97 protein-coding genes, 4 tRNA genes and 1 pseudogene are annotated in these 115,032 nt (G+C 54.0%); 74 read left to right on the top strand and 28 right to left on the bottom strand.

Features of this window, described 5'->3' with window-relative positions:
• The 3 genes from AQ981_RS20050 to queF form a co-directional block, all read right to left on the bottom strand.
• On the bottom strand, window positions 1-501 hold a 501-nt coding region (locus AQ981_RS20050; protein WP_275935313.1), incomplete at its 3' end, for an aromatic amino acid transport family protein.
• Between the two features lie 551 nt (window positions 502-1,052).
• Complete coding sequence (gene ppnN, locus AQ981_RS20045) at window positions 1,053-2,417, bottom strand: nucleotide 5'-monophosphate nucleosidase PpnN (RefSeq protein WP_058913532.1); 1,365 nt, start codon at window positions 2,415-2,417, stop codon at window positions 1,053-1,055.
• 117 nt (window positions 2,418-2,534) lie between these two features.
• Window positions 2,535-3,380 carry an NADPH-dependent 7-cyano-7-deazaguanine reductase QueF gene (queF, locus tag AQ981_RS20040; RefSeq protein ID WP_058913531.1) on the bottom strand — a complete coding sequence of 282 codons (846 nt, stop codon included), beginning with the start codon at window positions 3,378-3,380 and terminating at the stop codon, window positions 2,535-2,537.
• A gap of 177 nt (window positions 3,381-3,557) precedes the next feature.
• Here queF and syd point away from each other — a divergent pair, with 177 nt between their 5' ends.
• The 8 genes from syd (at window position 3,558) to AQ981_RS19995 (ending at window position 12,307) form a co-directional block, all read left to right on the top strand.
• On the top strand, window positions 3,558-4,103 hold the full coding sequence (syd, locus tag AQ981_RS20035) for a SecY-interacting protein (RefSeq protein ID WP_058913536.1): 546 nt from the start codon (window positions 3,558-3,560) through the stop codon (window positions 4,101-4,103).
• A gap of 762 nt (window positions 4,104-4,865) precedes the next feature.
• Window positions 4,866-5,198 (top strand): YqcC family protein, encoded by a 333-nt coding sequence (locus tag AQ981_RS20025; protein WP_058913529.1) that lies wholly within the window; start codon window positions 4,866-4,868, stop codon window positions 5,196-5,198.
• Window positions 5,199-5,200: 2 nt separating this feature from the next.
• Window positions 5,201-5,998, top strand: a complete 798-nt coding sequence (truC, locus tag AQ981_RS20020) for a tRNA pseudouridine(65) synthase TruC (protein WP_071608963.1) — start codon at window positions 5,201-5,203, stop codon at window positions 5,996-5,998.
• Entirely contained in the window at window positions 5,991-6,440 is a 450-nt protein-coding gene (locus AQ981_RS20015; protein ID WP_058913527.1) for a flavodoxin, read from the top strand. The genes truC and AQ981_RS20015 overlap by 8 nt, the downstream gene beginning before the upstream one ends.
• A 528-nt stretch (window positions 6,441-6,968) precedes the next feature.
• Window positions 6,969-8,321: a galactarate/glucarate/glycerate transporter GudP gene (gene gudP, locus AQ981_RS20010; RefSeq protein WP_058913526.1), complete on the top strand. Its 1,353-nt coding sequence runs from the start codon at window positions 6,969-6,971 to the stop codon at window positions 8,319-8,321.
• Window positions 8,322-8,335: 14 nt separating this feature from the next.
• Complete coding sequence (locus tag AQ981_RS20005; protein WP_058913525.1) at window positions 8,336-9,676, top strand: enolase C-terminal domain-like protein; 1,341 nt, start codon at window positions 8,336-8,338, stop codon at window positions 9,674-9,676.
• Window positions 9,677-9,704: 28 nt separating this feature from the next.
• A complete protein-coding gene (gene gudD / locus AQ981_RS20000; RefSeq protein ID WP_058913524.1) occupies window positions 9,705-11,036 on the top strand; it encodes a glucarate dehydratase in 1,332 nt (443 codons plus the stop codon).
• A gap of 128 nt (window positions 11,037-11,164) precedes the next feature.
• Window positions 11,165-12,307 (top strand): glycerate kinase, encoded by a 1,143-nt coding sequence (locus tag AQ981_RS19995; RefSeq protein WP_058913523.1) that lies wholly within the window; start codon window positions 11,165-11,167, stop codon window positions 12,305-12,307.
• Between the two features lie 123 nt (window positions 12,308-12,430).
• Here the strand turns inward: AQ981_RS19995 and barA are convergent, their stop codons facing one another.
• Window positions 12,431-15,214 (bottom strand): two-component sensor histidine kinase BarA, encoded by a 2,784-nt coding sequence (gene barA, locus AQ981_RS19990; protein WP_058913522.1) that lies wholly within the window; start codon window positions 15,212-15,214, stop codon window positions 12,431-12,433.
• Between the two features lie 186 nt (window positions 15,215-15,400).
• On the opposite strand from barA, the gene rlmD reads away from it, so the two are divergent.
• The 6 genes from rlmD (at window position 15,401) to AQ981_RS19960 (ending at window position 23,988) form a co-directional block, all read left to right on the top strand.
• A complete protein-coding gene (rlmD, locus tag AQ981_RS19985; RefSeq protein ID WP_058913521.1) occupies window positions 15,401-16,699 on the top strand; it encodes a 23S rRNA (uracil(1939)-C(5))-methyltransferase RlmD in 1,299 nt (432 codons plus the stop codon).
• A gap of 54 nt (window positions 16,700-16,753) precedes the next feature.
• Window positions 16,754-18,982, top strand: coding sequence for a GTP diphosphokinase (gene relA / locus AQ981_RS19980; RefSeq protein WP_058913520.1), 2,229 nt, complete (start codon window positions 16,754-16,756; stop codon window positions 18,980-18,982).
• 96 nt (window positions 18,983-19,078) lie between these two features.
• Window positions 19,079-19,873, top strand: coding sequence for a nucleoside triphosphate pyrophosphohydrolase (mazG, locus tag AQ981_RS19975; protein ID WP_058913519.1), 795 nt, complete (start codon window positions 19,079-19,081; stop codon window positions 19,871-19,873).
• Window positions 19,874-20,098: 225 nt separating this feature from the next.
• Window positions 20,099-21,736: a glutamine hydrolyzing CTP synthase gene (gene pyrG, locus AQ981_RS19970; RefSeq protein WP_058913518.1), complete on the top strand. Its 1,638-nt coding sequence runs from the start codon at window positions 20,099-20,101 to the stop codon at window positions 21,734-21,736.
• A 78-nt stretch (window positions 21,737-21,814) separates the two neighbouring features.
• Window positions 21,815-23,113 (top strand): phosphopyruvate hydratase, encoded by a 1,299-nt coding sequence (eno, locus tag AQ981_RS19965; protein WP_058913517.1) that lies wholly within the window; start codon window positions 21,815-21,817, stop codon window positions 23,111-23,113.
• A gap of 164 nt (window positions 23,114-23,277) precedes the next feature.
• The gene (locus AQ981_RS19960; RefSeq protein WP_058913516.1) at window positions 23,278-23,988 is read left to right on the top strand and encodes an N-acetylmannosamine-6-phosphate 2-epimerase; all 711 of its coding nucleotides are present in this window, start codon (window positions 23,278-23,280) and stop codon (window positions 23,986-23,988) included.
• Window positions 23,989-23,995: 7 nt separating this feature from the next.
• Here AQ981_RS19960 and AQ981_RS19955 read toward each other — a convergent pair whose 3' ends face one another.
• Genes AQ981_RS19955 through AQ981_RS19945 form a run of 3 tightly spaced genes read right to left on the bottom strand, consistent with a single transcriptional unit; the run spans window position 23,996 to window position 26,416 of the window.
• Window positions 23,996-24,904 carry a TPM domain-containing protein gene (locus AQ981_RS19955; protein WP_058913515.1) on the bottom strand — a complete coding sequence of 303 codons (909 nt, stop codon included), beginning with the start codon at window positions 24,902-24,904 and terminating at the stop codon, window positions 23,996-23,998.
• A 23-nt stretch (window positions 24,905-24,927) separates the two neighbouring features.
• On the bottom strand, window positions 24,928-25,800 hold the full coding sequence (locus tag AQ981_RS19950) for a TPM domain-containing protein (RefSeq protein ID WP_058913514.1): 873 nt from the start codon (window positions 25,798-25,800) through the stop codon (window positions 24,928-24,930).
• 28 nt (window positions 25,801-25,828) lie between these two features.
• Window positions 25,829-26,416, bottom strand: coding sequence for a LemA family protein (locus AQ981_RS19945; protein ID WP_058913513.1), 588 nt, complete (start codon window positions 26,414-26,416; stop codon window positions 25,829-25,831).
• A 181-nt stretch (window positions 26,417-26,597) separates the two neighbouring features.
• On the opposite strand from AQ981_RS19945, the gene queE reads away from it, so the two are divergent.
• Window positions 26,598-27,269, top strand: a complete 672-nt coding sequence (gene queE / locus AQ981_RS19940) for a 7-carboxy-7-deazaguanine synthase QueE (protein ID WP_058913512.1) — start codon at window positions 26,598-26,600, stop codon at window positions 27,267-27,269.
• Between the two features lie 53 nt (window positions 27,270-27,322).
• Here queE and AQ981_RS19935 read toward each other — a convergent pair whose 3' ends face one another.
• Window positions 27,323-28,801: an FGGY-family carbohydrate kinase gene (locus AQ981_RS19935; RefSeq protein WP_058913511.1), complete on the bottom strand. Its 1,479-nt coding sequence runs from the start codon at window positions 28,799-28,801 to the stop codon at window positions 27,323-27,325.
• Between the two features lie 26 nt (window positions 28,802-28,827).
• Window positions 28,828-30,117 carry an MFS transporter gene (locus AQ981_RS19930; RefSeq protein WP_058913510.1) on the bottom strand — a complete coding sequence of 430 codons (1,290 nt, stop codon included), beginning with the start codon at window positions 30,115-30,117 and terminating at the stop codon, window positions 28,828-28,830.
• Between the two features lie 318 nt (window positions 30,118-30,435).
• Here AQ981_RS19930 and AQ981_RS19925 point away from each other — a divergent pair, with 318 nt between their 5' ends.
• The 5 genes and pseudogenes from AQ981_RS19925 to AQ981_RS19905 all read left to right on the top strand — a co-directional run bounded on the left by AQ981_RS19925 (window position 30,436) and on the right by AQ981_RS19905 (window position 35,743).
• Window positions 30,436-31,221, top strand: coding sequence for an SDR family oxidoreductase (locus tag AQ981_RS19925; RefSeq protein WP_058913509.1), 786 nt, complete (start codon window positions 30,436-30,438; stop codon window positions 31,219-31,221).
• A gap of 50 nt (window positions 31,222-31,271) precedes the next feature.
• Window positions 31,272-32,726 carry an FAD-binding oxidoreductase gene (locus AQ981_RS19920; RefSeq protein WP_058913508.1) on the top strand — a complete coding sequence of 485 codons (1,455 nt, stop codon included), beginning with the start codon at window positions 31,272-31,274 and terminating at the stop codon, window positions 32,724-32,726.
• Between the two features lie 44 nt (window positions 32,727-32,770).
• Window positions 32,771-34,135 (top strand): annotated as a pseudogene (locus AQ981_RS19915) (MFS transporter); the annotation flags it as partial.
• A complete protein-coding gene (locus tag AQ981_RS19910) occupies window positions 34,113-34,892 on the top strand; it encodes an electron transfer flavoprotein subunit beta/FixA family protein (protein WP_058913506.1) in 780 nt (259 codons plus the stop codon). The pseudogene AQ981_RS19915 and the gene AQ981_RS19910, both read left to right, overlap by 23 nt.
• Entirely contained in the window at window positions 34,889-35,743 is an 855-nt protein-coding gene (locus AQ981_RS19905; protein ID WP_058913505.1) for an FAD-binding protein, read from the top strand. The genes AQ981_RS19910 and AQ981_RS19905 overlap by 4 nt, the downstream gene beginning before the upstream one ends.
• On the opposite strand, the gene AQ981_RS19900 is transcribed toward AQ981_RS19905, so the two are convergent.
• The 4 genes from AQ981_RS19900 to queD all read right to left on the bottom strand — a co-directional run bounded on the left by AQ981_RS19900 (window position 35,733) and on the right by queD (window position 38,306).
• A complete protein-coding gene (locus AQ981_RS19900; RefSeq protein WP_058913504.1) occupies window positions 35,733-36,311 on the bottom strand; it encodes a glycerol-3-phosphate responsive antiterminator in 579 nt (192 codons plus the stop codon). The two genes, AQ981_RS19905 and AQ981_RS19900, sit on opposite strands and share 11 nt — an antisense overlap.
• A 20-nt stretch (window positions 36,312-36,331) precedes the next feature.
• Window positions 36,332-36,601 carry a ferredoxin family protein gene (locus AQ981_RS19895; RefSeq protein ID WP_058913503.1) on the bottom strand — a complete coding sequence of 90 codons (270 nt, stop codon included), beginning with the start codon at window positions 36,599-36,601 and terminating at the stop codon, window positions 36,332-36,334.
• Window positions 36,592-37,860, bottom strand: a complete 1,269-nt coding sequence (locus AQ981_RS19890; protein ID WP_058913502.1) for an FAD-dependent oxidoreductase — start codon at window positions 37,858-37,860, stop codon at window positions 36,592-36,594. Before AQ981_RS19890 ends, AQ981_RS19895 begins: the two co-directional genes overlap by 10 nt.
• 83 nt (window positions 37,861-37,943) lie before the next feature.
• On the bottom strand, window positions 37,944-38,306 hold the full coding sequence (gene queD / locus AQ981_RS19885; protein ID WP_058913501.1) for a 6-carboxytetrahydropterin synthase QueD: 363 nt from the start codon (window positions 38,304-38,306) through the stop codon (window positions 37,944-37,946).
• Window positions 38,307-38,700: 394 nt separating this feature from the next.
• On the opposite strand from queD, the gene cysJ reads away from it, so the two are divergent.
• The 9 genes from cysJ to AQ981_RS19840 all read left to right on the top strand — a co-directional run bounded on the left by cysJ (window position 38,701) and on the right by AQ981_RS19840 (window position 53,038).
• The gene (gene cysJ, locus AQ981_RS19880; RefSeq protein WP_058913500.1) at window positions 38,701-40,497 is read left to right on the top strand and encodes an NADPH-dependent assimilatory sulfite reductase flavoprotein subunit; all 1,797 of its coding nucleotides are present in this window, start codon (window positions 38,701-38,703) and stop codon (window positions 40,495-40,497) included.
• A complete protein-coding gene (cysI, locus tag AQ981_RS19875; protein WP_058913499.1) occupies window positions 40,497-42,209 on the top strand; it encodes an assimilatory sulfite reductase (NADPH) hemoprotein subunit in 1,713 nt (570 codons plus the stop codon). The genes cysJ and cysI overlap by 1 nt, the downstream gene beginning before the upstream one ends.
• Before the next feature lie 63 nt (window positions 42,210-42,272).
• Complete coding sequence (cysH, locus tag AQ981_RS19870) at window positions 42,273-43,007, top strand: phosphoadenosine phosphosulfate reductase (RefSeq protein WP_058913498.1); 735 nt, start codon at window positions 42,273-42,275, stop codon at window positions 43,005-43,007.
• A gap of 115 nt (window positions 43,008-43,122) precedes the next feature.
• Entirely contained in the window at window positions 43,123-43,401 is a 279-nt protein-coding gene (locus tag AQ981_RS19865) for a DUF5339 domain-containing protein (RefSeq protein ID WP_058913497.1), read from the top strand.
• 318 nt (window positions 43,402-43,719) lie between these two features.
• Complete coding sequence (locus AQ981_RS19860) at window positions 43,720-45,423, top strand: DUF2138 domain-containing protein (RefSeq protein ID WP_058913496.1); 1,704 nt, start codon at window positions 43,720-43,722, stop codon at window positions 45,421-45,423.
• The gene (locus AQ981_RS19855; RefSeq protein WP_249226355.1) at window positions 45,393-46,061 is read left to right on the top strand and encodes a DUF1175 domain-containing protein; all 669 of its coding nucleotides are present in this window, start codon (window positions 45,393-45,395) and stop codon (window positions 46,059-46,061) included. The genes AQ981_RS19860 and AQ981_RS19855 overlap by 31 nt, the downstream gene beginning before the upstream one ends.
• Window positions 45,995-50,620 (top strand): MG2 domain-containing protein, encoded by a 4,626-nt coding sequence (locus AQ981_RS19850; protein ID WP_071608961.1) that lies wholly within the window; start codon window positions 45,995-45,997, stop codon window positions 50,618-50,620. The genes AQ981_RS19855 and AQ981_RS19850 overlap by 67 nt, the downstream gene beginning before the upstream one ends.
• Before the next feature lie 2 nt (window positions 50,621-50,622).
• On the top strand, window positions 50,623-52,269 hold the full coding sequence (locus tag AQ981_RS19845; protein WP_058913494.1) for a DUF2300 domain-containing protein: 1,647 nt from the start codon (window positions 50,623-50,625) through the stop codon (window positions 52,267-52,269).
• 4 nt (window positions 52,270-52,273) lie between these two features.
• On the top strand, window positions 52,274-53,038 hold the full coding sequence (locus AQ981_RS19840; protein ID WP_058913493.1) for a YfaP family protein: 765 nt from the start codon (window positions 52,274-52,276) through the stop codon (window positions 53,036-53,038).
• A gap of 73 nt (window positions 53,039-53,111) precedes the next feature.
• On the opposite strand, the gene AQ981_RS19835 is transcribed toward AQ981_RS19840, so the two are convergent.
• Complete coding sequence (locus AQ981_RS19835) at window positions 53,112-54,152, bottom strand: aminopeptidase (RefSeq protein WP_058913492.1); 1,041 nt, start codon at window positions 54,150-54,152, stop codon at window positions 53,112-53,114.
• 275 nt (window positions 54,153-54,427) lie between these two features.
• On the opposite strand from AQ981_RS19835, the gene cysD reads away from it, so the two are divergent.
• The 12 genes from cysD to rpoS all read left to right on the top strand — a co-directional run bounded on the left by cysD (window position 54,428) and on the right by rpoS (window position 64,182).
• The gene (cysD, locus tag AQ981_RS19830) at window positions 54,428-55,336 is read left to right on the top strand and encodes a sulfate adenylyltransferase subunit CysD (protein WP_058913491.1); all 909 of its coding nucleotides are present in this window, start codon (window positions 54,428-54,430) and stop codon (window positions 55,334-55,336) included.
• A gap of 11 nt (window positions 55,337-55,347) precedes the next feature.
• Window positions 55,348-56,778, top strand: coding sequence for a sulfate adenylyltransferase subunit CysN (gene cysN / locus AQ981_RS19825; RefSeq protein WP_058913490.1), 1,431 nt, complete (start codon window positions 55,348-55,350; stop codon window positions 56,776-56,778).
• Window positions 56,778-57,383 carry an adenylyl-sulfate kinase gene (cysC, locus tag AQ981_RS19820; protein WP_058913489.1) on the top strand — a complete coding sequence of 202 codons (606 nt, stop codon included), beginning with the start codon at window positions 56,778-56,780 and terminating at the stop codon, window positions 57,381-57,383. Before cysN ends, cysC begins: the two co-directional genes overlap by 1 nt.
• Window positions 57,384-57,436: 53 nt before the next feature.
• Window positions 57,437-57,760 (top strand): DUF3561 family protein, encoded by a 324-nt coding sequence (locus AQ981_RS19815; RefSeq protein WP_058913488.1) that lies wholly within the window; start codon window positions 57,437-57,439, stop codon window positions 57,758-57,760.
• A gap of 177 nt (window positions 57,761-57,937) precedes the next feature.
• The gene (gene ftsB / locus AQ981_RS19810) at window positions 57,938-58,252 is read left to right on the top strand and encodes a cell division protein FtsB (RefSeq protein WP_058913487.1); all 315 of its coding nucleotides are present in this window, start codon (window positions 57,938-57,940) and stop codon (window positions 58,250-58,252) included.
• 19 nt (window positions 58,253-58,271) lie between these two features.
• Window positions 58,272-58,985: a 2-C-methyl-D-erythritol 4-phosphate cytidylyltransferase gene (gene ispD / locus AQ981_RS19805; protein ID WP_058913486.1), complete on the top strand. Its 714-nt coding sequence runs from the start codon at window positions 58,272-58,274 to the stop codon at window positions 58,983-58,985.
• Window positions 58,985-59,464: a 2-C-methyl-D-erythritol 2,4-cyclodiphosphate synthase gene (gene ispF, locus AQ981_RS19800; RefSeq protein ID WP_058913534.1), complete on the top strand. Its 480-nt coding sequence runs from the start codon at window positions 58,985-58,987 to the stop codon at window positions 59,462-59,464. The genes ispD and ispF overlap by 1 nt, the downstream gene beginning before the upstream one ends.
• Window positions 59,461-60,510 (top strand): tRNA pseudouridine(13) synthase TruD, encoded by a 1,050-nt coding sequence (gene truD, locus AQ981_RS19795; protein WP_058913485.1) that lies wholly within the window; start codon window positions 59,461-59,463, stop codon window positions 60,508-60,510. The genes ispF and truD overlap by 4 nt, the downstream gene beginning before the upstream one ends.
• Complete coding sequence (surE, locus tag AQ981_RS19790; RefSeq protein WP_058913484.1) at window positions 60,491-61,252, top strand: 5'/3'-nucleotidase SurE; 762 nt, start codon at window positions 60,491-60,493, stop codon at window positions 61,250-61,252. Before truD ends, surE begins: the two co-directional genes overlap by 20 nt.
• Window positions 61,246-61,872: a protein-L-isoaspartate(D-aspartate) O-methyltransferase gene (locus AQ981_RS19785; protein ID WP_058913483.1), complete on the top strand. Its 627-nt coding sequence runs from the start codon at window positions 61,246-61,248 to the stop codon at window positions 61,870-61,872. The genes surE and AQ981_RS19785 overlap by 7 nt, the downstream gene beginning before the upstream one ends.
• 119 nt (window positions 61,873-61,991) lie before the next feature.
• Window positions 61,992-63,128, top strand: coding sequence for a murein hydrolase activator NlpD (gene nlpD / locus AQ981_RS19780; protein WP_058913482.1), 1,137 nt, complete (start codon window positions 61,992-61,994; stop codon window positions 63,126-63,128).
• A 61-nt stretch (window positions 63,129-63,189) separates the two neighbouring features.
• Entirely contained in the window at window positions 63,190-64,182 is a 993-nt protein-coding gene (gene rpoS, locus AQ981_RS19775; protein ID WP_058913481.1) for an RNA polymerase sigma factor RpoS, read from the top strand.
• Between the two features lie 129 nt (window positions 64,183-64,311).
• Here rpoS and AQ981_RS19770 read toward each other — a convergent pair whose 3' ends face one another.
• Window positions 64,312-64,719, bottom strand: coding sequence for a MarR family winged helix-turn-helix transcriptional regulator (locus AQ981_RS19770; protein ID WP_058913480.1), 408 nt, complete (start codon window positions 64,717-64,719; stop codon window positions 64,312-64,314).
• Between the two features lie 199 nt (window positions 64,720-64,918).
• Between AQ981_RS19770 and AQ981_RS19765 the strand changes: the two genes are divergently transcribed.
• The 3 genes from AQ981_RS19765 to AQ981_RS19755 are packed head-to-tail and all read left to right on the top strand — an operon-like array spanning window position 64,919 to window position 67,205.
• Complete coding sequence (locus tag AQ981_RS19765; protein WP_058913479.1) at window positions 64,919-65,512, top strand: non-oxidative hydroxyarylic acid decarboxylases subunit B; 594 nt, start codon at window positions 64,919-64,921, stop codon at window positions 65,510-65,512.
• 14 nt (window positions 65,513-65,526) lie between these two features.
• The gene (locus AQ981_RS19760; RefSeq protein WP_058913478.1) at window positions 65,527-66,954 is read left to right on the top strand and encodes a non-oxidative hydroxyarylic acid decarboxylases subunit C; all 1,428 of its coding nucleotides are present in this window, start codon (window positions 65,527-65,529) and stop codon (window positions 66,952-66,954) included.
• A 14-nt stretch (window positions 66,955-66,968) separates the two neighbouring features.
• Entirely contained in the window at window positions 66,969-67,205 is a 237-nt protein-coding gene (locus tag AQ981_RS19755; protein ID WP_058913477.1) for a non-oxidative hydroxyarylic acid decarboxylases subunit D, read from the top strand.
• 107 nt (window positions 67,206-67,312) lie between these two features.
• Here the strand turns inward: AQ981_RS19755 and AQ981_RS19750 are convergent, their stop codons facing one another.
• The 5 genes from AQ981_RS19750 to ltnD all read right to left on the bottom strand — a co-directional run bounded on the left by AQ981_RS19750 (window position 67,313) and on the right by ltnD (window position 72,370).
• Window positions 67,313-68,677 carry a GntP family transporter gene (locus AQ981_RS19750; protein WP_058913476.1) on the bottom strand — a complete coding sequence of 455 codons (1,365 nt, stop codon included), beginning with the start codon at window positions 68,675-68,677 and terminating at the stop codon, window positions 67,313-67,315.
• 88 nt (window positions 68,678-68,765) lie between these two features.
• Window positions 68,766-69,542, bottom strand: a complete 777-nt coding sequence (locus AQ981_RS19745) for an HPr family phosphocarrier protein (protein ID WP_058913475.1) — start codon at window positions 69,540-69,542, stop codon at window positions 68,766-68,768.
• 4 nt (window positions 69,543-69,546) lie between these two features.
• Complete coding sequence (gene otnC / locus AQ981_RS19740) at window positions 69,547-70,185, bottom strand: 3-oxo-tetronate 4-phosphate decarboxylase (protein WP_058913474.1); 639 nt, start codon at window positions 70,183-70,185, stop codon at window positions 69,547-69,549.
• On the bottom strand, window positions 70,182-71,450 hold the full coding sequence (otnK, locus tag AQ981_RS19735; RefSeq protein WP_058913473.1) for a 3-oxo-tetronate kinase: 1,269 nt from the start codon (window positions 71,448-71,450) through the stop codon (window positions 70,182-70,184). Before otnK ends, otnC begins: the two co-directional genes overlap by 4 nt.
• Window positions 71,450-72,370, bottom strand: a complete 921-nt coding sequence (ltnD, locus tag AQ981_RS19730) for an L-threonate dehydrogenase (protein WP_058913472.1) — start codon at window positions 72,368-72,370, stop codon at window positions 71,450-71,452. Before ltnD ends, otnK begins: the two co-directional genes overlap by 1 nt.
• 207 nt (window positions 72,371-72,577) lie before the next feature.
• Here ltnD and ygbI point away from each other — a divergent pair, with 207 nt between their 5' ends.
• Complete coding sequence (gene ygbI, locus AQ981_RS19725) at window positions 72,578-73,360, top strand: DNA-binding transcriptional repressor YgbI (protein WP_058913471.1); 783 nt, start codon at window positions 72,578-72,580, stop codon at window positions 73,358-73,360.
• A 379-nt stretch (window positions 73,361-73,739) separates the two neighbouring features.
• Here the strand turns inward: ygbI and mutS are convergent, their stop codons facing one another.
• Complete coding sequence (gene mutS, locus AQ981_RS19720) at window positions 73,740-76,298, bottom strand: DNA mismatch repair protein MutS (RefSeq protein WP_058913470.1); 2,559 nt, start codon at window positions 76,296-76,298, stop codon at window positions 73,740-73,742.
• Between the two features lie 1,027 nt (window positions 76,299-77,325).
• Between mutS and AQ981_RS19710 the strand changes: the two genes are divergently transcribed.
• The 29 genes from AQ981_RS19710 (at window position 77,326) to AQ981_RS19575 (ending at window position 106,775) form a co-directional block, all read left to right on the top strand.
• On the top strand, window positions 77,326-77,955 hold the full coding sequence (locus tag AQ981_RS19710) for a phosphatase PAP2 family protein (RefSeq protein ID WP_058913468.1): 630 nt from the start codon (window positions 77,326-77,328) through the stop codon (window positions 77,953-77,955).
• A gap of 1,101 nt (window positions 77,956-79,056) precedes the next feature.
• Entirely contained in the window at window positions 79,057-80,490 is a 1,434-nt protein-coding gene (locus AQ981_RS19705) for a capsule assembly Wzi family protein (RefSeq protein ID WP_058913467.1), read from the top strand.
• Between the two features lie 108 nt (window positions 80,491-80,598).
• The gene (locus AQ981_RS19700) at window positions 80,599-81,735 is read left to right on the top strand and encodes a polysaccharide export protein (protein WP_058913466.1); all 1,137 of its coding nucleotides are present in this window, start codon (window positions 80,599-80,601) and stop codon (window positions 81,733-81,735) included.
• A gap of 2 nt (window positions 81,736-81,737) precedes the next feature.
• On the top strand, window positions 81,738-82,172 hold the full coding sequence (locus AQ981_RS19695; RefSeq protein WP_058913465.1) for an arsenate reductase/protein-tyrosine-phosphatase family protein: 435 nt from the start codon (window positions 81,738-81,740) through the stop codon (window positions 82,170-82,172).
• 17 nt (window positions 82,173-82,189) lie between these two features.
• Window positions 82,190-84,352 carry a polysaccharide biosynthesis tyrosine autokinase gene (locus AQ981_RS19690; RefSeq protein ID WP_058913464.1) on the top strand — a complete coding sequence of 721 codons (2,163 nt, stop codon included), beginning with the start codon at window positions 82,190-82,192 and terminating at the stop codon, window positions 84,350-84,352.
• A 210-nt stretch (window positions 84,353-84,562) separates the two neighbouring features.
• Window positions 84,563-85,987 (top strand): undecaprenyl-phosphate galactose phosphotransferase WbaP, encoded by a 1,425-nt coding sequence (gene wbaP / locus AQ981_RS19685; protein ID WP_058913463.1) that lies wholly within the window; start codon window positions 84,563-84,565, stop codon window positions 85,985-85,987.
• A gap of 93 nt (window positions 85,988-86,080) precedes the next feature.
• The gene (locus AQ981_RS19680) at window positions 86,081-87,418 is read left to right on the top strand and encodes a lipopolysaccharide biosynthesis protein (protein ID WP_058913462.1); all 1,338 of its coding nucleotides are present in this window, start codon (window positions 86,081-86,083) and stop codon (window positions 87,416-87,418) included.
• Window positions 87,394-88,608 (top strand): O-antigen ligase family protein, encoded by a 1,215-nt coding sequence (locus AQ981_RS19675; protein ID WP_058913461.1) that lies wholly within the window; start codon window positions 87,394-87,396, stop codon window positions 88,606-88,608. Before AQ981_RS19680 ends, AQ981_RS19675 begins: the two co-directional genes overlap by 25 nt.
• 384 nt (window positions 88,609-88,992) lie before the next feature.
• Complete coding sequence (locus tag AQ981_RS26335) at window positions 88,993-90,195, top strand: capsular polysaccharide export protein, LipB/KpsS family (RefSeq protein ID WP_071608960.1); 1,203 nt, start codon at window positions 88,993-88,995, stop codon at window positions 90,193-90,195.
• A 1-nt stretch (window position 90,196) separates the two neighbouring features.
• Complete coding sequence (locus tag AQ981_RS19665) at window positions 90,197-90,688, top strand: serine O-acetyltransferase (protein ID WP_058913459.1); 492 nt, start codon at window positions 90,197-90,199, stop codon at window positions 90,686-90,688.
• On the top strand, window positions 90,678-91,526 hold the full coding sequence (locus AQ981_RS19660; protein WP_082683233.1) for a glycosyltransferase: 849 nt from the start codon (window positions 90,678-90,680) through the stop codon (window positions 91,524-91,526). Before AQ981_RS19665 ends, AQ981_RS19660 begins: the two co-directional genes overlap by 11 nt.
• A 45-nt stretch (window positions 91,527-91,571) precedes the next feature.
• Complete coding sequence (kdsA, locus tag AQ981_RS19655; protein WP_058913457.1) at window positions 91,572-92,417, top strand: 3-deoxy-8-phosphooctulonate synthase; 846 nt, start codon at window positions 91,572-91,574, stop codon at window positions 92,415-92,417.
• A 93-nt stretch (window positions 92,418-92,510) separates the two neighbouring features.
• A complete protein-coding gene (gene kdsB, locus AQ981_RS26330; RefSeq protein WP_071608959.1) occupies window positions 92,511-93,293 on the top strand; it encodes a 3-deoxy-manno-octulosonate cytidylyltransferase in 783 nt (260 codons plus the stop codon).
• Window positions 93,294-93,354: 61 nt separating this feature from the next.
• A complete protein-coding gene (locus AQ981_RS19650) occupies window positions 93,355-94,299 on the top strand; it encodes a KpsF/GutQ family sugar-phosphate isomerase (RefSeq protein WP_058913456.1) in 945 nt (314 codons plus the stop codon).
• A gap of 271 nt (window positions 94,300-94,570) precedes the next feature.
• Complete coding sequence (mltB, locus tag AQ981_RS19645) at window positions 94,571-95,680, top strand: lytic murein transglycosylase B (RefSeq protein ID WP_058913455.1); 1,110 nt, start codon at window positions 94,571-94,573, stop codon at window positions 95,678-95,680.
• 156 nt (window positions 95,681-95,836) lie between these two features.
• The gene (gene pncC, locus AQ981_RS19640; protein ID WP_058913454.1) at window positions 95,837-96,334 is read left to right on the top strand and encodes a nicotinamide-nucleotide amidase; all 498 of its coding nucleotides are present in this window, start codon (window positions 95,837-95,839) and stop codon (window positions 96,332-96,334) included.
• 82 nt (window positions 96,335-96,416) lie between these two features.
• The gene (gene recA / locus AQ981_RS19635) at window positions 96,417-97,481 is read left to right on the top strand and encodes a recombinase RecA (RefSeq protein WP_058913453.1); all 1,065 of its coding nucleotides are present in this window, start codon (window positions 96,417-96,419) and stop codon (window positions 97,479-97,481) included.
• Window positions 97,482-97,547: 66 nt separating this feature from the next.
• On the top strand, window positions 97,548-98,054 hold the full coding sequence (locus tag AQ981_RS19630; RefSeq protein WP_058913452.1) for a regulatory protein RecX: 507 nt from the start codon (window positions 97,548-97,550) through the stop codon (window positions 98,052-98,054).
• Between the two features lie 137 nt (window positions 98,055-98,191).
• Window positions 98,192-100,819 carry an alanine--tRNA ligase gene (gene alaS, locus AQ981_RS19625; RefSeq protein WP_058913451.1) on the top strand — a complete coding sequence of 876 codons (2,628 nt, stop codon included), beginning with the start codon at window positions 98,192-98,194 and terminating at the stop codon, window positions 100,817-100,819.
• Between the two features lie 245 nt (window positions 100,820-101,064).
• Entirely contained in the window at window positions 101,065-101,250 is a 186-nt protein-coding gene (gene csrA / locus AQ981_RS19620; protein WP_058913450.1) for a carbon storage regulator CsrA, read from the top strand.
• A gap of 359 nt (window positions 101,251-101,609) precedes the next feature.
• Window positions 101,610-101,702, top strand: a tRNA-Ser gene (locus tag AQ981_RS19615).
• A gap of 4 nt (window positions 101,703-101,706) precedes the next feature.
• Window positions 101,707-101,783, top strand: a tRNA-Arg gene (locus AQ981_RS19610).
• A 64-nt stretch (window positions 101,784-101,847) separates the two neighbouring features.
• A tRNA-Arg gene (locus tag AQ981_RS19605) sits at window positions 101,848-101,924 on the top strand.
• 196 nt (window positions 101,925-102,120) lie between these two features.
• Window positions 102,121-102,197 (top strand) — tRNA-Arg (locus AQ981_RS19600).
• A 302-nt stretch (window positions 102,198-102,499) separates the two neighbouring features.
• Entirely contained in the window at window positions 102,500-103,066 is a 567-nt protein-coding gene (gene yqaB / locus AQ981_RS19595; RefSeq protein WP_058913449.1) for a fructose-1-phosphate/6-phosphogluconate phosphatase, read from the top strand.
• A complete protein-coding gene (locus AQ981_RS19590) occupies window positions 103,063-103,491 on the top strand; it encodes a YqaA family protein (protein ID WP_058913448.1) in 429 nt (142 codons plus the stop codon). Before yqaB ends, AQ981_RS19590 begins: the two co-directional genes overlap by 4 nt.
• Window positions 103,492-103,685: 194 nt before the next feature.
• Window positions 103,686-105,242, top strand: a complete 1,557-nt coding sequence (gene gshA, locus AQ981_RS19585) for a glutamate--cysteine ligase (protein WP_058913533.1) — start codon at window positions 103,686-103,688, stop codon at window positions 105,240-105,242.
• 154 nt (window positions 105,243-105,396) lie between these two features.
• Complete coding sequence (gene luxS / locus AQ981_RS19580; protein ID WP_058913447.1) at window positions 105,397-105,912, top strand: S-ribosylhomocysteine lyase; 516 nt, start codon at window positions 105,397-105,399, stop codon at window positions 105,910-105,912.
• A gap of 77 nt (window positions 105,913-105,989) precedes the next feature.
• Window positions 105,990-106,775, top strand: coding sequence for an AraC family transcriptional regulator (locus AQ981_RS19575; protein WP_058913446.1), 786 nt, complete (start codon window positions 105,990-105,992; stop codon window positions 106,773-106,775).
• On the opposite strand, the gene leuA is transcribed toward AQ981_RS19575, so the two are convergent.
• The 7 genes from leuA to AQ981_RS19540 form a co-directional block, all read right to left on the bottom strand.
• Entirely contained in the window at window positions 106,745-108,430 is a 1,686-nt protein-coding gene (gene leuA / locus AQ981_RS19570) for a 2-isopropylmalate synthase (RefSeq protein ID WP_058913445.1), read from the bottom strand. The two genes, AQ981_RS19575 and leuA, sit on opposite strands and share 31 nt — an antisense overlap.
• 149 nt (window positions 108,431-108,579) lie before the next feature.
• Entirely contained in the window at window positions 108,580-110,118 is a 1,539-nt protein-coding gene (gene emrB / locus AQ981_RS19565) for a multidrug efflux MFS transporter permease subunit EmrB (RefSeq protein ID WP_058913444.1), read from the bottom strand.
• Between the two features lie 15 nt (window positions 110,119-110,133).
• Window positions 110,134-111,306 (bottom strand): multidrug efflux MFS transporter periplasmic adaptor subunit EmrA, encoded by a 1,173-nt coding sequence (emrA, locus tag AQ981_RS19560; RefSeq protein ID WP_058913443.1) that lies wholly within the window; start codon window positions 111,304-111,306, stop codon window positions 110,134-110,136.
• A gap of 124 nt (window positions 111,307-111,430) precedes the next feature.
• Window positions 111,431-111,961 (bottom strand): transcriptional repressor MprA, encoded by a 531-nt coding sequence (mprA, locus tag AQ981_RS19555; RefSeq protein ID WP_058913442.1) that lies wholly within the window; start codon window positions 111,959-111,961, stop codon window positions 111,431-111,433.
• 89 nt (window positions 111,962-112,050) lie between these two features.
• Complete coding sequence (gene ygaH, locus AQ981_RS19550) at window positions 112,051-112,386, bottom strand: L-valine transporter subunit YgaH (protein WP_058913441.1); 336 nt, start codon at window positions 112,384-112,386, stop codon at window positions 112,051-112,053.
• The gene (locus tag AQ981_RS19545) at window positions 112,383-113,123 is read right to left on the bottom strand and encodes an AzlC family ABC transporter permease (RefSeq protein WP_058913440.1); all 741 of its coding nucleotides are present in this window, start codon (window positions 113,121-113,123) and stop codon (window positions 112,383-112,385) included. The genes ygaH and AQ981_RS19545 overlap by 4 nt, the downstream gene beginning before the upstream one ends.
• A 119-nt stretch (window positions 113,124-113,242) precedes the next feature.
• Window positions 113,243-114,424 carry an MFS transporter gene (locus AQ981_RS19540; protein ID WP_058913439.1) on the bottom strand — a complete coding sequence of 394 codons (1,182 nt, stop codon included), beginning with the start codon at window positions 114,422-114,424 and terminating at the stop codon, window positions 113,243-113,245.
• Window positions 114,425-115,032: the final 608 nt, after the last annotated feature.

Raw genomic sequence — 115,032 nt, 5'->3', positions numbered from 1 at the left:
CACGCTCATGGCCTTAACGATCATCTGCTCGCCGAAGCGTACGATCGTCATCATACCGATAATCAGGATCAGCGACAGAATAGCGCGCGGCGGCGATACCAGCCCCAGCTGGTGGGTGATAAAGCTGTCCACGGTGTTGGTGATCGCCACGCTGTAGACCAGCAGGATTGGGTAGATAGCGAAGAAATACAGCAGGGTAATCAGCTTACCGGCGCCAATGCCGAAATGTTCTTCCACCACTTCAGTAATATCTTCCCCGGGGTTTTTACCGGAGAGGACAAAACGGGTTAAACCGCGGTGGGCGAAGAAGGTCATCGGGAAAGCGAGGATCGCCATAATAATCAGCGGGATCATGCCGCCAACGCCGGCGTTAATTGGCAGGAACAGGACTCCGGCGCCAATGGCGGTGCCGTACAGGCCCAGCATCCACATGGTATCTGTTTTGCGCCATGAGCTTTTGCTTTCTACGGCAGCCAGGGTGCTGGTTTGAGTGGTTTCCATCAACATCTCCAGGAAGAACGAATGATAATTGCCAGATTTATGGCCAGTCGGCCTATCAGACCGCCTGGATATAAAATGAAATTCTGCTCAGGGTGAGGTTTATATGATTTTTTCCTGTAACTATTTTCGGGCGGAAAGATACATTGATGTAATTATTGTATCAGTGATCGCGATCTCAAATGTAAGAATATACTTTTTGTGTGGGTATTGATGGTTTTTTATCCTGAATAATTGCGTTGTTTAAAAAACTATTTATTGTCAGTGACTTTAGTTGTAGATGATGTGAGATGGGGCGAAAAGTAAACCATTTTCCCTGAGCAATGAGTAACAAATGTAGCTGTAGCGGTTTTTGATTCGCGAAGAGAAAGCCTCAGGCCTGGATATTTCGGGAGCAGAGATGAAAGGCAAATGCTTGCGGGCGCTGAGCATTCCGGGACTGCCGGAGAATAAACCGGGAAATCAAACGATTGAGGAGTACTTGCCAGTGGTAAGCCCGGAACAACGTTGCCCGGGCTTTATCGGTAATGGCAGGCGGCCGTGGCCGCCTGCGGTCAGTGGCAAATTTCGTAGCAGGGAATGTAGGCGCTGCCGGGAAGTTTCATACGGTGCTGAGCGACGAATCCCTGTAACAGTTCATCCATTCGCTGCATGATGCGCGGATCGCCGTGAATCTTATACGGACCGAACTGCTCAATCGCCCGGATCCCCACTTCTTTGACGTTGCCGGCGACAATACCGGAAAACGCCCGACGCAGAGAAGCGGCCAATTGTTCTGCCGGTTGCTCGGGGTAGAGATTCAGGTTCGCCATATTCTGGTGGGAAGGCTCGAACGGCATTTGCAGGTCCGGCGCAATACGAATTGACCAGTTGAAGCTGTAGGCATCCCCGGTCTCGCGGCGGTTTTCTTTGACCTGCGGCATGGCCTTTTTCATCTGGCGTGCCACTTCCACCGCGTCGTCAATGATGATGCGGTAGTGTTTGCGCGCTTTCTCGCCCAGGGTGTTGACAATAAAGTCATCCAGTACCCGGAAATAATCGGCGCTCTCTTGTGGACCGGTCAGGATCAGCGGTAGCACCTGATCGTGGTTGTGAGGATTCATCAGGATCCCCAGCAGATATAACAGCTCTTCCGCCGTCCCCACGCCGCCCGGGAAGATGATGATGCCGTGAGCGATGCGTACAAATGCCTCAAGGCGCTTTTCAATGTCTGGCATGATGATCAGTTCATTGACCAGCGGGTTAGGGGGCTCGGCGGCAATAATCGACGGTTCGGTCAGGCCGATAAAACGCCCGTCTTTGTAGCGCTGCTGGGCATGCCCGACCGCGGCTCCTTTCATCGGCGCTTCCATGACCCCTGGCCCGCAGCCGGTACAGATATTCAGCTCGCGTAGCCCCAGTTGATTACCCACGCTGCGCGCGTACTGGTATTCGGTTTCGTTGATAGAGTGGCCGCCCCAGCACACGACCATATTCGGCGCTTCGCCGACGTGCAGCGCTCTGGCGTTGCGCAGAATGGAAAACACCAGGTTAGTGATGTGAATGGAGTTTTCCATGTTTAAATGCTGGAAGCGGCTGGCATTGGAGATTTGGCCGTTAACGAACAGAATATCGCGAAGCACAGCGAACAGGTTCGCCTGCAGCGAACGAATAATCCGCCCGTCGACGAACGCCTCTTCCGGTGGATTAATCAGTTCCAGCTTTACGCCGCGTTCACGGCGCAGTACGTTGATGTCGAAATTTTCGTAGCGCGACAGCAGTTCTTTGCTGCTGTCAGTCTGGCTACCGGAATTGAGGACTGCCAGCGAGCAGTTGCGAAATAGCTGATACAGGTCGCTGCTGGCGGTGCGCTTAAGCATGTCCACTTCCAGCTGCGACAGCATTTCCATTGAGCCCAGCGGGCTAATATGTGTAATCAAGTGAAAACTCCTTACGGGGCGAAAATCGCCGCTCCCTGTGATTAAAATAGCCCTGGCCGATCCCCTTTCACAACCCGCACAGGTAAATTAACCTCGCGGATGCGAGATGCCTCGCTTTTACTGGCGGGCGAGGCGTTCGATAGCCGGGGTAAAATCGACATTGCTGCGCCAGGGGTTAATGTCCAGGCCGCCGCGTCGGGTATAGCGGGCATACACGGTGAGCGCGTCGGGGCGGCAGAAACGCTGAATGTCGCAGAAGATTCGCTCCACGCACTGCTCGTGAAATTCGTTGTGGTTACGGAACGACACCAGATAGCGCAGCAGTTTACCGCGATCGATGCGTGGTCCGCGGTAGCGTATTTGTACCGACCCCCAATCCGGCTGATGGGTGATCAGGCAATTCGATTTCAGCAGATGGCTGACCAGTGTCTCGTCGGCATACTCGTCGCCAGCGGCATCCGCCAGAAGATCGGCGTCGAAGTCATAGCTATCAATGCCGATATCCTGGTCATCAATGCACTCTCCCGCCAGGGTTGACACCGGCTGGCCTGCCACCTCCTGCAGGCGATACAGTTGGACGCTCACCTTTCCCGCGGCGCACTGGCTGAGATCGCGCTCCAGCGTCGCCTGTACGCTTTGCCAGTCCGGAAAACGGGTCTGGTTAAAACTGTTCAGGTAGAGTTTAAAACTCTTGGACTCCACCAGATTCTGGCTGGCGGCGTCCAGTACCACATGGCCGATGGCAACCTGTGGGAGTCCGCGCGGATTCAGCCAGGAGAGTTCATACAGAGTCCAGATATCCGCGCCGTGAAAGGGCAGCGACGTCGCTTTCAGCCCCAGGGGATCGCGGTTGAGGCTACGCGGCACCGCCTGGAGCAGCGTGGCGTCATAAATGTCTTTGTAGGATGTGGATTTTCCCAGGGTCAGTGCGCCGAGCGCCTGGTGGTTTTCATAGCTGGACATGAGTCACCGTGGTTGAAAAGCAGGTACAATAACAATCTTATACACAATCTCATCAGGGCGGCGGGCGACAGCGTCGCAGACAGCTATCGCCGCTGGCGCTATGCGCAGTTAACGGGTGATAGTCGCCGCCAGATCGAGAGAAGTGTATCTTGTATCCTGGCGCGTGGAGAGAAAAAATTGGACAATACCCGGCAAGCTCTGAATGATTTTACCCGGCGCTTTATTCAGCGTTGGCAGCAGGAAACCGGCCACGAGCCGCAAAGCGAGGAGCTTTACGGCATCCCCTCTTCGTGTATTGTGCGCAGCGCTGGCGAGAGTGTACAGTGGTTGCCGCAGCCGTTCGTTCCCGCTGCGGATCTGAGTGCGGTAGAGCGCGCGCTGGACATCGTGCTGCGTCCGGAAGCGCATGATTTTTATACCGCACAATATGCCGGCGATATGCCGGCCAGCCATCGGGATTTGTCGCTAACGCTGCTGCAAACCTGGAGTGAAGATGACTTTCGGCGCGTCCAGGAGAATCTTATCGGCCATCTGGTGATGCAAAAGCGGTTGAAACTTTCGCCTACGCTGTTTCTGGCCACTACCGGGGATGAGATGGAAACTGTCGCGTTGTGTAATCTGAGCGGCGAGGTGATCCTGGAAAAAGTCGGTACCCGGCAGCGTGAAACGCTGGCGCCATCGCTGGAGACGTTCCTTGAGGAACTGATTCCGAGAGTTTTCTGACAGCATTTGCCCCATGGGGGTGTAAGAGATCTCTTACAAAGCCTGTAGGAAATATCATGGTTTGTTTGTACAGGAACAGATACATGTTTTTATTAACTACAATAAAAACAAAGGAATAAATGTAACTTTCTTTTTCCGGATGAAAACGAAAGTGTGTAAGACATCGGTAAACTGCTTGTCAGTTTGGCTGTTTTGGGCGATCCTATGCTCGTCAACAGGGAGTTAGACACATGAAGTTGATATCAGGATGATGTCTCTTCAGAGCAGGAACACACCAGGACGGTGATACAAGGAAAGGCTTCAGGAAGGAGCAAGGAACACGCAGGTAAGCGTAAAGGACACCTCCAGGAGGGAGAACGAGAGCCGGACGGGACGGAAGGTGGGTCAGGAAGACTAAAGGAATTCGCCTCAGGGAGAGGTAGGGACGACATCAGGATGGTGTTTGCAGGAAGCCAGGGCAAAGGAATGTAGGTCAGGATCGACCATCGGAAAATGTTGTCATGGATGAGCAGGGAGCACCAATAGTAGCCGGAATGCTGCGAAACGAACCGGGAGCACTGTGTATACAGTGCTCCCTTTTTTTATTGCTGATTCCCGTCAGCGCCTTCATGCTGGTCAGCACAGCACAGCACAGCACAGCACAGCACAGCACAGCACAGCACACACCGCTCGCATAGCGCCGGGCAGGCCCATGAGCGTTCCCGCTTTATCCCGCGGCGTGTTATCCTTTTGCGCCCAATATAGTGGCTTCCGAGGTATTTAATGAATCGTCATGAGGCAGTGCGCCAGCATCTGGCGCGCCTGGAACAGGTATTGCGCGATCATCGGCACTGGCGCAGCGAACTACCCGATTCAGCGGCGTTAAACAGTACTCAGCCATTCTGTATGGACACGCTGGAGCCTGAAGGGTGGTTACAGTGGGTACTTATCCCGCGTATGCAAGTCTTACTCGACTGCGGCCATCCGCTGCCGCAGGCGTTTGCCGTGACGCCCTATTACGAAATGGCGCTGGATGCCTCTGCCCCCGGAAGGGAGATTTTACTGGCGGTGTTAAGCGATCTTGACGCGCTGTTTACGGCGGATGACGACGCGTGACGCTGGAAATTATTTATCAGGATCGCTGGCTGGTCGCCGTTAATAAACCTTCCGGCTGGCTGGTGCACCGTAGCTGGCTGGATCGCGATGAGAAAGTGGTGGTCATGCAGACTGTGCGCGATCAACTGGGTCAGCACGTTTTTACCGCCCATCGCCTCGACCGGCCCACTTCCGGCGTGTTATTGATGGGGTTGTCCAGCGAGGTAGGACGCCTGCTGGCGCAGCAGTTTGAGCAACGGCAGATTAAAAAACGCTATCACGCCATAGTGCGCGGCTGGCTGCAGGAAGAGGCGACGCTGGATTACCCGCTGATTGAAGAGCTGGATAAGATTGCCGATAAATATGCCCGTCAGGATAAAACGCCGCAGCCGGCGGTAACGCACTATCGCGGTCTGGCGGTGTGTGAAATGCCGATCGCCGTCGGCCGCTATGCCAGCGCCCGCTATAGCCTGGTCGAGCTGGAGCCGCATACCGGGCGTAAGCATCAGTTGCGTCGCCATCTGAAACATCTGAAACATCCGATTATTGGGGATTCAAAGCACGGCGATTTGCGCCAGAACCGGGCTGCCGCCGATCATTTTGGCTGCCATCATCTTATGCTGCACGCCAGCGAGCTGGCGCTCAATCACCCGGTGACCGGCGAACCGCTGACGATCCGCGCGTCGCTGGATGCAGTCTGGATACAGGCGCTGGCGCAGTTTGGCTGGCGGGGTGTTCTCCCGACAATTGAAAGGGTTGAGTTTCCTGACTCAGGCAGTCAGGATGGTAGCGGAGCGAATAAGGAGCACGAGAATGGCTGAAGTCGGTATTTTTGTTGGCACCATATATGGCAATGCGCTGCTGGTGGCGGAGGAAGCGGAAGCCATCCTCAGCGCCCAGGGGCACAAGGTCAAAGTTTTTGAGGATCCCGTGCTGGCGGACTGGCAGTATTACCGCAATCACTACGCGCTGGTGGTGACGTCCACGACCGGGCAGGGGGATTTGCCGGACAGTATTGCGCCGTTATTTCACGACATTAAAGAGCAAGTCGGCTATCAGCCAGAACTGCATTACGGCCTGATCGCACTGGGCGATAGTACCTACACCCACTTTTGCGGCGCCGGAAAGCAATTTGACGCTTTGCTTCAGGAACAGGGCGCGCAGCGGGTCGGTGATGTGTTAACGATTGACGCCAGCGAGGAGCCAGAACCGGAAGCGGTATCAAACCCCTGGGTAGAGTCCTGGGGAGCCAGGCTGCAGTAAAGCACAGGCCCTCTGCTACAGGTCAGAGGGCGTATACTTCCCTTCCTTCTCCTTGTTTCCCTGAACTTCACAGGAAACGGGTGACACGATTTTGCTACCAGTCAGTATATCCCGCCGCGCCTGGCCGCGGTTTGGGCATTTCCCCGGAAATCCCCTGAGATGCGGTGGGATTATTCGTGCACACTCCCGGCGTCAAGGGAAGTGGCTCACAAACCGGCGCACGCCCGATGTTCTGCCGCCTTTCCTGGCCGCTATCTACCTATTCCGTGAAGCATGCCCCAGTCCCCTGGGCTAATGCCACAAACCAAAACCCTTTTAACCTTCAATGTTGTGCTTTTGTCCGGTGAGGCCGTGCAGGCGCCTTCCCTATACTTTTTACGGGCCAGTTAAGCAAACCGCAGAAACCGGTGTGATAACGACTTTTGCTAACAAAAATACTGCGGAAACCCAACACATCATTCTGATTACCCTACAGGTTGTGCTGTTCAGAATGGATGTAGCTAAACGCTATAATTCAGGAGTGCAACAATGAATACGACTGTCAGCCAGGCAGCGAGTAGTGCGGAGAAACGCACTAACGCCCGCTACTGGATTGTGGTGATGTTATTTATCGTCACCTCATTTAACTATGGTGACCGGGCCACGCTGTCAATAGCGGGTTCGGAAATGGCCAAAGATATCGGACTCGATCCGGTTGGCATGGGATATGTGTTCTCCGCCTTTTCCTGGGCGTATGTCATTGGTCAAATCCCGGGTGGGTGGTTGCTGGACCGGTTCGGTTCCAAGCGCGTTTATTTCTGGTCTATCTTCATCTGGTCTCTGTTTACCTTATTGCAGGGCTTTGTCGACATCTTCAGCGGTTTTGGGATTATTGTCGCGCTGTTTACTCTGCGTTTCCTCGTTGGTCTGGCCGAAGCGCCGTCTTTCCCGGGCAACAGTCGCATTGTCGCCGCCTGGTTCCCGGCGCAGGAAAGGGGAACGGCAGTGGCGATTTTTAACTCCGCTCAGTACTTTGCGACGGTGATTTTTGCGCCGATCATGGGGTGGTTAACCCATGAGGTGGGCTGGTCGCACGTATTCTTCTTTATGGGCGGTTTGGGGATTGTGATCAGTTTTGTCTGGCTGAAAGTCATACATGAGCCGAATAACCATCCTGGGGTGAATAAAAAGGAGCTGGAATACATTGCTGAAGGCGGCGCGTTGATCAACATGGATCAGAAAGGCGCCAAAGTACATGTTCCGATGAGCGTGAAATGGGGGCAGATCAAACAACTGCTGGGTTCACGCATGATGGTCGGCGTCTATATCGGCCAGTACTGCATCAACGCCCTGACTTACTTCTTCATCACCTGGTTCCCGGTTTATCTGGTGCAGGCGCGCGGTATGTCGATCCTCAAGGCCGGCTTTGTGGCATCCGTTCCGGCGGTATGCGGCTTTATTGGCGGCGTGCTGGGCGGCATTATTTCCGACTGGTTAATGCGCCGCACCGGCTCCCTGACTTTTGCCCGTAAAACGCCAATCGTACTCGGGATGCTGCTCTCCATGAGCATGGTGTTCTGTAACTATGTTGATGTTGAATGGATGATCATCGGCTTTATGGCGCTGGCGTTCTTCGGTAAAGGCATTGGTGCGCTGGGCTGGGCGGTGATGGCGGATACCGCGCCGAAAGAGATCAGCGGCCTGAGCGGCGGTCTGTTCAATATGTTCGGCAACATTTCCGGTATCGTCACCCCGATTGCCATCGGCTATATCGTCGGGACCTCCGGTTCCTTCAACGGTGCGCTGATTTATGTGGGTGTTCACGCGCTAATCGCCATTCTCAGCTATCTGGTGCTGGTGGGTGAAATCAAGCGTATCGAACTGAAACCGGTCACTCAATAAAAGGTCACGCCGCGATGAACACGCAATCAAGTCCGATAATTACTGAGATGAAAGTGATCCCCGTCGCCGGCCATGACAGCATGTTGCTGAACATTGGCGGCGCCCACGGCGCTTTCTTCACCCGCAATATTGTCGTGTTAACCGATAACGCCGGAAATACCGGCGTCGGGGAAGCGCCCGGCGGTGAAGTGATTTACCAGACGCTGCTGGACGCCGTACCCATGGTGGTGGGTCAGGAGGTCGCCCGTATGAACCGCGTTGTGCAGCAGGTTCACAAAGGCAATCAGTCTGCCGACTTTGACACCTTCGGCAAAGGCGCCTGGACATTTGAACTGCGGGTCAACGCGGTGGCGGCGCTGGAAGCAGCGCTGCTCGACCTGCTCGGCAAGGCGCTAAATGTGCCGGTCTGTGAACTACTGGGACCGGGTAAACAGCGCGATGCCGTGACGGTGCTGGGGTATCTGTTTTATATCGGCGATCGTCGTAAAACGGATTTACCTTATCTGGATGGCGCCGCGGCGAGCCATGACTGGTATCGCCTGCGCCACCAGGAGGCGCTCTCCAGCGAATCGATTGTGCGCCTTGCCGAAGCGGCGCACGATCGCTACGGATTTAAAGATTTTAAACTCAAGGGCGGGGTGTTGCCCGGCGAGCAGGAACTTGATGCCGCCCGGGCGTTGAAACAGCGCTTTCCGGACGCCCGTATTACCGTCGACCCTAACGGCGCATGGCTGCTTGATGAGGCGATTGCCCTGTGTAAAGGGATGAATGATGTGTTGACCTATGCCGAAGACCCCTGTGGGGCGGAGCAGGGCTATTCCGGGCGCGAAATTATGGCGGAGTTCCGTCGCGCCACGGGTCTGCCGGTGGCGACTAATATGATCGCCACCAACTGGCGGGAAATGGGTCACTCAATCATGCTGGATGCGGTGGATATTCCGCTGGCGGACCCGCATTTCTGGACCCTGAGCGGCGCGGTGCGCGTTGCCCAGTTGTGTGATGACTGGGGGCTGACGTGGGGTTGTCACTCCAATAACCACTTCGACATCTCTCTGGCGATGTTCACCCATGTGGGAGCCGCCGCGCCAGGTAACCCGACGGCTATCGATACCCACTGGATTTGGCAGGAGGGCGATCAGCGCCTGACCAAAGCGCCGCTACAGATAGTCAAGGGCAGGATCGTGGTTCCCGATGCGCCCGGGCTGGGCGTTGAACTCGACTGGCAGCAGGTGGAACGGGCGCACCAGGCCTATAAAGCATTACCCGGCGGGGCGCGTAACGATGCGCTGGCCATGCAATATTTAGTGCCGGGCTGGACGTTCGACAGGAAACGTCCGGTCTTTGGCCGCGGATAATCAGTATTCAGACAAAAGGATTCGAAAGATGAGCACTACTCCCGTTGTAACTTCTATGCAGGTCATCCCGGTGGCGGGTCACGACAGTATGTTGATGAACCTGAGCGGGGCGCACGCGCCGTACTTCACCCGTAACATTGTGATGATCAAAGATAACTCGGGTCATACCGGGGTGGGTGAAATCCCCGGCGGCGAGAAAATCCGCCAGACACTGGAAGATGCTGCGCCGCTGGTGATCGGTAAGACGCTGGGCGAATATAAAAATATCCTCAATCAGGTTCGCGAGAAGTTTGCCGATCGCGATGCCGGCGGCCGCGGTCTGCAAACCTTTGACCTGCGCACCACCATTCACGTAGTGACCGGCATCGAAGCCGCAATGCTCGACCTGCTGGGCCAGCACCTTGGCGTTAACGTGGCTACCCTGCTCGGCGACGGCCAGCAGCGCAGCGAAGTGGAAATGCTTGGCTACCTGTTCTTTGTCGGTAACCGCAAGCTGACGCCGCTGGCGTATCAAAGTCAGCCGGAGGAAAAATGCGACTGGTACCGTATTCGCCACGATGAAGCCATGACGCCGCAGTCGGTAGTGCGCCTGGCGGAGGCGGCTTACGAAAAATATGGATTTAACGATTTCAAACTTAAGGGCGGCGTACTGGCTGGCGAAGAAGAAGCCGAAGCTATCGCGGCACTGGCGCAATGTTTCCCGGATGCGCGCGTAACTTTGGACCCGAACGGCGCCTGGTCGCTGGACGAGGCGATTAAGATCGGTAAACAGCTCAAAGGCGTACTGGCCTACGCGGAAGATCCGTGTGGCGCGGAACAGGGCTACTCCGGCCGCGAAGTGATGGCGGAGTTCCGCCGCGCGACCGGTCTGCCGACCGCGACCAACATGATCGCTACTGACTGGCGCCAGATGGGCCATACGCTTTCCCTGCAGTCGGTGGATATCCCGCTGGCGGATCCGCACTTCTGGACGATGCAGGGATCGGTGCGCGTGGCGCAGATGTGCCATGAGTTCGGTCTGACCTGGGGCTCCCACTCCAACAATCATTTCGACGTTTCGCTGGCGATGTTTACCCATGTGGCTGCCGCCGCGCCGGGCAACATCACGGCGATTGATACCCACTGGATCTGGCAGGAAGGCAACCAGCGCCTGACCAAAGAGCCGCTACAGATTAAAGGCGGGATGGTTCAGGTGCCGTCGACGCCGGGTCTCGGCGTGGAACTGGATATGGATCAGGTGATGAAGGCTAACGAGCTGTATCAGAAACACGGCCTTGGCGCCCGCGACGACGCCATGGCGATGCAGTATCTTATTCCTGAGTGGAAGTTCGATAACAAGCGCCCGTGCATGGTGCGCTGATCAACCAACCGGCGCCGTCAGGCGCCGGCTACCGCGGCGTTGCTGACAGTGCCGCTGCGGTCTGGCAATGTGTGATGCAGTAACTATCTGTGGGCGGCAAGCGGCCCGCAAATGGCGATGGATGGCTTATGAAAATAGTAATCGCACCAGATTCATATAAGGAAAGCCTGAGCGCACTGGAAGTGGCAACCTGCATTGAACAGGGGTTTCGGGACATATTCCCCGAGGCGCAGTATGTCAGGCTCCCCCTTGCCGATGGTGGCGAAGGTACCGTCGACGCCATGGTCGCGGCGACCGGCGGCAGACGTCTGGAAATTGACGTGACCGGGCCGCTCGGGGAACCGGTGGCGGCGTTTTATGGCCTGTCTGGCGACGAGCAGCAGGCTTTTATTGAAATGGCGGCGGCCAGCGGCCTTGAGCTGTTGACTCCGCAGGAGCGTAATCCGCTGGTCACCACCTCGTGGGGGACCGGCGAGCTGATTCGCCATGCCCTGGATAAAGGGGTGGAGCACATTATTATCGGCATCGGCGGCAGCGCGACCAATGACGCGGGCGCCGGTATGCTACAGGCGCTGGGGGTGAAACTGCTTGACGCCGACGGCGAGCAGATCGGCGCCGGCGGCGCGCAATTGATTAACCTGGCGCGGATTGATATCAGCGCTATTGATAAGCGGCTGGCCGACTGCCGTATTGAAGTCGCCTGCGATGTGACGAATCCGCTGACCGGGTCGCAGGGCGCCTCGGCGGTGTTTGGGCCGCAGAAAGGGGCCAGCGAGCGGATGGTGGCGCAACTGGATGAGGCGCTGGCGCACTTCGCCACGATTATCGAGCGCGATCTGGGTATTCAGGTGCGGACGCTGGCGGGCGGCGGCGCGGCAGGGGGGATGGGCGCCGGGCTGTATGCGTTTTGCGGCGCGGAGCTGCGCCACGGTATTGAAATTGTCACTGAGGCGCTGCACCTTGATGAGCTGGTGCGGGATGCCGACCTGGTGATTACCGGCGAAGGGCGTATCGACAGCCAGACCATTCACGGTAAAGTGCCGGTTGGCGTGGCGCGGGTGGCGAAACGTTACCAGAAGCCGGTGATTGGGATTGCCGGCAGTCTGTCGGCGGATGTCGGCGTGGTTCACCAGCACGGACTGGACGCCGTGTTCAGCGTTCTGTACCGCATCTGTAGTTTGCAGGAGGCGCTGGAAGGCGCCGGCGACAATGTGCGCATGGCGGCGCGCAATATTGCCGCGACGCTGCGGGCGGGTCAGCACCTTAAATAGTTCCCTTCGCGCAAGCCTGCCGATGATCAAAACCAGAGCCCAAAAACAATGCTGCTTTTGGGCTCTGTTCATTGGTTGCATTCACCACTCTGTCGCGCCATCGCGCGGCGCGGCGATTTCGGCTCAGATGCCGGGTATCTGCTGCGCTTCGCGCGCCACGTTGTCCATCTCATCCAGCAATTCCAGCAACTCCGGCTCCAGATCTGGCGCCGGAACGCCGCCGCGCAGCTGTTCTTCCAGTATCTGGCATAAATGTTTCAGGCGCGGTACGCCGCTATAGCCGCAACTGCCGTGGAGTTTATGGATAATATCCACCAGCTCGTCCGGTTGCTCGCCGACCAGTTGCTCTTCGACAATGTTGCGCACCTGAGGCAGGAAATCGAGCAGCATGTTCAGCATATCCCGGGCCAGATCGCTTTTATTGGCTGCCTGGCGTAGAGCCAGCGACCAGTCCAGGGTGACGTTGTGGTTTTCGGTCACGATGGGCTCTGGCGCCGCCTCAGCGCCGCGGATTTGTGGATGCACGGACGTTCCCTGCATCAGGGCGGGCTGATAACGCAGCAGTAAATCGTGAAGTTTCTTTTCTTCTATCGGCTTGGCCAGGTAGTCGTTCATCCCCGCATTCAACAGCTTTTCTTTCTGGCCGGCCATGGCGTGCGCGGTAACGGCAACGATCGGGATTTGCTGCTGATGGGGGAGCTGGCGAATTAATTCGCAGGCGCGGATCCCGTCCATCTCCGGCATCTGAATATCCATCAGAATAATGTCGAAGGTGGTCTGCCGGGCATGTTCCAGCGCCTGACTGCCGCTGTCGCACAATACCACGTGCTGCACTAAATCTTCGAGCAGGGCGCCGATCAGTTTCAGGTTTGCCGGATTATCGTCCACCGCCATCACGGCCATGGGCAGTTTGCCGTTTCCGTCGTGGTGGATTTTCGCTGTCGGGCTGTGGGCGGCGCAGTGCTCTATCAACAGAGGGAACAGGCGCGTTGTGGTAATCGGTTTGCTGATACAGGCGCCAGCGCCGCGATTCTTCAGCGCCTCGGCGTCAATCTGGGCATGGAAGGGGACGGCCAGAATCAGGCAGTCCGTTAGCCCGATGGCCCGGGCCAGCCGCTCGTGCTGCATGGTCAGCGGCGCCCGGAATGTCACCGGTATGCCAATCAGCAAAATATCATAGTGCTCATCCGGCAGTGCTGCGAAGGCCGGACTGTAGATCACTTTCAGCGGCGTGGCGGACAGCATCTCCAGAGTACTGCGCGCGGCGGCTTCATTGGGCTCGACATAGGCGATGGTTTTGCCTTCCAGAACGTCCAGCGCGTGGCGGTCGACTACCGCGTTGGCATTCAGATCCAGATTAATATGGAACCAGAAGGTGGAGCCGTGGCCGGGCTGGCTGTGGAACGATATTTCGCCGCCCATCTCTTTTACCAGCCGCTGGGTAATGACCAGCCCCAGCCCGGTACCGCCATGGCGCCGGGAGATACTGGCGTCCGCCTGGCGGAAGGCCTGGAACAGCCGCGACTGGTCGCGCTCCGGAATACCGATACCGGTATCGGTGATGCGGATTTCCACCTGCACTTTGTTATTGCCGATGGAGCGTTTTTCCACCAGTACGTCGATATTGCCGTTTTCGGTGAATTTAATGGCGTTGCCCACCAGATTGGTGACGATTTGTTGCAGGCGCAGCGGATCGCCGATCACATTATCCGGCACGTCATTTTTAATATTCAGCGTCAGCTCCAGCCCCTTGTCGTGGGCCGAATGAGCCAGCAGCGCGACGACTTCATCAAGGGTGGTTCTCAGCAGGAAAGGGATGCTTTCGAGTATCAGCTTACCGGCTTCCAGCTTCGAGAAATCCAGCACGTCGTTAATGATGGTCAGCAGGTTATTGGCGGAGCGCTCAATGGTATGCAGATGGTCGCGCTGGGTAGAGGTGAGATCGGTTTTCAGCGTCAGACGGGTAAAGCCTATAACGCCATTGAGCGGAGTACGCAGCTCGTGGGACATGTTGGCCAGGAACTCTGACTTAATGCGCGCCGCCTCCTGGGCGCGTTTTTTGGCGAGATCCAGCTCGACGTTCTGAATCTCCATTTGCTCCAGGGTTTCGCGCAGATCGGAGGTCGCCTGGTCGATGTTATGCTGCATCTCTTCATGGTAGGCGGTCAGGGACATGGCCATAGAGTTAATGCCGTTTTTCAGCATATCCAGTTCCCCGAGCATAAATCCCTCCACCCGGCTGTCGAGCTGGCCGCGGCGGATGCGGTCAACGGTATTGACCATATTGCGGATGGGCCCGGTCACGTCCTGCATCAGCCGCCAGGCGAAAATCATGGCGATACCGACACAAAACAGCATCAAAAGGGTCGAGGTGAAAATTTCCCGGTACTGCTGGAGCCTGACCGACTGTAAATCCAGCTCAAGGGCAATATAGCCAAGCTGGTTATTAGCCGGCTTGGCATCAGTAATTTCTGATTCATCCGGCAGATAACGTTCCGGGATAATCGGGGTACGCAGAATCAGGGTATCGCCGTTGCGCACCACCGTAAGCCCGGGGGGAATGGCCTCGCTGTCCGGAAGCTGGAGTACCGACGGGTCGAGCATCGCGTTGGAGGTCACGAAAAGCCGATTATTGTCATCGTAAACCGAGATAGCCCGTACAATATTAGAATGCCGGCGATGCAGGACGCTGATGAGCTGGCGTATTGACTCGCGGTTTTGAAAGTTCATGCCATATTCGCTGGAGACCGCCAGCGGTTCGATGATGTTGGCGCCGGCATCTTCCAACTGGCGCTGAAGATCATGATAGCGGTGCACGACAAAGAACAGACTCAACAGCAACCCTATCAGGACTGTCGGAGCCAGGATTAAAATCATCATGCGGGCCCGAAGGCTATAGTTGGTCATGGAGTTCCATTATGGGAGAATCAGCGATATTCGTCATACTTCGCGTGCCGGGGCATTGGTAAATACGCGCCTCTTCGGGCCGACCCGAAATGGCCGCCGCAGCGGGCGGACGAATTTGTTGCTGCCTGCCGGTACAAAAATGACTCAGAATATCAATCGTATTAATTTAACAAATGACACTTCGCAATGGCGCAATTTTACTCTGCAAAACGACGCGTTTCGCCGCGTCAGATCATAACCGTAACAGTAAATGACCTGGATTCTTTTGGCCAGGGGGTTGCGAAACATAACGGCAAAACGCTATTTATCGCCGGGGCGCTGCCCGGTGAGAGCGTTGAGGCCGAAATCAACGAAGACAAGCGCCAGTATAGCCTTGCTGTAGTCAAACGGCGGTTGAACGACAGTCCACAGCGCCAGCAGCCACGCTGCCCGCACTTTGGCGTCTGCGGCGGTTGCCAGCAACAGCACGTTGCCGTTGAGTTACAGCAGGCGAGCAAATCCCGCGCGCTGGCGAGGATGATGAAACACGAGGTGGACGATGTGATTGCCGGGCCTGCCTGGGGGTACCGGCGCCGGGCGCGGCTGAGCCTACAGGCCGCGCCGCGCGGCGGGGTATTGAGTATGGGATTTCGCCGCGCCGGAAGTAAAGCGCTGGTGGATATTCATCAGTGCCCCATTCTGGCGCCCCGCCTTGAGGCATTGCTGACGCCGCTGCGTGAATGCCTGTCCGGTTTGCGCGCCAGCGAGCAACCGGGACATGTGGAACTGGTGCTGGCGGGTAATGGACCCCTGATGGTGTTGCGCCATCTGGCCCCCCTGAGCGCCGCCGACCGCCAAAAACTGGAACAGTTTTCGCATCATCATGATTTAGCGCTGTTCCTGGCGCCGCAAAGTGACACACTGGAGCCTGTTCGCGGCGAATCTCCCTGGTATGATATTGACGGTCTACGCTTATCCTTTAGCCCGCGGGATTTTATTCAGGTCAATGATGCGGTGAATCAACAAATGGTCCGGCGGGCTATTGAATGGCTGGATCCGCAACCCCATGAACATATCCTCGATCTGTTTTGCGGCATGGGGAACTTTACCCTGCCGCTGTCCCGGCGCGCGGTCCGGGTGACGGGCGTCGAGGGGGTACCCGAACTGGTGGCGATGGCGCGCGGCAATGCGCAGAGAAATGGCGCAGAGCATGCGATATTTTTCCACGAAAACCTCGAAGAGGACGTGACCCGCCAACCCTGGGCGGCGCAGGGGGTGGATAAAGTATTGCTCGATCCCGCCCGCGCCGGCGCGCCGGGCGTGATGAACCAAATTGTCAAACTGTCTGCGGAGCGGGTGGTGTATGTGTCCTGTAATCCCAGCACCCTGGCCCGGGACAGCGAAATCCTGTTGCAGAATGGGTTTCAGCTTACGCGTCTGACGATGCTGGATATGTTTCCCCATACCGGGCATCTGGAATCCATGGCGTTGTTTGTAAAGCGTTAACCGATTTAAAACGTTCGTCCGCTGTGACGGGCGTGGTCCCAAAAGGAGAGGACAATGGTCGCGGTAAGAAGTGCACATCTCAATAAAGCTGGTGAATTTGACCTCGAAAAATGGGTGAGCAGCCTGGGGATCGCCAGCCAGCAGTCATGTGAGCGCTTAGCCGAGGTCTGGCGATATTGTCAGCAGCAAACACAGGGGCATCCGGATGCCGATCTGCTGCTGTGGCGCGGCGTGGAAATGGTTGAGATCCTGTCAATGCTCAGCATGGATCTCGACACGCTGCGGGCGGCGCTGCTGTTTCCCCTGGCGGACGCGGGGGTGGTCAGCGAGGAGATCCTCAAAGAAACCGTCGGCAAGTCGGTGGTGACCCTGATTCACGGGGTGCGGGACATGGATGCGATTCGCCAGTTGAAGGCGACGCACAATGACTCCGTCCCTTCTGAACAGGTGGACAACGTGCGGCGTATGCTGCTGGCGATGGTGGATGACTTCCGCTGTGTGGTCATCAAGCTGGCGGAGCGTATCGCGCACCTGCGAGAGGTCAAAGACGCGCCGGAAGATGAGCGGGTGCTGGCCGCCAAGGAGTGTACCAATATTTATGCGCCGCTGGCGAATCGCCTCGGGATCGGGCAACTGAAATGGGAGCTGGAGGATTACTGCTTCCGCTACCTGCATCCGGCGGAGTACAAGCAGATCGCTAAACTGCTGCATGAGCGGCGCATCGATCGTGAGCACTACATTGAAGAATTCGTCGGCCAGTTGCGCAAGTCGATTAAAGAAGAGGGCGTGAAGGCGGAAGTCTACGGCCGCCCCAAGCATATCTACAGTATCTGGCGCAAAATGCAGAAAAAGCATTTGGCGTTTGATGAACTGTTCGATGTCCGGGCGGTGCGTATTGTGGCGGAGCGCCTGCAGGACTGCTATGCCGTGCTGGGGATTGTGCATACTCATTTTCGCCATCTGCCGGATGAGTTTGATGATTATGTCGCCAATCCGAAACCCAATGGCTACCAGTCCATCCATACCGTGGTCCTCGGGCCGGGGGGGAAAACCGTTGAGATTCAGATCCGCACTAAACAGATGCATGAGGATGCTGAACTTGGCGTCGCCGCCCACTGGAAATACAAAGAGGGGACCGTCACCGGCGGGCGTTCCGGCTATGAAGACCGTATCGCCTGGCTGCGTAAACTGATCGCCTGGCAGGAGGAGATGGCCGATTCGGGTGAAATGCTTGATGAAGTGCGCAGTCAGGTATTTGACGATCGGGTTTACGTCTTTACTCCCAAAGGGGATGTGGTGGACCTGCCGGCGGGCTCTACGCCGCTGGATTTCGCCTACCATATCCACAGCGATGTCGGGCATCGCTGTATTGGGGCGAAGATCGGCGGGCGCATCGTGCCCTTCACCTATCAACTGCAAATGGGTGATCAGATTGAAATTATCACCCAGAAACAGCCCAACCCGAGCCGCGACTGGCTGAATCCCAACCTCGGCTATGTCACCACCAGCCGCGGTCGCTCCAAGATTCACGCCTGGTTCCGCAAACAGGATCGGGACAAAAATATCCTCGCCGGCAGGCAGATTCTGGACGACGAGCTGGCTCACCTCGGTATTAGCCTCAAGGAGGCGGAAAAACATCTGCTGCCGCGCTATAACTTCAACGAAGTGGAGGAACTGCTGGCGGCGATTGGCGGCGGGGATATTCGCCTCAATCAGATGATCAATTTCCTGCAGGCGCAGTTTAATAAACCCAGCGCCGCCGAGCAGGATGCGAAAGCGCTGGAGCAGTTGAAGCAGAAAACCTATGCGCCGCAGAACCGCAGCAGGGACAACGGCAGGGTGGTCGTGGAAGGGGTGGGTAATCTGATGCATCACATTGCCCGCTGCTGCCAGCCGATCCCCGGGGACGATATAGTCGGTTTTATCACCCAGGGACGCGGTATTTCTATCCACCGCTCGGATTGCGATCAACTGGCGGAACTGCAAAACCATGCGCCGGAACGTATTGTCGATGCGGTGTGGGGCGAAAGCTATTCCGCAGGCTATTCGCTGGTGGTGCGGGTGACCGCCAACGATCGCAGCGGACTGCTGCGCGATATCACCACCATCCTCGCCAACGAAAAGGTGAATGTACTCGGGGTGACCAGCCGCAGCGATACCCGCCAGCAGCTGGCGACCATTGATATGGATATCGAGATTTACAACCTGCAGGTACTGGGGCGGGTGCTCGGTAAACTTAACCAGGTACCGGATATTATCGATGCGCGCCGCTTGCACGGCTGATTGAATGCGCAGCCGGGTTGCCGCGCTATTCTTTACCGCGCTTTTATCAGGGTGCTATTGTCTGCGCCCTGAATCATTTTAAGGAAGCGAAGTTTCATGGCATCTCCTATAGCGCGTCTGATGACGATTATGCAGCGCCTGCGCGATCCGCAAAGCGGCTGTCCCTGGGATAAAGAGCAGACCTTTGCGTCCATCGCCCCGTACACTCTTGAAGAGACCTACGAAGTGCTGGACGCCATCGCCCGCGAAGATTTTGACGATTTGCGCGGCGAACTGGGCGATTTGCTGCTTCAGGTGGTGTTTTATGCCGAAATGGCCAGAGAGCAGGGGCGTTTTGACTTCAGCGATGTCTGTGACGCCATCAGCGATAAACTGGAGCGCCGTCACCCGCATATTTTCTCCGACGCCGTAGCGGGCGACAGCCCGGCGGCGCTGGCGCGCTGGGAGGCGATTAAGAGCGCCGAGCGCAGTGCCAAAGATCAGCATTCGGCGCTGGATGATATCCCGCTGGCTCTGCCAGCTTTGATGCGCGCGCATAAAATCCAGAAGCGCGTGGCGGCGGTGGGGTTCGACTGGGAATCGCTGGGGCCGGTGGTCGACAAAGTGCACGAAGAGCTGGATGAAGTGATGCACGAGGCGCAGCAGGCGGTGGTCGACGCGGAAAAACTGGAGGAGGAGATTGGCGATCTGCTGTTCGCCACGGTCAACCTTTCGCGTCATCTGGGCAGTAAAGCGGAGGTGGCGCTGCAAAAAGCCAACCGTAAATTCGAGCGCCGTTTTCGCCAGGTGGAGCAACTTATCGCCGCGCAGGGGATAAAAATGGATCAGGCCAGCCTGGCGCAGATGGAAGCGGCGTGGCAGCAGGTTAAACGCCAGGAAACTGATATTTAACGTCTTTTGGCAATCAAGCGCGATTTGTGCTCATTTTAAAATGACAAGCGCTTGATTTGCGTCAAAAACTTTTACCCCGGAAGGGTTATTTTCTTCTCCCTGAGGCGCTGCGGTGCGCGGCCAGAGAGCAGAGAATGAATGTTTGTGGGCCTCGTTGTGTTCGGGTATACTACTTTCCCGTCCTGGTTATTCCATCGTCTTTAAACCTAACTTCTCAGGTTCAGCATGACAACGAACTATATTTTTGTGACCGGCGGGGTCGTATCCTCTCTGGGTAAAGGCATTGCCGCAGCCTCCCTCGCAGCTATTCTCGAAGCCCGTGGGCTCAATGTCACCATCATGAAACTGGATCCGTACATCAACGTCGATCCGGGCACAATGAGTCCAATCCAGCATGGGGAAGTGTTCGTTACTGAAGACGGCGCTGAAACCGATCTGGACCTGGGGCACTATGAGCGCTTCATTCGCACCAAAATGAGCCGCCGCAACAACTTCACTACCGGTCGCATCTACTCCGATGTGCTGCGCAAAGAGCGGCGCGGCGACTATCTGGGCGCTACCGTTCAGGTCATTCCCCACATCACCAACGCGATTAAAGAGCGGGTGCTGGAAGGCGGCGAAGGCCACGACGTGGTGCTGGTCGAAATCGGCGGTACCGTCGGGGATATTGAATCCTTGCCGTTCCTTGAAGCGATTCGCCAGATGGCCGTTGAGATTGGCCGCGAGCATACTCTGTTTATGCATTTGACTCTGGTGCCGTACATGGCCGCCGCGGGTGAAGTGAAAACCAAGCCGACCCAGCACTCGGTAAAAGAGCTGCTCTCCATCGGTATCCAGCCTGATATCCTGATCTGCCGCTCCGACCGCGTAGTTCCTGCCAACGAACGGGCAAAAATTGCATTGTTCTGCAACGTTCCGGAAAAGGCGGTGATTTCTCTGAAAGACGTCGATTCCATCTATAAAATTCCGGGCCTGTTGAAATCTCAGGGGCTGGACGATTATATTTGTAAACGATTCAGCTTAAACTGTCCGGAAGCGAACCTGGCCGAGTGGGAGCAGGTGATTTACGAAGAAGCCAATCCGGTCGGCGAAGTCACCATTGGGATGGTCGGTAAATATATTGAACTGCCGGATGCCTATAAATCGGTGATCGAAGCGCTGAAACACGGCGGTCTGAAAAACCGCGTTACCGTCAACATCAAGCTGATCGATTCGCAGGATGTGGAAACGCGCGGCGTCGAAATCCTCAAAGATTTGGATGCGATTCTGATTCCGGGCGGCTTCGGCTACCGCGGTGTGGAAGGGAAGGTCGCCACGGCGCGCTATGCGCGTGAAAACAATATTCCTTATCTGGGTATTTGCCTGGGTATGCAGGTTGCGCTGATTGAGTTTGCACGCAACGTAGCGGGGATGGAAAACGCCAACTCCACGGAATTTGTGCCAGACTGTAAGTACCCGGTTGTGGCGCTGATTACCGAATGGCGCGATGAAGACGGCAATGTCGAAGTCCGTACCGAGAAGAGCGATCTCGGCGGCACAATGCGTCTGGGGGCTCAGGCATGTCAGTTGAGCGACGACAGTCTGGTGCGCCAGCTGTACGGCGAAACGACTATCACTGAGCGCCACCGTCACCGCTATGAAGTTAACAATATGCTGTTGAAACAAATTGAAGCTGCGGGCCTGCGCGTTGCGGGCCGTTCCGGGGATGATCAGTTGGTCGAGATCATCGAGGTGCCGAATCATCCGTGGTTCGTCGCCTGTCAGTTCCACCCGGAGTTTACTTCGACGCCGCGTGACGGGCACCCGCTGTTTGCCGGCTTTGTCAAAGCCGCCGGGGAGTACCAGAAGCGTCAGGCGAAGTAAAAAAGTTAGAACGGCGATGCACCTACGGGTGCATCGTTTGTCTGGAGTTTTAGTTTAACTTGTACTGAGGAAAACCTAATGTCCAAAATCGTTAAAGTCATCGGTCGTGAAATCATCGACTCCCGTGGTAACCCGACTGTTGAAGCCGAAGTACACCTGGAAGGTGGTTTCGTCGGTATGGCTGCTGCCCCGTCAGGTGCTTCTACTGGTTCCCGCGAAGCGCTGGAACTGCGCGATGGCGACAAATCCCGTTTCCTGGGTAAAGGCGTAACCAAAGCTGTTGGCGCGGTTAACGGCCCGATCGCTCAGGCGATCCTTGGCAAAGACGCCAAAGATCAGGCTGGCATTGACAAAATCATGATCGACCTGGACGGCACTGACAACAAATCCAACTTCGGTGCGAACGCTATCCTGGCCGTGTCTCTGGCTAACGCCAAAGCCGCTGCCGCTTCCAAAGGCCAGCCGCTGTACGAACACATTGCTGAGCTGAACGGCACCCCGGGTAAATACTCCATGCCGGTTCCGATGATGAACATCATCAATGGCGGCGAGCACGCTGACAACAACGTTGATATCCAGGAATTTATGATTCAGCCGGTTGGCGCGAAAACAGTGAAAGAAGCCATCCGTATGGGTTCTGAAGTTTTCCATCATCTGGCGAAAGTGCTGAAAGGCAAAGGCATGAACACCGCTGTGGGCGACGAAGGCGGCTACGCGCCGAACCTGGGCTCCAACGCTGAAGCGCTGGCGGTCATTGCTGAAGCGGTTAAAGCTGCTGGCTACGAGCTGGGTAAAGACATCACTCTGGCGATGGACTGCGCGGCTTCTGAATTCTACAAAGACGGCAAATATGTGCTGGCTGGCGAAGGCAACAAAGCGTTCACCTCTGAAGAATTCACCCACTTCCTGGAAGAGCTGACCAAACAGTACCCGATCGTTTCTATCGAAGACGGTCTGGACGAGTCTGACTGGGATGGTTTCGCTTACCAGACTAAAGTTCTGGGCGACAAAATCCAGCTGGTGGGCGACGATCTGTTCGTAACCAACACCAAAATCCTCAAAGAAGGTATCGAAAAAGGCATCGCTAACTCCATCCTGATCAAATTCAACCAGATCGGTTCTCTGACCGAAACTCTGGCTGCAATCAAGATGGCTAAAGATGCTGGTTACACTGCCGTTATCTCTCACCGTTCTGGCGAAACTGAAGACGCAACTATCGCTGATCTGGCGGTAGGTACTGCGGCTGGCCAGATCAAAACCGGTTCTATGAGCCGTTCTGACCGCGTTGCTAAATACAACCAGCTGATTCGTATCGAAGAAGCGCTGGGTGAAAAAGCGCCGTACAACGGTCGCAAAGAGATCAAAGGTCAGGCGTAAGCGCTGTTCCTGATGTAGACGAGCCGGGCGAATGCCCGGCTTTTTTGTTTTTGATGCGCCGCTCAGATGCTCCGGGCCGATCGCGCTACACTCAAGCCATATTCCAGCGCCGAAATCTACCGACGGCTACCTCCCTCACAGAGACCCTGTTAAGGCGAACAGCGATGATCAAAAAAGACCTACCGGATAATATGCTGGCGCAAATCCGCGGGCGGCTGGTGGTTTCCTGCCAGGCGCTGGAAGATGAACCCCTGCACAGCCCGTTTATTATGTCGCGCATGGCGCTGGCCGCGCAGCAGGGAGGCGCGGCGGGGATTCGCGCCAGCAGCGTGGCCGATGTGCAGGCGATTCAACAGTGCGTTGGGCTACCGGTGATTGCCCTGATTAAGCGCAGTTATGCCGATAGCGAAGTGTACATTACTCCGACACTGAAAGAAGTCACCGAACTGATGGCGTTGCGTCCGGCGATGATTGTTCTGGATGCGACACTGCGCCCGCGACCGGCGGGGGAGACCCTGTCCGGGCTGGTGGCCGCTATTCGCGCTGGCTGGCCGGATGTGCTGCTGATGGCCGATATCGCCACCCTTGAGGAGGCGCAACAGGCCGAGGCGCTGGGATTTGACTGTATCGGCACCACGCTGTGCGGTTATACGCGCCAGACCGCGGGGATGACGCTGGCGAACGGTGATTATCGGCTTTTGCGCGAAATGCTGGCGACCCTGAATACGCCAGTGATTGCCGAAGGCCATATCGATACGCCAGCTATCGCCGCCCGCTGTCTTGCGCTGGGCGCCTGGTCGGTGGTGGTCGGTGGGGCGATTACCCGCCCTCAGCAGATCACCCGTCGCTTTGTGGCGGCGCTTTCCGGGGATTAGCCCAGGGCTACCAGCTCCCTGAGGCGCCGCCGCCGCCGCTGGAGCCGCCACCGCCCCGGGAGCTGCTGCTGGAGCGTGATGAAGAAGACGATGATGAGGAGGAAGATCTGGAGCCTGAGTTCCTCCATCCCGATTTGTCGCCGCGGCTGTTTTTATTGTTTATGGCCATTCTGTCGCGGATGGTGCGCCCCAGCGGTGTCATTATCGCGAAAATCACGATAAACGGCGTCAGAAATAGTGGAAACAGCAGATATCCAACCCAGGGTTGCTCCCCTCCACTATAGAGCAGGATAAAGCTTGCAGCGATGGCGCCGAATATCAGCCATTTCAGCACGCTGGAGTTACCGACAGCGACAATAAAACACAGCACCAGCGCCCAGATAACCACACCCCACAGTGGGCTGATCTCATTGGAAATATCGCCTGATGCGTCAGGTAGTGGCTGGCGCTTAATTAATACGCCGATATATTCCACCCCCTGGCGTAATCCCTGCGCCAGATCGCCGGTTTTAAACGACGGGATTATCGCTTCGCGAATGATTCTGCCGGCCAGGGCGTCAGTAATGATCCCCTCCAGCCCGTAGCCCACTTCAATACGCACTTTTTTATCCTGCCAGGCGACCAGCAACAGAACGCCATCATTGCGCTGCGCATCACCCAGTTGCCACTCATCAAAGACCCGGGTGGCGAATTGCTCAATGGTATCTTCAGCGGTACCCGGGATAACCAGAATGCCCAACTGGGCGCCGGTCTGTGCGTTCAGCGTATCAACCTGCTGTTTCAGGGCGCTGAACTCGTCCGGCGTCAGGAAACCTGACGGATCGGTAACGATGTCCGTCATCTCTGGTGCCGCAATGGGCTGGGCGCCGACGCTGAAACCAATCAGTGAGCACATCAGGATGAAAATACGTAGCATCTGGCCTCCATTCTGTTCATTCCTTACCAACGCCCGGAAGCGCCGCCCCCGCCGCTGGAACCGCCGCCGCCGCGAAAACCACCGCCGGAGCTTCCGCCGCTACTACCCGAGCCGCCGCGGCTGCGAAAACCGAAAAACCGCAGCAACTTCGCCGCCAGGGTGATGAGGATGATCGCCGCCGCGCTAATAACCGCGATGGCGATCAGGCCGCCCACAGGATAGGTTTCCGGGTAGAAAAACAGTGAGTAGACGTAGCAGATCGCGGTAATACTCAATCCGCTTTTCAGACCGCGCATCGCCAGGTTGCTGTTGCGGAACAGACTGCGGGGCAGTATCCACAGACACGCCAGCCATATGAAAGCAAAAGCGCGGTCGGCGTCGGTTGGGCCGCCGTTCGCCGTCGGGAATTGCGCCGCAGGATAGGCTTCCGGCGCCAGAAGGGCGCCGAGCTGCTCCACGCCCTGGGTTAACCCCCGGGCCAGTGCGTTTTGCTTAAACGCGGGGATGATGGACTCGCGAATGATCCGTCCGGCCTGAGCGTCGGTGATAGTGCCCTCCAGACCGTAGCCCACTTCGATACGTACCGCCCGATCCTGCCAGGCGACCAGTAACAGAACGCCATCATTGCGTTGGGCGTCGCCCAGTTTCCAGTGGTCGAATACCCGGGTGGCATATTGCTCAATCGACTCATCGCCGCTGGTCGGCACCACCAGCACCGCGACCTGCGCCTGGCTCTGTTGGGCCAGCGCGGCCAGGCGTTGGCTGAGCGCGGCTTTTTCCTCCGCGCTCAGCAGGCCGCTGGTATCAGTGAGCTGGTGACGTAATTCCGGCACGGCAACTGCGGCGGCGCAGGCCTGAAAACCGCACAGGGCTAGCAGTAAAAGCATAATACGCATTGCGATGTCCTTATCGGCAATCCCGGCGCTACTGGCTGAAATCGACCACCGGGGCTTTAGTCACTGCCGCAGCATCATCCGGGAGGTAGTTAGTTTTGGGCTGATAATCCATCACTTTGGCCGTCAGAACCGCCGGGAACTGGCGAATGGTGGTGTTGTACTGTTCGATAGCCTTGATATAACGGCCCCGGGCGACGGCAATCCGGTTTTCGGTGCCTTCCAGTTGGGTCATTAAATCCTGATACAGGGCGTGGGATTTCAGCTCCGGATAGCGCTCGCTGACGATTCTGATCTGCCCGATAGCATGAGTAAGCCCGGCCTGGGCGGTTTGCCACTGGTGGATTTTTTGTGCATCATCCGGCGCGTTTTTTACCGCAGCCGAAGCCTGATTAGCCTGGCTGCGCGCCACGGTAACCGCTTCGAGCAGATCTTTTTCGTGGGCGGTATAGCCTTTGATGGCCGCGACCAGGTTAGGCACCAGATCGGCGCGCCGTTGGTACTGGTTCATGACTTCGGACCAGCTTGAGGTGACTTTTTCATCCTGGGACTGGATGTCGTTGTAGCCGCAGCCGCTGAGGTTAAACATCAGCAGAAAAATTAACAAATACTTATGCATCAGGAAGTCCTTTTCATGGCGCTTTGCAGCGTTTCTCGTCGCTATTGTATGCAATAACTGCCGGTCCGGGCGATAACAATTTGCCGATGGGGCGGTTGCGGCGCGTAGGCGCTCAAATGGAGCATGACCCGGTCAGACGGATCTGCGATAATTAGTTTTTTAACGATTGGTCAGGTCAATAATGCAGTATCCGATTAACGAGATGTTCCAGACCCTCCAGGGGGAGGGGTACTTTACCGGGGTTCCCGCTATTTTTATTCGTCTGCAGGGGTGCCCGGTAGGTTGTGCCTGGTGTGATACCAAACACACCTGGGAGCAGCTCGCCGATCGGGAGGTTTCGCTGTTTTCTGTACTGGCGAAAACCAAAGAGAGCGACAAATGGGGTAGCGCCGCAGCGGAAGATCTGCTGGCGGCGATTCAGCGCCAGGACTACAGCGCGCGCCATGTGGTGATCACCGGCGGCGAGCCCTGTATTCATGACCTGCTGCCGCTGACATCGCTACTGGAAAGTCAGAGATTCAGTTGCCAGATAGAGACCAGCGGCACCCATGAGGTGCGCTGTACCACCGGAACCTGGGTCACCGTTTCGCCCAAAGTGAATATGCGCGGAGGGTATGGCGTACTGTCTCAGGCGCTGGCGCGGGCCGATGAGATCAAACATCCGGTTGGACGCGTGCGGGATATCGAAGCGCTGGATGAACTGCTGGCGACCCTCAACGATGATAAACAGCGGGTGATTGCCCTGCAGCCGATTAGCCAGAAAGAAGATGCCACCCGGCTGTGTATCGACACCTGTATCGCCCGCAACTGGCGGCTTTCGGTGCAGACCCATAAGTACCTGAATATTGCCTGAGTCATCATGATTGCCGGGTGGAAAGTAGCCACCCGGCACAGTAAAGCTTTCCGTCAGGCGTTTGACCAGCTCTGAATAGCCTCCACCTGGTTCAGGTCGCCGTGAAACACTTCCCAGGATTTTTTCAATATCACATCGGTATGGGTGGTTAATTCTCTGAAAATACCCTTGTTCAGGGCATCGTAGCGCGCAGCGTTTTCTTCAATCGGCATGAACACATCTTTTATCTGGACCATATTTTCAATGGCCGTTTGATAACAAGGATACAGGCCCAGGCACACCGCCGTGTTGATGGCCGCCCCCAGACTGGCGCAGCCATTAATTTTATTGCGCCTTGCGGGAAGATTGAAAACATCGGCAAAGATCTGCATAAACAGATCGCTGTTTGAACCGCCGCCGGTAATGATTATCTGCTGTGCCGGGCGATTGATTTCGCGGCTCATATTGTCGTAGTTATTTTTCAGGGTCAGCGCGATGCTTTCCAGAATAGAGCGGTAAATCCACGCGTAATCCATACTGGCGTTGAAGCCAATCATGATTCCCCGTTTGAAAGGTTCCCAGGGATTGGTCAGCCAGTCCAGAACGGTCATTAGCCCGTCGCAGCCGGGGGGAACTGCGGAGGCTTTTTGGTTTAATAAATCTTCTGGTGAAAGCTCCTGCGTTTTTGCCTCCTGAATCAGGGAGTCGCCGAGCATGTCGCGCAGCCAACTGACGGTCCACATCCCTTTACGGATCCCGTAGCCTTCATACAGCAGCGTTTCGGGTATTGATGACATTATCGGCCAGTACCAGGTGGGATCTTTGGGCAACGTTTTGCCATTCATCATCAGCGCGATGTAGGTTCCAAGAGAGATCACCGCCGTTTCATCATCCAGCAGGCCGGCGCCAAGGGCCTCAACCGGCTTATCGCTGGTGGTACATACCACGGGGATACCTGCCGGAAAACCGGTGGCCTGTGCGGCGCCCCTGGTAATGTATCCCAATACGCTACCCGGCATTTGCACATCAAATAGCATCCGGCGTGGAATATTAAATTTGTTGATGACGGCCGCGTCTTCACTCCATGTCCAGGTTTTATAGTCCACCGGCCACTGGCCAAAATAGTTGGCGATATTGTCTTTAAACTCGCCGGTTAAGCGGTGCGACAAATACCCGGAAAATGAGGTGACCCAGGCAACCTCGGGATTAGTATGTTCATAGGGCCGGGTGACGCGGGCATCCTGCCAGCTGATCAGAGGCGCCGCGGGCGTTCCGTCGGCTTTTAATAAGGCGCGACAGCAGCGAATTGAGCCAAGGCCAATGCCGATAATATCTTCCGCCCTGCCGCTAAACTGGCGCATCAGGTCCAGGCCTGCCTGGCATAACGAGGTCCATAAATCGTCGTCAGGATGTTCTGCGGTATCTGCATCGGGGGCATGCATCGGCTGCAGCAGACCTTTGCCTTCGCAAATGATATTCCCGGCCAGGTCGTACATCACGACTTTAGTGCTTTGGCTCCCGCCATCGATTCCTATGATGTACTTCATCGACATAGTCCTTCTCCTTTCATTTTTTGTCTTCACTCGCCGGAGATTTCTGTGGGCAGTGAGGTTATCTGTTGTGTTGTAGAACGTATCTTGCGAAAGAGTAACAGGGTGAACAGGATCACCATGCCGAGCGCCGCCAGGCCCATCAGCCACATATTGCGATAGGCTTCAGCCGCGGGGAGCGTGTCCTGCCAGTAACCGACAATCGGGTAGACAAAAACGTCGGGCAGAAAACCAATTACTGAGCAGATGCCCACGGTGGTCCCCATGATGTAAGAGGGAGTCCTGGCCTCGCCGGGGCAGGCCCAGTAGAGCCCGCGAGAGGCATAGCAGGTAAATCCCAGCAGGAGAATCAGGCCGATCCCCAGGACGACCGACTGTGGATTCGAGTTGGTGATGAGTAGTGCGATTAGCGCCATGGAGCCAATTACCGACAGGATCTGAATCACCCGCGTCGGCGACGTAATTCTGCTGTAAGTCGTGATGATGCCGCCCAGGGGACCGCAAATAGCGCGGAAAATCTTGTTGATGACAATCCCCATATAACTGGCTGCGACCAGCGACATGCCATACATTTCGGTGAGGTAGTTGGTGGAATAGCTGAGGATGGCATAGATAGTAAAGACGCCAAAAATCACCATGCTGCAATACCAGGTGGTGCTGATACGCAGCACTGCGAAGATATCGCTGAGCTGAAAGGATTTTTTCTCTTCTGCGGGGGTGGCTGCGTTAGAATTGCCGTCGCTGACGAAGAACCAGCACAGAATCCCCAGCAGGATATACACCACGCTGTAGATCACAATAACGGCTTTCAGGCTGTTGGCATCATCGGCAGCGAAGCGGGAGAAAATCCACATGGTGAAGACGGCAAGCGACATGACCCCAACGCCGCGTAATCCTTCCATCCAGCCCATGATTTTCCCTTGTTCGCTGTGATCGCCCAGCAATGAGGCGGCCTTAATGGATACCGACCAGAGCATCAGAATCGTGGTGATCGCGAAGGCCACCTGAATCGCCAGCATGATCCATAGCGGTGGATAGGTCGCCATCACAAAACCAAGCAGACCGGTGATAATCATCGCGGAGGTAATCATTTTGCGATGCGAGAATTTGTCGGCAATAACGCCGCTTGGCGCATATAAAATAATGGCGGTAATCCCGAATGTGCTCATGATTAAACCAATTTCGGTATTACTGAATCCCATAAATTTTGCCATGGGGATTTGGTAGATATAGCGTAAATAGGCCAGATCAAAACTGACGCCGCCGCTAAAACTGATAATGGCGAGTGTTATCCAACGACGATATGAGGATAGTTGCATATCGGACTCTCATTTTTTACAGACAAAAAAAAGAGAAAAGTAAACCGCCCTTTCAGGTGGATTACTTTTCTCATGGTCTCTAGTAATGGTTAAAATAAATAACATGTCAGGAACTTTTTGAGTGTGAGTGTTATCACGCTTCTTCATATTTCCTGGCGCTGGACAGGGAAATTAATCTCTGTGAGATTCATCACATTAGATAGCTGGTCGCTATGCTAAAAATTAAATCAGTTACCAGAGAACATGAGAAAGGTAACTTCCCTCTTTTGGGGGAAGTTACCTTTCTTTTTTTTGTTTCAAGGATTTTGGAGACACATTATGTCAATCGAGTCACTGAACGCATTCTCAATGGATTTCTTTTCCCTGAAAGGCAAAACCGCGATTGTGACTGGCGGTAATAGCGGGCTGGGGCAGGCGTTTGCCATGGCGCTGGCGAAAGCGGGCGCCAATCTGTTTATTCCTGACTTAACCACAGATAATAGTGAAACCCGTAAACTGATAGAAAAACAGGGGGTTGAGGTCGAGTTTGTGCCGGTTGATATCACCGCAGAAGGCGCGCCGCATCAGATTATTACTGCCTGCTGCCAGCGTTTTGGTGCGGTGGATATTCTGGTTAACAATGCCGGGATCTGTAAGCTGAATAAAGTACTGGATTTTGGCCGCGCCGACTGGGATCCGATGATTGATGTTAACCTGACGGCGGCATTCGAACTCAGTTATGAAGCGGCAAAAATAATGATCCCGCAAAAACAGGGAAAAATTATCAATATCTGTTCATTATTCTCTTATTTAGGTGGGCAGTGGTCGCCGGCTTATTCGGCGACGAAACATGCGCTGGCCGGTTTTACAAAAGCCTATTGTGATGAATTAGGTCAATATAATATCCAGGTCAATGGTATTGCACCGGGTTATTATGCGACAGATATTACTATCGCCACGCGCAGTAATCCACAAACCAATCAGCGGGTACTTGACCATATTCCGGCTAATCGCTGGGGAGATACTCAGGATTTAATGGGAGCAATGGTGTTTCTTGCCAGTCGCGCGTCGGATTATGTCAATGGCCATTTGTTAGTCGTCGATGGTGGTTACCTGGTACGTTAACGTTTTATTTTGGTGGTTTCTTAAAAATTGATTATCAGGAAGGAAAGAATATGTCTTTATCCCGAGCAGCAATTGTTGAAAATATAAAACAGATTGTCGGTCCTCAGCGCGTCATTACGGATGAGCAGGTTCTCAAAAAGAACAGTATTGACCGTTTTCGCAAATATGCTGATATCCACGGGGTCTATACCCTACCGATTCCGGCGGCGGTCGTGAAACTGGAGTCCACCGACCAGGTATCCCGGGTACTGGCGTTTATGAACCAGCACAAAATCAATGGCGTGCCGCGCACCGGCGCATCGGCGACAGAGGGGGGGCTGGAAACCGCGCTGGCGAATTCGCTGGTACTGGACGGTTCCGGGATGAACCAAATCATCAGCATTGATATCGAAAACATGCAGGCCACCGCCCAGTGCGGTGTGCCGCTGGAAGTGCTGGAAAACGCCCTGCGCGCCAAAGGCTATACCACGGGTCATTCGCCGCAGTCTAAACCGCTGGCCCAGATGGGCGGGCTGGTGGCGACCCGCAGTATTGGTCAGTTCTCCACGCTCTATGGCGCCATCGAAGATATGGTGGTCGGTCTGGAAGCCGTATTGCCGGATGGCACGATAACGCGGATTAAAAATGTGCCGCGTCGCGCCGCCGGGCCGGATATCCGGCACATAATCATCGGCAATGAAGGGGCGCTGTGCTACATCACGGAAGTTACGGTGAAAATTTTTAAATTCATGCCGGAAAATAACCTGTTCTATGGCTACATCCTTGAGGATATGAAAACTGGCTTTGATATCCTGCGGGAGGTGATGGTAGAGGGGTATCGCCCGTCTATCGCCCGCCTGTATGACGCTGAGGACGGAACACAACATTTTACCCACTTTGCCGACGGTAAATGTGTGCTGATTTTTATGGCGGAGGGCAATCCGCGTATTGCTCGCGCCACCGGCGATGGCATTGCTGACATTGTTGCTCGCTACCCACAGTGCCGGCGCGTGGACAGCAAGCTTATCGAGAACTGGTTCAACAATCTGAACTGGGGGCCGGATAAAGTGGCGGCTGAGCGCGTGCAGATCCTGAAGACCGGTAATATGGGGTTCACCACCGAGGTTTCCGGCGACTGGAGCTGTATCCATCAGATCTACGAAAACGTTATTCGTCGTATCCGCAGCGAATTCCCACACGCTGACGATATCACAATGCTTGGCGGGCACTCATCACACAGTTATATCAACGGCACCAATATGTACTTTGTCTACGACTACAACGTGGTGGACTGTAAGCCGGAAGAGGAGATTGATAAGTACCACAATCCGCTCAACAAAATCATCTGCGAGGAGACTATCCGCCTCGGCGGTTCGATGGTGCATCACCATGGGATTGGCAAACATCGTGTGCACTGGAGTAAAGATGAGCACGGTAGCGCATGGGGGTTGATGGAAGGGCTGAAACGTCAGTTTGATCCCCATGGCATTATGAATGCCGGAACGATTTATCCGCTTGAAAAATAACCTCTGTGACGGCTTCCCGACCGGGAGGCCGTTGTTATTGATAAGGGAAAGCCATGAACGCGTCACCGGTACGTATGGACGATTTACCGCTTACCCGATTTCACTGGCGCATTGCCGGGCTGACTTTTGGTGCTCACCTTACCGATGGTTACGTACTTGGGGTGATCGGCTATGCCATGATCCAATTACAGCCGCAGATGCAACTGACCGTAATCCAGGAGGGCCTGATTGGTGGTTCGGCACTGTTCGGGCTGTTTCTCGGTAGCCTGATCCTCGGCTGGCTCTCCGATCGTATTGGCCGTCAGCGCATTTTCACTTTCAGTTTTCTGCTGATTACTCTGGCATCGTTCCTGCAGTTTTTTGTCACTTCCCCGGAACAGCTTATTTTTCTGCGCGTGTTAATTGGTTTTGGCCTCGGCGGTGATTATTCCGTGGGACATACGCTGCTGGCGGAGTTTTCGCCGAAACGCTATCGCGGCATGCTGCTGGGGTCATTTAGCGTGGTGTGGACCGTAGGCTATGTGCTGGCCAGCGTCGCCGGGCACGCGTGGCTCGACAGCGATCCTCAGGCCTGGCGCTGGCTGCTGGCGTCAGCCTCGTTGCCGGCGCTGCTGATCACTCTGATGCGGGTCGGTACACCGGAATCGCCGCGCTGGTTAATGCGCCAGGGGCGGATCCGCGAAGCGCACGAGGTAGTACGGCATTTTCTTGGCGCCAACGTGCTGCCTGGGGATGAAATCACCGGTGTGACTACCCGTCGTATCCGGACGCTGTTTTCGGCACGTTACTGGCGACGCACGGCCTTCAATAGCCTCTTTTTTATCTGCCTGGTGGTACCATGGTTTGTTATCTATACCTGGTTGCCGACCATTGCGCAAAATATTGGTTTGGAGGATGCGTTGACCGCCAGCCTGATTCTCAATGGATTACTGGTGGCTGGCGCACTACTTGGTCTGGCGCTGACGTGGCTGCTATCGCGCCGGCGCTTTCTGATCGGCAGCTTTCTGTTGTTGGCGCTAACCCTGACTGTACTGGCTTTTACGCCGCCGGAAAACCCAACCGCGATTCTACTGCTGTTCGTGTTCTTCAGCATGACGATTTCCGCGGCCAGCAACCTGGTGGGGATCCTGCCGGCAGAAAGTTTTCCCACCGATATTCGCTCGCTTGGCGTCGGTTTTGCGACGGCGATGAGTCGGTTGGGCGCGGCGGTAAGTACCGGGCTTTTGCCGGTGATGCTGGTTTCGTGGGGGATGCGCATCACGCTGCTCGCGCTGGTGGCGGTGCTGCTGACGGGGTTGCTGGTGTCACTGCTATGGGCGCCGGAAACCCGCAATTTGTCGCTGGTGGAGGCGGCGGACAGCGCGCTAAAGCCACGGGGGAAGGTGAATGAACATTCTGTTGGCGTTTAAGGCGGAACCGGATCTGTCGATGCTGGCGCAGCAGGACTGGCTGGCGGCATGTGAAAACCTGCGCCCTGACCCTTCCCTGATGCGGATGACGATGGGGGCTGACGAGCAGGGCGCCGCCGAATTGATGTTGCAGGCGCGCGATCGCCATCCAGGGTTACACCTCAGCGCTCTGACGCTGGGCGATGAGCGATCGACTACCATGCTGCGGCAACTGTCTGCGCTCGGGTTTGACTATCTGACGCGCATCAACTGTATCGCGGACCTTCGTTTTACGCCTGCCTTTGTCGCCGGGCTGATTGCCGGCCATATCACACGGCGCGGTATTGAGCTGGTGATGGTGGGGACTCAAAGCAGCGAAGGGCAGAATGGCCAGACCGGCTGGTTGCTGGCGGAAATGCTCGGCTGGCCCTGCCTGACCCAGGTAACGGCGCTGAGTTGCGAAGGCGATACGTTTCAGGTGCAGTGTGAAAGTGACGCGCACCGCCAGCGCTGGCGATTACAGCAACCGGCAGTGTTGATGGTGCAAAACCGCGGGCAAATGGCGCTGCGCGTACCGGGAATTCGTGCGCGTCTGGCCGCGGCGCAGGCTGATATTGAACTGATTGAAAACAGCGCGCTGATAACGTCGCCGCTACAGTGCCAGGCGCTGGCGCGCCATGTCGCACGGCGACCCGGGCTGATGATTGAGGCTGGCGATACCCGGGAAAAAGCCCACCGGCTGTGGCGGGAATATCTGGCGCAGAGGATGATGCGATGAATATTGCGCTGGTGTTACTACAACCTGCCGATATTGACACGCTGCTGGCCTTTGTGGAGGACAACGACTTAACCACTGCCACACTGAGCTACTGGCGGGTAGATGGCGAGTATGTTCTGGCGGAACAACTGCTGGCGCCGCTGGAGTCCGCTTTTCATCAGGCGCCGGTGGAGATGTTGCTGTTTGCAGGCAGCCACGGCGGGGATGAACTGGCGACGCGGCTTGCCTGGCGTTTGCAGGGCTGCGCCCTGTGCCAGGCAAGCGCTTACAGCGCCGCGGAAGGTACGGTATCGAAGGCTGTGTATGGCAACGGGCTGGTGGCGACATTTCAACCCCAGGGGGCGCCGCTGTGTCTGTCGCTGGCCGGAGGTGGGCCGCGTCGGGCGGCACGCATTGCGCTGACAGGCGCCGAACGAACGCTGACCCCACAGCCGCTACGCGCCACTCTCTCAGCACCGCAATCTGCGGCGTTTTCCCGGCATCCGCTGGAAACGGCGCAGCGGGTACTGGCCTGCGGTCACGGGACTGTCGGCGTGGATACCGCCAGGCTGGCCGCGGCGCTGGGTGCGCAGGAGGGCTATTCCCGCCAGCGGATCATGGCCGGCGGCTGCGACGCGCAGCGTATGCTGGGGATCTCCGGTCAGAAAGTTGCTCCGTCGTTATGCATTGTCGCCGGGGCATCCGGCGCATCGGCGTTTATGGCGGGAATTGCCGGCAGCGACTTTATTGTCGCCATCAATCGTGACCCCGACGCGCCGGTCTTTACTATGGCGGATGTCGGTATCGTAGGGGATGCCGGGGAAGCGCTTGAGACCCTGGCCGCCTGCTGCCTGCAGGCGCTCAGTTGTTAAGCGCTTTTGCCAGTTTCCAGACCTCTGTATTGGTGGTAGACAGCGCCGCGACCCCGGCGGCGATGGCGTTGCGGGCATCTTCCTCATCACACACCAGCCCTCCGGCAATTAGCGGCTGGCGCACTTTACCGGTCACCCAGCCAAGCACCTTGGGCATACATCCCGGCAGGATCTCAATGCAGTCGGCGTTAGACTGCGCCACCTGCTTCTCTATATTGTGAAAGGAAATCGAGTCAACGATAAACATACGGTGGATACAGAAATAACCTTCCGCCCGGGCGGCCTTCAGCATCGCCGCTTTGGTGCTGATGATACCGTCAGCCTGGGTGACCAGCTTCAGAAACTGGATCACCACTTCTTTATTCGAAGCGCCTTCCAGTAGGTCGACATGGACAAATGCGTACTTTCCGGCCTGTTTGATCTTTTGCACAATGCCGCTGATAGTACAGATATTGCCGTACAGCACAGAAATAAACTGGCAGTCGGAAGCGACGGCAAGCTGCAGGCTGGCGCTATCTTTAACCGCAGCAATAACCGGATTTTGTCTAAGCAGGTGAAGTAGGGGCACACAGACATCCTTTTTATCTATTAACCAAAACGCAGCGTAATCCCGCAGCCGGATGGCGGATAGCGCCATTCCCTGAGCGCGCTATCGCCGACGATTAACCGGCAACAGCCGCACTCAAGACAACCATGATAATTGAACGCCAGCCGATGACTGGCATCGCGCTGAAACAGGCCCGCCGGGCAAATTTTTTCTAGCAATGCCTGTTGCTGCTCATCGACGTCCAGCAGCGCAATATGTGAGCTGGCGGCGGGATGATAGCGGTTACGCGCCAGGCTTTCGTTTACAGACATCGCAGACTCCGTATGATGTCGGCGCTCAGACGGCGCGGACCAAACAGGCGCGCATGATGTAGCAGGGTGCGCCACAGCGGCGGGTTGAGCTGCGCGTCGACGCGGCTGATATCGGCCAGGACAGCCTGGCAAAGCGCCGGCCATGCCTGATACCAGTCGTTGCTGCGCAATAGTTCCGGGACATGCTGATAGCGCTGTAGATGCTGCCACAGCAGGCTGCGCTGGAGCTGCTTATCATACAGCGCGTGTAGCGGTTGTTCGGGCTCCTGCAGCGCGGCAATCAGGGTTTGCGCGGCGGCCTTACCGCTAAGAATGGCCATATCCATACCGCGTACCGTAACTCCGGTATTGATACAGGTGCGCAGAGCATCGCCCACCAGCAGCCATCCGGAACCGGCGCGCTGGAGCGGCATGCTGTGTAAACCGCCCTCCGGCACCAGATGCGCGCCATATTCCAGGGTTTCCGCTCCGCGTAGCAAAGGACGCAGCGTGGGATGATCCTTGAATTGACTCAGCAGTGCTGAAGCAGCGTCGGGACCATCGCGCAGCGAAGAGAGCGGCGCGACAATACCCAGCGACAGCGACTGGCGGTTGGTGTAGAGAAAACCGCCCGCAGGTCGATCGCCGCACAGATTGCCGCTGAATAGCCAGGCGGCGCCGTGGTTCTCCTCCAGATGAAAGCGCGCTTCCAGCAACGCCGGATCCAGCGCCAGCGTCTCTTTAATACCCAGCGCCATGGTGTTCAGCGGCGGTTTTTCCACCAGTCCGCTCTGTTCCGCCAGCAGACTGTTGGCGCCTTCGGCCAGCACGACGAAGCGGCAGCGCAGGAGTTCGCCTTCACAGTGGACGCCGACAATACGGCCATTTTCGCGCTGTAAGGCGTCCACGGTGGCGCCGAACAGGCATTCGGCGCCAGCCGCCTGCGCCTGTGCGGCATACCAGGGATCGAAGCGGGCGCGCAGAATACTCCAGGAGGGGCTGGCGGATTGCTGATAACTGAGGGTCGTTGCGCCGGTGGCGGTGAGCAAAGAGAGGTGTTCGTGGGTAATTGGCCGCTCCAGCGGGGCGCTGTCGGCAAAATCGGGAAGAATATCGTTCAGGGCATAGCCGTAAAGCCGCCCGCCGGAAAGGTTTTTACTGCCGGGCTGTTCGCCGCGTTCAATCAGCAGTACCGACAGCCCGGCGCGGGCACACACAATGGCGCAGGTAGTGCCTGCTATTCCTGCTCCGGTGATGATAATATCAAAGTCATTCGCCATGGCGCGCTCCTCGATTGTCCCGGACGCTTTAGCCTAACATGGCGAATTTGATGGGTATTTGACCTCTGTTGCAAAGGTGGAGATTACTCGCCGCGATATATGCACCCGGCGGTACAGGTCTCTTTGATCATCACTGCGCTGAGTAGCGGCACCACGGGTTTCATTTGTTGCCAGATCCAGCGGGCCAGCACTTCGCTGGTCGGGTTTTCCAGGCCGGGGATATCATTCAGGTAATAGTGATCGAGCCGGTCGTAGAGAGGTTTGAATGCCGCTTTCAGCACGGCGAAATCCATGATCCAGCCAGTATGCGGATCGACCTCGCCGGTAATTTCCAGACGCACCATGAAAGAATGCCCGTGCAGGCGCCCGCATTTATGGCCCTGCGGTACGTGCGGCAGACGGTGGGCGGCTTCAAATGTAAAATCTTTAAATAATGTGGTTGGCATTCTGGTATTCCGGTACGGGCAAAAAACCGCTGCATGGTACCGGAAAGCGCCTTTTTTCGCATTAACTAAAAGGTGCATGGCCGCCGGCGTCAGGAAAGCTGTCCCGCGGAGGGTTATTTTTTTGTGATAAATCAAAAGGTTAATTAACCATTTTTGACGCTAGTTATTATAGAAAAAAGCGGTTAGTGCATTTGGTTATTTATTATTTCTATCGCGTCTTTAATTGTTATTCTTCGTACCATTAACCTTACCTTTAATCTTTATTTTTGCTCAAAATCGTTCAGGTTGCAGGTTAGTAGCGCAACGAGTCCCGGGCTCTTACCGGGGTGCGTTGGGGTCAGCCCACATGCTGTCTCAACGATGACGAGTTTCTGATACTGGAATATAACGACCCATGACCACACAGGCCCCACCTTCCGCGTTGCTTCCGCTCAGCCCGGAGCAACTGGCGCGCCTCCAGACGGCGACTACCGATCTTTCCCCCACGCAACTGGCGTGGGTTTCTGGCTATTTCTGGGGCGTGCTGAATCAGCAGCCGGGCGTGGTCGCCGCGGCTCCGGCAGCGGAAATGCCGGGCATTACGCTGATTTCCGCCTCGCAGACCGGTAATGCGCGCCGCGTAGCGGAGGCTCTGCGTGATGACCTGCTGGCGGCACAGCTCAACGTGACACTGGTCAACGCCGGCGACTATAAATTCAAACAAATCGCCGCTGAAAAATTGCTGATTGTCGTGACCTCCACTCAGGGGGAAGGGGAGCCGCCGGAAGAGGCGGTGGCGCTGCATAAGTTCTTATTTTCGAAAAAAGCGCCTCAACTGAACAATACTGCTTTTGCGGTCTTTGGCCTCGGTGATACCTCCTACGAATTTTTCTGCCAGTCCGGTAAGGATTTCGATTCCAGGCTGGCGGAACTGGGGGGCGAACGTCTGTTGGATCGCGTGGATTCGGATGTGGAATTCCAGGCCGCCGCGCAGGCGTGGCGCGAGCGGGTGGTCGAGGTACTGAAATCCCGGGCGCCAGCGGCGCCGGCTCAGGCCGTTGCCGCCGCAAGCGGCGCGGTGAATGAGGTACATTCCAGCCCTTACAGTAAAGAAGCGCCGCTGAGCGCGTCGCTGTCGGTGAATCAGAAAATCACCGGGCGCGGTTCACAAAAAGATGTGCGTCATATTGAAATTGACCTCGGGGATTCCGGCCTGCGCTACCAGCCTGGCGACGCGCTGGGGGTCTGGTATCAGAACGATCCGGCGCTGGTGAAAGAGCTGGTGGAGCTGCTGTGGTTGAAAGGCGATGAACCCGTCACCGTCGACGGTAAAACGCTGCCGCTGGCGGAAGCGCTGGAGTGGCACTTTGAGCTGACCGTGAATACGGCAAACATAGTGGAAAATTACGCCACCCTGACGCGCAGCGAATCCCTGTTGCCGCTGATTGGGGATAAAGCACAGCTTCAGCACTATGCGGCGACCACGCCGATTGTCGATATGGTGCGTTTTTCTCCGGCGCAACTGGATGCCGATGCGTTAATCGCGCTGCTGCGCCCGCTGACGCCGCGCCTGTACTCAATCGCCTCATCGCAGGCGGAAGTGGACAGCGAGGTTCACATCACCGTCGGCGTGGTGCGCTATGACATTGAAGGCCGTCCGCGCGCCGGTGGGGCTTCCAGTTTCCTCGCCGAACGCGTCGAAGAAGAGGGAGAAGTACGCGTCTTTATTGAGCATAACGACAACTTCCGCCTGCCGGCCAACCCGCAGACGCCGGTAATTATGATTGGGCCGGGGACCGGTATTGCGCCGTTCCGCGCCTTTATGCAGCAGCGGGCGGCGGACGACGCGCCGGGCAAAAACTGGCTGTTCTTTGGCAACCCGCACTTTGTCGAAGATTTCCTCTACCAGGTCGAATGGCAGCGTTATGTCAAAGACGGGATCCTGAACCGGATCGATCTGGCCTGGTCGCGGGATCAAAAAGAAAAAATTTATGTACAGGACAAACTGCGCGAGCAGGGAGCCGAATTATGGCGCTGGATTAATGATGGCGCCCACATTTATGTCTGTGGCGACGCCAACCGCATGGCGAAGGATGTCGAACAGGCTTTACTGGACGTGATTGCCGAATACGGTGCGATGGATGCCGAAGCGGCGGACGAATTTTTAAGTGAGCTGCGCGTTGAGCGCCGTTATCAGCGAGATGTCTACTAATGAGCGAAAAACACCCGGGGCCGCTGGTGGTCGAAGGTAAACTGGCCGATGCGGAGCGCATGAAAGGGCAAAGCAACTTTCTGCGTGGCACTATCGCCGAAGATTTAAACGACGGATTAACCGGCGGCTTTAATGGCGACAATTTCCTGTTGATCCGCTTTCACGGCATGTATCAGCAGGACGACCGCGATATTCGCGCCGAGCGCGCCGCCCAGAAACTGGAGCCGCGCCAGGCCATGATGCTGCGCTGCCGGCTGCCAGGCGGGGTGATTACCACGAAGCAGTGGCAGGCTATTGATAAATTTGCGGCGGACAATACGCTGTATGGCAGCATTCGTCTGACCAACCGCCAGACATTTCAGTTTCACGGTATTCTGAAAAAGAACGTCAAGCCGGCCCACCAGATGCTGCACGAAGTGGGGCTGGACGCGCTGGCGACCGCCAACGACGTCAACCGTAATGTGCTGTGTACCTCCAATCCGGTGGAGTCGCAGTTGCACGTCGAAGCCTACGAGTGGGCGAAGAAGCTTTCTGAGCATTTGTTGCCGCGTACCCGCGCTTATGCGGAAATCTGGCTCGATCAGAAAAAAGTCGCCACCACCGATGAGGAGCCGATCCTCGGGGCGACCTATCTGCCGCGTAAATTCAAAACCACGGTGGTGATCCCGCCGCAGAATGATGTCGACCTGCACGCTAATGACATGAACTTTGTGGCGATTGCCGAAAATGGCCGACTGGTGGGCTTTAATCTGCTGGTCGGCGGCGGGCTGTCTGTCGAACACGGCAATAAAAAAACCTATGCCCGTACCGCCAGTGAATTCGGCTTTATTCCACTGGAGCATACCCTGGCGGTCGCCGAAGCGGTGGTTACCACCCAGCGCGACTGGGGTAACCGCACCGATCGTAAGAACGCCAAAACTAAATACACCCTGGAACGGGTTGGGGTCGACGTCTTTAAGGCGGAAGTGGAGCGGCGCGCCGGGATTACCTTCGAACCGATTCGCCCGTATGAGTTTACCGGCCGCGGCGACCGCATTGGCTGGGTGAAAGGGGTGGACGATAAGTGGCACCTGACGCTGTTTATTGAAAACGGACGCATTCTGGATTACCCGGGGCGTACCCTGAAGACCGGTCTGCTGGAGATTGCGAAGATTCACAAAGGGGATTTCCGCCTTACCGCGAATCAGAATCTGATCGTCGCCGGGGTACCGGAAAGCCAGAAAGCGAAAATTGAGAAGCTGGCTCGCGCCCACGGTCTGATGGATGCGGTAAAACCCCAGCGCGAGAACTCCATGGCCTGCGTGTCATTCCCCACCTGCCCGCTGGCGATGGCGGAAGCGGAACGTTTTCTGCCGTCGTTCGTTGATAAGGTAGAGGCCATTATGGGCAAACATGGCGTTGGCGACGAGCATATCGTGCTGCGTGTCACCGGCTGCCCGAATGGCTGCGGCCGGGCGATGCTGGCGGAAATCGGCCTGGTCGGTAAAGCGCCGGGGCGCTATAACCTGCATATTGGCGGTAACCGTATCGGCACCCGTATTCCGCGGATGTACCGGGAAAATATCACCGAGTCTGAAATTCTTGATGTCATTGATGAACTGGTGGGGCGCTGGGCGCAGGAGCGCGATGCTGATGAAGGGTTCGGCGACTTCACGATTCGCAGCGGCATTATTCGCCCGGTGCTCGATCCGGCGCGGGATTTCTGGGAATAACACGCTGGCTGAACCTGTAAGCCGGGTTGGCGCACGCGTCGCCCGGTAAAAAGCGAGGAACCTATGTCCGGATTCGATTTAACCGCCCTTAACGCGCTGCCGAAAGTCGAGCGCGTGCTGGCGCTGGCGGAAACCAACAGCCAACTGGAAAAGCGCGATGCCGAAGGGCGCGTGGCCTGGGCGCTGGAAAACCTGCCCGGCGCTTATGTGCTCTCCTCCAGCTTCGGTATTCAGGCGGCGGTCAGTTTGCACCTGGTCAATCAGGTGTGCCCGGGGATCCCGGTGATCCTGACCGATACCGGCTATCTGTTTGCGGAAACCTACCAGTTTATCGATCAACTGACGGATCAGTTAAAGCTGAACCTGAAATTGTATCGCGCCGAACTTAGCCCGGCCTGGCAGGAGGCGCGTTACGGGAAGTTGTGGGAACAGGGCGTGGAAGGGATCGAGCAGTATAACCAGATCAACAAGGTCGAGCCGATGAACCGGGCGCTGAGCGAACTGGGGGCGGGCACCTGGTTTGCCGGTTTGCGTCGCGAACAGTCCGGCAGCCGTGCCGGGTTGCCGGTGCTGGCTATCCAGCGCGGGGTGTTTAAAGTTCTGCCGATTATCGACTGGGATAACCGCACAGTGTATCAGTACCTGACCAGACATGGTCTTAAGTACCACCCGCTGTGGGATCAGGGGTATCTGTCGGTAGGCGATACCCACACGACCCGCAAATGGGAACCGGGGATGGCGGAGGAGGAGACCCGTTTCTTCGGTCTGAAGCGCGAGTGCGGGCTGCACGAAGGTTAACGTCGAAAAATCTGATTTGCTTCCCGGAGATTGTTTACGCCGAGCCATATGTTAGCCTGCAAGGGCCGACGCGGAGGCGTCATATGGCTCGATAAACAAATTTAAGGGACGCAAAATGAAAAAAGCACTGTTAGTGGCTTCACTGGTGATGTTCTCTGGCTCTTCTTTCGCGGCGGTAACTGAAACCTGCCAGAAGTATCTTGATGAAGTGGATGCCATTATGGAGCAGGCTTCGGCGAATGAAGCGGCAAAAGCGCAGGTTGACGCGCTGAAGGTTCAACTGGCCGAGGCGAAAAAGCAGATTGAAAGTATGCCGGAAGCGGAGCAGAACTCCGGATGCCAGCAGGGTATGGCGGCAATGGCGCAAATGAAACAGGCGATGGGCCTGCAATAAACGCATTATTGATGTATCTGTATCAGTACAAATCAGCGCCCCCTGATTTTTGGGGGTCAGTATCTGGTGTACCTCCCTTCCTTATTTTCTCTGATGCGACTCCTGACGCCGTTATCCGGCATGTTCAATTTGCGATTTCTGTCTGAATCTGGCGTGCTGGCCTGACGTCGGCGATTGTTTTTTCCCCGGTGGAATGTCATCCTGCTGATGCGTTGCGGGTTCCTCCCGACGCGCTTTATTCTCACACGATAATGCCTGCACTCTGAGACATTCGGAGCGGGACAAAACGCCGGTGACAGGTATACAGGGATTGTGGCCATGGAAGAAACAACTTCAGCTGTAACGCACGGGAAAAAAAGCCGGAAACGCGGTTTTGCTATCGCGCTTGGGGTGGTGGTGGCGCTGTCTGCCGCCGTCTGGGCGCTGCAGCGTACCGGTAGCGTACCGCTGAAAACCCTTGCCCCGCTGGTGGTGCACAATAATCTCCAGATTGATCTCAATACCCCGGATGTCTTTATCGACAGCGCGTCATTAAGCCAGTTGCCCCGTGACGTGCTACAGGTGCCACTGCTGCGCGATGTTTTAAACGAAGATTTTGTTTTTTATTATCAGACCCACGCTGACCGGCTGGGGCTGGAAGGCAGCCTGCGGCGTATTATCTACGAGCACGATCTCAAATTGCAGGATCACCTGCTGACCACGCTGCTCGATCAGCCGGCGCAGGTCGCATTATGGCGCGACCGTCGCGGACGGTTATCCCACTATATGGTGTTGATCCAGCGCAGCGGTTTGACCCGCCTGCTGGAACCGCTGGTGTTCGCCGCGGCGAAAGACAGTCAGTTGAGTAAAACTGAAATCAGTGGATTGCAGATTAACGACACTCAGATCCCGGTTTATCAGTTGCGCTATAACGGTAGCCGACAACTGCTGTTTGCCAGCTATAACGATAAGGTACTGCTGTTTTCCGGCAGCGATATGCTGTTTAACGGCGACCAGCAGGATGCTATGTCCACGGAGCTCGCCCGTGGATTGCTGACCGGCGAGAAAAGCTGGAACCTGAGCTATGGCCTGCAACAACAACCTGCCGCGCGTCAGCGCATCGTCGCCAGCGCCGCCGGGTTGGGATTTGGCTATCAGCGCCTGTTACCGGCGTTTGCCGGAATGCGCTTCGATTTGACGGAGAGCGGCTGGAGCAGTTGGCTGGCGCTGAATGATCAACAGGCTGGCGCGGACGCCAGTTTCGCCTTTGCCCCGGTATGGCAGAGCATGCCGGCAGGCGCCAGTTTTTGCGTGGCGCTGCCGTTTTCCCACGGCATTGCCGAACAGATGTTGCAACAACTGGATACTGACGGCGCGGGCGCGGAGCAACTCGCCGGGCTGTTTGACGGCGCGGCCGGGTTATGCTGGTACGCGGATTCCCGTCTGTATACCCCGCTACTGGTCGGGCGCCTGAAGGGCGACCCGCAGGCGCGGGAAAAAACGCTGGCGGCGCTGTTTGAACACCATATTGGCGCCCGGGAACGTAAAGCGCCGCAGGGGGTGTTGCCGCTGCAGGAGACTCGCCAGCAGGGCGCAACGCTCTGGCAACGTGAAGTCAGCTCTCAGTACGGCCAGTATCCGGCCGCGCAGGCTGCGGTTGCGGAGCACTTGATGTCGCGCGCTTTCTTCCGGGTTTCGCTGGCGCTGAGCGGGGAGACATTACTGTTTTCGCTCGACGACAGCCTGGTGAACCAGGGCCTGCAAACCCTGAGCCGTACCCGGCCGGCAATGAGCGATGTGATCCCCGCTCAGGGCGTAGTGCCGCTGTGGATCGCCCCGCCGGGCGTCGCACAACTGCTGCGTAAAGAGGCCCTCGACAGCCTGCCGAAAAATAGTGAACCGGTTTTCTATAACGCGGCGCAAACGCTGCTGATGCCGAAACTGGATGCCCTGGCCCGGCAGCCGAATTACGCTGTGGTCCTGCCGGAAGTTGATCCGCAGGCGCCGTGGCAGTGGCTGCCGATTTCCTGGGAGGCGCGATGAGTGGCGCTGTGCGCTGGCTGCTGATAATCGTCTGCTGTCTGTTGACACTGCCATTATACGCCGGGCAAATTTCGGCGCTGGATGTGCAGCAGTCGCAGCTGTTTCGCGCCTGGTTTGTACGTATCGCCCAGGAGCAGCTACGTCAGGGGCCGAGTCCGCGCTGGTACCAGCAGGACTGTGCCGGGCTGGTGCGTTTCGCGGCCAATGAAGCGCTGAAAGAGCACGATAGCAAATGGTTGCGCAGCAACGGTATGTCGAACCGCTATTTGCCGCCGGAGCTTACTTTAACCCCGCAGCAGCGCCTGCTGGCGCGCAACTGGCAACAGGGGGGCGGTAAAACCGGTCCCTATGTGGACGCCATCAAACTGATTCAGTACAACACGCGGTTCATCGGGCGCGATCTTAATCAGGCGCTGCCCGGGGATGTAATGTTTTATGACCAGGGCGACGATCAGCATTTGATGATCTGGATGGGGCGCTATGTCGTCTACCATACCGGCAGCGCCACTGAAACGGACAACGGCATGCGCGCGGCGACCGTGCAACAATTGATGACATGGAAGGACACACGATGGATACCCAACGAAGCCAATCCCAATTTCATTGGCGTTTATCGCTTAAACTTCCTTGCCCGCTAAGCCGCGGCGGTCTGGCGCTGCTGGCCGCGCTACTGCTAACGGTATTTCAGGTGAACGCCGCCAGCGATGCGCTTCCCGGCAGTCAGTACAGCGCCGCCAGCGGCGAAAGTTTCTTTCTGCTTTCCGACAGCAGTTTCTCCAGCGATGAAGAAGCCAAAGTGCGCCTTGAAGCGCCCGGTCGCGACTATCGCCGCCTGAGTATGGAGGAGTACGGCGGGGTGGATATCCGTCTGTATCGTATCCCGCAGCCGGTGGATTTTCTGCGCCAGCAGAAAAACCTGCATCGCATTGCGGTGGAACCGCAGTACCTGGGAGACGGCCTGGCGAATACGCTGACCTACCTGTGGGACAACTGGTATGGCAAATCCCGGCGCGTGATGCAGCGAGCGTTCTCCGACGATTCGCGCATCAATGTCACCCAGTCGCTGCCGGAATTGCAGATTGGCAATATTTTGTCGGCTCCTTCGCAGTACCAGCCGCAACCCCGCTTTGCACCACTGAAGAAATACCCGCTGGCGGCGCAGTTTCGTTACCCTCTGTGGGATGCGCAGCCAATTCAACCACCAGAAGGCGTCAATCTGGAAGGGTCTTCCAGCCGTTTTATTTCCAGCCAGCCGGGCAATATCTATATTCCGCTGGGCAAACTGACGCCGGGCCTGTATCTGGTAGAGGCGCTGGTCGGTAACTACCGCGCCACCACGGTCGTGTTTGTCTCCGACACGGTGGCGCTCAGCAAAGTCTCCGGCAATGAACTGCTGGTCTGGACGGCAGGAAAAGCGCGCGGCGAGGCGCGGCCCGGGGCGAAAATTCTCTGGAGCGACGGCCTGGGGATAATGAGCAGCGGCGAAACCGGTAGCGATGGTACGCTGCGCCTGAAGCATATCGCTCCGGAGCGCTCTTATATCCTGGGGGAAGATGCCGATGGCGGAGTGTTCGTTTCCGAAAACTTTTTCTATGCCAGCGAAATTTATAATACCCGTCTCTATATGTTTACTGACCGGCCGCTGTATCGTGCCGGCGACACAGTGGCGGTGAAGATCCTGGGGCGCGAATTCCACAGTGCGCTGCGCTCAACGCCGATTGCCAGCGCCCCGGCGCAACTGACGGTGCTCGACGCCAATGGCAGTACCCTGCAAACCCTGGCGCTGGCGCTGGATGCGCGCCGCGGCGGGGAAACTATGTTCCGCCTGCCGGATATCGCCGTTTCCGGCGGCTATGAACTGCGTCTGGCGTACCGCGATCGGGTTTACAGCAGTGCGTTTCGCGTCGCCAGCTACATCAAGCCCCATTTCACCATCGACGTCACATTCAATAAGAGCGAGTTTAAAACCGCCGAAGAGATTAATGGCGATCTATTGCTGTTATACCCGGACGGGACGCCGGTGAAAAACGCCAGCATTCAGCTCAGCCTGCGCGCCCAACAGCTCTCTATGGTCGGTAATGACCTGCGCTATGTGGGCCGCTTCCCGGTGGAGCTGACCAGTACCACCCTGACGACCGACGATGCCGGTCGCGCCCGACTGGTGCTGCCGGCGGCGGAAAAACCCAGCCGCTATCTGTTGACGATGTCGGCCAGCGACGGGGCAGCGTATCGGGTCACCAATACTAAAGAGATACTGATTGAGCGCGGCGACGCGCACTTTACCCTGGAAACCCCGCGCCGCTTCAGTAAAGCCGGGGAAGAGGTGACCTTTAATTATCGCAGTTCCCGTCCCGGCGCGCAGCAGCCTGACAGCTACGAGTGGATTCGCCTTGAAGACCGCCAGCAGGCCAGCGGCCAGTTGCCGGCGCAGGGGGAGTCGTTCAGCGTACGCTTTGAACAGCCGGGTACCTATAGCCTGATGCTGCGCAGTAAAGATCGGTTGATCCTCGCCGGAACCAGCCACACTGTCAGCGGCGAGGGGGGCAAAGCGGAAGCCGGCACCGTGGAAATTGTGCCTGATAAAGCGCTGTACCAGCCTGGCGATACCGCTCAGGTGCTGGTGACGTTTCCTGAGGCGGTGGACGACGCGCTGCTGACCCTGGAGCGCGACCGGGTGGAGCATCTTGCCCTGCTGTCGCGGGCGGCGGACTGGATAACATTGCAGAAACTGAACGACACCCAGTATGTAGCGCAGTTACGCATCAAAGAAACCTGGGCGCCGAACATCACTTTCTCGGTGCTGTATACCCGTCACGGTCAGTACAGTTTTCAGAATGCCGGTATCAGGGTGGCGGTGCCGCAACTGGATGTGCAGGTGAATACCGATAAATCCCACTACCAGCCGGGCGAGCTGGTGAGTGTTGAACTGACCACCCTGTTTGGCGGCAAACCGGTATCGGCGCAGCTGACCGCCAGTGTTGTCGATGAGATGGTCTATGCACTGCAACCGGAAATCGCCCCGTCTATCAGTCAGTTCTTTTACAGCCCGGGGCGTAATAATGTGCGTACCAGCGCCAGCCTGTCGTTTATCAGCTACGATCAGGCGCTGTCCAGCGTACCCACTTCCCCGGGCGTGACAAACCGCAGCGAGCGGCGGGTGAAGATGCTGGAACGTCCGCGCCGTGAAGAGGTGGATACCGCCGCCTGGCTGCCTTCGCTGACTACCGACACACGGGGCAAAGCCCGGTTTACCTTCATCATGCCGGATTCGCTCTCGCGCTGGCGCATAACCGCCCGGGCAATTAACGAGCAGGGGATTGTCGGCCAGACCAGCGCTTTCCTGACCTCCGATAAAGATCTGTACCTGAAGTGGGGGATGCCGACTCGCTTCCGCGACGGGGATCGGCCGAATTTTGGGGTATTTATCTTCAGCCAGCAGCAGGGCAGCGAGCGTGTTGAGCTGGTGTCGCGTTTTGCCGGCGAGGAAGTGCGCCAGCCGCTGACGCTGCATAAGGGCGCCAACTATATCTCCCTTGAGCGTGATATTCACAGTAGCGGGCCGCTCAGCGTTGTACTGTTGCATAACGGCGTGGAACGGGATCGGATCGGCGTCACGCTGGACTTTATCGCCAGCGATTGGCTGGTGGAGCGCCAGCGCAGCCTGCAACTGAGCGGCGGTGATAATCCGCTGGCGCTGCCTGCCGCGGCTCAGGCGTTGCGTCTGCAGAGCAGCGATACGCTGTCCGCTATCTTCCGCAGTAACCTGGATGCGCTGATGCGGGAGCCTTATGGCGGCGTGGTGAATACCGCAAGCCGGCTGATACCGCTCAGCCTGGCATATCGCGCTTTGCCCAATCCGCAGGACAGTACCGGGAATTCGCTGCGCCAGTCGCTGCAGAATAACCGCCTGCGTCTGATGCAACTGGCCGGGCCGGGAGCGCGTTTCGCATGGTGGGGCGGCAGCGCCGATGCCAGCGCGCTGCTTACCGCCTGGGCATGGTACGCCGACTGGCACGCCAGCCGCACGCTGGGGGTGACGCTACGCCCGGAATACTGGCAACACATGCTGGATAGCTACGCCGATCAGGCTGGCGCGATGCCGCTACTGCATCGCGCGCTGGTGCTGGCGTGGGCCCAGGAGATGCAGTTGCCGGTGAATACGTTGCTTAAAGGGCTGGACGACGCTTTTGCCACCCGCGATGGCGGGATGGATGAAGAGGAACAGGATGAGATGCCGCAGGTGAACGACAGTCTGATCCTCTATTTCCCCGAGTCGCCGCTGGGTAACGCGGTGGCGCGGGTGCTGACGGATAACCTGATGCGCAATGCGCAGCTCACCTCCAGCCAGAGCCCCGCCGTTCGGGAAGACGCGTTGCGTCTGGCGAGCGTCAGCGCACAACCGCTGGCGCGTACCGTGGCGCTATTGCATAACGGCGCGGACGCCACTCAGGCGGCGGCGATTTTGCGCGAGCTGACGCCCGCTCAGTCGGGTATGGAGCGGGCGCTGGCGCTGAGCTGGCTGGCGCGCTTTATGACCGATGCCGCGCCGTCATCACTGCCGCAGCCGCAGGGGGCGTGGGTGAAACGTAAAGGGAGCAGCGGTAATGACGAGTGGCTATGGGCCGGAGAGAAAGCGCCTGAGAATATCGTCCTGGCGCAGGAAGTCACTACGCCGGTGAATGCCACGCTGAGCTGGCTGGAGCCTGTCAGCGAGGCTTCCCTCAATGATATTCCGGTGCGGCTGGAGCGCCGGTTGTACAAACTGGAGCCTGGAAAAGAAACATTTACCTTCGTCAGAACGCCGGTTTCCGGGGAGGACATTGACAGTAACGCGCTGTATCTGGATGAGATCGTGCTGCTTAACGAGCAGGACAGCGCGCTGCGCTACGGCATGGTCGAGGTATCATTGCCGCCGGGGGCCGAGGTGGAGAGCACTACCTGGGGGATTACGGTGCGGGAATCTGATAAGGATCAGAAGTCGCTGGCGCTGGATAAGGCGCGTTATGAAGACGCCGGGCTGGGATATATGATTCCCGTCGACAGGCTGCAAAGCGGGGAGACGGTATATCGTCATCTGCTGCGTTTCTCGCAGAAGGGCGAGTTCACGCTACCGCCGGCGCGCTATCTTCGCGCCTACGCTCCCCAGCAGCAGAGCTCAGAGTATGAATCGCAAGGCCTGAGCCTGAAGGTTCACTAACCATGCGTCGCTGGCTGGGGTTACTGCTGGTGTTGTTCCCGGTCCTGATTCAGGCGGCGGAGCCAGCGCTGCGCCTGGCTATCCGCGAACAGGGCGACGATCGGCTGTATAGCCTCGCTCCCGGCGGCGGCCAGACCGTAGCACCGTTGCCGGCGGATTTTTCCACCCCGCTGGGCAGCCTGTGGAAGCTGTTTGTCTACGCCTGGCTTGAGGATAACGGTATCCCGGAGCAGCCCCTGCAGTGCCGCGGCGGGGATCCACAGGAAGTGTACTGCTGCGAACCGGGCAATAGCATAACCCGTGAGACGGCGCTGGTGCGCTCCTGCGGTCTCTATTTTGCGCCGGCGCGGCTGGGCATTGACGACAGCGCCTGGCACCAGTACTGGTCGGCGCGCCAGGGGCCGCAGTGGCTGATATCGCTTTCCAGGCTTGCGCCGCAGACCCGGGTGCCGGTAGTTTCCCTGCTGGATGTCCTTGCGACGCTACCCGGGCGGCAGAAGGCCCGGGAGGTGCTGCTGGATGTGTTGCTCGACAGCACCAAACCCGGCGTGGCCGGGGCGCTTGGCGGTCGGCTGCGGGTAAAAACCTGGAGCTGGCTGGCGGATAACGATCCGCAGGCGCGCCAGGGCGGTATGGCCGGCTGGCTGACCGATGGTACGCCGCTGTGGGTAGGAGGGGCCGGTACCAGCCAGATGTTGCTCAACCGCCACGCTGAACGCCTCAACGCGCTACTGCCGCTGCCGGCTAATCGCCAGTCGGGGCAGTGTGTGCTGGTGAATCTGTTTACCCGCTACCCGATTAGTGCCGTTCGTCCGCTGGGTGGCGAACCGCTAACCGCGTCCGGGGCGCTGCGCGGCCGCTATCAGGTGACGTTTACCCGGGGGAGCCGGATTGAGATGGAAAGCCGTGGCGATACCTGGCTGATGGCGGAGGGGGACTCCCTGACGCTGGTGGCGCGTATCGATCGCGAAGAGTATGTGGCGCGGGTGTTGGATCGTGAAGCCAGCAGTACGCCGCCGGAAGCGGCAAAAGCGCTGGCGGTGGCGATCCGCAGCTATTTATTGCAGAACGCCGGGCGCAGCGGGGAGTGCCTGAGTATTACCGACAGCAGCGCCAGTCAGCGGGTGTCGCCATCGCCGGCGAGCCGCCCATCCCGGGCGATTGCCGCCTGGACCGAAGACCTGATTCTGGCCGGCGGCAGCGTCAACTATCATTCGGATCGCGCGTCTCCGGGCGTGCTCTCCTGGCGCCAGGCGCAGGAGCAGGCGGCGCGCGGTATGCGCTATGACGCTATTCTCGCGCATGCGTTTCCGGACGCCAGCCTGAGCCGCTGGGGCAACCCGCTGGCGACCTGTCAGCCGCTGCCGGAAGCTAAAGCGTGGCTGGAAACTCAGCAGCCGCGCTGGCGCGCGCGGCTGAACCGTGAGCCGGGGTATCAGCCGCCGCAGGCTTTTGCCGTCTGTCGCAAGGCATCCGGTTTTCCGTATACCGACCGGCAGCAAAAGCGTCTGTACATCAGAGAATTTTTTACCCTGCAGGACCGGCTCGATTTGACTCATGAATATTTGCATCTGGCGTTTGACGGCTACCCTTCCGGGCATGACGAGCAGTACATCGAAAGCCTGACCCGTCATTTATTAATGGATTAATACTATGCGAAACCCGTTAACGATTGTTGTGCCCGCGCTGTTAGCCGCTTTCCCGGCCGTTGCCGGGGTGAGCATTGAAACCCCGCTGTCCGGATGGCACTCGGCGCAGGGGGATAAGGCCAGCTTTTCCCAGCAGGTCAATTATCCGGCGGCCTCGGTCAATATGGCTGCCGATCAGAACATTTCCGCCCAGATTCGCGGCAAAATTTCCTCGCTGCCGGAGGGTAAAAAAGCTCCAGGCCGGCTGGTGGTCAATGGCGTGCCGATGCCGCTGCGCATCGAAGAGGACGGTTCGTTTGCCCGGCCATATATTTTTGCCGAAGGCAGCAACAGCGTTGAAGTGATAGCGCCCGACGGCCAGAGCCGCGATCAGATGCAGTTCTATGCCACCCAGGGGCAGGGGGCGATTCGTTCACGGCTGCGGATCGTATTGTCCTGGGATACCGACAATACCGATCTCGATCTGCATGTGATTACTCCGGATGGCGGCCACGCCTGGTACGGTAACCAGGCGCTGAGTAACGGCGGCGCGCTGGATATGGATGTCACCACCGGCTATGGCCCGGAAATTTTTGCCAGTCCTTCACCGCTCAGGGGGCGCTATCTGGTCTACGTCAACTATTTTGGCGGGCGCAGCGAGACGGAGTTGACCACTGCGCAACTGACGATTATCAGTGAAGAAGGCACACCGGACGAGAAACAGGAGATGTTTCTGATCCCGATGCGCAACGCCGGCGAACTGACGCTGGTGAAGAGCTTTAGCTGGTGATGTGTCATAAGGGCTGCCGGCAACGCGCCGGCAGTCGCGGGCCCGGGTATGAGCTGATAAATGATTGGACGGCCTATTTGCCGGCGTTGGCCAGCTCTTGCACCAACGGCAGCATAATATGCATCACCTCTTTGCTGCGTTTTTCTATCCTGCCAGGTAACCACTTGTCGAGATACTGTTGATTGTCCAGTTGGGCGTTATGCCAGCTGGTGCCTTCCGGAAAGGCTTTGCTTTTGCTTCGCTGCTGGTAGCCGTCTTTTTTTCCCAGCGACCAGTTGGTCGCTTCGACATAAAGCACCGGAATCCCTGCTTTATCGAATACTTCGCCGTCATTACAACAGCCGGTACCTTTTGGATATGTCGGGTTCAGACCCGGATTGGTAAACGCCTCGATACCCTTCTTACGGGCGATCGCCAGCGCTTTATCACGGGTGAGTTTACGAACCGCGGCCGGGGTGGACTTACCGCTGTTGAAATAGAGCCGGTCGCCGACGATCAGATTATCCAGATTGATGACCAGCAGGGTGTTTTTGCGCTCTTTGTCGCTCATGCGTTTGAGGACATTTTCCGCGCCCAGTCGGCCTTCTTCTTCCGCGCTGGTGGCGATAAAGCGGATCCCGTAGCGGGTCGGCATATCTTTCAGCCTTTTCGCCAGTTCCAGCATCACCGCCACGCCAGCGGCATTATCGTCCACGCCCTGCAGGGTCAGCCCGCCGAGGTTATTGTCGGTATCGCTGTCGCTCATCGAAGCGTAGGTATCAAGGTGCGCCATGATAATAATTTGCTGCGGCTGCTGGCCTTCGTGTGCGGCGATTACCGTACTGCCGGTAAAGTTGTGCCAGTTTTTATTGCCGCTGCGGGCGGTGTAGGCATAGCGCCCGTTAAAGGTGCGAATATCGCTCTGATAACCCCAGGTGATAAATTGTTGGCGAACAAAGTCTGACAGTAGCATTTCAGCCGGGCTGCCAGCCATTCTTCCCGGGAAAAAGGTGGCGATATGGCGGGTCAGATCGCTGGCTGTATGACCGAGGGGCGTCTTTTCAGCCTGGGCCGCAAAGGCGGTTGTTGCGCCGAATACCAGACAGACCGCAGCATGGCGCAATGCGCGAAACATGATAATTCCTTAAATGAACAACTAAATGGAAAATTCTCAGGCGGCGATAGTATGAAACTGTGCGCCGCGTAGCACAATTACCATTGCACTTAAAGTGCCAAAAAAGAGTCCCTTAAGCACAATTTGAGATTTGCTTTTCCGGGGCGTTATGCTTTTGTGGAACAACTCATTCCAATTCGTCATTTCATAACAAATCCTCCCGCGTCTTATAGTCCGTCCATTCGCTTTAACAATTTGCCGGTTTTTACCCGTATCGCCGGCATTAAGGACAGGCTATGGACCAGAAACGACTCACGCATCTGCGGCAACTGGAGGCGGAAAGTATCCACATCATTCGTGAAGTGGCCGCAGAGTTTTCTAACCCGGTGATGCTCTATTCCATCGGTAAAGATTCTTCGGTAATGCTGCACCTGGCGCGTAAAGCGTTTTTCCCGGGTACGCTGCCTTTCCCGCTGCTGCATGTCGACACTGGCTGGAAATTCCGCGAGATGTACGCGTTTCGCGACCGTACTGCAAAGGCCTACGGCTGTGAACTGCTGGTGCATAAAAACCCGGAAGGGGTGGCGATGGGGATTAACCCCTTTGTGCATGGCAGCGCCAAACATACCGACATCATGAAGACCGAAGGGCTGAAGCAGGCGCTGAATAAGTACGGTTTTGACGCCGCTTTTGGCGGCGCGCGCCGCGATGAAGAGAAGTCCCGGGCTAAAGAACGTATTTATTCGTTCCGCGACCGCTTCCACCGCTGGGATCCGAAGAACCAGCGCCCGGAGCTGTGGCACAACTACAATGGCCAGGTCAATAAAGGGGAAAGCATTCGCGTTTTCCCGCTGTCGAACTGGACCGAACTGGATATCTGGCAGTACATCTATCTGGAAAATATCGATATTGTCCCGCTCTACCTGGCGGCGGAACGTCCGGTGCTGGAGCGGGACGGCATGTTGATGATGATCGACGATGACCGTATCGATTTGCAGCCCGGCGAAATGATCAAACAGCGCATGGTGCGTTTCCGCACTCTTGGCTGCTGGCCGCTGACCGGCGCCGTGGAATCGGAAGCCAGAACGCTGCCGGAAATTATTGAAGAGATGCTGGTCTCCACCACCAGCGAGCGCCAGGGACGCGTGATTGACCGGGATCAGGCCGGCTCAATGGAACTGAAGAAACGTCAGGGTTATTTCTGAGGAGCCGCCAGATGAACACCACTATTGCCCAACAAATCGCCGAGCAGGGCGGCGTAGAAGCCTATCTGCAGGCGCAACAATATAAAAGTCTGCTGCGTTTTCTGACCTGCGGCAGTGTCGACGACGGTAAAAGTACCCTGATTGGCCGCCTGCTGCACGACACCCGGCAGATTTATGAAGATCAACTGACCTCGCTGCACAATGACAGCAAACGCCATGGCACCCAGGGAGAGAAACTGGACCTGGCGCTGCTGGTGGACGGGCTGCAGGCCGAACGCGAACAGGGCATCACCATTGATGTCGCCTATCGCTATTTCTCGACCGAAAAACGCAAATTTATTATTGCTGATACCCCAGGGCATGAGCAGTACACCCGCAATATGGCCACCGGCGCTTCGACCTGTGAGCTGGCGATCCTGCTGATCGACGCCCGTAAAGGCGTGCTGGACCAGACCCGCCGCCACAGTTTTATCTCCACCCTGCTGGGCATTAAACACCTGGTGGTGGCGGTGAATAAAATGGATCTGGTGGCGTTCAGCCAGCAGACCTTCGAGCAGATTAAACAGGATTACCTGACTTTTGCCCGCCAGTTGCCGGAAGATCTGGACATTCGCTTTGTGCCGCTGTCGGCGCTGGAAGGGGACAACGTTGCCACCCAGAGCGCCAGTATGCCGTGGTATAGCGGTCCGGCGCTACTGGAGATCCTTGAAGCCGTTGAGATTAAACGCATTGTCGATACACAGCCGCTGCGTTTCCCGGTGCAGTATGTCAACCGCCCGAACCTTGATTTCCGCGGCTATGCCGGGACCGTCGCTTCCGGCCAGGTAAGCGTCGGCCAGCGCGTGAAAGTGCTGCCTTCCGGGGTGGAATCCAGCGTAGCGCGTATCGTGACCTTCGATGGCGATCTGCAGGACGCCAGGGCCGGCGAAGCTGTAACTCTGGTACTGAATAGTGAAATTGATATCAGCCGCGGCGACCTGCTGGTGGATGCCGCCGTAACGCTGCCGGCGGTACAGCGCGCCAGCCTCGACGTGGTATGGATGGCAGAACAGCCGCTGGAGCCCGGCCAGAGCTATGACATCAAAATCGCCGGTAAAAAAACCCGCGCCCGGGTGGACAGTATTCGCCATCAGGTGGATATCAACACCCTGGAACGCCGTGAGGCGGCCAGCCTGCCGCTGAATGGCATTGGCCGGGTTGAGCTGACGTTTGACGAACCGCTGATTCTCGATAAGTACCAGGACAACCCGGTGACTGGCGGAATTATCTTTATCGACCGCCTCAGTAATGTCACTGTGGGCGCGGGCATGGTTTACCAGCCGCTACTGGTTGATGAGCCGCGTCCGCAGGCCGATTACAGTGAATTTGAGCTGGAGCTGAATGCCCTGATTCGTCGCCACTTCCCGCACTGGGGTGCACGCGATCTGTCCGGGAGCCGCTGATGGCTGAGCATGACGAAAATGTTGTCTGGCATCCGCATCCGGTAACCCGCGAGCAGCGCGAGCAGTTACACGGTCATCGCGGCGTGGTGTTGTGGTTCACCGGGCTTTCCGGCTCGGGGAAATCCACGGTGGCTGGCGCGCTGGAGCAGGCGCTGCACCAGTTAGGGGTTAGTACCTATCTGCTGGATGGCGATAATGTGCGTCACGGTCTGTGCAGCGATCTCGGTTTCAGCGATGACGATCGCCGGGAAAACATCCGGCGAGTGGGGGAGGTCGCCAGCCTGATGGTCGATGCCGGGCTGGTCGTGCTGACGGCTTTTATCTCCCCGCACCGCGCGGAACGTGAGATGGTTCGTGAGCGGGTCGGCGACGGGCGGTTTTACGAAATCTTTGTCGATACCCCGCTGGCTATCTGTGAATCCCGCGATCCAAAAGGGCTGTACCGTAAAGCCCGGGCCGGCGAGTTGCGCAATTTTACCGGTATTGATGCTGTCTATGAGGCGCCGCTGCAGCCGGAAATTCACCTCGACGGTGAACAATTGGTAACAAATTTAGTTGCCCGATTGTTAGACCTGCTGCGTAGCGACGATATCATCAAATCCTGAGACAGTGCCGGGCGGCGTTATGTGCGCCCGGTGAAATGAGTCACGGGACCCGTATGCGCAATAGCTCGAATCTACTCCTTTCACAGGCGGATCCCTCGCCGCCCCCCGATGAAACCGCCTGGTCGCTGCCCGGCGGGTTGATTGGCTTTGCGTCATGGCTGCTGGCGTTGAGCATTCCCTTTGTCATTTATGGTCCTAACACCCTGTTCTTTTTTCTGTATACCTGGCCTTTCTTCCTGGCGCTGATGCCGGTTGCTGTGGTGGTGGGGATTGCTATGCACTCTTTGCTCCGGCGCCGTGTGCTCTATACCATTGCCGCCACGCTGCTGACGAGCATCTTTATGTTTGGCGTTATATTCATGTGGCTTATGAGTTAGTGTGGATCCATACTTCAGAAAGTAACAGACTATGTAGAGATGTCGCTTCCTGCGCACGCCGGGGGCGCAAGTTATTGCGTTCTGTGGTACATTCTGCCGCAATTTCAAAAACAACAGGGTGTTCCCGGCTACCGGGAAGAGGTAAAAAGTGGGTTGTGCCGTGTTTCAGGGGGCAGAATGGGAAAGTTAGCGCTGCTATTACTGGCTTTGCTGGTCTGGCTACAGTATTCGCTGTGGTTTGGCAAGAACGGCATCCACGACTACTCGCGCGTTCGCGATGATGTGACGGCGCAGCAGGGGACTAACGCGAAACTTAAATCGCGCAACGATCAGCTGTTCGCGGAAATTGACGATTTGAACGGCGGCCAGGAAGCGATTGAAGAACGCGCCCGTAATGAACTGAGTATGACGAAGCCGGGTGAAACTTTTTATCGTCTGGTGCCGGACGCATCGCGTCGTCCGGCGAATGGCTCCGCGCCTGGCGCCCGGTAAGTAACTTCAGGCTAATCATATGGCTCCTTCTTGTGCGGATATTATCGCCGTGATGCCCGCCGCCGGTATCGGCAGCCGGATGCAATCGGAATGTCCCAAGCAGTACCTCACTATTGGCGGTAAAACGATTCTCGAACATGCGGTAGACGCGATTCTGGCGCATCCGCGGGTGCAAAAAGTCATTATCGCCATCAGCGCCGACGATCGCTGGTTTCCCACGCTGCCGCTGGCGGCCAATCCCCTTGTTGATGTTGTTACCGGCGGCGCCCAACGCGCTGATTCGGTGCTGGCGGGTCTGCAGCGCGCCTGCGGCCAGGCCGACTGGGTACTGGTGCATGACGCGGCTCGCCCCTGCCTGCATCAGGACGATCTTAATCGCCTGCTGGCGCTCACCGGCTCCAGCAAGACCGGCGGTATCCTGGCCGCGCCGGTGCGCGATACCATGAAGCGCGGCGAACCCGGCAAAACCGCCATCGCTCATACGGTGGAGCGGGAGGATCTGTGGCACGCGCTAACTCCACAGCTGTTTCCGCTGGCGTTGTTGCATGATTGTCTGCAGCGCGCGCTGGACGAAGGGGCGACTATCACCGATGAAGCCTCGGCGCTGGAGTTTTGTGGTTTTCATCCGCAACTGGTCAGCGCCAGAGCGGATAATATTAAAGTCACCCGCCCGGAAGATTTGGCCCTGGCGGCGTTTTACCTTTCCAGACTGAACCCGAAGGAGCAGGCATGATACGTATCGGACACGGTTTTGACGTCCATGCTTTTGGCGGCGAAGGCCCGATTATCGTCGGCGGTGTACGCATTCCCTGGGAGAAAGGGCTGCTGGCCCACTCGGACGGCGATGTGGCCCTGCATGCGCTGACTGACGCGCTATTGGGCGCGGCGGCGCTGGGGGATATCGGTAAGCTGTTTCCGGACACCGATCCGGCGTTCAAAGGCGCCGACAGTCGCGCCCTGCTGCGCGAAGCGTGGCGGCGGGTCCAGGAAAAAGGCTTTAGCCTCGGCAATGTCGATGTCACCATCATCGCGCAGGCGCCGAAAATGGCTCCTCATATCCCGCAAATGCGCGTCTTTATCGCCGAAGATTTAGGCTGCCATATGGATGATGTCAACGTCAAAGCCACCACCACCGAAAAACTGGGGTTTACCGGCCGCGGTGAAGGGATTGCCTGTGAAGCCGTCGCGCTGTTGCATAAGGCCGCCAAATGATCGATTTAGCCAATCTCACCTGGCGTTACGGAAAACCACAGGGCAGCGGGTTGCTGAAGGCCAGCCCGGAAGATTTTACTGTGGTGGAGGATCTCGGGTTCTCTCCGGACGGCGAAGGCGAGCATCTGCTGGTACGTATCCTGAAAGAGGGATGTAACACGCGCTTTGTCGCCGATGCGCTGGCGAAGTTTTTACGCGTTCACGCCCGGGAAGTGAGCTTTGCCGGTCAGAAAGATCGCCATGCGGTGACAGAGCAGTGGTTTTGCGTCAGGCTGCCAGGTAAAGAGATGCCGGACCTCAGCCCGTTCAGTCCTGAAGGATGCAAGGTTCTGGAATACGCGCGTCATCGTCGCAAATTGCGCCTGGGGGCGCTACAAGGCAACGCTTTTACCCTGGTGCTGCGCGAGATTACCCGCCGCGATGAAGTGGAAACGCGCCTGAACGCAATTCGCGCAGGCGGGGTGCCCAACTACTTTGGCAGCCAGCGTTTTGGCCATGGCGGCAATAATCTCAGCATCGCCCGCCGCTGGGCGCAGGACGGCCAACCGATCCGCGACAGGAATAAACGCAGTTTTGCCTTGTCGGCGGCACGCAGTGCGTTGTTTAATCATATCGTCAGTGAAAGACTGAAAAAAACAGACTTTAATCAGGTTGTTGACGGCGATGCGCTACAATTAGCGGGCCGGGGTAGCTGGTTTGTGGCGACACCGGAAGAACTGGCGGTTTTACAACAGCGCGTCGATAAGCGGGAACTGTTGATTACCGCTGCGCTGCCGGGGAGCGGCGAGCCGGGCGCACAGCGCCAGGCGCTGGCGTTTGAGCAGCAATGTCTGTCTGCAGAAGAAACATTAGTGCAGCTATTGGCCCGCGAGCGCGTCGAAGCGGCGCGCCGGGCAATGCTGCTGTTCCCGCGCGATCTGACGTGGGATTGGTGGGATGACGTCACGCTGGAAATGCGTTTCTGGCTGCCGGCCGGCAGCTTTGCAACCAGCGTGGTGAGGGAATTGATCGACACGCAGGGCGACTATGCGGATATTGCTGAGTAATGACGATGGCGTTCATGCTCCGGGGATTCAGACTCTGGCCGAGGCGCTGCGCGAATTTGCCGAGGTGCAGGTGGTGGCGCCGGATCGCAATCGCAGCGGCGCTTCTAATTCGCTGACCCTGGAATCTTCGCTACGCACCTTTACTTTTCCCAATGGCGATATTGCGGTGCAGATGGGCACGCCCACCGACTGTGTCTATCTGGGGGTCAACGCCCTGATGCGCCCGAAACCCGATATTGTGGTTTCCGGTATTAACGCCGGGCCGAATCTGGGGGACGATGTTATTTACTCTGGCACCGTGGCGGCGGCGATGGAGGGGCGGCATCTTGGCTACCCGGCGCTGGCCGTATCGCTTAACGGTATTGAGCATTATGAAACCGCAGCGCAGGTCACCTGCGATATTTTACGCGCCCTCGGCCGCGAGCCGCTGCGCACCGGGAGAATCCTCAATATTAATGTTCCCGACCTGCCGCTGTCGGAGATCAAAGGTGTACGCGTTACCCGCTGCGGTAGCCGTCATCCCTCAGATAAGGCGATCGCGCAGCAGGATCCGCGCGGCAATACAGTCTGGTGGATAGGCCCCCCGGGCGATAAATACGACGCCGGGCCGGATACCGACTTTGCGGCAGTGGATGCCGGGTATGTTTCCGTGACGCCGCTACAGGTGGATTTAACCGCTCACGGCGCCCATGATGTGGTCAGTCAATGGTTAACCAAAGCCGGGGTGGATAACCAATGGTAAGTAAGCGTGTACACACCCTTATTACTCAACTGCGCGCTCAGGGGATTAGCGACGAACGGGTGATCGACGCTATTGCCCGGGTACCGCGGGAAAAGTTTGTCGATGAGGCGTTTGAACACACGGCCTGGGATAATGTGGCGCTGCCGATAGGCTCCGGCCAGACGATTTCTCAGCCCTATATGGTTGCCCGTATGACGGAGCTACTGGCGCTGACGCCGGATTCGCGGGTACTGGAGATCGGTACCGGTTCCGGATACCAGACGGCGATTCTGGCCCATCTGGTGGATCACGTTTGCTCCGTCGAGCGGATTAAAAATTTACAATGGCATGCCCGCCGTCGCCTGAAGCAACTGGATTTACATAATGTTTCAACAAGACACGGCGATGGATGGCAGGGTTGGCAGGCGCGAGCGCCGTTTGACGCTATTATTGTGACGGCGGCCGCGCCGGAAATTCCGACGGCGCTGCTGTCGCAGTTGGATGAAGGCGGCATTCTGGTACTCCCGGTTGGCGAAGAGCAGCAATTTCTCAAGCGCGTTCGCCGACGCGGCGAGGAATTTATTATTGACACAGTAGAGGCCGTGCGCTTTGTGCCGCTGGTGAAGGGCGAGCTGTCGTAAGCCAGGATATTTCTGGTATTTTTATGCGGATTTCAGCGTATGGTAGCTGGGCCCGGTTGGGACGGCGCCGGCAACTACTGCGTGTGTGGTTACAGTGATTATTTATTTTTGGGGGAACCATGAGCGCGGGAAGCACAACATTCACATTACGCCGGGTTGCGGCACTGTCGCTGGTGAGTCTGTGGCTGGCCGGCTGCTCCGGCAATAATAATCAGGCGCCGATCAGTAGCGTCGGCGGCGGCAACGGATCGGCAACCAGTGGCGGTTCCGGCGGCGGTATGCTCATCACCCCGCCGCAGCCCATGTCCGGCGGTACCGCGCAGAGCGCGCCGCAGGTTCAGCAGGCTCCGCAAATTCAGCCGGTACCGTCGGCGCAGCCGGTGGCTCCGTCTCCGGCGCTGCAGCACGATCCGGTGCAGGTTCAGAATGGTCGCATTGTCTATAACCGCAAGTATGACAATATTCCTAAGGGCAGCTACACCGGCGGCAGCACGTATACCGTGCAGCACGGCGATACGCTGTTCTATATCGCCTGGATCACCGGCAACGATTTTCGGGATCTGGCGCAGCGCAACAGTATCCCCGAACCGTATAGTTTGACCGTTGGTCAGACGTTACAACTGGGGGCGAACCAGAACACGGCACAGGCCGCCGCACCGGTGACCACGCCAGTCACTCCCGCGCCTGCGCCTGCACAAAAATCCTCCACGACGGTTGCGTCCCAACCGGTAATTACGTATTCTGAGGATTCAGGTGAACAAAGTGCTAACAAAATGTTGCCTAATAATAAGAGCGCCGGGACTACGGTCACAGCGCCAGTGACGGCTCCGACAGTTAGCTCTACAGTATCCACCACCAGTTCTTCGTCAGGTGGCGATGCGGCGGTTTCCGCGTGGCGCTGGCCGACGGAGGGCAAGGTTATCGAGAACTTCTCCTCCTCTGAAGGGGGGAATAAAGGGATCGATATCGCAGGCAGTAAAGGGCAGTCTATCGTCGCCACCGCAAATGGTCGCGTCGTTTACGCCGGTAATGCGCTGCGAGGTTACGGTAATCTTATTATCATTAAACATAATGATGATTACCTGAGCGCCTACGCCCATAACGACACGATGCTGGTCCGGGAACAACAGGAAGTTAAGGCGGGGCAAAAGATCGCTACCATGGGTAGCACCGGAACCAGTTCAACACGCTTGCATTTTGAAATTCGTTACAAGGGGAAATCCGTCAACCCGCTGCAGTATTTACCGCAGCGATAAACCGGCAAAGTACGCTTAGTTTCAGGTGCTTTGCCCAGGGATCACGGGTAGGAGCCACCTTATGAGTCAGAATACGCTGAAAGTTCATGAAGTAAGTGAAGACGCGGAATATGATGAGAACGGAGTAGAGGTTTTCGACGAGAAAGCCTTCAGTGAAGAGGAACCCAGTGATAACGACCAGGCTGAAGAAGAGCTGTTGTCGCAGGGAGCCACACAGCGTGTCCTGGATGCAACCCAGCTATATCTGGGGGAGATAGGTTACTCCCCACTGCTGACGGCAGAGGAAGAAGTTTACTTCGCTCGTCGCGCCCTGCGCGGGGATATCGCTTCCCGACGTCGGATGATTGAAAGTAACCTGCGTCTGGTGGTAAAAATTGCCCGGCGTTACAGCAATCGCGGTCTGGCGCTGCTGGACCTGATTGAAGAGGGTAACCTGGGGCTGATTCGCGCCGTTGAGAAATTCGACCCGGAACGCGGGTTCCGTTTTTCAACTTACGCCACATGGTGGATTCGCCAGACCATTGAGCGCGCCATCATGAATCAGACCCGGACGATCCGTCTGCCGATTCACATTGTGAAGGAGCTGAATGTCTATCTGCGTACGGCGCGCGAGCTGTCCCATAAGCTCGATCACGAACCCAGCGCGGAAGAGATTGCTGAACAGCTCGATAAGCCGGTTGATGACGTCAGTCGTATGCTGCGTCTCAATGAGCGCATTACTGCAGTAGACACCCCGCTGGGTGGTGACTCTGAAAAAGCGCTGCTGGATATTCTGGCCGACGAAAAAGACAATGGTCCGGAAGACACCACGCAAGACGATGACATGAAACAGAGCATCGTTAAATGGTTGTTCGAACTGAACGCCAAACAGCGTGAGGTGCTGGCGCGCCGCTTTGGCCTGCTGGGCTACGAGGCGGCCACGCTGGAAGATGTGGGGCGTGAAATCGGTCTGACGCGCGAGCGCGTGCGCCAGATTCAGGTTGAAGGTCTGCGTCGTCTGCGGGAGATTCTGCAGGTCCAGGGGCTAAATATCGAAGCGCTGTTCCGCGATTAAACCGTCTTAAAACAAATAAAAGCCAGTCAGATTTTAAATACGCTGACTGGTTTTTTTTATTTCCATTTCCGGCGTCGGAAAGACGCTTTGTCTTATTCCAGCTTCTACAGCGCTAATTCAGCGCCATCCTTACTCATCGATCATCTTGCGAATCAGACGGGTAAATTCGGCGCGTTCTGCCGCGCTCAGTTGCCCGAGAAAAGCGTCGTCCACGGCATTACCCTTTGGCCATGAGCTTTCCAGCAGCGCCTTGCCCTGGGCGGTGAGGTAGACAAACCGACGCCTTTTATCGTGAGGATCGCTTTCCCGGCGCACCAGACCGCGTTTTTCCATTCGACTGAGCATTTCCGCCAGCGTGGCCTTGGTACTGACCGCCACTTCTGTCAACAGTACCTGCTCAATACCCGGATTCTCTGCGACAGCGCGTATAACGGCATACTGGGGCTTTGTCAGATCCTGCAATGCCTGCTGCCAGCGTGCGGTGTGCTGCTGGAACAGATGACGCAGCAGGTGAAAGGTTTCATTGCGTAATTCCATTCGGTTTCGAACTCTCGCGATTCAGCGTTTCAGACCGCCCACATGATATTGCCGAACCTTCCCGGGGATAAGTTGTTTTTACAGAAAATTGCACTTTTTGTGCCAGTCGCTGGCCACTGTAGTGATGCGCGACTTGCCATTTTCCCGGTGAAGGATATATTGTTCGTATACGAACGATGTATCGACCAGGGGGTAAGCGATGCGTTTGATTGTGGGTATCACCGGTGCCACGGGCGCCCCGCTGGGGGTTGCTCTGTTGCAGGCGCTGAAAGAATTTCCCGGCGTTGAAACCCATCTGGTGATGTCGAAATGGGCAAAAACCACCATTGAGCTGGAAACCTCCCTTAGCGTGCGCGAGGTCGCGGCGCTGGCTGACGTGGTCCATCACCCGGCGGACCAGGCGGCGACTATCTCATCCGGCTCGTTTCGCACTGACGGCATGATCGTTATCCCCTGTAGTATGAAAACCCTGGCGGGGATCCGCGCTGGCTATGCCGACGGCCTGGTAGGGCGCGCCGCCGATGTGGTGTTGAAAGAAGGCCGCAAACTGGTGCTGGTGCCGCGTGAAACCCCGCTCAGCACCATTCATCTGGAAAATATGCTGGCGCTGTCGCGGATGGGCGTGGCGATGGTGCCGCCCATGCCGGCGTATTACAACCACCCGCAAACCATTGACGATGTTACTCAGCACATTGTGGTGCGGGTTCTTGACCAGTTTGGTCTGGACCCCCGCAACGCCCGGCGCTGGGAAGGTATTCAGACGGCAAGGTCAACACAGGAACCTGCCAGATAAACGGAGATAACACGATGGCTTTTGACGATCTGCGCGGCTTTTTGTCTGCGCTGGAACAGCAGGGACAACTGCTGAGAATCACTGAAGAGGTGCAGGCTGAGCCTGACCTAGCCGCGGCGGCGAACGCTTGCGGGCGTATCGGCGATGGCGCTCCGGCGCTGTGGTTTGACAATATTCGCGGTTTTACCGATGCCCGGGTGGTAATGAATACCATCGGCTCCTGGCAGAACCACGCGATTTCGCTCGGGCTACCGCGTAATACGCCGGTTAAACAGCAGATAGATGCGTTTATACAGCGCTGGGATACTTTCCCGGTAGCGCCTGAGCGGCGCGCCAATCCGCCGTGGGCGGAGAACAGCGTTGACGGCGAGGATATTAACCTGTTCGACATTCTGCCGCTGTTTCGCCTTAATGACGGTGATGGCGGATTCTACCTCGACAAAGCCTGTGTGGTATCGCGAGATCCCCTCGACCCGGATCACTTCGGAAAGCAGAATGTCGGCATTTACCGCATGGAGGTGAAAGGCAAACGCAAGCTGGGCCTGCAACCGGTACCGATGCACGATATCGCCCTGCATCTGCATAAAGCCGAAGAGCGCGGCGAAGACCTGCCGGTGGCCATCACTCTCGGCAACGATCCGATTATCACCCTGATGGGCGCCACGCCGCTGAAATACGATCAGTCAGAATACGAAATGGCCGGCGCGCTGCGTGAGAGTCCGTATCCGATTAGCACCGCGCCGTTGACCGGTTTTGATGTGCCCTGGGGATCGGAAGTGATCCTCGAAGGCGTAATCGAAAGCCGTAAACGTGAAATCGAAGGACCGTTTGGTGAATTTACCGGCCACTATTCCGGCGGACGCAACATGACCGTGGTGCGTATCGATAAAGTCTCCTGTCGCAGTAAACCGATTTTTGAATCGCTGTACCTGGGGATGCCGTGGACCGAGATTGACTATCTGATGGGGCCGGCGACCTGCGTCCCGCTGTATCAGCAACTGAAAGCCGAGTTCCCGGAAGTACAGGCGGTGAACGCCATGTACACCCACGGTTTGCTGGCGATCATTTCGACGAAAAAACGTTATGGCGGCTTTGCCCGCGCGGTGGGGCTACGCGCCATGACCACGCCCCACGGCCTCGGCTATGTGAAGATGGTGATCATGGTGGATGAAGATGTCGATCCGTTCGATTTGCCGCAGGTGATGTGGGCGCTCTCTTCGAAAGTGAACCCGGCCGGGGACCTGGTGCAGTTACCCAATATGTCAGTACTGGAACTCGATCCCGGCTCCAGCCCGGCAGGGATCACCGATAAGCTGATTATCGATGCTACCACGCCGGTGGCGCCGGATCTGCGTGGTCACTACAGCCAGCCGGTTAAAGATCTGCCGGAAACCCCGCAGTGGGTAGAGAAACTGACCGCCATGCTGGCTAACCGTAAATAACAGGAGCAGAGATTATGATTTGCCCACGCTGTGCTGATGAACATATTGAAGTGATGGCCACGTCTCCGGTGAAAGACGTTTGGGTGGTATATCAGTGCCAGCACTGTCTGTATACCTGGCGTAATACTGAACCGCTGCGTCGTACCAGCCGTGAGCATTACCCGCAGGCATTCCGTATGACGCAGCAAGACATTGACGATGCGCCGGAGGTGCCAACCGTACCGCCGCTGCTGGCACAAAATCAGCGCTGAACCCGTGGGTCTGGCTTGCCCGGGCCTTCCGTTAATAACAAAGCCCCAAAAGCATGCTTTTGGGGCTTTTCAGTATATTACGGGAATTCATTCCCGCGTTTTGTTGGTTACAGCATGGCCCAGATAATCCACGTCAACGCAAAGCCGACCAGGCCGAGAATGGTGGTCAACAGCGTCCAGGTTTTCAGACCATCGGCCACCGACAGACCCAGATAGCGGGTGACAATCCAGAAGCCGGAGTCGTTGATGTGCGATGCCCCCAGACCGCCGAAACAGGCTGCCAGCGTAACCAGAACGCGCTGGATTTCGCTCAGCCCGGAAACGGCGTCCGCCAGCAGGCCCGCGGTGGTGAGGATAGCTACGGTGGCGGATCCCTGAGAGGCGCGCAGGGCGATAGAGATAATGAACGCGGCGGGCAACAGCGGCAGGCCGATATCGTTGAGCGTAGCGGAAAGCGCTTTGCCGACGCCGGATTCCACCAGTACTTTACCGAATACCCCGCCAGCGCCGGTAACCAGAATGACCACCGCCGCAGCAGGCAATGCCGAGCCCATGATGTCGCTGGTGTGCTGCAGACTCCAGCCGCGGCGCATCGCCAGCAGCCAGAACGCCAGTCCCAGCGCCACCATCAGGGCGAACATCGGGGAGCCAATAAGCTGCAGAACGCCGGCGTATTGATGATCGGCAGGGAATACCGTGGCGGATACGGTGCCGGCCATGATGATAGCAATCGGGATCACGATCAGCGCGGTAATCAGACCGGCGCCGGGAGGATTAATCTTGTCGGTGAGCGGCGCCGGGTTATCGCTACCTGCCGGAGAGAGCTGAACCTGCTCCAGCACCTCAACGGAGAGCTGATAACTGCGGCGATTAAGGGAGCGGGCGACATAGTAGCCGACAATCCCCACCGGAATGGACACCGCCATCCCGATGATGGTCAGCCAGCCGATATCCGCGTTGAGCAGACCCGCGGCGGCCACCGGACCCGGGTGCGGCGGCAGCGCCACGTGTACGGTCAGCATTACGGCGCCGATTGGCAGGCCGAATTTGAGCGGCGACACTTTGGCGACGCGGGCGAAGCCGTAAATGATCGGCGCCAGAATAATAAATCCGACGTCAAAGAAGACCGGGATTCCGAGGATAAAGGCGGAAATGGTCAGCGCTGAGACGGTACGCGCCGACCCCAGTTTGTTAGTGAAGAACTTTGCCAGGGATTCGGCGCCGCCGGAATGCTCAATCATACGGCCGAGCATGGCGCCCAGGCCGATAATGATGGTGATGGAACCGAGCACCCCGCCCATGCCGGCGGTCATCACTTTGACCACCTCACCGGCCGGAATTCCGCTGGCCAGGGCGACCAGTAAACTGACGACCAGTAGTGCGATAAAGGGCTGCACTTTGGCTTTGATCACCAGTACTAACAGCAGGAGCACCCCGATAACGGCAATGCTGAGTAAAGCGAGTGTAGACATGTGAAAACCTTTTTTCAGGGCATAAGTAGGGTGTCTTCGCCTCCCGGGCAAAGATCGTTATTTACTAAATTTGTTTTAAATTAGTGAATTAGCGATAAGGTGCCAGCCAGGACAGTCCCGCCGTCGTTTCACCGCGCGGTTTGTACTCGCAGCCAATCCAGCCGTCATAGCCGACCTCATCAAATAACCGGAACAGCCAGGGATAGTTAATCTCCCCGTCGTCAGGTTCGTTGCGATCGGGCAGTGAGGCGATCTGGACGTGACCGTAGCGCCCGGCATATTCACGGATCAGATGCTGCAGGTTGCCGTCCACCAGTTGGGCGTGGAAGGTATCCAACTGGAAGAACACATTATCGCGTGCCACATCATCGACAATGGCGATGGCCTGATACTGGCTGGAGAACAGATAGTCGGGCTTCACTCCCGGGCTGAGGGCCTCTACCATCACGCGGCGCTGGTGCGGGGCGAATTTATCCGCCGCATAACGCAGGTTAGCGATAAACGTCTCCCGGCAGGCGGCGGGGTCGGCGCCCTGCGGCACTACGCCGGCCATGACGTGGACCTGCCGGCAGTCAAGGGCCAGCGCGTATTCCAGCGCCATGTCGATATCGCGGCGGGCCTCTTCTTCCCGCCCCGGCAGCGCTGACAACCCCCATTCGCCGGCGGCGGTATCGCCGGGCTGGGTGTTGAACAGCGCCAGGGTGAGTTGATGGCGCCTGAGTTCGCCGGCGATTTGCTCAGCGGGATACTCGTAGGGAAACAAAAACTCCACGGCGCGAAATCCGGCTTGCGCTGCGGCGGCAAAACGCTCGATGAACGGCAGTTCAGTGAACATCATCGACAGATTGGCAGCAAAACGAGGCATAGGTTTATCTCCTGAGTACTGCAATTTCTTCTGCGGTTAAATAGCGAATCGGTCTGTCACCGAGGATAAAAATCAATTTGGCGGTCTCTTCCAGCTCTTCGAGATTGTTCGCCGCTTCCTGCAGACTGGAACCGCAGACCACCGGACCGTGGTTGGCCAGCAGAAATGCTGAATGTTCCGCAGCCCGCGCCGCCAGCTCTGTGGCGATACGTTCATCGCCGGGCCGGTAGTAGGGAATCACCGGCACATCCCCCATCCTCATTACCACATAAGGCGTGAAGGGGCGGATTGCGTTATCGGTATCCAGTCCTTCCAGGCAGGAAAGGGCGGTAGACCAGGCGCTGTGCAGGTGCACCACCGCTTTACAAGCCGGGTTATGGCGGTAAAGCGCCAGATGGAACTTGACCTCTTTAGAGGGCTTATCGCCGCTCAGCCACTCACCCTGAAGTGTCACTTTCGACAGTTGTTCCGCCTGCAGATTACCGAGGCAGGAGCCGGTCGGCGTGGCCAGCAGATTGCCGTCCGGCAGCAGCAGGGACAGATTGCCCGCTGAGCCGGTGGCATAGCCGCGCTGGAAGAAAGAAGCGGCTATGCGCACCATCTCTTCTCGCAAAGACTGCTCTTCTTTTGCGAATGTATTCATGCAGGGAACTCCGTCTGGGCGCGGGAAAAGAAGGCTTCATCGCCAAAGTTGCCGGATTTCAGCGCCAGTGAGACATCGCTGGCAATGGCTTTCACCCACGGCACGCCCGGGGAGATACAGGGACCAATGTGGAAACCGTGAATACCGAGGCTCTGGGCGACCACGCCGGAGGTTTCGCCGCCGGCGACAATAAAGCGGGTGATACCGGCTCCGGCCAGCCGCGTGGTGATGGCGGCAAATAGCTGTTCCACCGCGTGGCTCGCCTGCTGCGCTCCCCACTGGCGCTGGATAGCCGCCAGGCTCCCGGCATCAGCGGTAGCGTACAGTAGCGGAGCCAGCTGGGCGGTGGGCTGTTGTAGCACCCACTGCGCCAGCTCGTCGGCATACTGGCTGCGGGATTCGCTCTCCAGGCAGCGGGCGACATCGATACTTTGCGCCGGCGCCTGCTGACGGTAATGCGCCACCTGGCGATTGGTCATTAGCGAGCAGGAGCCGGAAAGGACCACCGCGCGTCCGGAAGAAGGATATCCGGCCCGGGTAGCGGGTTCGCTCTCTTTACCCTGCGGCGCATGCTGGCGCGCCAGGCCGATAGCCAGTCCCGAGCCGCCAGTGACCAACGCCATATCGCGCAGCGCTTCGCCCTGCACCTCCAGGTGGCGTTCGCTGAGGGCATCCAGTACTGCATAACGGAAACCCTGCTCCTGAAGCTGAGCAATCGCTTCGCGAACCGCGTCGGCGCCGCGATCCAGTACCTGCGAGGCAATCACGCCGCAACGTCCGGTCGACTGGGCTTCCACCAGCCGCGGCAGGTAGCTGTCGGTCATTGGATTGACCGGGTGGTTGCGCATCCCTGATTCCGCGAGCAACTGGTTGAGCACGAACAGATAGCCCTGGTAAACGGTACGTCCATTGACTGGCAGCGCCGGCGAAAAAATGGTGAATGTGGTCCCCAACGCCTCCATCAGCGCATCGGTTACCGGACCAATATTGCCCTGCGGCGTGCTGTCGAAGGTGGAGCAGTATTTAAAGTAGATCTGCTGACACTGGCGCTGTTGCAGCCAGCGCAGAGCGGCAAGAGAATCGGCGATCGCTTCCTCGGCCGGGCAGGAGCGCGACTTCAGGCTGATCACCACCGCGCTGGCGTCTGCCGTGACGCTGTCATCGGGAACGCCGTTAAGCTGAATGGTTGAGATGCCATTTTCCACCAGGAAGCTGGCAATGTCGGTTGCGCCGGTAAAATCGTCGGCAATGACGCCCAGTAACATTACGCTTTCTCCTCTGGCTTATCGCCCGGCAGGCTGATGCCGGAAAAAATTTTGATCACCGCGCTGTCGTCCAGCTTGCCGTAGCCGGCATTGCTGGCGCTGGTGAACATATTGAATGCCGTGGAAGCCAGCGGCAGCGGGAAGTGCAGCGCTTTTGCCGTATCGGCTACCAGACCGAGATCCTTAACGAAAATGTCTACCGCTGAATGGGGGGTATAGTCGCCGTCCACCACGTGGCGCATGCGGTTTTCAAACATCCATGAGTTACCGGCGGCATTGGTGACCACGTCATACATTACATCCAGCGGAATGCCGGCCCGGGCGGCCAGCGCCATCGCTTCGGCGCCGGCGGCGATATGAACGCCAGCCAGTAGCTGGTGGACAATTTTCACCGTCGATCCCAGCCCGATTTCACTGCCAATGCGGTAAACCTTACCGGCGACAGCGTCGAGTACTGGCCCGAGGCCCTGAAAAGCGATATCGCTTCCGGAGGCCATTACGGTCATTTCACCGGCCGCGGCTTTCACCGCACCGCCTGATACCGGCGCATCAAGCATTTCCAGACCGTAAGCCGCCAGTCCGGAGGCGATTTCCTGGGCGTCTGCGGCGGAAATCGTCGAGGAGACCATCACTGGCGTGCCAGGGCGGAGTTTTTCCGCGACGCCGCCGTTACCGAACAGTACCTGCTTCACCTGAGCGGCGTTAACCACCAGGATCACCAGCGCGTCCAGCTTGTCGGCAAATTCCCGGGCGCTGGCGGCGGTACCCTGAGCGCCATCAGCCTGTAGCGCGGACAGCGCCTGTTGGTTGAGATCGGCGCCCCAGGTGGCTAACCCTGCGCGAATACAGGATCGGGCAGCCCCCATACCCATTGAGCCAAGTCCGATAACACCGACATTGAAACTAGCGTGTGTTGCCATGGTACTTACTCCTGTGAAATTAAGTTGGAAATTGTTCTATAATGTGAATATAGCCGGTTTGTTGTGCGCCTTTGGTGCTCTTGTTCACATAAATTAACATTTACTGTGATTTATTGTGAATGTGAACAGATGAATTTGGCCAGCGGCACTACGCCTTATCCGGTTAAATAGCGTAGAATTTCCCCGGAACAAAGGAAGGAGAACACGTTGATACCGGTAGAACGTCGACAAACTATTCTCGATATGGTGGCTGAGCGCGGGATCGTCAGTATTAATGAACTGACGGAACGGATGAATGTTTCCCATATGACTATCCGGCGCGACTTGCAAAAGCTCGAGCAGCAGGGGGCCGTGGTGCTGGTCTCCGGCGGTGTACAACTGCCCGGCCGCCTGGCGCACGAGCCTTCGCGCCAGGACAAAACCACCATGGCTGAACCGCAGAAAGCGGCGATTGGCCGTCTGGCGGCTTCCAGAGTTCAGCCGGAAAGCTGCATCTATCTGGATGCCGGTACCACCGCGCTGGCGCTGGCCCAGCACCTGACAGATTATGAGCAACTGACGGTGGTCACTAATGACTTTGTCATCGCAAATTTTCTGCTGGATAACAGCAATTGCACAATTATTCACACCGGAGGCACGGTCTGCCGGGAAAACCGCTCCTGTGTAGGGGAAGCGGCAGCCCAGGCGTTGCGCCATTTACTGATCGATCAGGCGTTTATTTCCGCCTCTTCCTGGAGTATGCGCGGTATTTCGACGCCGGCGGAAGATAAAGTGGCGGTGAAGCGGGCTATCGCCGCCGCCAGCCGCCAGCGTGTACTGCTGTGTGACTCCACCAAATACGGCCAGGTGGCGACCTGGCTGGCGCTACCGATGGATGCGTTCGATATGGTGATTACCGATACCGGCCTACCGGAAGGCGCCTGTAAGGCACTGGCGAAAGCGGATATCCCCCTGTTGCTGGCCGAGTGGGCCGGGACCGTTAGCGCCTGAACCGGCGCTGTTCTGGCCTGACGCTGTGCGCAACCAGTGCTGGCCGGGGGCCGCTGTTTCCCAACGCCTTCGATGTGCGCTGTGACCACTGTGGTGGTGAAAAGTGACATTCGCTCTGTTTTATCGACAACTTTTGTCCGAAGAGGTGCTGTTCAGTACACCTGCCGGGTTTAGTGCGATGACGTACTGGAAAACCTCTGCCGACAGCGGTAAGTTTTCCGTTCTTCGACCAGCGCTCCAGGGCGCGCCAGCGCCGGATGATGGTATTCCTCATCGCTCGGGCAGGGTTTGCCGTGGGAGCTGAAAGGTTCGCCGCAAAGGGGCGTGCCGCAGTAAAAAGCCCCGTCATCGGGTGATGAGGGGGCTCCGGCGCCAGGGGCTATACCAGGCTCTTTAAGCGGTAAATCCACTCCAGCGCCTGGCGCGGCGACAGGGAGTCGGGATCCAGCGCTTCAAGCGCCTCCACGGCCGGGCTGGCCTCTTCCTGTACCAGCAGCGACATTTGAGTACCGTCTACCTGGCTGGCGGCAGCATTACCGGAAATACTCTCCAGCTCGCGTAACTTCTGGCGCGCGCGTTTGATGACATCTTTTGGCACACCGGCAAGCGCCGCTACTGCCAGTCCATAACTTTTACTGGCCGCTCCGTCCTGCACGCTGTGCATGAAAGCGATGGTATCGCCGTGCTCCAGAGCATCAAGGTGCACATTAGCGACGCCTTCCATTTTCTCTGGCAGATTGGTGAGTTCAAAGTAGTGGGTGGCGAAGAGCGTCAGCGCCTTAATCCGGTTCGCCAGGCTTTCCGCACAGGCCCAGGCCAGCGAAAGCCCGTCGTAGGTTGAGGTGCCGCGGCCGATTTCATCCATCAGCACCAGGCTATGGGCGGTGGCGTTGTGCAGAATGTTGGCGGTTTCGGTCATCTCGACCATAAACGTAGAGCGCCCGGAGGCTAAATCATCCGCCGCGCCGACGCGGGTGAATATACGGTCTATCGGGCCGATTTCCGCCTGCTGCGCCGGAACAAAGCTGCCGATATAGGCCATTAGTACAATCAGCGCCGCCTGACGCATATAAGTACTTTTACCCCCCATGTTGGGCCCGGTAATGATCAGCATACGGCGCTGTGGAGAGAGGCTGAGCGGATTGGCGATAAACGGCTCGCTCAGTACCTGTTCCACTACCGGATGGCGACCGCCGGTGATGTTGACGCCGGGTTTGTCGCTCAGGGAAGGGCAGACATAATTCAGGGTGTAGGCCCGTTCGGCCAGATTCGCCAGAACATCAAGTTCAGCCAGCGCCGCGGCACTGCGTTGCAGGTCGGCCAGGTGCGGCAGAAGCAGATCGAACAGTTCGTCGTAGAGCTGTTTTTCCAGCGCCAGCGCTTTGCCTTTTGAGGTCAGAACCTTGTCCTCATACTCTTTCAGTTCCGGAATGATGTAGCGCTCGGCGTTTTTCAGGGTCTGGCGACGCACGTAATTCATCGGCACCAGGTGGCTCTGGCCGCGACTGACCTGAATATAGTATCCGTGGACCGCATTAAAACCGACTTTCAGGGTATCAAGCCCCAGTTTTTCACGTTCGCGAATTTCCAGACGGTCCAGATAGTCAGTAGCGCCATCCGCCAGCGCGCGCCATTCGTCAAGCTCTTCGTTATAGCCAGGGGCGATCACGCCGCCATCGCGCACCAGCACCGGCGGGGATTCAATCACTGCCCGCTCGAGCAGTTCACGTAGCTCAATGAACTCACCCATATTTTCCCGCAGCGCCTGTACTGATGGCGTCGCAATGCCTTCAAGCTGTGCCCTGAGTTCAGGTAATTGCTGGAAGGCGTGGCGCATACGCGCCAGATCGCGCGGGCGCGCGGTGCGCAGCGCCAGGCGGGCCAGAATACGCTCCAGATCGCCGATCTGCCTTAGCACTGGTTGCAACTCGGCGGTATAGTCCTGCAGGGCGCAGATGGCCTGCTGGCGCTGTTGCAGCGTTTGCCGATCGCGGATTGGCATATGTAACCAGCGCTTCAGCATACGACTGCCCATTGGAGTGACAGTACAGTCGAGTACTGAGGCCAGGGTATTTTCCACTCCGCCGGAGAGGTTCTGGGTGATCTCCAGGTTACGGCGCGTCGCAGCGTCCATAATAATGCCGTCCTGCTGGCGCTCCATGGTGACAGAGCGAATATGCGGCAGGGCTGTCCGCTGAGTGTCTTTTACATATTGCAGCAGGCAGCCTGCGGCGCACAGCCCGCGGGCAGCGTTTTCGACCCCAAAACCGGTCAGATCGCGAGTGCCGAACTGCAGGTTAAGTTGCTGGCGTGCGGTGTCGATTTCAAATTCCCATAGCGGCCGGCGACGCAGACCGCGTCGCCCTTCGATCAGGCGCATGTCGGTAAAATCTTCTGCGTACAACAATTCGGCAGGATTCGTGCGCTGCAGCTCTGCCGCCATTGTGTCGCTGTCTTCCGGTTCGGTAAGTCGGAAACGCCCGGAGCTGATGTCGAGAGTGGCATAGCCGTAGCCCCTGGCGTCTTTCCAGATGGCGGCCAGCAGATTGTCCTGGCGCTCCTGAAGCAGCGCTTCGTCGCTGATGGTGCCGGGGGTGACGATACGCACTACTTTGCGTTCCACGGGGCCTTTGGTGGTGGCCGGATCGCCGATCTGCTCACAGATGGCTACCGACTCCCCGAGGTTGACCAGCTTTGCCAGGTAGTTTTCCACTGCGTGATGGGGCACGCCCGCCATGGGGATCGGCTCACCGGCAGAGGCGCCGCGTTTGGTCAGGGAGATATCCAGCAACTGAGATGCGCGCTTAGCGTCGTCATAGAACAGTTCATAAAAATCGCCCATGCGATAAAACAGCAGAATTTCCGGGTGCTGGGCCTTAAGACGCAGGTATTGCTGCATCATGGGGGTATGGGCATCTAAATTATCAGTTGTGCTCATGCGTTGTGTTCTGTTCAGTTGATTCGGGGCGGTTCATGTGACATCACCGGCACGATCAGCGTACCGGCGTCGCCCTGAGATGCGGAGTTTGCAGCTTGATAATGCTGCGCCACCGTTCCCTGTGAAACCGCAGGACCCGGAGATACTAAAACAGATTCAGCGAAAAATCAGGGAGAAGTTGCTGACAGGTCTGGTTTTTGCGAGACAGGCTGTGGGAGCGGCGTTAACCCAGGGCCTGATTACCAGCAACAATGACCCTTATCACTGCTACGAGGAAAGGTATCTGTGGCCTGGTATCAGGATGCCTTTTATTTTCGGAAAAAGTAATAGCTTGTTTTCAAACTATTCCGCGCTAACTCTGGTTTAATAGTGTCCGACAATGAATAGCGATTGATTACCCCCAGACGCGTGGCAATTTGTTGTCATTATGCATCGGCATTAGGACGAATATCCTGACGGGTATAATTACTTAGGTAGATAATCAACACGGGAAATAAGATTTCTCTGAGATGTCATATACCAGCTACCGGGATTTGTTGATGGATGGTTTTGCTGGCGATGCGGGTGCAATTCAGATTGATGTTTTTTAACGTATGGCTTCTTAGCGATTAAACATTGCCAGGGCGAGGGTTAGTTTTATTTAATGCTGCTTATACTGGTTTTTCTGGGGTTTTATATGACGCTAAGTGAAATGTCGGTGTTCTTGGTGGACAGTCTGTTTTGCTCCAGAGGGAGACTTACCGTATAACATAATACCGCTCGCTGTAAGCGGGTGGTGAAAGGTATGTGCCAGGATATAAGGATTTTCCTATACGAAAACCACCAATACCAGGTATATACATTATACAGTCCAGGCGTAGACGGATTTTTCTGTCTATACTGTTGTGCTGTCATTTGTTTATCGATAATAACAAAAGATAAAAATATAACTATCAATGACTTAATTGGTTGCGCTGCAAAGCGTACATGGATGAAATAAAGAAAGGGTATTCATTATGTGGCTTATCAGGCAGGGGAAAGTGGAGTTATGAACTGGACTTGGGTGACGTTTCTGGGTGACAGTACGCTGCTTCTACCTGCGTCATTAATCGTGTTCGCCGTTTTGTTGCTAAGCGACCAGAGCCGTCGTATCGCGCTGAGCTGGGCGATGGTATTTGGCGCGACAGGTCTGGTGGTCAGCGTCTCTAAACTGCTTTTTATGGGCTGGGGTATTGGCAGTCGCGAGCTGGATTTTACTGGCTTCAGCGGTCATACCGCGCTTTCCACGGTGTTCTGGCCTGTCTTCCTGTGGGTGGTTTGCTGCCGCTTTAGCTCTGGTGTTCAAAAAGTCGCCGTTGTAGCGGGATATCTTGTTGCCGCTCTGGTGGGCTACTCGCGCCTGATGGTTAATGCGCATTCGCAGTCAGAGGTGATTCTGGGATGGGGGATTGGCGCGCTGGCAAGCGTAGCTTTCTTCCTGCTACAACGCAGGTATCCTGCAGTTGTGCTAATCGGTTATGAGAAGTTAACGGTGCTGTTGGTTGTGCCGGTGCTACTGTTCAATACCGGAATGAAGGCACCGACCCAGAGTTTGCTGGAAAGTTTTGCTGTGACGCTGGGGAATCTGGAAAAACCGTACACACGCGCAGACTTGCATCGTGGCCTGCTGTCGTTATGAGGGCTGCATGTGACTGTGAGTAATCAGATAATCCCTGAGAAAAGCCATAGAGATATTTATTATATAGATTAATGTTAATTAATCAGGTAAGTATTTCATTACATTAATATCACACCGTTATTATAGTGATATACGTGGTTTGACTATCGGTTATATAAATGAGATAGCGCTATTTTTTTAGCCACCCATCAGGCAGATAACACTTTGAAAAAGCTACGAACCCGCTGTTATTCCAGGGATTTCCTGATGTAAAATATAAAGAATCCCGGGAATTATTGATTTATTGTTGATTAATAAAAATTCGTTGTAAATCAAATGGTTGTTTGTTTTTTTTGTGCGGAATCATTAGGGCGAATGTTGGCTTTATGAATGGATCGGAAATTTGACTTAGGACATAGTGATTACTCTGGTGGAAAAAAAAGCGCTACAGAGAAGATTGTCCTGGAAATTTGTGTTTTCGGAATAATAGTAGCGTAATATTTGTCCCAAAAACGGTTTTTTGGGATGTTTCAGTTTGTGTTTTTTGCAATAATTATGCCCTTTTATGGTGTCACAACAATATTCAGGGTTTAAACCCAGTGTACTGGTAGCTGTAGAGCCAGGGGCGGTAGCGTACCTGCGCAGTACTCAAAATCGGAACATTAGCTGCACTTCCGCTGTTCTCATCAAGAGGATTCCCTCTTATCATACCCGGCAGTTAGTTTCGGTTGGGTAATCATTGAATTTGTGAATTATTTCACAGGTTACTAAAAATGTGTGGTTATACACACAATTCTTAACCCTGCCCGTGTTCATAACACAGGGAGATTAATAGCAGGGAAAATATAACTAACTTTACTGTTTCAAAAGTGCGTTTTAATCAGCATTTCAATAGGTTAAAAAACGCATTTATCCGCCCGGAAACTTGATCTGGCGGGGAACGTTGGCTAAGTTTGCCCTCTATACTTTTGGCACTCTACATAAAGCATAAATACCGTCAGGAACCGGCGTTCTGGCACCGGAAAGATTTATACATCCTGGCTGTCTTCTTCTTTTTACTGTGTTACCCCTGACTACAGGCTCATTAAGCCAGGTCACAGGGATGATTATGGGTCATAAAGAATGAAAAAAATTTCGCGCATCGCGTTGGCATTAAGTCTGTTTACCTCTTTGTCTGCAGCCAGCCAGGCGGCTGGCCTGCTGTTGCCGGATAACGATCTGCGCAACGATCTCGCCTGGCTTTCCGATCGCGGTGTGATACGTCTTGGTCTTTCTACCTGGCCTCTGAGTCAGGAAGAGATAGACAAAGCATTAAAGAAAGCAAAGCCTAACTACTCCTCCGAACAAATCGTTCTGGCGCGCGTTTATCAGCGACTTGATGTCCTGAAAGCGGATCTCCGGGTCACGGGGTACACCTCAACGGATAAGCCGGGCACTCCCCAGGGATTTGCCCAATCGCAATATGCCGATCACGAATTCTCTCTGGCGTTTAACAACAGCGGAGAGTGGTGGGATATTCATCTGCAAGGGAATGTGGAAGGCGACCTGCGCGTCAGCAACGGTTCACGCTATAACCTCAATAATTCCTATGGTGCCGTGAAGGTCTGGAACCAGTGGCTCTCCTTTGGTCAGATCCCGCAGTGGTGGGGACCCGGTTATGAAGGCAGTTTGATCCGTGGTGATGCTGCACGCCCGATGACTGGCGTAATGATGCAGCGCGCTGATCAGAGCGCTCCGGAAACCTGGTGGCTACGTTGGATTGGTCCATGGCAGTATCAAATCTCCGCCGCGCAGATGAATCAGTATACCGCCGTGCCACATACCAAAATCATTGGCGGCCGTCTAACCTTTGCTCCCTGGCAGTCTCTGGAACTGGGCGCGTCGCGCATTATGCAGTGGGGTGGGCAGGGGCGTCCGCAGTCCTGGAGCAGTTTCTGGGATGGTTTTACGGGGCAGGATAACACCGGAACTGAAAATGAGCCGGGTAACCAACTAGCCGGGTTTGATTTTAAGTTCAAGTTAGAGCCGACGTTGGGCTGGCCTGTTAGCTTCTATGGGCAAATGATTGGTGAGGATGAAGCGGGTTATTTGCCTTCGGCTAATACCTTCCTGGGGGGAGTTGAAGGACACCATGCTGTTGGTAAGAACGCTCTTAACTGGTACCTGGAAGCCCACGATACGCGCAGTAATATGAGCCGCACTAAGTATATTTATAACCACTTTATCTATAAAGATGGCTACTATCAGCAAGGTTATCCACTTGGTGATGCGATGGGGGGAGATGGTCAGTTGTATGCCGGGAAGATTGAACTGGTGACGGAAGAGAACCAACGGTGGAGCATGCGCCTGGTTTACGCTAAGGTCAATTCACAGAGTCAACGGATTAATAAAGCGTTCCCACGAGCCGACACGTTGAAGGGCGTACAGTTGGGCTGGAGTGGCGATATTTATAAATCTGTACGTCTGAATACCGGGCTTTGGTATACCGATGCTAACCATAGCAATAGTGATGATGCTGGAGTGAGTGCAGGGATCGAGATTCCGTTTAACCTTTAATCGAATAACAAAAGTTCTGTATGGAACAGAGCTTAATAATAAATAAGTGTGCTTCGCGAAAAAAGCTTAACGCGAAGTGAAAATTTGAACCACAGATGATGTGAAACCATGAAGAAAAGCCTGATAAAGTTTTCAGCGTTGGCATTAGCGCTGGGTTTGTTGAGTGGATGTACGGTAATGCCGGGTCAGGATCTCAACAGTTTGCGTAAAAATGTTGTTGAATTACCCGACAGCGATTTTGATTTAGACAAGCTAGTGAATGTATACCCTATGACGCCAGGATTGATTGAAAAATTGCGTCCAGAAGTAATTATGTCGCGTCCAAACCCGGACTTAGACAAGCTTTTAAATACTTATGAATATCGTATTGGTGTCGGTGATGTGCTAATGGTAACCGTGTGGGATCACCCAGAGTTGACTACGCCGGCAGGTCAGTACCGCAGTGCCAGCGATACAGGTAACTGGGTAAATTCAGATGGTACGATTTTCTATCCATATATCGGTAAAGTTCAGGTAGTAGGCAAGACATTAAGTCAGGTACGAGTTGAGATAGCCAACCGTTTGACAACTTATATAGAAAGCCCTCAGGTCGATGTAAGTATTGCGGCCTTTCGCTCACAAAAAGCCTATGTGACAGGTGAAGTTATCAAGTCTGGGCAACAGCCGATTACAAATATCCCCCTTACTGTAATGGATGCAATTAATGCTGCGGGTGGTTTAGCGGAGAATGCGGACTGGCGTAATGTGGTATTAACCCACAATGGAAAAGATTCAATACTGTCATTATATGCACTGATGCAAAAAGGTGATTTAACTCAAAACCGCTTATTGTATCCAGGCGACATATTATTTGTACCACGTAATGATGACCTGAAAGTCTTTGTCATGGGAGAGGTTGGTAAGCAAAGTACTTTGAAAATGGATCGTAGTGGTATGACTTTGGCCGAGGCTCTGGGTAATGTTGATGGTATTTCTCAATCAATGGCCGATGCGTCCGGTGTCTTTGTTATTCGCCAGCTAAGAAATGATAAAGAAGGTAAAATTGCCAACATATATCAACTAAACGCTAAAGACGCATCGGCGATGGTGATGGGTACTGAATTTCAACTTCATCCTTATGATATTGTATACGTAACCACTGCTCCAATTGTACGCTGGAATCGAGTGATTTCACAAATAGCACCGACAATTAGTGGGGTACATGATGCGGTGGAAGCTACACGCTTTATTCGTCAGTGGAATTAAAAATGTTTGATTCAATTTTAGTTGTTTGTACTGGAAATATATGTCGCTCTCCAATTGGGGAGCGACTTCTGAGTCAACTACTACCTCTAAAAAAAATAGATTCAGCTGGTACTGGTGCAATGGTTGATTTTCCAGCAGATCCAAGTGCTGTTGTTACTGCAAATAACCATAAGCTATCACTTGAAGGGCATAAAGGAAGGCAATTTACTGCCGAGATAGGTCGCCGCTATGAGCTTATCTTGGTTATGGAGAAATCTCATATCGAGCAGATTGGGAGAATTGCTCCAGAATGTCGGGGTAAAACTATGCTGTTCGGTCATTGGTTAAACCAAAAGGAAATTCCTGATCCATACAGAAAAAGTGATGAGGCTTTTGAATCTGTATTTCAGTTAATAGATCAGGCTGGCAGACGCTGGGCTGAGAAACTTGGTGGGTAATCTTCAGGAAATATTGTATGTCATCTGTTACAAATAAGCATACTCGTACAGATTTGGATGAAATAGATCTGGGACGTTTAATTGGTGAGCTGATTGATCACCGAAAATTGATTATCGCAATAACGATTCTTTTCACTTTCTTGGTCTTCTTATATACATTATTTGCGACTCCTATATACCAATCAGATGCTTTAATCCAGGTAGAGCAGAAGCAAGGAAACTCTATCCTTAACAGCTTGAGTCAAGTTTTACCTGATGCTCAGCCTAAATCAGCCCCAGAAATTGTCCTTTTACGTTCAAGAATGATTTTGGGAAAGACAGTTGATGATTTAAATCTTCAGGCTGTAGTAAAATCCGATGTCATTCCTTTTGTGGGTAGCGGATGGAACCGCTTAATGGGGAAAGATGCTGGGGCCATTTCAGTATCTCGGCTGTATATAGCTTCCAAAGATAATAAGAAACCTGAACTAAATTTAACGGTAGAGAGTAGTCGAACTTACTCTGTTGAAAATGATGGCGTTGAGATCCAGGGAGAAATTGGTAAACTTCTCGAAGGAAATGGTTTTACATTATTAGTTGATAGCATAAATGCTGAGCCAGGAAATCGCTTCAATATTCAATATATTACTAAGTTAAAGGCTATTTCCGATTTGCAGGATAATTTTGCTGTCGTGGATCAAGGTAAAGATACGGGCATGCTGAATCTTTCCTTAGTTGGTGATAATCCTGAATTAATCACTAAAATTTTAGATAGTATAAGTCACAATTATCTATCTCAAAACATTGCACGACAGGCCGCTCAGGATGCTAAAAGTCTCGATTTTCTTGATCAACAATTACCTATCATTCGTAGTGAGCTGGATACGGCAGAAGATAAATTAAATCAATATCGCAGACAAAAGGATTCAGTGGATTTGTCTTTAGAGGCAAAGGCCGTTTTAGATCAGATTGTTAATGTTGATAATCAATTAAATGAGCTAACGTTCCGAGAGTCTGAGGTTTCACAACTTTACACTCGCGAGCACCCAACTTATAAGGCCTTGATGGAGAAAAGAAAAACTTTACAAGATGAGAAAGCAAAATTAAATAAAAGAGTATCAGCAATGCCAGCAACACAACAGGAAGTTTTGCGTTTGAGTCGGGATGTTGAGTCTGGTAGAGCTGTTTATATGCAGTTATTGAATCGTCAACAAGAGCTAAATATTGCAAAATCCAGTGCAATAGGTAATGTAAGAATTATTGATAATGCAATTACTGAGCCACAACCCATAAAACCTAAGAAAATTATTGTTATTATAATCGGTTTCATTGTGGGTGGAATGTTTTCTATTGGCATTGTTTTGTTAAGGGTATTTCTGCGTAGAGGAATCGAGTCGCCGGAGCAACTGGAAGAACTTGGCATCAATGTCTATGCGAGTATCCCTGTATCTGAAGCGTCAGCCAAACTTACTCAGAATAAGGGAATAAGAAGAAGAAAAATTAGTGAGCATGATAGTTTTTTGGCAATTGATAACCCTGCCGATTTAGCTATTGAATCAATTCGTGGGTTACGTACTAGCTTACATTTTGCAATGATGGAAGCACGTAATAATGTTTTAATGATTTCTGGTGCCAGCCCTAATGCAGGTAAAACATTTGTAAGTACCAACTTGGCCGCTATTGTCGCTCAAACTGGTAAAAAAGTATTGTTTATCGATACGGATATGAGAAAGGGATATGTACATAAACTTTTCCATGCCAGCAATGAAAATGGCCTCTCTGATATTTTAAGTGGTAAAGTTGATTTTGAGAATTCTATTAAAGCCGTGCCGTCTGCTGGTTTTGATTTTATTTCTCGTGGCATCGTTCCTCCAAACCCGGCTGAGTTATTGATGCATTCCAGATTTGGGGATTTAATCAACTGGGCTAGTCATCATTATGATCTGGTTATGATTGATACTCCTCCTGTACTTGCAGTAACGGACGCAGCGATTATTGGTAACTATGCAGGGACAACTTTACTGGTTGCTCGTTTTGAACAGAATACAGCGAAAGAAATTGAAGTTAGTATTAAGCGCTTTGAACAAAGTGGAGTATTGGTCAAAGGATGTATTCTCAATGGCGTAGTGAAAAAGGCAAGCAGCTACTATGGTTACGGATATAGCCATTATGGATATTCATATTCAGAGAAAAAGCAATAATTGCAACATCGACTTGGACGTTTGATATAAGAGCTATTTATTGTCAATTAAGCACTGTGTTCATAGAGCGCAGTGTTTAATCTGGATGATAAAGTTTATCTCAGGATATTTTTTTGCTCTAATGTTGGTGGGGCTAATTAGTATAACATATAGATATTAATATTCTGAATAAGAACTCAATGTTAGCTCTTTATAAAATAAGAGGATAATATGACATCGTTAACCAGAAATATCTGGACTAGTTTGTTTTTGGCTATTTCTGATTTTGTTAGTTTTGTTTTATCTATGTATATCGCACTCGGTATTTTTTTTGTTACACTAGATAATTATAAAACTCAAATACCTAAATCACAAATTGAAGATTGGAAGGTTTTACATGTAATGCTTGGATTCATCTGTGTTGCTTGGTTCGGAGCACGTCTAAGACATTATTTTTATCGTAAAACCTTTTGGTTTGAGCTTAAAGAAATATTACGTACACTTGTTATATTTGCTGTAATAGAAATTGCGGTGATGGCATTTTCACAGTGGTCATTCTCTCGCTACTTATGGGTTCTTACTTGGGTTTTTGCATTACTGTTAGTCCCACTTTTCCGTATCTCAGTAAAGATATTATTGGATAAAATAAATATATGGCAGCGTGATACGGTAATTATAGGTAATGGAAAGAATGCATATGAAGCATGGAGTGCAATAAATAGCGAAAAAAACCTCGGCTTGAAAATAATAAAATTCATTGCCTGTGATGAGAGATTTGATATAAAAAATATAAATGGTATTCCTGTATGCAAGGTTAATAAAGAGTGTTTACATGGGTTTGATAAACGGACTCAATTCATCATAGCACTTGAATCGGATCAAATTGAAATTCGTAATAGCTGGCTACGGGAGTTAATGATAAAAAATTATCGATATGTATCAGTAATTCCCACATTACGTGGTGTTCCGTTAGATAGTACAGATATGTCATTTATTTTTAGTCATGAAGTGATGATATTTAGGGTACATAATAACCTTGCAAAGTGGTCTTCTCGGTTGATTAAGCGTCTGTTTGATATTCTGGGGGCTTTATCTATAATTGTCATGCTTTCTCCAGTTCTCTTATATATAGCATTTAATGTAAGAAAGGATGGGGGCAATGTAATTTATGGCCATGAACGCATTGGTAAAGGAGGAAAAACATTTAAGTGCCTTAAATTTCGTTCTATGGTTGTTAATTCAAAAGAAGTTCTGCAATCTTTATTAGAAAATGATCCGGTCGCTCGAGAAGAATGGCGGTCAACATTTAAGCTAAAAAATGACCCACGGATTACAAAAGTTGGTAGTTTTTTACGCCGTACTAGTCTTGATGAACTCCCTCAGCTATTTAATGTATTACGCGGTGAGATGAGTTTGGTGGGGCCGCGTCCAGTGATTAAAGATGAACTGGAACGTTATTCAGAGCATGTAGATTATTATTTGTTAAGTAAGCCGGGTATGACTGGATTATGGCAGGTCAGTGGGCGAAGTGATGTAGATTATGATACCCGTATTTACCTCGATACATGGTATGTGAAGAACTGGTCACTTTGGAATGATATTGTTATTCTATTTAAAACAATCAATGTTGTGCTTAGGAAAGATGGAGCGTATTAATGATTTATTGAAGGAACATAATTTAATCTTGAGTATATAATCCGCTCATTAATAGTATCTAATATCATCTTATGATCAGCCTGTGAAAATACCATGTCAAAAAAAATTTTTTTTACCACCTTGGCATCCGGAAATGGATTTATATCCAAATCTGTAATATCGTTTTTGGTAAAGATATCAGGCGCCGTTTCAACATATTTCTTCCTTATTTTTTTTAGTCGGCAGTTGGGAGCCGAGCAATTTGGTGTTTTCGCTTTTATTCTTAGTGCTGCCAATTTTGGTATGTTTGCCCTTTCATTAGGGCAACCAATGCTGACTATGCGTAATATATCAGCATCAATCGGTGTTAAAGATTATAGTAAAGCTCGAGGGGCATTACTTTTTGGAGTGGTTGTGCTTTCCTTGGGGATTATTGCAGCACTTATTTTGTTTCCACTGTTTGGCTATTTTTCAGCGAAATTTGGGGCGCCAGGCAACATATATGAATATTTAGCTGGTGCAGCTTTGCTGATTACATTAATGATTGCTGATTTCAACTCAAATGTTCTTCGCTCTTTTGGTTCGGTGGCTATTGCTTTAGCTCCAAGAGATTTAATTTGGAGGATACTTGCTCCGCTGGTAGCTGTATTAATGGTTTACAATAACATATATATAGATACCAGGACAGCATTATGGATTAATGCGGTAGTGTTAGGTGGCTTAGTTGTTATTCAGTTTGTATATTTATTTGCTAAAGTAGGCAAAGAGTTTGGTAGGATAAAAGGTGAATATATACTGGAAAAGAAAAAATGGTTCTATTCCAGTATGAATTTTTGGGGAATACTGATAACTTCCGGAATTACTCAACACCTAATGATAGTTGCTGTCGGTTTTTCACTTGCACCAGAGGACGTTGGTGTCTTTTTTGTCGCTTATCGGACAGCATCTCTTCTTTCTATGCCTTTAAATGCTTCAGAACTAGTTATGGCTCCAATGATTGCACGTCACTACGCAGAAGGAAAACTTACAGAGTTAAGTAAAGTGTTCCGTCTTTTCAGCATAATGGCAATTGTCCCAACATTTATTGGTTTCATTATCTTTTCTATATGGGGTGACTGGATATTGAAACTAATTAATCCATCTTATGCTAACGCAGGGCATCTTCTTACAATATTAGCTGCAGGTTTTTTTGTTAATACCATGACTGGTCCTTGTGGATATGTTATGTTAATGAGTAAAGGGGAAAAAACATATCTTAAAATATCAATGACCATTAATATTGCGAGTGTTGTCCTTGTTGGTATAGTGGCATTTTGGGGGATGATTCCTTCTGCATTTTTACTTAGTATTGCAATTGTTGCTCAGAACCTCATCGTTGCTGCATGGTGTAGAAAAAATTTAAATATTGAAACTACAGTAGCAACTTTATGGACATACAAAAAAAGCTTATGACTATGAACTCCGTCAAAAAATATGAATCTGGGTATGAGGAAAAACTGGAGAGCGCTAATAAAATCACAGTGCTGCGGGCTTTATTGTTTTTATTTATATTCTTCTTGTTTGTTCAGATTGAATTATTTCGCGTGGCAGAACGAAGCCTGAATGTCTACCACGTAATGAGTATGTTATTTTGTGCCGCCTTTGTATTTCTTATTTTTCAATCTAAAAGTATATATATTAAAAAAATTACAGCGGTATCGTTTGTTTTTTTATTTACATTGGTTATTCCTGCTATTTTGAGTTGGGAACTTACTCCAAATATAATACTTTTATTTTTTGCTTTTTGTTATTTTTTAATGGGGGTGTATTTTTCAAAAGTTACTCCCGAAGTGAGAATTCGATGGTACTCACTTATTGCTGCAGGATTTATACTCGCTATATTTATTCGTGATATAATTCATTTTAATTCGCTTGCCGCTATTTACTCGCGCAGTAGGGATTGCGATACTTGCTTTCTTGCCACCGGTGGCAGAAATATTGAAGCTACGATGTTTTCAGTAATCGCTTTACTGTATAGAGGTAAATATAAAATAACTCTGGGCATATTGCTTTCTGTATCTGTGTTTCTCTTTGAGAGTCGCATTGGAATTATAGGTGCAATTATGTACTGGGGCGCTTATGTTTTAAGTATGAAAAAGTTATTTAGGTTGATAATTATAATGGCTGGCGTTTTTATTGTGATAATTGCCGGATATCTGCATGCATACACGCTCCTTGAGAGATTTTCGTTAAGCGATGAGTTGATATTATTACAACATGGGGTTGGTCGACTGGCTTTATGGAGTAATGCTATAAAAGCTATTCCTGAAAATCCATTAGGTATTGGCCCAGGGGTGAGTGTCAACTTTATAAATTCACACTTTCAAATGGCTTTTTGGGAAAATAATATTCATAATTCATTTTTATCATGGATACTTGAGTTGGGCTGGTTTCATGGTGGAGTGATTGTTGTAATGTTACTTTTCTTATTATTCCGTCGTTATACTGACTTACCGGAGATTTGGGCTGTTCGTTATGTTCTTCTGTCATCTCTTTTTCAGTTTACCGGCTATGATGCTGTCATATGGTTCTTTCTTGGAGTTTTATTTGGAAGTCGAACTTTGCAACTTCAAAAAAATGAAATGAGTCGGGTTATAAGCTGAACTAGCAATTACAAAATAAATATGTGAATTTATGACTGTAATTATTAATATCAAATTTGAAAGTTGAAAACATATAATTCATATATTTGTGATATGTCACAACTGGTTTTGGTGAATATTAATATGCTGATAACACTTCTTTCTTTTTAGGTAATGAAAATAGCTTCCTTAATATGTTTTTAAACAAAAATTTGTCAATATTATGCTGAAAATTAAAAGCTATTACATGTTTTTATGAATTCCGAGAACATAGTTTGCCACACTAATTATATAGCTTGGCGATTAGAATATCTGCTTTGCACAGGTTGTTATCTAATTATCTAAGTATACTGAGATATATATAATGGTAAATAATATATCTCTGGTTTGAGGGAGAGGTTGTTAATGTCTGATGTTATACTAATACATGTTGATGGAATTACAAGGGCTCAGTTTTTTGTTAAATTAGCAAAGTCACTAAAAAATACACAAGATGGTTATGAAACTTATTTTATTACAGAGTGCTCAATCGCTGAAAAATTTATAAAAAAGAGTGGTGAGCAATGTTCTAATATATGTGAACAGAATATTTCTGATATAGCAGATGATGATTTGTGCTCTCATTTATACTCGTCTTCGTTATGTGGGAAATTAGGTTCTCTTAATTATAAAACAGCGAGGAGGTTTTTAGCTAAAATTAAAGGAATTATAAAGGATATTAATCCAGTAACAATATGGTGCTGGAATGGAACAAAGTTTGTTGACCGATGTCTTTCTTATTATGCACAGGAAGGCTGTATTAAATTTAAAGCTTTTGAAGTTGCAAATATACCTGGTTTTTTTGTCGTTGAAGATGGTGGTGTTAACGCAGAAAGTCAGACTTATGCTTATTTGTCTACAAATCAAAATTTAGAGATTGATCCATCATTTGATTATAAAAGTTGGCGTGAATCCTATATTCTTAAGAAAAATAATAATAGTACAATACCTCAAGCATCAGTAAAAAAAAATGAAATGCCAAGTAAGATAAAGGAATTGTTGCGTTTTTCCCGGATAACCCCTGGATACTTTATTTTACAAATGGATAGGGGGTTGGGATATATATTTAAAAAGATGGTAGGTAATATATTTGCTGTTTTTAACTACAGAAAGAAGAACTCTTCATATATTGTCTATTTCCCGCAGCAGGTCTCTAGTGATAGCCAACTTCTTTTCCATTCTACGGTTAATAACTGGGGTGCTTTAAATACGCTTTTATCTAATATTCCTGAAGGTGGAGTTTTAGTATCTAATCTTCATCCAGCAGAGCATAGATTAAGTAGTATTTTTCATTTTTTATTTATTTGTATCAAGAACAAGAAACTAGTTCCTGCTACCGGGGGAGCATGGGAGTTATTAAAAAACGCTGATGAGGTTATAACAATAAATTCTACTGTTGGTTTGGAGGCTGCTATTCTGAATCGACCGTGTAAATTTATGGGCAAAAGCTTTTTTCAATATATCATTGAGGATGAGAGAAAATTAAAGTGGTTTCTTTCAGAGCATATTAATGCATTAGATCTAGTAGGAGAAACACTCGATAAAAAAATTCTTAATAAGGTAATCTGATATGAAATTATGCGAAGATATTCGAGCTTATATTGCGCTAACAAAAAAAGGAGGGAAAGCAACTCTTTTTGATATTTCTTTTGTTTTTTTGATTTTGTATCGTTTAAGCTCATCATTATATAATTTGAATAAAAAAATATTTTTTCCTGTCCGTATAATCGAAAAACTTCTTGAGATCATATTTGGTATATATATCCCATTCGGGGCTAAAATTGGCGGAGGATTAATAATATATCATTGTAATGGTATTATTATTAATGGGAAAACAACAATAGGTAATAATTGTCAAATTTATGCTCGCGTGTGTATCGGTAATAGATATCCCGGAGATGGCGTCCCCGTCATCGGAGATAATGTTATTATTGGGACTGGAGCATGTATATTTGGCCCTGTATTTATTCCTGATGGAGCCAGGATCTCTGCAAATGTTGTGATAACTCCAGGGAATATTGAGTCTATTTTGCAACTAAAAAATAAGTATCATGAAAAATAATATAAATGTTGAACCTGTTAACTCTGCTGTTCTGATGTCAATATATAAGAATGATAATGTTCAGCAACTTTCAAGAGCCCTTGATTCTTTAGTCTACAGGCAAACTGTATCGCCAGACCTTATCGCATTGATTATTGATGGTGAAATTACGGAAGAGTTGGAAAAATATATTGAAAATTATAAAGAAGATGCTCCAATTGAGCTCCATATAATTAGATTGGAGTGTAATAAAGGATTGTCTGTTGCTATGTCTGTAGGTGTCGATTTTTTGAAAAGGAAATTTAAATATATCATTAGAGCTGATGCTGATGATATTTCAAAGCCTTCCAGAATTGAAGAACAATTAATTTATATGGAGCAGAATCCTCATGTTGGTATTGCATCTGGGCAAGTGCTAATTTTTGATGGCGATGAGGAGAATATAGTTGGCCGTCGGTTTCTGCCCACAAATTGTAGCATGAAAGATTTTGCAACTACAAGAACACCGATAAATCATAGTTGCTCTATTTTAAGAAGCGAAGCTTTATTGAATGTCAATTACCCTCAAACTCGATTGCCATTTGAGGATTGGTGGCTTTCGCTTCGTGTCTTGAAGGATGGATGGGAAATTGGTGTAATTGATAAAGCGCTCTTAGCATTTCGAGGTGGTGATGAAATGATTCTTAGGAGACAGGGGGCTAAATATGCATCACAAGAGCGTGAGTTCTTTTATAAGATTTATCAAGAGGGGCTTATGTCTTTTTTATGTGTTTTAAAAAACTTAATGATAAGGAACTTACTCCGCTTTTTACCCGGGAAAGTTCTTGCGATAATTTATAAATATAAAATGCATAGATAATCATTTTTAGATAGGATGTGGTTTTTAACTAATGGAGTTTCTACAATGAATGTAAAGATTTCTGAATCAGTTACAGTTGGTAATGATCTTCCTTTCGTATTATTTGGCGGAATTAATGTTCTTGAGGATTTAGATTCTACTCTCAAGGCTGTTGAATATTATGTGAAAGTTACACAGAAGTTGAATATACCATATGTTTTTAAGGCTTCTTTTGATAAAGCTAATCGTTCTTCTATTCGTTCTTTCCGTGGTGTCGGTCTGAATGAAGGTTTGAGGATTTTTGAAGAAGTGAAGAAACGATTTGAAGTCGCAATAATAACTGATGTGCACGAAGTAGACCAAGCTCAACCTGTTGCTGAGGTCGTGGATGTTTTGCAGATTCCTGCATTTTTAGCCAGACAAACCGATCTTGTTGCTGCCATTGCAAGTACAGGAAGAGCGATAAATATTAAGAAACCTCAATTTTTAAGTCCGGGGCAGATGAAGCACATTGTTTCAAAGATAGCGGAGGCTGGTAATAATAACGTCATCTTATGTGAACGGGGTACTCAATTCGGGTACGATAATCTTGTTGTAGATATGCTTGGCTTCAGTAAGATGATTAAAGCGACTAATGGTTGCCCTGCTATTTTTGATGTAACGCATAGTTTGCAGTGCCGCGATAGCGGGAGTGAAGCATCCGGGGGAAGAAGAAGCCAGGTATTGGAGCTTGCTCGTGCAGGAATGGCTGTTGGATTGGCTGGTCTATTTTTAGAGGCCCATCATGATCCAGATAAAGCTCTTTGTGATGGTCCAAGTGCTTTACCACTTTCTTTATTAGAGCCTTTCCTTGAACAAATTAAGGAACTGGATGATCTTGTAAAAAGTTTTAAATTATTGCCAATTAATTAGCATTTGTCATTTAAATAATGCCCACAAGAGTGGGCATTGTTTTTTTTGACAAATAAATTGAACTCTTTAAATTAATTATCTTGGGGAAATGGTATGTTGAATAAGAATTTCAGCGGAAACTCTGCGTTGAAGGTGGTTATACCAGCAAGATATGGCTCAAGTCGCTTGCCTGGTAAACCATTAATTAATTTAAATGGTTTACCAATGATTGTTCGTGTTTCTGAAGCAGTTAATAAAGCATTATCTTCAACTGAGATTGTGGTTGCTATAGATGATCCAAGAATAGCAGAAGTTTTAAAAAAGTATAATATCCCTTTTGTTATGACATCTGCGGATCATCAATCAGGAACTGATCGAGTCTCAGAAGTCGCAAGAATTCTAAATTGGCAGGATGATGATATCATTATTAATGTGCAAGGTGATGAACCATTGATTCCTGGGGATTTAATCCGGGAGTTTTCAAATTTCTGCATTAATAAAGATAATTTTTGTATGGGAACAATTTCTGTTCCGGTCGAGTCAGTTTCACAGCTACATGATATTAATATTGTTAAAGTTATAGTGAATGCTAACAGTAACGCCATCGCTTTCTCAAGATCAGTGATACCTTATAATAGAGATGGTGATCTATCAACTGCCGATTTAGCAGGATATTTAAGACATATAGGTATTTATGCCTATCGAAATAGCATATTGCAAAAAATTACTCATTCTAAGCCTTGTTTAATTGAAGAAAGAGAAAAACTTGAGCAGCTTAGGGCATTATGGCTAGGAATACCGATTCATATCTATTTAGGTAGTGAAGCTCCACCTGCTGGAGTTGATACTGCAGATGATATTGAGCGTGTATGTAGTATATTGAATGAGTTGAAATAATTCTTATATTTTACATCGAATAACCTCAGTTTCTAATGGATCTAAACAAAGGGTTCTTATAATGGATAATACAAATAATATTGATTATATTTCTTTAGCTAAACGGGTTTTTAGAATAGAGTCTGATGCCATAGCAGATTTGATTGATAGAATTGATGATGACTTTGCTAAATCTGTTGATTCAATTCTTAAAACGTCTGGTCGCACTATTATCTGTGGCATGGGTAAATCAGGTATTATAGGAAAAAAAATTGCAGCAACATTAGCTAGTACTGGTACTCCTAGCTTTTTTATGCATCCAGGTGAAGCATATCATGGTGATTTAGGAATGGTTACTCCACAGGATGTTTTTATCGCAATATCTTTTTCTGGTGAAACCGATGAAGTTGTTAAATTATTGCCATTTCTCAGGGATAATGGCAATTTACTTATAGCGATAACAGGGCGTCCAGAGTCAACTTTAGCTGAAGCAGCTAACTATCATCTTAATATTAATGTTAAAGAGGAGGCATGCCCTTTACATTTAGCACCAACCTCCTCCACCACCGCTACGTTAGTTATGGGAGATGCCTTGGCTATAGCATTAATGGAAGCTCGCAATTTTAGACCAGAAAACTTTGCAAGATTTCATCCGGGAGGAGCTCTTGGAAGGCGTCTATTAAGTAAGGTGGAAAATGAAATGATAACTTCTAATCTACCTTTAATTAATCAGAGTGCTGATTTTATTCAGGTTATTTCTGGCATTACGAAATCGAGTTTAGGGTTAGTTATTGTTGAGGATGTTGAGTCATACGCTATTATTACTGATGGAGATATCCGTCGGGCTTTAGAAGTTCATGGTGAAAGAGTTTTTTCTCTTTATGCGAAAGATATGATGACTATGAATCCTAAACGTGTTTCTGTTGGAACGAAAATGGAAAGTGCTTTAGCTATAATGGAGAATAAAAAAATATCATCATTGCTTATTTTTGAAGATAATAAACTTGTAGGTGTTTTGAAAAAATAGATATACTATCAGGAATATGTGTCATTTCAGTGATAATATAAATCGGGAATGACACAAAAGCTAATCTTTAAATTTTTTGGAAAACTTGCTGGTAAGTATTTCTAAACCTATATGGGTAAAATAAATCCTGGCTTTATATCTCATTATTGATACTCTGAATCGACACGTCGCAGATGTTTAATTGCACTATCTCTAGCTAAACATTAGGAGGTGTTGAGATGATCAGTGGTCTCTTATTAAGACACCTTCCTTTTTATACAATGGTTCCCACATGGTAAATCATCGCTTACCCTTCATTTTCCCACTGCTCCTCCTGCTCACCGCCTGCAGCAGTAAACCCACTGCGCAAGTCGAGCAGCCATCCTCATTCTTACAGGCCCAGGCGCAGACAACCCAGCCCGCGCCGCCAGGTGGTTTCCTGCTGGAGCCTCAGCATAGTGTCATGATGATGTCGGGTGATTTCGCCAACAACCCGGAAGCGGAAAAATTCATCAATAAAATGGTCAGCCAGCATGGCTTCGATCGGGCTCAGTTGCACGAAATCCTCTCTCAGGCAAAACGTCTGGACTATGTTCTACGCCTGATGGATCGCCAGGCGCCGACGGCGCAGGTGCCTTCCGGTCCTAACGGCGCATGGCTGCGTTATCGCAAGCAGTTCATCACGCCGGATAACGTACAGAATGGGGTAGTGTTCTGGAACCAGTATCAGGATGCCCTGAACCGCGCCTGGCAGGTATACGGCGTTCCGCCGGAAATCATCGTCGGCATTATTGGTGTCGAAACCCGCTGGGGCAGAATAATGGGTAAAACCCGGATTCTGGATGCGCTCTCCACGCTGGCGTTTTCCTATCCGCGCCGTGCCGAATATTTTGCCGGGGAACTGGAAACCTTCCTCTTGATGGTGCGCACTGAGGGTAACGATCCGCTGAACCTCAAAGGTTCATTTGCCGGTGCAATGGGATACGGCCAGTTTATGCCGTCGTCCTTTAAACAGTATGCCGTAGACTTTAATAATGATGGGCACATTAACCTCTGGGATCCGGTAGATGCCATTGGCAGCGTTGCCAGTTATTTCAAAGCTCACGGCTGGACTCAGGGCGATCTTGTCGCAGTTCAGGCGATAGGTCAGGCTCCGGGTCTGCCAAACGGATTTAAAACCAGCTATGACGTTGGCACTCTGGCAGCTTCTGGCCTGTCTCCCGTGCAACCGCTCGGTAATCACCAGAAGGCCAGCCTGCTGCGCCTCGACATAGGTACTGGTTACCAGTACTGGTACGGTTTACCAAACTTCTACGCTATTACCCGCTACAACCACAGCACTCATTACGCCATGGCGGTCTGGCAGCTTGGGCTGGCAGTGGCTCAGGCGCGCGGTCAGTAATTCCTTCCGGGCCAGTTTACTGGCCCTTTTCTTTTCCTCTGTTTGACCCCACTACAGATTTCCTGAATACGCCTCGTAAAAGAGGAAAGTAATGGCTGTAATTGCGCAGTCGGGACTATTCTTGCCAGAATCGGGTTGCTTACAATGGGGGAAATAATGACGGACAGTGAACTGGCAGAGCTCAGCCTGCAGGTTGGGCAAGCATTGCTTCGGCGCAAAGCAACGTTGACGACAGCAGAATCCTGTACCGGGGGCTGGATAGCGAAAGTGTTGACAGATATTTCCGGCAGTTCGGCCTGGTTCGAACGAGGTTTTGTCACCTACAGCAACGATGCCAAGCAACAAATGGTTGGCGTACAAGCGCAGACGTTAGCGGATAATGGCGCGGTTAGCGAACCGGTAGTGCGGGAAATGGCCGCAGGGGCGCTTAAGGCGGCACGGGCCACCTTCGCCGTATCAGTCAGCGGGATTGCGGGGCCGGATGGCGGAACGCCGCAAAAGCCGGTAGGTACTGTCTGGTTTGGTTTTGCTGATGATATCGGGCGCACTGAAGCGATGGTGAAACAGTTCTCTGGCGACCGTGACGCAGTGCGTCGCCAGGCCGTGTCTTTTGCGTTAAATACACTGCGGCAACAATTTCTACAAAATACTTGATACTGTATGATTGTACAGTATAATCACCAGCAACCGATGATTAATGAACGCAGAGTAACTCGCCCTGCATGAAGGAGTAAAAATGGCTATCGACGAAAACAAACAAAAGGCGTTAGCGGCAGCACTTGGCCAGATTGAAAAACAATTTGGTAAAGGCTCCATCATGCGTCTGGGTGAAGACCGTTCTATGGATGTTGAAACCATCTCTACTGGCTCTTTATCTCTGGATATCGCGCTGGGGGCAGGTGGGTTGCCGATGGGGCGTATCGTCGAAATCTATGGCCCGGAATCTTCCGGTAAAACTACCTTAACCCTGCAGGTGATCGCTGCGGCGCAGCGCGAAGGTAAAACCTGTGCGTTTATCGATGCCGAACACGCCCTGGATCCTGTTTACGCTCGTAAACTGGGCGTTGATATCGATAACCTGCTGTGCTCCCAGCCGGATACCGGCGAACAGGCGCTGGAAATCTGTGACGCGCTGGCGCGCTCTGGCGCGGTAGACGTTATTGTTGTGGACTCAGTGGCTGCTCTGACCCCGAAAGCGGAAATTGAAGGGGAGATCGGCGACTCTCATATGGGCCTGGCGGCGCGTATGATGAGTCAGGCAATGCGTAAACTGGCCGGTAACCTTAAGCAGTCCAATACGCTGCTGATCTTTATCAACCAGATTCGTATGAAGATTGGTGTTATGTTCGGTAACCCGGAAACTACCACCGGCGGTAACGCCCTCAAATTCTATGCCTCCGTTCGCCTGGATATCCGTCGCATTGGCGCGGTGAAAGAGGGTGAAAATGTGGTCGGCAGCGAAACCCGCGTTAAGGTCGTGAAAAACAAAGTGGCGGCGCCATTTAAGCAGGCTGAATTCCAGATCCTCTACGGTGAAGGTATCAACTTCCACGGCGAGCTGGTCGACCTGGGCGTTAAGCACAAGCTGATTGAGAAAGCTGGTGCGTGGTACAGCTATAACGGCGAGAAGATCGGTCAGGGTAAAGCCAACGCCTGCACTTTCCTGAAAGAGAATCCGGCGGTTGCTGCGGATATTGAGAAAAAGCTGCGCGAGACGCTACTGAATAACCAGGACGATAAGCCTGACTTCAATACTGATGCCTATAGCGAAGACGTTGAAGAAACCAACGAAGATTTCTGATTCCCAAACAGGGCTGCTGCGGCAGCCCTTTCCATTTCCATTCCTGACTCTGGTTGTTGTCGCGAAATGTCTGAATTTTCATCCCGTCGCTCCGCACGCTCCCGACTGATGGATAAAGCCACGCGCATTCTGGCCGTTCGCGATCACAGCGAATGGGAACTGCGCAGAAAGCTGCAGCCGCTATTGTCAGAAGGGGGAGACGGGAACAGTGAACAGGCAAATATTACGCCCGCGGATATCGACGACATTATCGCCTGGTGTACGGAACACCACTGGCTGGACGATACCCGCTTTGCCGGTCGGTTTGTAATCAGCCGCAGTCGTAAAGGCTATGGCCCACAGCGTATTCGCCAGGAACTCCAGCAAAAGGGGATTTCCCGGGATCTTTGCGATGCGGCGCTGGCAAGCGATGAGACTAACTGGGGAGAACTGGCCCGGGATATCGCCCAACGCAAGTTTGGGGAACCTTTGCCGACGGAGTGGCCGCAGAAAGCAAAAGTACAGCGCTTTTTGCTGTATCGTGGCTTCCTGATGGAAGATATTCAGGATTTATACCGAAATTTTATCGACTGACGCATCCGGGGTTTTACTTCCCTCCTAATAAAACTTATCTTATTCCCACTTTTTGCCCGGTAAGCCCGCGCGTGGGGCAGGGGATCTGTCCACGAACCAGGGTTGCACCATATCGTTAGCTTGATTTCAGGATAATTATGAGCAAGAGCACCGCTGAGATCCGTCAGGCGTTTCTCGATTTTTTCCATAGTAAGGGGCACCAGGTTGTAGCCAGTAGCTCCCTGGTACCGAACAACGACCCGACTTTATTGTTTACCAACGCCGGGATGAACCAGTTCAAGGATGTGTTCCTTGGTCTCGACAAACGTAATTATTCCCGGGCTACGACGGCGCAGCGCTGTGTCAGGGCCGGCGGTAAACACAATGACCTTGAAAACGTCGGCTATACCGCACGTCACCATACCTTCTTCGAAATGCTGGGTAACTTTAGCTTCGGGGATTACTTTAAGCATGACGCCATTAATTTTGCCTGGGAATTGTTAACCAGCCCGCAGTGGTTCAGTCTGTCAAAAGATCGCCTGTGGGTGACCGTTTATGAAACGGACGATGAGGCTTACGACATCTGGGCCAATGAAGTCGGCGTACCTCGCGAGCGCATTATCCGCATCGGCGACAATAAAGGCGCGCCGTATGCGTCAGACAACTTCTGGCAGATGGGCGATACCGGTCCCTGCGGCCCGTGTACTGAGATTTTCTACGATCACGGCGATCATATCTGGGGCGGCCCTCCGGGGAGCCCGGAAGAAGACGGCGATCGCTATATCGAAATCTGGAATATCGTTTTCATGCAGTTCAACCGTCAGTCAGACGGCACCATGCAGCCGCTGCCGAAGCCGTCGGTGGATACCGGGATGGGACTGGAGCGCATCGCCGCGGTTCTGCAGCATGTGAATTCTAACTATGACATCGATCTGTTCCGCACTCTGATTCAGGCGGTGGCGGACGTGACCGGCGCCAGCGATCTGGCCAACAAGTCGCTGCGCGTTATCGCGGATCATATTCGTTCCTGCGCTTTTCTTATTGCAGATGGCGTTACGCCGTCCAATGAGAACCGTGGCTATGTGCTGCGGCGCATTATCCGTCGCGCTATTCGCCACGGTAATATGCTGGGCGCCAAAGAGACCTTCTTCTATAAGTTGGTTGCGCCGTTGATCGGCGTCATGGGGGCGGCAGGCGATGATCTGAAACGTCAGCAGGGGCTGGTAGAACAGGTTCTGAAGACTGAAGAAGAGCAGTTCGCTCGTACACTGGAGCGCGGTCTGGCGCTGTTGGATGAAGAGCTGGCGCAACTTAAAGGCGACACGCTGGACGGTGAGACAGTTTTCCGCCTGTATGACACATACGGCTTCCCGGTCGATTTGACCGCCGATGTGTGCCGCGAGCGTGGTCTTAAAATCGATGAAGCCGGTTTTGAAGCCGCAATGGAAGAGCAGCGCCGTCGCGCCCGTGAATCCAGCGGCTTTGGCGCTGATTACAACAACATCATTCGCGTAGATTCAGCCTCCGAGTTTAAAGGTTATGAAACGCTGGATCTGAACGCCAGAATCAGCGCGCTGTTTGTTGACGGGAATGCGGTCGATCAGATCTCTGCTGGTCAGGAAGCAGTCGTGGTACTCGATCAGACACCATTTTATGCGGAATCCGGTGGTCAGGTTGGAGACCGCGGCGAGCTGAAAGCGCAGGGGGCAACCTTTGCGGTTAGCGACACTCAGAAATATGGTCAGGCGATTGGTCATCAGGGCAAGCTCTCCACCGGCACGCTGAAAGTGGGTGAGGGAGTAGAAGCGGTGGTCGATGAGGCGCGTCGTCAGCGTATCCGCCTGAACCACTCGGCAACGCACCTGATGCACGCGGCACTGCGCCAGGTACTGGGTACCCATGTGGCGCAGAAGGGGTCGCTGGTCAATGATAAAGGCCTGCGTTTCGACTTCTCCCATTTTGAGGCGATGAAGCCGCAGGAAATTCGCGCCGTGGAAGATCTGGTCAATGCCCAGATTCGCCGTAACTTGCCTGTCGAAACCAACATCATGGAGCTGGAGGCCGCGAAGGCTAAAGGCGCTATGGCGCTGTTCGGCGAAAAATACGATGAGAAAGTGCGCGTATTGAGTATGGGTGATTTCTCCACCGAACTGTGTGGGGGAACGCACGCCAGTCGTACCGGCGACATTGGCCTGTTCCGTATTGAGGCTGAGTCAGGAACCGCGGCGGGCGTAAGACGTATTGAAGCTGTTACGGGTGAGGGCGCAATCGCCGCGCTGCATGCCCAGAGCGATGAACTGCAGGATATCGCGCAGTTGCTGAAAGGCAATAGCCATAACCTGAGTGAAAAAGTTCGTGCCGCACTGGAGCATACCCGTCAGCTTGAAAAAGAACTTCAACAACTGAAGGAACAGCAGGCGTCTCAGGAAAGCGCCAACCTTTCCGGCAAAGCGATTGATGTGAAAGGTGTGAAGCTGTTAGTCAGTGAACTGAGCAACGCTGAACCAAAAATGCTGCGTACGATGGTCGATGACCTGAAAAACCAGCTTGGCTCAACGGTGATTGTGCTGGCAACTGTCTGTGAAGATAAGGTTTCTCTGATTTCCGGGGTATCTAAAGATCTGACAGACCGGGTGAAAGCCGGTGAACTGATTGGTATGGTCGCCCAGCAGGTTGGGGGCAAGGGGGGTGGACGTCCGGATATGGCGCAAGCCGGTGGTACGGATGTTCAGGCTCTGCCAGCAGCGCTGGCCAGCGTAGAAAGCTGGGTAGCGGCAAAACTGTAAGTAAAACAATTAAGAGCGTTGAATCGCGCCATGGTTGAAATGATCGTGGCGCTTTGATTTAGCGCACTGTCATTCATGATAAAGTCGGGTTAACTTGTGTATATCGGCTAAACTTAGCTATAACAGAGGGTGATGCATTGATGGATTACATTTTATGTGGTTGTCATTGCTCACTTTTGGGCGTTATATGATGGATATGCCGGGATACCGATGCCCGACTCTTTCAATCTTTCAAGGAGCAACGAATGCTGATTCTGACTCGTCGAGTTGGTGAGACCCTCATGATTGGGGATGAGGTGACTGTAACTGTATTAGGGGTAAAAGGTAACCAGGTTCGCATTGGTGTGAACGCCCCTAAAGAGGTTTCAGTACACCGTGAAGAGATTTACCAGCGTATCCAGGCTGAAAAGTCCCAGCAAGGCAGCTACTGATCTGTGTCGTCTCGCCAGTTCTGGCGAGACGAACCCTTCCCGCGTTGTAACACCGTTTTCATTGGTTTGTTCTTAAATATTCTGCTGCTGATTTCCTGTGTCGTCAGGCCTGACGCTGAAAACGGCGATCGAATCCCAGCTTGTTTTGTACCAGGACCGGATTGGATTGACGGTAAACAGAGATAATCTGCTGCTAAAACCATCTTTTTGCTGTTAAAGCAGCCTGATTGCATGGGAAATGTGCAAACGATTCGCAGCCGGGAAAAATTGTTTGACTTATAAGTCCCAGAAAGTAATATGTGCGCCACGCAGCGCCGATGAGCAGAAACAAGTTCTGGCGCACTCGTTAAGAGGCGTGTGGTGAGATGGCCGAGAGGCTGAAGGCGCTCCCCTGCTAAGGGAGTATGCGGTCAAAAGCTGCATCGAGGGTTCGAATCCCTCTCTCACCGCCATTTTGCATCCGTAGCTCAGCTGGATAGAGTACTCGGCTACGAACCGAGCGGTCGGAGGTTCGAATCCTCCCGGATGCACCATCTTCTTCGATGTGATAATGGAATAGAGTCACATTGAGGTCAGCAGTAAAGCAGTAATCCCGATGCATCCGTAGCTCAGCTGGATAGAGTACTCGGCTACGAACCGAGCGGTCGGAGGTTCGAATCCTCCCGGATGCACCATATTTTGTTGTACTGTCAGAGAAGACGGTGCGACAGACGCAAGCGGTAGTACCCGCAGGCTCCAGGGTTAATGTTGCGTCAGCAACGACGCCTCGAGTGAGGTAGAGCCGAATCATCCTTCCGGATGCACCATTTTTTTCAATGTAACAATGGAACACGGTGACATTGAGGCCAGTAGTAAAATAGTATTCCCGATGCATCCGTAGCTCAGCTGGATAGAGTACTCGGCTACGAACCGAGCGGTCGGAGGTTCGAATCCTCCCGGATGCACCATCTTCTCCCGGATAGTCAGCCCGGCACCAACTCCGCTAATAAGCTTCGAAATATCAATGCATCTTCTCTTCAGGTAATCAAAGCCAGTTTTCATCCCCGTCATATTTTGCCTTTCCAGAACATATTTCTTCCTTTCTGTTGCTTCCGCACATGACATCTCCTTCAGCCAAACCGTATTCCGATGAAATCGCCCGTCTTCAACAAGGTTTTTGTAACCAATGTGATTATATCTTTTGCAATTAGCGACATTGCAGACACTTTGCGATAAAGTAACGTACCGATATACAAAAGGTGAATGCGCTATGTATCAACGTTATGACGGGCTGATCTTCGACATGGATGGCACCATCCTGGATACTGAGCCGACCCATCGCCAGGCGTGGCGGGAAGTGCTGTCGCGCTATGATATGCAGTTTGATGAGCAGGCGATGATCGCGTTGAATGGCTCTCCGACATGGCGTGTAGCGCAGGTGATCATCGAATCCCATGGCCGCCAGCTCGATCCCCATGCGCTGGCGGAAGAGAAAACCCAGGTACTCAGGGAAATCCTGTTGGACGGCGTTCGTCCTCTGCCGCTGGTGGAAGTGGTCCGGGAATGGTATGGCCGTCGCCCGATGGCGGTAGGTACCGGGAGTGAAAGCGCCGTGGCGGAAGCCTTGTTGAATCACCTGGACTTACGCCGCTATTTCACCGCTGTGGTCGCCGCCGATCACGTTCAGTACCACAAACCGGCGCCAGATACGTTTTTGCGCTGCGCTGAACTCATGGGGGTGCGTCCGGAAAAATGTGTGGTGTTTGAGGATGCGGATTTTGGTCTGCAGGCGGCCTCCCGCGCCGGAATGGATGTTGTGGATGTCCGCTTGCTGTGAGCGACCTGGCGTCGCTGTTCTCACTTTTTACCAGTAGCTTTTTAAGCGCCACACTGCTGCCCGGGAGCTCGGAAGCGGTGCTGGTGGCGCTGCTGGTTGCAGAAAAAAGCCAGCCCTGGTTACTGGTGCTGGTAGCAACAATAGGTAATAGTCTTGGAGGGCTGACTAACGTTATTCTGGGGCGCTTTTTCCCTTTGCGGGAAACGTCGCGCTGGCTGGCTACAGCGCAGCACTGGTTAGGGCGTTATGGATCGGTCGCCCTGTTGCTGAGCTGGATGCCGGTAATTGGAGATTTACTGTGTCTTCTCGCAGGCTGGTTACGTCTGTCCTGGGGGCCGGTTATCTTTTTTTTATGCCTTGGTAAAGCGCTGCGCTATGTCGTTGTGGCAGCGGCAACGCTTCAGGGTATGGCATGGTGGCACTAATTGGTTTATACGCGCTATCTTTCACGCCCCAGGGCGGCCGGAATGATGCGCGGTATATTGAATGACGATGGGGCCGATGTTGAGTGAAAGCACAGGCCTTTGCCGGGCAGTAGACATTTCGCCTCTGCCTGGCCTTATCGTTACTGATAACAATTATGCTTAATGAAAATGCATTCGACAGGCGGGAGGTCAATTTGATCCCGGATGTATCACAGGCGCTGGCCTGGCTGGAGTCTCATCCTCAGGCATTACAGGGCATTTGTCGCGGCCTTGAACGCGAAACGCTACGCGTGACGCCCAACGGCCATCTGGCGACAACCGGGCACCCGGAATCGCTGGGGGCGGCGTTAACGCATAAGTGGATCACCACGGATTTTGCGGAAGCGCTGCTGGAATTTATTACCCCGGTGGATGGCGATATCGATCATATGCTGACGTTTATGCGCGATCTGCACCGTTTCACCAGCCGTGAAATCGGCGAAGAGCGCATGTGGCCCCTCAGCATGCCCTGCTTTATTGAAGATGGTCAGCAGATTGCGCTGGCGCAGTATGGCTCATCCAATGTCGGGCGTTTTAAAACCCTGTATCGTGAAGGGCTTAAAAATCGCTACGGGGCGTTAATGCAGACTATTTCCGGGGTGCATTACAATTTCTCCTTCCCGCTGGCCTTCTGGCAGGCGCGTAGCGGCGTCACGGATGCCGAAAGCGGCAAAGAAGCGATTTCCGCCGGTTACTTCCGCCTGATTCGCAACTACTACCGCTTTGGCTGGGTGATTCCCTATCTGTTCGGCGCCTCGCCGGCGATCTGTTCGTCGTTCCTGCAGGGCAAACCGGAAACCCTGCCGTTTGAGAAGACCGACTGCGGGATGTACTACCTGCCGTATGCTACCTCTCTGCGTCTCAGCGATCTGGGCTATACCAATAAATCGCAGAGCAACCTGGGCATTACGTTTAACGATCTGCAAACCTATGTCGATGGTCTGAAGCGGGCGATAAAGACCCCGTCGGAAGAGTATGCGGCTATCGGCCTGATGAAAGATGGCCGGCATTTGCAGCTCAACAGCAATGTCCTGCAGATTGAAAATGAGCTGTATGCGCCGATACGGCCCAAGCGTGTGACCCGGGCAGGTGAATCGCCGTCTGATGCGCTGCTGCGCGGCGGTATCGAATACATCGAAGTACGCTCGCTGGATATCAATCCGTTCTCGCCGATTGGCGTCGATGAACGTCAGGTGCGCTTCCTCGATCTGTTTATGATCTGGTGCGCTCTGGCGGATGCGCCGGAAATGAGCAGCGCTGAGCTGCTATGTACCCGTAAAAACTGGAATCGGGTGATTCTTGAAGGGCGTAAACCCGGTCTGACGCTGGGGATTGGCTGTGAAACCGCGCAATACCCACTGGCGAAAGTCGGCAAAGATCTGTTCCACGATCTGCGTCGGGTGGCGGAAACGCTGGACGGTATTGCCGGCGATCGGCAGTATCAGCAGGTTTGCGACTGGCTGGTGGCCTGCTTTGATGATCCGGAATTAACTTACTCAGCGCGCATTTTGCGTTCTATGATTGAAAAAGGGATTGGCGGCACTGGCCTGGAGCTGGCGAACCATTACCGGGAGATGCTGCAAAGCGAGCCGCTGGAGTTGCTCAGCGAAGCGCAACTGCAGGCCGAGCGCGATGCGTCATGGGCGCGCCAGCGGGATATCGAAGCCCGGGATAGCGAGCCTTTTGACAGCTGGCTGGCGAAACAGGCCTGATATAAAAGAAAAAGGCCACATAACTGTGGCCGAATTTTCATCTCTGAAAACAGGGATGATGATAACAAATGCGCGTCTTTCATATACTCTGACCCGCGCCTGAAGTAAGAGTTCATTTAATTTTAAAAAAATATCACTATCGGAGGTGACCAGAATGCCATTATTGGATAGCTTCACAGTCGACCACACGCGCATGGGGGCGCCGGCGGTGCGTGTCGCGAAAACCATGGATACGCCGCACGGCGACACCATCACGGTTTTTGACCTGCGCTTTTGTGTGCCGAACAAGGAAGTGATGCCGGAAAAAGGGATTCACACCCTCGAACACCTGTTTGCTGGTTTTATGCGAGACCACCTGAACGGTAACGGCGTTGAGATTATCGACATCTCGCCGATGGGCTGCCGTACCGGCTTCTATATGAGCCTGATCGGCCAGCCGGATGAGCAACGCGTGGCGGAGGCCTGGAAAGCGGCGATGACTGACGTGCTGAAAGTGCAGGATCAGAATCAGATCCCGGAACTGAACGTTTATCAGTGTGGTACTTACCAGATGCACTCCCTGCAGGAAGCGCAGGATATTGCGCGCCATATCATTGAACGCGGAGTTAGCGTAAACAGCAATGATGAGCTGGCGCTGCCGAAAGAGAAACTACAGGAACTGCATATCTGACCGTGAAGCGAACCTGAACCGGGGAGCCTCATCGGCTCCCTTTTTTATTGGTCGGTCTGCCAGGGATTAGCGCTATCATGACTACCACGCTGCAGTTCAGTTTTACCACTCGCCCGCTGGTGCCTTACGCCTGTGAGTATCAACACGGGGAAGGGGAGCCATGGCACCATCACGACTGTGTACAGTTACTGCATACGCTGAGCGGCGTCGCCCGGGTGGATACCGAAGCTGGCTGCTGGATCGTGCCGCCCGGGCGCGGGGTCTGGCTACCCGCGGGGACCCGCCACCGCATCGCCATCACCGGTCAGGTATCCGCCCGTACGCTGTTTATCGATCCGCTGGCGCGCGCCGATCTACCCGCCAGTTGCCAGATCGTGCAGATCTCCGCCTTATTGCGGGAACTGATTGTCGCCGCCCTCAAACTTCCGGAAACCTATGTTGCCCACAGCCGGGCGGAACGTATCTATGAGCTGATTCTGGATGAGATTCGTACCATGACCGTGCTGCCGTTTCACCTGCCGGAACCGCACGGGGTCGGGCTGCATCGTCTGTGCCTGCGGATCAAAGAGACGCTGGCGGAGCCGTGGAGCGTGGCCCGGGCGGCCGGAGAGGTAAGCATGAGCGAGCGCACGCTGACCCGCCACTTTCAACAGCAGACGGGGCTGGCGTTTGGCGAGTGGCTACGCCGCGCGCGCCTGATGGAAGCATTGATCCGGCTGGCGCAGGGTCAATCGGTGTTACGGGTGGCGCTGGACTGCGGTTATGGCAGCCACAGCGCTTTCACGGCGATGTTTCGCCGGGTGATGGGGGTATCGCCCAGCGAGTACTTCTGTCACGATGCCGGCAGCGGATCGTCCAGGTAACGGGATACCGCGTTGAACAGCGCCTGCAGCGATGCGCGCGAGATGTCGTTATCGATGCCTACCCCCCAGTTGCGCTGGCCGTCGGCAAACAGACAGCAAATATAGGTGGCGGAGCGGCTGTCGCTGCGCTCGCCCAGGGTGTGTTCGTGATAATCCTTAATCACGAACGGCGTGGTGGTCAGCCGCTGCAGTCCCTGCGCGGCGGCGGAGAGTAATCCGTTGCCTTCGCCATTGAGAGATTGTTCCACGCCGCGGCTGCGAATGCGCGCCTGGAGCTGCATCGTTCCGCCGGGAGTGCTTTGGGTGCTGAACTCCAGTAACGCCAGCGCTGGTTGCGACACCAGACCGTAGCGCTCGCGAAACAGCTGCCACAGCGCGTTCTGAGTCATCTCGCCGCCGTGACGGTCGGTCTCCTGCTGTACCTGCTGGCTGAACGCTTGCTGCAACGCGCGCGGCATTTGCAGCCCATGGTTTTCTTCAATAATCCACGCGCTACCGCTTTTCCCGGACTGACTGTTGACCCGGATCACCGCTTCGTAGGTACAGCCGATATCCCGGGGATCGATGGGCAGATAGGGCATTTCCCAGAAGCCGTCCGGTTGATTTTTACGTGCTTCAAAGCCTTTTTTAATCGCATCCTGATGGGAACCGGAAAAGGCGGTATAGGCCAGTTTTCCGGCCCATGGATGGCGGGGATGTACCGGCAATTGATTACAAGTTTCCGCTACTTCAACGACCCGCGGCATATCGCTGAAATCCAGCCCCGGGGCAATCCCCTGGCTGTAGAGATTCATGGCCAGGGTGACCAGGCAGACGTTACCGGTGCGTTCGCCGTTGCCGAACAGGCAACCTTCCACCCGGTCGGCGCCGGCGAGCATCGCCAGCTCTGCGCAGGCAATACCGGTTCCGCGATCGTTATGAGGGTGGACACTGACGCACACCCGATCCCGGTACGAGAAATGGCGGCAGAAATATTCTATCTGATCGGCGTAGACATTGGGGGTACTGACCTCCACAGTGGCTGGCAGATTGACGATCATCGGGCGATGTTCCTCCGGCTGCCAGACATCGGCCACGGCTTCACAGATTTGCAGAGCGAATTCCGGTTCCGTGGCGCTGAAGGTTTCCGGTGAGTATTCAAAACACCATGCGGTTTGCGGCTGGCTTTCACACAGGCTGCGGATCTGGCGGGTCGCGGATACCGCCAGGGCGACACTCTCTGCTTCGCTCTGGCGGAAGACCAGGCGGCGGAACAGCGGCGCGGTGGCATTATATAAATGTACCGTGGCGCGCGGCGCGCCGCGCAGCGCGTCGAAGGTACGGGCGATCAGATCTTCCCGGGCCTGGGTCAGCACCTGAATGGTGACATCCTCGGGGATACGCTGCTCGTCGATCAACTGGCGCACAAAATCGAAGTCGGTTTGCGAGGCGGAAGGGAATGCCACCTCGATCTCTTTAAATCCACAGGCCAGTAACTGTTCCCAGAACATCAGCTTGCGCGCGCTGTCCATTGGCTCCGCCAGCGCCTGGTTGCCGTCGCGCAGGTCGGTGGAAAGCCAGCGCGGAGCGCGGGTTAAGGTGTTAGACGGCCAGCGGCGATCCGCCAGGGCGAGGGGCTGCCAGGGGCGGTATTTAGTGGCGGGTTGGGCGATCATTGCGGTTTCTCCGGTTGTCAGGGTTCAACTATCCTGGCGCACCGCAATGCGGACCGCTGCTGTGCAAATGACAATTGCTACAGAGAAACGGACAAAAAAAGCGCCTGGCGGATCCGCGCAGGCGCTTTTCGGGTGTTGCCGGTGTCCGGTTAGTGCGCTCCGCCGGCGCCTCCGCCAGTACCGAAAGGCGGTCTGGCGAACCAGACCATACCTATCATCAGAATAAACACCCCCGCCGAAATCCAGAAAATCTCGTTCGCTGAAATGATCAGCCCCTGATTAGTGATCTGCTGGGCGATATAGCCGGAGGCCTGCTGCTGACTTAACCCCAGACTTTCCAGCTGGCTGTACATCTGCTGGGCGTTGGGATTAAAGGGATTTACCGACTCTGTCAGCTGAGCGTGGTGCAGCGATTCGCGGTTGGTCCACAGCGTCGTGGTGATGGAGGTGCCGATAGAGCCGGCCAGGGTACGGGTAAAGTTCGATAAGCTCGACGCCGCCGCCAGCCGCTCCGGCGGTAGCCCGGAAAGGGTAATGGTGGTGAGCGGCATAAAGAAGCAGGCCACCGCAAAACCCTGGATGAACTGCGGCCACGCGGAAGCGCCGAAATCCATACCCGGCTCAAAGGTCCAGGCGCGCCAGTAGAAGCATACGGCATACATGATAAAGCTAAAGGTCACTAAGCGGCGCATATCCAGCTTATGGGCGTAGCGGCCAATGATGGGCGACAGTATTACCGGGATCAGCCCCACCGGCGCCGACGCCAGCCCCGCCCAGGTGGCGGTATAACCGTAGACCTCCTGTAGCAACTGGGGTAGCAGAACGATGGCGCCGAAATAGAGCATATAAGCGAGGCTAATACACAGACAGCCGATGGTGAAGTTGCGTGACTTGAACAGCGATAAATCGACGATCGGATTGTCGTCTGTCAGCTCCCAGACAATCAGGAAACTGATGGCCACCACGGCGACAATGGTCAACACCACGATTTCCGTCGAGTTGAACCAGTCCAGCTCTTTGCCCTGGTCGAGCATTACCTGCAGGCTGCCGATGCCGACCACCAGCAGCGCCAGGCCTATCACATCAATGCGCCGCTGTTCGGTACGGGTTTCACGTCCGCGCAGAGTCTGGAGCGTCATCAGGACCACCACCACGCCGATTGGCACGTTAATAAAGAAGATCCAGCCCCAGTGATAGTTATCGCTGATCCAGCCGCCGAGTATCGGCCCACAAATGGGCGCGACAATGACCGTCATCGACCAGAGCGCCAGCGCAATACTGCGCTTCGCCGGCGGATAGTTGCTCAGTAGCAGACTCTGGGAAAGTGGAATCAGCGGCCCGGCCACCACTCCCTGAATAACGCGGAAGAAGATCAGCATATTCAGGCTGGTGGACATACCGCAGGCCCAGGAGGCAATGACGAAAAGAATGGTCGACCAGAGGAACAGTTTCACTTCCCCGATCCGCTTTGCCAGCCAGCCGGTCAGCGGAATGGAGATGGCGTTGGCGACCCCGAAAGAGGTGATCACCCAGGTCCCCTGGCTCAGGGACGAGCCAAGGTTACCGGCGATAGTCGGGATTGCCACGTTAGCGATAGTTGAGTCCAGCACCTGCATAAAGGTTGCCAGCGCCAGCGCGATGGTCATGATCGCCAGCGGCATCCCTTCCAGCGGTTTTTGTTGCTGCATTACTACCTCCGCCGCTTAGCCAGCGTTCGCCTGCACAATCTGGTCGATGAGCTTATTGGCGGGCTCAAGGTCAATTTCGCGGGCGTTACTTTCATAAACCGGCGTGGTGCGCGTCTGGTCCGCCAGCATGCTGCCGTCGCGATTGCTGGTATCCACCGTCACCAGTGTCGACAGGCCAATGCGTAGCGGGTGCGTTGCAATCTGCTGTGGATCGAGAGAGATACGAACCGGCAGACGCTGTACGACTTTGATCCAGTTGCCGGTGGCGTTCTGCGCCGGCAGCAGAGAGAAGGCGCTGCCGGTGCCCATATCCAGACCGACCACTTTGCCGGTGTATTTCACACTGCTGCCGTAGATATCGCTGACGACCGTCGCCGGCTGACCAATGCGCATGTGGGCCAGTTGGGTCTCTTTGAAGTTAGCGTCCACCCATAGATCCGTCGAAGGAACGATCGCCATCAGCGCCGTAGTGGGACTGATCTGCGCGCCAACCTGAACGGCACGGCGTGAGACATAGCCGGTGATCGGGCTGACAATTTTGGTGCGCTGCAGGGCCAGCCAGGCGTTGCGCACTTCGGTCGCTGCCTGCTGCACCGCTGGCTGGCGTTCCAGCGGGGTGTTGAGAACCACCGCCTGATTGGCGTTATACTGCTGGATTGCCACGTCAAGCTGCGCCTGGGCGCTGGCTACCGCGTCTTTGGCGTGTTGTAGCTCTTCGCGGCCAATCAGATTGGCGCTGCCAAGCGGTACGCGGCGATTGTAGTCGCTCTGCGCCTGAGCCAACGCGGTTCGCTGGACGTCAATATTGGCCTGCAATTGCTTACTGTTGATCATTTGCTGGCGCGTCTGGCGCACGCTGGAGGCCAGCGCGGTTTGCGCTTTTTCGAAAGACTGCTGGGCGTCGGTGGCGTCCAGCGTCACCAGCACATCGCCTTTTTTGACGAAATCGGTATTATCCACCCACACCTTGGTCACACTCCCGGAGACCTGGGCCATGATTTGTACCTGATTCCCTGCCACATAGGCGTCATCCGTCTCTTCAACGTGACGGAGCACCAAAAACCAATAGATCCCATATGCCACTGCAATAATGACGAACAACAGGGTCAACAGGATAAGCGCGCTTTTGCGCTTTTTTTTCTTGTTTGCCGGTTGCTGAGTCGTTTGAGTTTCCGCATGCGAGCTCATGCTGTTCTCCACATCTTTTTTATTGTGTTATCGGCCGGGCCGACTCTGTGAGTCAGAAAGGCCAGCATGGTTGAATGCTGGCCTGACTGAGGGAATTACCGGATTATAGAAAGCTAGCTCGTTGTTAACGAATTGCCTCAATAATTGCGTCGTCTGCATCCATTTTATCGAGACGGTTAAGCAGTTTGCGGGTGATGTGCTCCAGGGTCGCTTTCTCTTCCGTACTGAGAGAAGACCAGAGCTGTTGCAGGCAGTTATGCTGGGGTGGAAGTACCTGATCGAGGAATTCCTGACCTTTTTCAGTCAAATGCAGGTGCAGGCAGCGGCGATCGTTGTCGCTTTCGCGACGCTCAATCCAGCCGCGTTTTTCCAGTTCATCGGCGATGCGGGTCGCATTGGTGCGGGACGATCCCAGCGCGCAGCTCAGTTCACTGGGCTGAATACTGTGATCTTCCTGAGACTCAAGCGTTATCAACGCCATGAACAACGTCTCGTTAATCCCCTGAGCTTTCAGCATCTTATTGCGATTGTCCAGCAGCTTACCCTGCATGTGCATGCACAGGCGGGTAAGCAGGATCTCCTGATAAGGAAAATCCTCCTGGCGGCTGGCGCGAAACTTAAGCATTTGTTCAATGGGAGTAAACGAACTATCCATTTGGGCATAACCTCATTAATTACAGCTGATATAATAACGATGGTGATAAATAATGTAAATGTATTATTTCTGCGGATGTATAAAGAAAACTACATCACCATCATGAGCTTCCAGGTGATTCCATAACCCAGAGCGCTAAGTAAAGTAGGCGTGATAATGCTGCGCAGTTTCCAGAAACTGGTCCCCAGAATGGCAAAACCTACTAAAGTTGGCAGTAACCGCCTGGCATCGTGCATCACTTCCGGCGCGCTGGATACCACCAGTAGCGCGCAAATCGAAGCAATCCCGATGCTGTCGAGCAGAATATGCACCGCCCCCCGCTGTGTCGATGGACGGGTATTGCCGCCAAGGCGCAGCGGCAGGTAGCGAAACAGATAGTTTGCACAGCCCACCAGCAGACCAAGGAGCAGGACCTGGGTACTCATCGTAATTCCTCCTGGTAAATTGCCTGTAGCAGCGCAGCCAGGCAGCCGCAGACAATACCGGCAAGAATCGCCGCGGGTATAGAAACCAGTGTGAGCCCCAGCAGGGCACCAGCCAGCGCCGCCCCTACGCAAACGGACTGTTTACGCTGAAACGAAGCCAGCAGAAAGCTCATAAACAGCGCCGGCAACATGAAACTCAGCGCGGCTTCAACGGCCGGGTAATGTTCCAGCAGACCGTTGCCGGACCAGGCGCCGGCGGCGGTACCGGCCACCCAGGAAAGCCAGGAGCAAAAGGCGATACCGATCATCCAGTTTTCGGTCCAGCGTCGGTTGTCGCGCAGCAGTTTAGCGGTGGCGGCGGCGAACACTTCATCGGTAAGGCCAAAGGCCCACAGCGCGGTCTTTGGCGCGCTGAGACGGGTAACGATACGGGTTTTCAGCGATGGGCCGTAGAGAATATGGCGGACATCCATCGCCATGACGGTCATGGCGGCGACCCACAGGGAACTACCGGCGGATAACAGTGCGGTGATCACGAACTGACTGGCGCCAGCATAAATGATGCAGGAAAAAAACAGACTTTCGAGCGGTGTAAATCCCAGTTTGGTGGCATTCAGGCCAAAAGCGAATGCCACAGGAAGGTAGCTGATAACAATCGGGAGACTATCTTTGAAGCCCTCCAGCAGAGTGGCTTCATTTCCGGGATAAGGCTCGGCAATAGAGGCAGGGTTTTCCATATTGGCTGCTAATAAATAACCAGAGTTAAAGTCACATCAATGAATACTTGACGATACCTTAACAGACTGCCAGGCAGCTTTATAGTACTGCGCCTCTTAAAAGTCGCTTCCCGGACAGATTATTCCGGTATTTGCCGATGATATCCCCGCCACCATACCAGCAAATTCAGTGTCGCCACCGTAGCGCCGATAGCGCAGACTCCGTTCCAGCCGCCATGCTGGTAAGCTGCGGCGGAAAGCAGGGAGCCGGCTGCGCCGCCGATAAAGTAACTGGTCATGTAGCCGGCGGTGAGGCGATTACGTGCTTCCGGCATGGTGTGATAGATAACGCTCTGGTTGGTGATATGTACGCCCTGGACGGTGAGGTCGAGGACCAGGATGCCGATAATCAACGCCGGAATAGAAAACTGGCCGCAGGCGATCGCTATCCAGGAGAGCAGCAGTAATACCAGTCCCCAGGTGGTGGTCAGGTGAGCTTTGCCCTTATCCGCCAGGCCGCCGAAGGGGCGGGCGCCCAGCGCGCCGGCGGCGCCGGCCAGACCAAACAGACCAATGACGCCTTCGGAAAAGAGAAAAGGCGGCGCGGCGAGCAGAAACGCCATTGAGGTCCAGAGAATACTGAAGTTGGCAAAGGTCAGGCAGCCGAGTAGCGCCCGGGTGCGCAACATTTTTTCCCGGGTAAACAACCGGAAAACCGAAGCCAGGAGCTGAGGGTAATTGAGGTTATTTTCCTGTCTGATGACCGGCAGGCCGCGCCATAGCGCCAGCGCCATTGCGATCATCAGGACGCTGGCGACCCAGTAGACGGTACGCCATCCGCCGATGCTGGCCAGCAGACCGGCCACGGTACGGGCCAGCAGGATGCCGAGCAACAGGCCGCTCATGATAGTGCCGACCACTTTGCCGCGTTTTTCCGGCGCGGCGAGGGTCGCGGCCAGCGGCACCAGCAACTGGGCAACCACCGAGAACAGGCCGGTCAGGGCGGTACCCAGAATCATCAGCCACAGCGAGGTGCTACTGGCGGTAATCAACATTCCGCCGGCGGCCAGCAGAGTCATGGAGACAATAAGCGTCCGGCGTTCGAACATATCCCCGAGAGGAACCAGAAACAGCAGGCCGGCGGCATAGCCGAGCTGGGCGGCGGTAACGATAAAGCCGGCCTGATTCACTGAAAGTGAAAAAGCGTTGGCGATGGTGTCGAGCAGCGGCTGGGCGTAATAGTTGCTGGCGACCGCCAGACCGGTGGCGACAGACATGAGCGCGATGAGAGCCGGGCTGAGCCCGCGAGTCGTTTTATTCATTATTAATATTTATGTTGTGGTGAAGGGGGGTAATGATAATGGATCCTGGTGAGAGTGCTATATGTGGGAGCGGGGAGTGAGTGTCGGTTTGTGCGGTTTAGGGGGGGATCGTGCGCTGCGGTTATTTTTGTTTGGGCGGGAGGTTCTGTTCGCTGTGGTCATTTTTTCGTGGGTGGGAGATTTCGTTCGCTGTGGTCATTTTTGCCTGGGGAGGAAATTCCGTTCACCGTAAGTCAGCGCCTTATTTTGCTTTTGTCGCCAGGTGAACGGGGAGAGGGGGCTCGCCGCCGCCCCCTCTCCACTCCGGGCTCCCGGCAGTAAAATCGCCGCTGCGCGGTACCCGTCAATTTTCGCGTCTGGCTTCGGGTCGGGTAAGACGGCACATCCCTGTGCCGGCTTCCCCTCAGGCCGGTTCCCTCCGGCCTGCCCCGGCCATGCGCAAAAATAGCCGGCGATTTTAAGCCGGATTCAACACCCCCGCGGTGAAATCGGGGATTTTAAAAGGCATGTTAATTGCTGTGGGGTGTTACCGGAACTTTCAGGAAATAATCGTTCCCAGTTAGGGGCTTTTGTTCTTGTTTTGAGGTTGTTGTAATTTTTTGCAGACT

Origin of the sequence: Entomohabitans teleogrylli (assembly GCF_001484765.1) — a bacterium.
Taxonomy (GTDB): Bacteria; Pseudomonadota; Gammaproteobacteria; order Enterobacterales; family Enterobacteriaceae; genus Entomohabitans; species Entomohabitans teleogrylli.
The sequence above is the reverse complement of the archived record's forward strand: the minus strand, read 5'-3'. Positions and strand labels throughout refer to the sequence as shown.

Bases quoted from the DNA above. Each gene is read 5' to 3' on its own strand.
- queF (WP_058913531.1), bottom strand. From the start codon at position 3,380: ATGTCCAGCTATGAAAACCACCAGGCGCTCGGCGCACTGACCCTGGGA.
- AQ981_RS20025 (WP_058913529.1), top strand. From the start codon at position 4,866: ATGAATCGTCATGAGGCAGTGCGCCAGCATCTGGCGCGCCTGGAACAG.
- AQ981_RS20015 (WP_058913527.1), top strand. From the start codon at position 5,991: ATGGCTGAAGTCGGTATTTTTGTTGGCACCATATATGGCAATGCGCTG.
- gudP (WP_058913526.1), top strand. From the start codon at position 6,969: ATGAATACGACTGTCAGCCAGGCAGCGAGTAGTGCGGAGAAACGCACT.
- AQ981_RS20005 (WP_058913525.1), top strand. From the start codon at position 8,336: ATGAACACGCAATCAAGTCCGATAATTACTGAGATGAAAGTGATCCCC.
- gudD (WP_058913524.1), top strand. From the start codon at position 9,705: ATGAGCACTACTCCCGTTGTAACTTCTATGCAGGTCATCCCGGTGGCG.
- AQ981_RS19995 (WP_058913523.1), top strand. From the start codon at position 11,165: ATGAAAATAGTAATCGCACCAGATTCATATAAGGAAAGCCTGAGCGCA.
- barA (WP_058913522.1), bottom strand. From the start codon at position 15,214: ATGACCAACTATAGCCTTCGGGCCCGCATGATGATTTTAATCCTGGCT.
- rlmD (WP_058913521.1), top strand. From the start codon at position 15,401: ATGGCGCAATTTTACTCTGCAAAACGACGCGTTTCGCCGCGTCAGATC.
- relA (WP_058913520.1), top strand. From the start codon at position 16,754: ATGGTCGCGGTAAGAAGTGCACATCTCAATAAAGCTGGTGAATTTGAC.
- mazG (WP_058913519.1), top strand. From the start codon at position 19,079: ATGGCATCTCCTATAGCGCGTCTGATGACGATTATGCAGCGCCTGCGC.
- pyrG (WP_058913518.1), top strand. From the start codon at position 20,099: ATGACAACGAACTATATTTTTGTGACCGGCGGGGTCGTATCCTCTCTG.
- eno (WP_058913517.1), top strand. From the start codon at position 21,815: ATGTCCAAAATCGTTAAAGTCATCGGTCGTGAAATCATCGACTCCCGT.
- AQ981_RS19960 (WP_058913516.1), top strand. From the start codon at position 23,278: ATGATCAAAAAAGACCTACCGGATAATATGCTGGCGCAAATCCGCGGG.
- AQ981_RS19955 (WP_058913515.1), bottom strand. From the start codon at position 24,904: ATGCTACGTATTTTCATCCTGATGTGCTCACTGATTGGTTTCAGCGTC.
- AQ981_RS19950 (WP_058913514.1), bottom strand. From the start codon at position 25,800: ATGCGTATTATGCTTTTACTGCTAGCCCTGTGCGGTTTTCAGGCCTGC.
- AQ981_RS19945 (WP_058913513.1), bottom strand. From the start codon at position 26,416: ATGCATAAGTATTTGTTAATTTTTCTGCTGATGTTTAACCTCAGCGGC.
- queE (WP_058913512.1), top strand. From the start codon at position 26,598: ATGCAGTATCCGATTAACGAGATGTTCCAGACCCTCCAGGGGGAGGGG.
- AQ981_RS19935 (WP_058913511.1), bottom strand. From the start codon at position 28,801: ATGTCGATGAAGTACATCATAGGAATCGATGGCGGGAGCCAAAGCACT.
- AQ981_RS19930 (WP_058913510.1), bottom strand. From the start codon at position 30,117: ATGCAACTATCCTCATATCGTCGTTGGATAACACTCGCCATTATCAGT.
- AQ981_RS19925 (WP_058913509.1), top strand. From the start codon at position 30,436: ATGTCAATCGAGTCACTGAACGCATTCTCAATGGATTTCTTTTCCCTG.
- AQ981_RS19920 (WP_058913508.1), top strand. From the start codon at position 31,272: ATGTCTTTATCCCGAGCAGCAATTGTTGAAAATATAAAACAGATTGTC.
- AQ981_RS19910 (WP_058913506.1), top strand. From the start codon at position 34,113: ATGAACATTCTGTTGGCGTTTAAGGCGGAACCGGATCTGTCGATGCTG.
- AQ981_RS19905 (WP_058913505.1), top strand. From the start codon at position 34,889: ATGAATATTGCGCTGGTGTTACTACAACCTGCCGATATTGACACGCTG.
- AQ981_RS19895 (WP_058913503.1), bottom strand. From the start codon at position 36,601: ATGTCTGTAAACGAAAGCCTGGCGCGTAACCGCTATCATCCCGCCGCC.
- AQ981_RS19890 (WP_058913502.1), bottom strand. From the start codon at position 37,860: ATGGCGAATGACTTTGATATTATCATCACCGGAGCAGGAATAGCAGGC.
- queD (WP_058913501.1), bottom strand. From the start codon at position 38,306: ATGCCAACCACATTATTTAAAGATTTTACATTTGAAGCCGCCCACCGT.
- cysJ (WP_058913500.1), top strand. From the start codon at position 38,701: ATGACCACACAGGCCCCACCTTCCGCGTTGCTTCCGCTCAGCCCGGAG.
- cysI (WP_058913499.1), top strand. From the start codon at position 40,497: ATGAGCGAAAAACACCCGGGGCCGCTGGTGGTCGAAGGTAAACTGGCC.
- cysH (WP_058913498.1), top strand. From the start codon at position 42,273: ATGTCCGGATTCGATTTAACCGCCCTTAACGCGCTGCCGAAAGTCGAG.
- AQ981_RS19865 (WP_058913497.1), top strand. From the start codon at position 43,123: ATGAAAAAAGCACTGTTAGTGGCTTCACTGGTGATGTTCTCTGGCTCT.
- AQ981_RS19860 (WP_058913496.1), top strand. From the start codon at position 43,720: ATGGAAGAAACAACTTCAGCTGTAACGCACGGGAAAAAAAGCCGGAAA.
- AQ981_RS19850 (WP_071608961.1), top strand. From the start codon at position 45,995: ATGGATACCCAACGAAGCCAATCCCAATTTCATTGGCGTTTATCGCTT.
- AQ981_RS19845 (WP_058913494.1), top strand. From the start codon at position 50,623: ATGCGTCGCTGGCTGGGGTTACTGCTGGTGTTGTTCCCGGTCCTGATT.
- AQ981_RS19840 (WP_058913493.1), top strand. From the start codon at position 52,274: ATGCGAAACCCGTTAACGATTGTTGTGCCCGCGCTGTTAGCCGCTTTC.
- AQ981_RS19835 (WP_058913492.1), bottom strand. From the start codon at position 54,152: ATGTTTCGCGCATTGCGCCATGCTGCGGTCTGTCTGGTATTCGGCGCA.
- cysD (WP_058913491.1), top strand. From the start codon at position 54,428: ATGGACCAGAAACGACTCACGCATCTGCGGCAACTGGAGGCGGAAAGT.
- cysN (WP_058913490.1), top strand. From the start codon at position 55,348: ATGAACACCACTATTGCCCAACAAATCGCCGAGCAGGGCGGCGTAGAA.
- cysC (WP_058913489.1), top strand. From the start codon at position 56,778: ATGGCTGAGCATGACGAAAATGTTGTCTGGCATCCGCATCCGGTAACC.
- AQ981_RS19815 (WP_058913488.1), top strand. From the start codon at position 57,437: ATGCGCAATAGCTCGAATCTACTCCTTTCACAGGCGGATCCCTCGCCG.
- ftsB (WP_058913487.1), top strand. From the start codon at position 57,938: ATGGGAAAGTTAGCGCTGCTATTACTGGCTTTGCTGGTCTGGCTACAG.
- ispD (WP_058913486.1), top strand. From the start codon at position 58,272: ATGGCTCCTTCTTGTGCGGATATTATCGCCGTGATGCCCGCCGCCGGT.
- truD (WP_058913485.1), top strand. From the start codon at position 59,461: ATGATCGATTTAGCCAATCTCACCTGGCGTTACGGAAAACCACAGGGC.
- surE (WP_058913484.1), top strand. From the start codon at position 60,491: ATGCGGATATTGCTGAGTAATGACGATGGCGTTCATGCTCCGGGGATT.
- AQ981_RS19785 (WP_058913483.1), top strand. From the start codon at position 61,246: ATGGTAAGTAAGCGTGTACACACCCTTATTACTCAACTGCGCGCTCAG.
- nlpD (WP_058913482.1), top strand. From the start codon at position 61,992: ATGAGCGCGGGAAGCACAACATTCACATTACGCCGGGTTGCGGCACTG.
- rpoS (WP_058913481.1), top strand. From the start codon at position 63,190: ATGAGTCAGAATACGCTGAAAGTTCATGAAGTAAGTGAAGACGCGGAA.
- AQ981_RS19770 (WP_058913480.1), bottom strand. From the start codon at position 64,719: ATGGAATTACGCAATGAAACCTTTCACCTGCTGCGTCATCTGTTCCAG.
- AQ981_RS19765 (WP_058913479.1), top strand. From the start codon at position 64,919: ATGCGTTTGATTGTGGGTATCACCGGTGCCACGGGCGCCCCGCTGGGG.
- AQ981_RS19760 (WP_058913478.1), top strand. From the start codon at position 65,527: ATGGCTTTTGACGATCTGCGCGGCTTTTTGTCTGCGCTGGAACAGCAG.
- AQ981_RS19755 (WP_058913477.1), top strand. From the start codon at position 66,969: ATGATTTGCCCACGCTGTGCTGATGAACATATTGAAGTGATGGCCACG.
- AQ981_RS19750 (WP_058913476.1), bottom strand. From the start codon at position 68,677: ATGTCTACACTCGCTTTACTCAGCATTGCCGTTATCGGGGTGCTCCTG.
- AQ981_RS19745 (WP_058913475.1), bottom strand. From the start codon at position 69,542: ATGCCTCGTTTTGCTGCCAATCTGTCGATGATGTTCACTGAACTGCCG.
- otnC (WP_058913474.1), bottom strand. From the start codon at position 70,185: ATGAATACATTCGCAAAAGAAGAGCAGTCTTTGCGAGAAGAGATGGTG.
- otnK (WP_058913473.1), bottom strand. From the start codon at position 71,450: ATGTTACTGGGCGTCATTGCCGACGATTTTACCGGCGCAACCGACATT.
- ltnD (WP_058913472.1), bottom strand. From the start codon at position 72,370: ATGGCAACACACGCTAGTTTCAATGTCGGTGTTATCGGACTTGGCTCA.
- mutS (WP_058913470.1), bottom strand. From the start codon at position 76,298: ATGAGCACAACTGATAATTTAGATGCCCATACCCCCATGATGCAGCAA.
- AQ981_RS19710 (WP_058913468.1), top strand. From the start codon at position 77,326: ATGAACTGGACTTGGGTGACGTTTCTGGGTGACAGTACGCTGCTTCTA.
- AQ981_RS19705 (WP_058913467.1), top strand. From the start codon at position 79,057: ATGAAAAAAATTTCGCGCATCGCGTTGGCATTAAGTCTGTTTACCTCT.
- AQ981_RS19700 (WP_058913466.1), top strand. From the start codon at position 80,599: ATGAAGAAAAGCCTGATAAAGTTTTCAGCGTTGGCATTAGCGCTGGGT.
- AQ981_RS19695 (WP_058913465.1), top strand. From the start codon at position 81,738: ATGTTTGATTCAATTTTAGTTGTTTGTACTGGAAATATATGTCGCTCT.
- AQ981_RS19690 (WP_058913464.1), top strand. From the start codon at position 82,190: ATGTCATCTGTTACAAATAAGCATACTCGTACAGATTTGGATGAAATA.
- wbaP (WP_058913463.1), top strand. From the start codon at position 84,563: ATGACATCGTTAACCAGAAATATCTGGACTAGTTTGTTTTTGGCTATT.
- AQ981_RS19680 (WP_058913462.1), top strand. From the start codon at position 86,081: ATGTCAAAAAAAATTTTTTTTACCACCTTGGCATCCGGAAATGGATTT.
- AQ981_RS19675 (WP_058913461.1), top strand. From the start codon at position 87,394: ATGGACATACAAAAAAAGCTTATGACTATGAACTCCGTCAAAAAATAT.
- AQ981_RS26335 (WP_071608960.1), top strand. From the start codon at position 88,993: ATGTCTGATGTTATACTAATACATGTTGATGGAATTACAAGGGCTCAG.
- AQ981_RS19665 (WP_058913459.1), top strand. From the start codon at position 90,197: ATGAAATTATGCGAAGATATTCGAGCTTATATTGCGCTAACAAAAAAA.
- AQ981_RS19660 (WP_082683233.1), top strand. From the start codon at position 90,678: ATGAAAAATAATATAAATGTTGAACCTGTTAACTCTGCTGTTCTGATG.
- kdsA (WP_058913457.1), top strand. From the start codon at position 91,572: ATGAATGTAAAGATTTCTGAATCAGTTACAGTTGGTAATGATCTTCCT.
- kdsB (WP_071608959.1), top strand. From the start codon at position 92,511: ATGTTGAATAAGAATTTCAGCGGAAACTCTGCGTTGAAGGTGGTTATA.
- AQ981_RS19650 (WP_058913456.1), top strand. From the start codon at position 93,355: ATGGATAATACAAATAATATTGATTATATTTCTTTAGCTAAACGGGTT.
- mltB (WP_058913455.1), top strand. From the start codon at position 94,571: ATGGTAAATCATCGCTTACCCTTCATTTTCCCACTGCTCCTCCTGCTC.
- pncC (WP_058913454.1), top strand. From the start codon at position 95,837: ATGACGGACAGTGAACTGGCAGAGCTCAGCCTGCAGGTTGGGCAAGCA.
- recA (WP_058913453.1), top strand. From the start codon at position 96,417: ATGGCTATCGACGAAAACAAACAAAAGGCGTTAGCGGCAGCACTTGGC.
- AQ981_RS19630 (WP_058913452.1), top strand. From the start codon at position 97,548: ATGTCTGAATTTTCATCCCGTCGCTCCGCACGCTCCCGACTGATGGAT.
- alaS (WP_058913451.1), top strand. From the start codon at position 98,192: ATGAGCAAGAGCACCGCTGAGATCCGTCAGGCGTTTCTCGATTTTTTC.
- csrA (WP_058913450.1), top strand. From the start codon at position 101,065: ATGCTGATTCTGACTCGTCGAGTTGGTGAGACCCTCATGATTGGGGAT.
- yqaB (WP_058913449.1), top strand. From the start codon at position 102,500: ATGTATCAACGTTATGACGGGCTGATCTTCGACATGGATGGCACCATC.
- luxS (WP_058913447.1), top strand. From the start codon at position 105,397: ATGCCATTATTGGATAGCTTCACAGTCGACCACACGCGCATGGGGGCG.
- AQ981_RS19575 (WP_058913446.1), top strand. From the start codon at position 105,990: ATGACTACCACGCTGCAGTTCAGTTTTACCACTCGCCCGCTGGTGCCT.
- leuA (WP_058913445.1), bottom strand. From the start codon at position 108,430: ATGATCGCCCAACCCGCCACTAAATACCGCCCCTGGCAGCCCCTCGCC.
- emrB (WP_058913444.1), bottom strand. From the start codon at position 110,118: ATGCAGCAACAAAAACCGCTGGAAGGGATGCCGCTGGCGATCATGACC.
- emrA (WP_058913443.1), bottom strand. From the start codon at position 111,306: ATGAGCTCGCATGCGGAAACTCAAACGACTCAGCAACCGGCAAACAAG.
- mprA (WP_058913442.1), bottom strand. From the start codon at position 111,961: ATGGATAGTTCGTTTACTCCCATTGAACAAATGCTTAAGTTTCGCGCC.
- ygaH (WP_058913441.1), bottom strand. From the start codon at position 112,386: ATGAGTACCCAGGTCCTGCTCCTTGGTCTGCTGGTGGGCTGTGCAAAC.
- AQ981_RS19545 (WP_058913440.1), bottom strand. From the start codon at position 113,123: ATGGAAAACCCTGCCTCTATTGCCGAGCCTTATCCCGGAAATGAAGCC.
- AQ981_RS19540 (WP_058913439.1), bottom strand. From the start codon at position 114,424: ATGAATAAAACGACTCGCGGGCTCAGCCCGGCTCTCATCGCGCTCATG.